General features: G+C 69.5%; 120 protein-coding genes and 1 tRNA gene (2 of these 121 running past the window's edge). 32 read left to right on the forward strand and 89 right to left on the reverse strand.

The window, feature by feature from the left end:
- On the forward strand, positions 1-603 hold the end of the coding sequence (locus ACFY5A_RS01140; protein WP_387231297.1) for an AMP-binding protein. The gene continues 975 nt to the left of window position 1, outside the view; only the last 603 of its 1578 coding nucleotides appear in the window; its start codon lies beyond the left edge, outside the window; it ends in the stop codon at positions 601-603.
- A gap of 159 nt (positions 604-762) precedes the next feature.
- Here ACFY5A_RS01140 and rplQ read toward each other — a convergent pair whose 3' ends face one another.
- The 46 genes from rplQ to ACFY5A_RS01370 all read right to left on the reverse strand — a co-directional run bounded on the left by rplQ (position 763) and on the right by ACFY5A_RS01370 (position 36699).
- Positions 763-1314, reverse strand: a complete 552-nt coding sequence (gene rplQ / locus ACFY5A_RS01145) for a 50S ribosomal protein L17 (RefSeq protein ID WP_341941424.1) — start codon at positions 1312-1314, stop codon at positions 763-765.
- Between the two features lie 63 nt (positions 1315-1377).
- Positions 1378-2367: a DNA-directed RNA polymerase subunit alpha gene (locus ACFY5A_RS01150; protein ID WP_017201565.1), complete on the reverse strand. Its 990-nt coding sequence runs from the start codon at positions 2365-2367 to the stop codon at positions 1378-1380.
- A 124-nt stretch (positions 2368-2491) separates the two neighbouring features.
- Positions 2492-2890, reverse strand: a complete 399-nt coding sequence (rpsK, locus tag ACFY5A_RS01155; protein ID WP_050722515.1) for a 30S ribosomal protein S11 — start codon at positions 2888-2890, stop codon at positions 2492-2494.
- 31 nt (positions 2891-2921) lie between these two features.
- Complete coding sequence (gene rpsM, locus ACFY5A_RS01160) at positions 2922-3296, reverse strand: 30S ribosomal protein S13 (protein ID WP_047524098.1); 375 nt, start codon at positions 3294-3296, stop codon at positions 2922-2924.
- A gap of 186 nt (positions 3297-3482) precedes the next feature.
- Positions 3483-3599 carry a 50S ribosomal protein L36 gene (rpmJ, locus tag ACFY5A_RS01165; protein ID WP_005050492.1) on the reverse strand — a complete coding sequence of 39 codons (117 nt, stop codon included), beginning with the start codon at positions 3597-3599 and terminating at the stop codon, positions 3483-3485.
- Positions 3600-3663: 64 nt separating this feature from the next.
- Positions 3664-3885 (reverse strand): translation initiation factor IF-1, encoded by a 222-nt coding sequence (gene infA / locus ACFY5A_RS01170; protein WP_005050493.1) that lies wholly within the window; start codon positions 3883-3885, stop codon positions 3664-3666.
- 161 nt (positions 3886-4046) lie between these two features.
- Positions 4047-5564 carry a choice-of-anchor A family protein gene (locus tag ACFY5A_RS01175; protein WP_387231299.1) on the reverse strand — a complete coding sequence of 506 codons (1518 nt, stop codon included), beginning with the start codon at positions 5562-5564 and terminating at the stop codon, positions 4047-4049.
- Positions 5565-5725: 161 nt separating this feature from the next.
- Positions 5726-6394 carry a DsbA family protein gene (locus ACFY5A_RS01180; RefSeq protein ID WP_387231301.1) on the reverse strand — a complete coding sequence of 223 codons (669 nt, stop codon included), beginning with the start codon at positions 6392-6394 and terminating at the stop codon, positions 5726-5728.
- A 125-nt stretch (positions 6395-6519) separates the two neighbouring features.
- Positions 6520-7368: a type I methionyl aminopeptidase gene (map, locus tag ACFY5A_RS01185; RefSeq protein WP_387231303.1), complete on the reverse strand. Its 849-nt coding sequence runs from the start codon at positions 7366-7368 to the stop codon at positions 6520-6522.
- 1 nt (position 7369) lies between these two features.
- A complete protein-coding gene (locus ACFY5A_RS01190) occupies positions 7370-7966 on the reverse strand; it encodes an adenylate kinase (protein WP_105673675.1) in 597 nt (198 codons plus the stop codon).
- Entirely contained in the window at positions 7963-9285 is a 1323-nt protein-coding gene (gene secY, locus ACFY5A_RS01195) for a preprotein translocase subunit SecY (protein ID WP_387231305.1), read from the reverse strand. The genes ACFY5A_RS01190 and secY overlap by 4 nt, the downstream gene beginning before the upstream one ends.
- Before the next feature lie 103 nt (positions 9286-9388).
- A complete protein-coding gene (rplO, locus tag ACFY5A_RS01200) occupies positions 9389-10021 on the reverse strand; it encodes a 50S ribosomal protein L15 (RefSeq protein ID WP_341941420.1) in 633 nt (210 codons plus the stop codon).
- Positions 10021-10206: a 50S ribosomal protein L30 gene (gene rpmD, locus ACFY5A_RS01205; protein WP_067121122.1), complete on the reverse strand. Its 186-nt coding sequence runs from the start codon at positions 10204-10206 to the stop codon at positions 10021-10023. The genes rplO and rpmD overlap by 1 nt, the downstream gene beginning before the upstream one ends.
- Entirely contained in the window at positions 10206-10904 is a 699-nt protein-coding gene (gene rpsE, locus ACFY5A_RS01210) for a 30S ribosomal protein S5 (protein ID WP_105673681.1), read from the reverse strand. The genes rpmD and rpsE overlap by 1 nt, the downstream gene beginning before the upstream one ends.
- Positions 10901-11260, reverse strand: a complete 360-nt coding sequence (gene rplR, locus ACFY5A_RS01215; RefSeq protein WP_105673683.1) for a 50S ribosomal protein L18 — start codon at positions 11258-11260, stop codon at positions 10901-10903. The genes rpsE and rplR overlap by 4 nt, the downstream gene beginning before the upstream one ends.
- A gap of 2 nt (positions 11261-11262) precedes the next feature.
- Complete coding sequence (rplF, locus tag ACFY5A_RS01220) at positions 11263-11799, reverse strand: 50S ribosomal protein L6 (protein WP_105673685.1); 537 nt, start codon at positions 11797-11799, stop codon at positions 11263-11265.
- 6 nt (positions 11800-11805) lie between these two features.
- Positions 11806-12204 carry a 30S ribosomal protein S8 gene (rpsH, locus tag ACFY5A_RS01225; RefSeq protein ID WP_105673687.1) on the reverse strand — a complete coding sequence of 133 codons (399 nt, stop codon included), beginning with the start codon at positions 12202-12204 and terminating at the stop codon, positions 11806-11808.
- A 141-nt stretch (positions 12205-12345) separates the two neighbouring features.
- Complete coding sequence (gene rplE, locus ACFY5A_RS01230; protein ID WP_105673689.1) at positions 12346-12936, reverse strand: 50S ribosomal protein L5; 591 nt, start codon at positions 12934-12936, stop codon at positions 12346-12348.
- Positions 12936-13295, reverse strand: a complete 360-nt coding sequence (gene rplX, locus ACFY5A_RS01235) for a 50S ribosomal protein L24 (protein WP_105673690.1) — start codon at positions 13293-13295, stop codon at positions 12936-12938. Before rplX ends, rplE begins: the two co-directional genes overlap by 1 nt.
- A 2-nt stretch (positions 13296-13297) precedes the next feature.
- The gene (gene rplN / locus ACFY5A_RS01240) at positions 13298-13666 is read right to left on the reverse strand and encodes a 50S ribosomal protein L14 (protein WP_017201583.1); all 369 of its coding nucleotides are present in this window, start codon (positions 13664-13666) and stop codon (positions 13298-13300) included.
- On the reverse strand, positions 13663-13980 hold the full coding sequence (gene rpsQ, locus ACFY5A_RS01245) for a 30S ribosomal protein S17 (protein WP_105673692.1): 318 nt from the start codon (positions 13978-13980) through the stop codon (positions 13663-13665). Before rpsQ ends, rplN begins: the two co-directional genes overlap by 4 nt.
- Positions 13980-14297, reverse strand: a complete 318-nt coding sequence (gene rpmC / locus ACFY5A_RS01250; protein WP_017829202.1) for a 50S ribosomal protein L29 — start codon at positions 14295-14297, stop codon at positions 13980-13982. The genes rpsQ and rpmC overlap by 1 nt, the downstream gene beginning before the upstream one ends.
- Positions 14297-14716, reverse strand: coding sequence for a 50S ribosomal protein L16 (gene rplP, locus ACFY5A_RS01255; protein WP_105673694.1), 420 nt, complete (start codon positions 14714-14716; stop codon positions 14297-14299). The genes rpmC and rplP overlap by 1 nt, the downstream gene beginning before the upstream one ends.
- Positions 14716-15471, reverse strand: coding sequence for a 30S ribosomal protein S3 (rpsC, locus tag ACFY5A_RS01260; protein ID WP_105673696.1), 756 nt, complete (start codon positions 15469-15471; stop codon positions 14716-14718). The genes rplP and rpsC overlap by 1 nt, the downstream gene beginning before the upstream one ends.
- Complete coding sequence (rplV, locus tag ACFY5A_RS01265; RefSeq protein WP_105673698.1) at positions 15471-15869, reverse strand: 50S ribosomal protein L22; 399 nt, start codon at positions 15867-15869, stop codon at positions 15471-15473. The genes rpsC and rplV overlap by 1 nt, the downstream gene beginning before the upstream one ends.
- Positions 15869-16150 (reverse strand): 30S ribosomal protein S19, encoded by a 282-nt coding sequence (rpsS, locus tag ACFY5A_RS01270; protein ID WP_017201589.1) that lies wholly within the window; start codon positions 16148-16150, stop codon positions 15869-15871. The genes rplV and rpsS overlap by 1 nt, the downstream gene beginning before the upstream one ends.
- 12 nt (positions 16151-16162) lie before the next feature.
- Positions 16163-17002 (reverse strand): 50S ribosomal protein L2, encoded by an 840-nt coding sequence (rplB, locus tag ACFY5A_RS01275; RefSeq protein WP_105673701.1) that lies wholly within the window; start codon positions 17000-17002, stop codon positions 16163-16165.
- 20 nt (positions 17003-17022) lie between these two features.
- Positions 17023-17346 (reverse strand): 50S ribosomal protein L23, encoded by a 324-nt coding sequence (gene rplW / locus ACFY5A_RS01280; protein ID WP_017201591.1) that lies wholly within the window; start codon positions 17344-17346, stop codon positions 17023-17025.
- Positions 17343-18005 carry a 50S ribosomal protein L4 gene (gene rplD / locus ACFY5A_RS01285; protein ID WP_105673703.1) on the reverse strand — a complete coding sequence of 221 codons (663 nt, stop codon included), beginning with the start codon at positions 18003-18005 and terminating at the stop codon, positions 17343-17345. Before rplD ends, rplW begins: the two co-directional genes overlap by 4 nt.
- Positions 18006-18007: 2 nt before the next feature.
- Entirely contained in the window at positions 18008-18667 is a 660-nt protein-coding gene (rplC, locus tag ACFY5A_RS01290; RefSeq protein WP_341941419.1) for a 50S ribosomal protein L3, read from the reverse strand.
- A gap of 8 nt (positions 18668-18675) precedes the next feature.
- Positions 18676-18984, reverse strand: coding sequence for a 30S ribosomal protein S10 (gene rpsJ / locus ACFY5A_RS01295; RefSeq protein WP_017201594.1), 309 nt, complete (start codon positions 18982-18984; stop codon positions 18676-18678).
- Positions 18985-19851: 867 nt separating this feature from the next.
- Positions 19852-20064 carry a hypothetical protein gene (locus ACFY5A_RS01300; RefSeq protein ID WP_105673707.1) on the reverse strand — a complete coding sequence of 71 codons (213 nt, stop codon included), beginning with the start codon at positions 20062-20064 and terminating at the stop codon, positions 19852-19854.
- Between the two features lie 179 nt (positions 20065-20243).
- Complete coding sequence (gene tuf / locus ACFY5A_RS01305; RefSeq protein WP_105673709.1) at positions 20244-21434, reverse strand: elongation factor Tu; 1191 nt, start codon at positions 21432-21434, stop codon at positions 20244-20246.
- Positions 21435-21582: 148 nt separating this feature from the next.
- Positions 21583-23700, reverse strand: coding sequence for an elongation factor G (gene fusA, locus ACFY5A_RS01310; RefSeq protein WP_387231308.1), 2118 nt, complete (start codon positions 23698-23700; stop codon positions 21583-21585).
- Between the two features lie 84 nt (positions 23701-23784).
- Complete coding sequence (gene rpsG, locus ACFY5A_RS01315; protein WP_045256225.1) at positions 23785-24258, reverse strand: 30S ribosomal protein S7; 474 nt, start codon at positions 24256-24258, stop codon at positions 23785-23787.
- 5 nt (positions 24259-24263) lie between these two features.
- The gene (rpsL, locus tag ACFY5A_RS01320; RefSeq protein ID WP_013584051.1) at positions 24264-24632 is read right to left on the reverse strand and encodes a 30S ribosomal protein S12; all 369 of its coding nucleotides are present in this window, start codon (positions 24630-24632) and stop codon (positions 24264-24266) included.
- A 209-nt stretch (positions 24633-24841) separates the two neighbouring features.
- Positions 24842-28543, reverse strand: coding sequence for an SCO7613 C-terminal domain-containing membrane protein (locus ACFY5A_RS01325; protein WP_387231310.1), 3702 nt, complete (start codon positions 28541-28543; stop codon positions 24842-24844).
- Positions 28540-28761, reverse strand: coding sequence for a helix-turn-helix transcriptional regulator (locus ACFY5A_RS01330; protein WP_341941417.1), 222 nt, complete (start codon positions 28759-28761; stop codon positions 28540-28542). The genes ACFY5A_RS01325 and ACFY5A_RS01330 overlap by 4 nt, the downstream gene beginning before the upstream one ends.
- Complete coding sequence (locus ACFY5A_RS01335; protein ID WP_105673716.1) at positions 28761-29237, reverse strand: DUF2975 domain-containing protein; 477 nt, start codon at positions 29235-29237, stop codon at positions 28761-28763. The genes ACFY5A_RS01330 and ACFY5A_RS01335 overlap by 1 nt, the downstream gene beginning before the upstream one ends.
- Positions 29238-29358: 121 nt before the next feature.
- Positions 29359-30006: a spermidine/putrescine ABC transporter substrate-binding protein gene (locus tag ACFY5A_RS01340; protein ID WP_181155857.1), complete on the reverse strand. Its 648-nt coding sequence runs from the start codon at positions 30004-30006 to the stop codon at positions 29359-29361.
- A gap of 54 nt (positions 30007-30060) precedes the next feature.
- A complete protein-coding gene (locus ACFY5A_RS01345; RefSeq protein WP_387231312.1) occupies positions 30061-30552 on the reverse strand; it encodes a hypothetical protein in 492 nt (163 codons plus the stop codon).
- An 8-nt stretch (positions 30553-30560) separates the two neighbouring features.
- On the reverse strand, positions 30561-31538 hold the full coding sequence (locus ACFY5A_RS01350; RefSeq protein ID WP_105673725.1) for an ABC transporter: 978 nt from the start codon (positions 31536-31538) through the stop codon (positions 30561-30563).
- Between the two features lie 115 nt (positions 31539-31653).
- Entirely contained in the window at positions 31654-31806 is a 153-nt protein-coding gene (locus ACFY5A_RS01355) for a hypothetical protein (protein WP_181155858.1), read from the reverse strand.
- Positions 31807-31862: 56 nt separating this feature from the next.
- Positions 31863-32819: a TolB family protein gene (locus ACFY5A_RS01360; protein WP_387231314.1), complete on the reverse strand. Its 957-nt coding sequence runs from the start codon at positions 32817-32819 to the stop codon at positions 31863-31865.
- Complete coding sequence (locus tag ACFY5A_RS01365) at positions 32816-34084, reverse strand: MFS transporter (protein ID WP_387231316.1); 1269 nt, start codon at positions 34082-34084, stop codon at positions 32816-32818. Before ACFY5A_RS01365 ends, ACFY5A_RS01360 begins: the two co-directional genes overlap by 4 nt.
- 5 nt (positions 34085-34089) lie before the next feature.
- Positions 34090-36699, reverse strand: coding sequence for a chitosanase (locus tag ACFY5A_RS01370; protein ID WP_387231318.1), 2610 nt, complete (start codon positions 36697-36699; stop codon positions 34090-34092).
- Between the two features lie 187 nt (positions 36700-36886).
- Between ACFY5A_RS01370 and ACFY5A_RS01375 the strand changes: the two genes are divergently transcribed.
- Positions 36887-38098 (forward strand): ROK family transcriptional regulator, encoded by a 1212-nt coding sequence (locus ACFY5A_RS01375; protein WP_387231320.1) that lies wholly within the window; start codon positions 36887-36889, stop codon positions 38096-38098.
- Between the two features lie 9 nt (positions 38099-38107).
- Here ACFY5A_RS01375 and ACFY5A_RS01380 read toward each other — a convergent pair whose 3' ends face one another.
- The 3 genes from ACFY5A_RS01380 to ACFY5A_RS01390 form a co-directional block, all read right to left on the reverse strand.
- Complete coding sequence (locus tag ACFY5A_RS01380; protein WP_105673732.1) at positions 38108-38995, reverse strand: sugar ABC transporter permease; 888 nt, start codon at positions 38993-38995, stop codon at positions 38108-38110.
- A 1-nt stretch (position 38996) separates the two neighbouring features.
- Entirely contained in the window at positions 38997-40601 is a 1605-nt protein-coding gene (locus tag ACFY5A_RS01385) for an ABC transporter permease subunit (protein ID WP_387231322.1), read from the reverse strand.
- 70 nt (positions 40602-40671) lie between these two features.
- Positions 40672-41886, reverse strand: coding sequence for a maltose ABC transporter substrate-binding protein (locus ACFY5A_RS01390; RefSeq protein ID WP_105673736.1), 1215 nt, complete (start codon positions 41884-41886; stop codon positions 40672-40674).
- A gap of 186 nt (positions 41887-42072) precedes the next feature.
- On the opposite strand from ACFY5A_RS01390, the gene ACFY5A_RS01395 reads away from it, so the two are divergent.
- Positions 42073-42561 carry a YajQ family cyclic di-GMP-binding protein gene (locus tag ACFY5A_RS01395; protein ID WP_105673738.1) on the forward strand — a complete coding sequence of 163 codons (489 nt, stop codon included), beginning with the start codon at positions 42073-42075 and terminating at the stop codon, positions 42559-42561.
- Here ACFY5A_RS01395 and ACFY5A_RS01400 read toward each other — a convergent pair.
- The 6 genes from ACFY5A_RS01400 to ACFY5A_RS01425 form a co-directional block, all read right to left on the reverse strand.
- Positions 42558-43346: an FAD:protein FMN transferase gene (locus tag ACFY5A_RS01400; protein ID WP_387231325.1), complete on the reverse strand. Its 789-nt coding sequence runs from the start codon at positions 43344-43346 to the stop codon at positions 42558-42560. The two genes, ACFY5A_RS01395 and ACFY5A_RS01400, sit on opposite strands and share 4 nt — an antisense overlap.
- Positions 43343-43846 (reverse strand): FMN-binding protein, encoded by a 504-nt coding sequence (locus ACFY5A_RS01405; RefSeq protein ID WP_387231326.1) that lies wholly within the window; start codon positions 43844-43846, stop codon positions 43343-43345. The genes ACFY5A_RS01400 and ACFY5A_RS01405 overlap by 4 nt, the downstream gene beginning before the upstream one ends.
- An 11-nt stretch (positions 43847-43857) precedes the next feature.
- Positions 43858-45279 (reverse strand): ferric reductase-like transmembrane domain-containing protein, encoded by a 1422-nt coding sequence (locus ACFY5A_RS01410; protein WP_387231328.1) that lies wholly within the window; start codon positions 45277-45279, stop codon positions 43858-43860.
- A 26-nt stretch (positions 45280-45305) separates the two neighbouring features.
- Positions 45306-45758, reverse strand: a complete 453-nt coding sequence (locus ACFY5A_RS01415) for a hypothetical protein (RefSeq protein WP_387231330.1) — start codon at positions 45756-45758, stop codon at positions 45306-45308.
- A 73-nt stretch (positions 45759-45831) separates the two neighbouring features.
- Positions 45832-46878 carry a sensor histidine kinase gene (locus ACFY5A_RS01420; RefSeq protein WP_387231332.1) on the reverse strand — a complete coding sequence of 349 codons (1047 nt, stop codon included), beginning with the start codon at positions 46876-46878 and terminating at the stop codon, positions 45832-45834.
- A complete protein-coding gene (locus tag ACFY5A_RS01425) occupies positions 46875-47558 on the reverse strand; it encodes a response regulator transcription factor (RefSeq protein ID WP_387231334.1) in 684 nt (227 codons plus the stop codon). Before ACFY5A_RS01425 ends, ACFY5A_RS01420 begins: the two co-directional genes overlap by 4 nt.
- A gap of 413 nt (positions 47559-47971) precedes the next feature.
- Between ACFY5A_RS01425 and ACFY5A_RS01430 the strand changes: the two genes are divergently transcribed.
- Positions 47972-48604 carry a GntR family transcriptional regulator gene (locus ACFY5A_RS01430; RefSeq protein ID WP_387231336.1) on the forward strand — a complete coding sequence of 211 codons (633 nt, stop codon included), beginning with the start codon at positions 47972-47974 and terminating at the stop codon, positions 48602-48604.
- Here the strand turns inward: ACFY5A_RS01430 and ACFY5A_RS01435 are convergent.
- The 5 genes from ACFY5A_RS01435 to ACFY5A_RS01455 form a co-directional block, all read right to left on the reverse strand.
- On the reverse strand, positions 48595-49605 hold the full coding sequence (locus ACFY5A_RS01435; protein ID WP_223585973.1) for an alpha/beta hydrolase: 1011 nt from the start codon (positions 49603-49605) through the stop codon (positions 48595-48597). The two genes, ACFY5A_RS01430 and ACFY5A_RS01435, sit on opposite strands and share 10 nt — an antisense overlap.
- 23 nt (positions 49606-49628) lie before the next feature.
- The gene (locus ACFY5A_RS01440; RefSeq protein WP_105673758.1) at positions 49629-51002 is read right to left on the reverse strand and encodes an FAD-dependent oxidoreductase; all 1374 of its coding nucleotides are present in this window, start codon (positions 51000-51002) and stop codon (positions 49629-49631) included.
- A gap of 56 nt (positions 51003-51058) precedes the next feature.
- The gene (locus ACFY5A_RS01445) at positions 51059-52120 is read right to left on the reverse strand and encodes a polyprenyl synthetase family protein (protein WP_105673760.1); all 1062 of its coding nucleotides are present in this window, start codon (positions 52118-52120) and stop codon (positions 51059-51061) included.
- Between the two features lie 34 nt (positions 52121-52154).
- Positions 52155-52814, reverse strand: a complete 660-nt coding sequence (locus ACFY5A_RS01450; protein ID WP_223587448.1) for a ubiquinone/menaquinone biosynthesis methyltransferase — start codon at positions 52812-52814, stop codon at positions 52155-52157.
- A gap of 69 nt (positions 52815-52883) precedes the next feature.
- A complete protein-coding gene (locus ACFY5A_RS01455) occupies positions 52884-53471 on the reverse strand; it encodes a hypothetical protein (RefSeq protein WP_387231339.1) in 588 nt (195 codons plus the stop codon).
- Between the two features lie 163 nt (positions 53472-53634).
- Between ACFY5A_RS01455 and ACFY5A_RS01460 the strand changes: the two genes are divergently transcribed.
- Entirely contained in the window at positions 53635-54888 is a 1254-nt protein-coding gene (locus ACFY5A_RS01460; RefSeq protein WP_105673766.1) for an isochorismate synthase MenF, read from the forward strand.
- A gap of 124 nt (positions 54889-55012) precedes the next feature.
- On the opposite strand, the gene ACFY5A_RS01465 is transcribed toward ACFY5A_RS01460, so the two are convergent.
- From ACFY5A_RS01465 to ACFY5A_RS01475, 3 genes are read right to left on the reverse strand one after another with little or no spacing between them, the layout of a single operon-like run.
- Positions 55013-55855: a PPK2 family polyphosphate kinase gene (locus tag ACFY5A_RS01465; RefSeq protein ID WP_341941410.1), complete on the reverse strand. Its 843-nt coding sequence runs from the start codon at positions 55853-55855 to the stop codon at positions 55013-55015.
- Positions 55856-55871: 16 nt separating this feature from the next.
- Positions 55872-57536 (reverse strand): 2-succinyl-5-enolpyruvyl-6-hydroxy-3-cyclohexene-1-carboxylic-acid synthase, encoded by a 1665-nt coding sequence (gene menD, locus ACFY5A_RS01470; RefSeq protein ID WP_387231342.1) that lies wholly within the window; start codon positions 57534-57536, stop codon positions 55872-55874.
- Positions 57533-57877 carry a PLD nuclease N-terminal domain-containing protein gene (locus tag ACFY5A_RS01475; RefSeq protein ID WP_341941408.1) on the reverse strand — a complete coding sequence of 115 codons (345 nt, stop codon included), beginning with the start codon at positions 57875-57877 and terminating at the stop codon, positions 57533-57535. Before ACFY5A_RS01475 ends, menD begins: the two co-directional genes overlap by 4 nt.
- 108 nt (positions 57878-57985) lie before the next feature.
- Between ACFY5A_RS01475 and ACFY5A_RS01480 the strand changes: the two genes are divergently transcribed.
- Positions 57986-58354, forward strand: a complete 369-nt coding sequence (locus ACFY5A_RS01480) for a hypothetical protein (RefSeq protein WP_387231344.1) — start codon at positions 57986-57988, stop codon at positions 58352-58354.
- Between the two features lie 66 nt (positions 58355-58420).
- Entirely contained in the window at positions 58421-59062 is a 642-nt protein-coding gene (locus tag ACFY5A_RS01485; RefSeq protein WP_387231346.1) for a DsbA family protein, read from the forward strand.
- On the opposite strand, the gene ACFY5A_RS01490 is transcribed toward ACFY5A_RS01485, so the two are convergent.
- Entirely contained in the window at positions 59059-59784 is a 726-nt protein-coding gene (locus tag ACFY5A_RS01490; protein ID WP_387231348.1) for a GNAT family N-acetyltransferase, read from the reverse strand. The two genes, ACFY5A_RS01485 and ACFY5A_RS01490, sit on opposite strands and share 4 nt — an antisense overlap.
- A 242-nt stretch (positions 59785-60026) precedes the next feature.
- Here ACFY5A_RS01490 and ACFY5A_RS01495 point away from each other — a divergent pair, with 242 nt between their 5' ends.
- The 4 genes from ACFY5A_RS01495 to ACFY5A_RS01510 are packed head-to-tail and all read left to right on the forward strand — an operon-like array spanning position 60027 to position 64544.
- A complete protein-coding gene (locus ACFY5A_RS01495; protein ID WP_387231350.1) occupies positions 60027-61055 on the forward strand; it encodes an LLM class flavin-dependent oxidoreductase in 1029 nt (342 codons plus the stop codon).
- A gap of 31 nt (positions 61056-61086) precedes the next feature.
- Positions 61087-62283, forward strand: a complete 1197-nt coding sequence (locus ACFY5A_RS01500; protein ID WP_387231352.1) for an LLM class flavin-dependent oxidoreductase — start codon at positions 61087-61089, stop codon at positions 62281-62283.
- Between the two features lie 18 nt (positions 62284-62301).
- Positions 62302-63687 (forward strand): NtaA/DmoA family FMN-dependent monooxygenase, encoded by a 1386-nt coding sequence (locus ACFY5A_RS01505; RefSeq protein WP_223585963.1) that lies wholly within the window; start codon positions 62302-62304, stop codon positions 63685-63687.
- Positions 63684-64544 (forward strand): DUF1684 domain-containing protein, encoded by an 861-nt coding sequence (locus ACFY5A_RS01510; RefSeq protein ID WP_387231354.1) that lies wholly within the window; start codon positions 63684-63686, stop codon positions 64542-64544. Before ACFY5A_RS01505 ends, ACFY5A_RS01510 begins: the two co-directional genes overlap by 4 nt.
- A gap of 60 nt (positions 64545-64604) precedes the next feature.
- Here the strand turns inward: ACFY5A_RS01510 and ACFY5A_RS01515 are convergent, their stop codons facing one another.
- The 6 genes from ACFY5A_RS01515 to ACFY5A_RS01540 form a co-directional block, all read right to left on the reverse strand.
- Complete coding sequence (locus ACFY5A_RS01515; protein WP_387231356.1) at positions 64605-65147, reverse strand: GNAT family N-acetyltransferase; 543 nt, start codon at positions 65145-65147, stop codon at positions 64605-64607.
- Complete coding sequence (locus tag ACFY5A_RS01520) at positions 65144-66295, reverse strand: LLM class flavin-dependent oxidoreductase (protein ID WP_387231358.1); 1152 nt, start codon at positions 66293-66295, stop codon at positions 65144-65146. Before ACFY5A_RS01520 ends, ACFY5A_RS01515 begins: the two co-directional genes overlap by 4 nt.
- A gap of 78 nt (positions 66296-66373) precedes the next feature.
- Positions 66374-67372, reverse strand: a complete 999-nt coding sequence (locus ACFY5A_RS01525; RefSeq protein ID WP_105677298.1) for an ABC transporter substrate-binding protein — start codon at positions 67370-67372, stop codon at positions 66374-66376.
- Positions 67373-67423: 51 nt separating this feature from the next.
- On the reverse strand, positions 67424-68215 hold the full coding sequence (locus ACFY5A_RS01530; RefSeq protein ID WP_223585958.1) for an amino acid ABC transporter ATP-binding protein: 792 nt from the start codon (positions 68213-68215) through the stop codon (positions 67424-67426).
- Positions 68212-69255, reverse strand: coding sequence for an amino acid ABC transporter permease (locus ACFY5A_RS01535; RefSeq protein WP_387231360.1), 1044 nt, complete (start codon positions 69253-69255; stop codon positions 68212-68214). Before ACFY5A_RS01535 ends, ACFY5A_RS01530 begins: the two co-directional genes overlap by 4 nt.
- A gap of 173 nt (positions 69256-69428) precedes the next feature.
- Positions 69429-70751: a M20/M25/M40 family metallo-hydrolase gene (locus ACFY5A_RS01540; RefSeq protein ID WP_387231362.1), complete on the reverse strand. Its 1323-nt coding sequence runs from the start codon at positions 70749-70751 to the stop codon at positions 69429-69431.
- Between the two features lie 226 nt (positions 70752-70977).
- Here ACFY5A_RS01540 and ACFY5A_RS01545 point away from each other — a divergent pair, with 226 nt between their 5' ends.
- Entirely contained in the window at positions 70978-72084 is a 1107-nt protein-coding gene (locus tag ACFY5A_RS01545) for an LLM class flavin-dependent oxidoreductase (protein WP_387231364.1), read from the forward strand.
- A 4-nt stretch (positions 72085-72088) separates the two neighbouring features.
- On the opposite strand, the gene ACFY5A_RS01550 is transcribed toward ACFY5A_RS01545, so the two are convergent.
- The gene (locus ACFY5A_RS01550) at positions 72089-73156 is read right to left on the reverse strand and encodes a PQQ-dependent sugar dehydrogenase (RefSeq protein ID WP_387231366.1); all 1068 of its coding nucleotides are present in this window, start codon (positions 73154-73156) and stop codon (positions 72089-72091) included.
- A gap of 67 nt (positions 73157-73223) precedes the next feature.
- On the opposite strand from ACFY5A_RS01550, the gene ACFY5A_RS01555 reads away from it, so the two are divergent.
- Positions 73224-75299: a bifunctional lysylphosphatidylglycerol flippase/synthetase MprF gene (locus ACFY5A_RS01555; protein WP_387231368.1), complete on the forward strand. Its 2076-nt coding sequence runs from the start codon at positions 73224-73226 to the stop codon at positions 75297-75299.
- 6 nt (positions 75300-75305) lie between these two features.
- Here the strand turns inward: ACFY5A_RS01555 and arfB are convergent, their stop codons facing one another.
- On the reverse strand, positions 75306-75746 hold the full coding sequence (gene arfB / locus ACFY5A_RS01560) for an alternative ribosome rescue aminoacyl-tRNA hydrolase ArfB (protein ID WP_387231370.1): 441 nt from the start codon (positions 75744-75746) through the stop codon (positions 75306-75308).
- A 146-nt stretch (positions 75747-75892) separates the two neighbouring features.
- Entirely contained in the window at positions 75893-77212 is a 1320-nt protein-coding gene (locus ACFY5A_RS01565) for an MFS transporter (RefSeq protein WP_387231372.1), read from the reverse strand.
- Between the two features lie 71 nt (positions 77213-77283).
- Between ACFY5A_RS01565 and ACFY5A_RS01570 the strand changes: the two genes are divergently transcribed.
- From ACFY5A_RS01570 to ACFY5A_RS01610, 9 genes are all read left to right on the forward strand, one after another.
- The gene (locus ACFY5A_RS01570; RefSeq protein ID WP_387231374.1) at positions 77284-77907 is read left to right on the forward strand and encodes a TetR/AcrR family transcriptional regulator; all 624 of its coding nucleotides are present in this window, start codon (positions 77284-77286) and stop codon (positions 77905-77907) included.
- Positions 77904-78746, forward strand: coding sequence for a helix-turn-helix domain-containing protein (locus ACFY5A_RS01575; protein WP_387231377.1), 843 nt, complete (start codon positions 77904-77906; stop codon positions 78744-78746). Before ACFY5A_RS01570 ends, ACFY5A_RS01575 begins: the two co-directional genes overlap by 4 nt.
- Before the next feature lie 167 nt (positions 78747-78913).
- Positions 78914-79981, forward strand: a complete 1068-nt coding sequence (locus ACFY5A_RS01580; RefSeq protein WP_387231379.1) for an ABC transporter substrate-binding protein — start codon at positions 78914-78916, stop codon at positions 79979-79981.
- Complete coding sequence (locus ACFY5A_RS01585) at positions 79978-81063, forward strand: FecCD family ABC transporter permease (RefSeq protein WP_387231381.1); 1086 nt, start codon at positions 79978-79980, stop codon at positions 81061-81063. Before ACFY5A_RS01580 ends, ACFY5A_RS01585 begins: the two co-directional genes overlap by 4 nt.
- The gene (locus ACFY5A_RS01590) at positions 81060-82154 is read left to right on the forward strand and encodes a FecCD family ABC transporter permease (RefSeq protein ID WP_387231383.1); all 1095 of its coding nucleotides are present in this window, start codon (positions 81060-81062) and stop codon (positions 82152-82154) included. The genes ACFY5A_RS01585 and ACFY5A_RS01590 overlap by 4 nt, the downstream gene beginning before the upstream one ends.
- An 11-nt stretch (positions 82155-82165) precedes the next feature.
- Entirely contained in the window at positions 82166-82954 is a 789-nt protein-coding gene (locus ACFY5A_RS01595) for an ABC transporter ATP-binding protein (RefSeq protein WP_387231385.1), read from the forward strand.
- Positions 82951-84591, forward strand: a complete 1641-nt coding sequence (locus ACFY5A_RS01600; protein ID WP_387231386.1) for an ABC transporter transmembrane domain-containing protein — start codon at positions 82951-82953, stop codon at positions 84589-84591. Before ACFY5A_RS01595 ends, ACFY5A_RS01600 begins: the two co-directional genes overlap by 4 nt.
- Complete coding sequence (locus tag ACFY5A_RS01605; protein WP_387231388.1) at positions 84584-86392, forward strand: ABC transporter ATP-binding protein; 1809 nt, start codon at positions 84584-84586, stop codon at positions 86390-86392. The genes ACFY5A_RS01600 and ACFY5A_RS01605 overlap by 8 nt, the downstream gene beginning before the upstream one ends.
- Positions 86389-87279: a siderophore-interacting protein gene (locus tag ACFY5A_RS01610; protein WP_387231390.1), complete on the forward strand. Its 891-nt coding sequence runs from the start codon at positions 86389-86391 to the stop codon at positions 87277-87279. Before ACFY5A_RS01605 ends, ACFY5A_RS01610 begins: the two co-directional genes overlap by 4 nt.
- Positions 87280-87310: 31 nt before the next feature.
- Here the strand turns inward: ACFY5A_RS01610 and ACFY5A_RS01615 are convergent.
- Positions 87311-87386, reverse strand: a tRNA-Met gene (locus tag ACFY5A_RS01615).
- Between the two features lie 92 nt (positions 87387-87478).
- On the reverse strand, positions 87479-88462 hold the full coding sequence (locus tag ACFY5A_RS01620) for a YafY family protein (RefSeq protein ID WP_105672794.1): 984 nt from the start codon (positions 88460-88462) through the stop codon (positions 87479-87481).
- Positions 88463-88523: 61 nt separating this feature from the next.
- Here ACFY5A_RS01620 and ACFY5A_RS01625 point away from each other — a divergent pair, with 61 nt between their 5' ends.
- Both ACFY5A_RS01625 and ACFY5A_RS01630 read left to right on the forward strand, forming a co-directional pair.
- Positions 88524-89558: an ATP-binding cassette domain-containing protein gene (locus ACFY5A_RS01625; protein ID WP_387231392.1), complete on the forward strand. Its 1035-nt coding sequence runs from the start codon at positions 88524-88526 to the stop codon at positions 89556-89558.
- On the forward strand, positions 89555-90334 hold the full coding sequence (locus ACFY5A_RS01630; RefSeq protein WP_387231394.1) for an ABC transporter permease: 780 nt from the start codon (positions 89555-89557) through the stop codon (positions 90332-90334). Before ACFY5A_RS01625 ends, ACFY5A_RS01630 begins: the two co-directional genes overlap by 4 nt.
- A gap of 70 nt (positions 90335-90404) precedes the next feature.
- Here the strand turns inward: ACFY5A_RS01630 and ACFY5A_RS01635 are convergent, their stop codons facing one another.
- Entirely contained in the window at positions 90405-90533 is a 129-nt protein-coding gene (locus ACFY5A_RS01635; RefSeq protein WP_341941380.1) for a hypothetical protein, read from the reverse strand.
- Positions 90530-91849, reverse strand: a complete 1320-nt coding sequence (locus ACFY5A_RS01640; RefSeq protein WP_387231396.1) for an FAD-dependent oxidoreductase — start codon at positions 91847-91849, stop codon at positions 90530-90532. Before ACFY5A_RS01640 ends, ACFY5A_RS01635 begins: the two co-directional genes overlap by 4 nt.
- A gap of 83 nt (positions 91850-91932) precedes the next feature.
- Between ACFY5A_RS01640 and ACFY5A_RS01645 the strand changes: the two genes are divergently transcribed.
- Together ACFY5A_RS01645 and ACFY5A_RS01650 are read left to right on the forward strand one after the other, a co-directional pair.
- Entirely contained in the window at positions 91933-92286 is a 354-nt protein-coding gene (locus ACFY5A_RS01645) for a metalloregulator ArsR/SmtB family transcription factor (protein WP_387231398.1), read from the forward strand.
- 118 nt (positions 92287-92404) lie between these two features.
- Entirely contained in the window at positions 92405-93454 is a 1050-nt protein-coding gene (locus ACFY5A_RS01650; protein ID WP_341941378.1) for a hypothetical protein, read from the forward strand.
- A 4-nt stretch (positions 93455-93458) separates the two neighbouring features.
- Here ACFY5A_RS01650 and ACFY5A_RS01655 read toward each other — a convergent pair whose 3' ends face one another.
- On the reverse strand, positions 93459-94457 hold the full coding sequence (locus tag ACFY5A_RS01655; RefSeq protein ID WP_341941377.1) for an NADP-dependent oxidoreductase: 999 nt from the start codon (positions 94455-94457) through the stop codon (positions 93459-93461).
- 37 nt (positions 94458-94494) lie between these two features.
- Positions 94495-95208 (reverse strand): SDR family oxidoreductase, encoded by a 714-nt coding sequence (locus ACFY5A_RS01660; RefSeq protein WP_387231401.1) that lies wholly within the window; start codon positions 95206-95208, stop codon positions 94495-94497.
- Positions 95209-95312: 104 nt separating this feature from the next.
- On the opposite strand from ACFY5A_RS01660, the gene ACFY5A_RS01665 reads away from it, so the two are divergent.
- Entirely contained in the window at positions 95313-95915 is a 603-nt protein-coding gene (locus ACFY5A_RS01665; protein WP_387231403.1) for a TetR/AcrR family transcriptional regulator, read from the forward strand.
- A 21-nt stretch (positions 95916-95936) separates the two neighbouring features.
- Here the strand turns inward: ACFY5A_RS01665 and ACFY5A_RS01670 are convergent, their stop codons facing one another.
- The 5 genes from ACFY5A_RS01670 to ACFY5A_RS01690 form a co-directional block, all read right to left on the reverse strand.
- A complete protein-coding gene (locus ACFY5A_RS01670; protein WP_341941374.1) occupies positions 95937-97313 on the reverse strand; it encodes a DUF6716 putative glycosyltransferase in 1377 nt (458 codons plus the stop codon).
- Positions 97310-98182, reverse strand: coding sequence for an N-acetylneuraminate synthase family protein (locus ACFY5A_RS01675; protein ID WP_387231405.1), 873 nt, complete (start codon positions 98180-98182; stop codon positions 97310-97312). The genes ACFY5A_RS01670 and ACFY5A_RS01675 overlap by 4 nt, the downstream gene beginning before the upstream one ends.
- An 83-nt stretch (positions 98183-98265) precedes the next feature.
- Positions 98266-99414 carry an acylneuraminate cytidylyltransferase gene (locus ACFY5A_RS01680; RefSeq protein WP_341941372.1) on the reverse strand — a complete coding sequence of 383 codons (1149 nt, stop codon included), beginning with the start codon at positions 99412-99414 and terminating at the stop codon, positions 98266-98268.
- Entirely contained in the window at positions 99411-100760 is a 1350-nt protein-coding gene (locus tag ACFY5A_RS01685) for a polysialyltransferase family glycosyltransferase (protein ID WP_387231407.1), read from the reverse strand. Before ACFY5A_RS01685 ends, ACFY5A_RS01680 begins: the two co-directional genes overlap by 4 nt.
- Entirely contained in the window at positions 100757-101737 is a 981-nt protein-coding gene (locus ACFY5A_RS01690; protein ID WP_387231409.1) for a glycosyltransferase family 2 protein, read from the reverse strand. The genes ACFY5A_RS01685 and ACFY5A_RS01690 overlap by 4 nt, the downstream gene beginning before the upstream one ends.
- A 104-nt stretch (positions 101738-101841) precedes the next feature.
- On the opposite strand from ACFY5A_RS01690, the gene ACFY5A_RS01695 reads away from it, so the two are divergent.
- The 3 genes from ACFY5A_RS01695 to ACFY5A_RS01705 are packed head-to-tail and all read left to right on the forward strand — an operon-like array spanning position 101842 to position 104263.
- A complete protein-coding gene (locus ACFY5A_RS01695; RefSeq protein ID WP_387231411.1) occupies positions 101842-102747 on the forward strand; it encodes a hypothetical protein in 906 nt (301 codons plus the stop codon).
- Positions 102748-102756: 9 nt separating this feature from the next.
- Positions 102757-103032, forward strand: coding sequence for a DUF4229 domain-containing protein (locus tag ACFY5A_RS01700; RefSeq protein ID WP_341941367.1), 276 nt, complete (start codon positions 102757-102759; stop codon positions 103030-103032).
- Positions 103033-103081: 49 nt separating this feature from the next.
- On the forward strand, positions 103082-104263 hold the full coding sequence (locus ACFY5A_RS01705) for a hypothetical protein (protein ID WP_387231413.1): 1182 nt from the start codon (positions 103082-103084) through the stop codon (positions 104261-104263).
- Between the two features lie 208 nt (positions 104264-104471).
- Here ACFY5A_RS01705 and ACFY5A_RS01710 read toward each other — a convergent pair whose 3' ends face one another.
- The 4 genes from ACFY5A_RS01710 to ACFY5A_RS01725 all read right to left on the reverse strand — a co-directional run bounded on the left by ACFY5A_RS01710 (position 104472) and on the right by ACFY5A_RS01725 (position 107488).
- Complete coding sequence (locus tag ACFY5A_RS01710; protein ID WP_341941365.1) at positions 104472-105437, reverse strand: 1,4-dihydroxy-2-naphthoate polyprenyltransferase; 966 nt, start codon at positions 105435-105437, stop codon at positions 104472-104474.
- A gap of 715 nt (positions 105438-106152) precedes the next feature.
- A complete protein-coding gene (locus ACFY5A_RS01715) occupies positions 106153-106797 on the reverse strand; it encodes a dihydrofolate reductase family protein (protein WP_341941364.1) in 645 nt (214 codons plus the stop codon).
- Positions 106798-106819: 22 nt separating this feature from the next.
- Positions 106820-107110 (reverse strand): DUF4287 domain-containing protein, encoded by a 291-nt coding sequence (locus tag ACFY5A_RS01720; RefSeq protein ID WP_387231416.1) that lies wholly within the window; start codon positions 107108-107110, stop codon positions 106820-106822.
- Positions 107111-107125: 15 nt separating this feature from the next.
- The gene (locus tag ACFY5A_RS01725) at positions 107126-107488 is read right to left on the reverse strand and encodes a cupin domain-containing protein (RefSeq protein ID WP_105672812.1); all 363 of its coding nucleotides are present in this window, start codon (positions 107486-107488) and stop codon (positions 107126-107128) included.
- 45 nt (positions 107489-107533) lie between these two features.
- Here ACFY5A_RS01725 and ACFY5A_RS01730 point away from each other — a divergent pair, with 45 nt between their 5' ends.
- Positions 107534-108559, forward strand: coding sequence for a DUF5937 family protein (locus ACFY5A_RS01730; RefSeq protein ID WP_387231418.1), 1026 nt, complete (start codon positions 107534-107536; stop codon positions 108557-108559).
- Positions 108560-108574: 15 nt separating this feature from the next.
- Here the strand turns inward: ACFY5A_RS01730 and ACFY5A_RS01735 are convergent, their stop codons facing one another.
- Positions 108575-109033, reverse strand: coding sequence for an Lrp/AsnC family transcriptional regulator (locus ACFY5A_RS01735; RefSeq protein ID WP_105672814.1), 459 nt, complete (start codon positions 109031-109033; stop codon positions 108575-108577).
- Positions 109034-109105: 72 nt separating this feature from the next.
- On the opposite strand from ACFY5A_RS01735, the gene ACFY5A_RS01740 reads away from it, so the two are divergent.
- A protein-coding gene (locus ACFY5A_RS01740) for a DUF6421 family protein (protein WP_387231421.1) crosses the window boundary here: on the forward strand, positions 109106-110419 show its 5' portion. The gene runs 126 nt beyond the window's last position; only the first 1314 of its 1440 coding nucleotides appear in the window; it begins with the start codon at positions 109106-109108; the stop codon falls past the right edge of the window.

Here is a 110419-nt window from a genome sequence, read left to right on the forward strand (position 1 = left end):
AGCCCCGCCGTGAACCTGATTTCGGAGACGCGAGACGACATCGACCGCTCCAGCATCGGTCCGCTCGTGCCCAACACCGAGGCTCGGCTGGTAGACCCGGAGTCCGGCGCCGACGTCGAGGTCCCCGCCGAGGGCGTGAGCGAACCGGGTGAGCTGTGGGTCCGCGGGCCGCAGGTCATGGTCGGCTACCTGAACCGCCCGGATGCGACCGCCGAGATGCTGGATGCCGACGGCTGGCTGCACACCGGAGACGTCGCGACCGTGACGCACGACGGCATCTACCGGATCGTCGACCGCCTCAAGGAGCTCATCAAGTACAAGGGCTATCAGGTCGCTCCCGCCGTGCTCGAGGCCGTGCTGCTGGAGCATCCGTCCATCGCCGACGCCGCCGTCATCGGCGCGTTCGACGAAGACGGCCAGGAGGTGCCGAAGGCGTTCGTCGTCGTGCAGCCGGGCGCGGAGCTGGATGCGGATGCCGTCATGGCCCATGTCGCCTCCCACGTCGCCCCGCACGAGAAGGTGCGCCAGGTGGAGTTCATCGACGTCATCCCGAAGTCCGCGTCCGGCAAGATCCTCCGGAAGGACCTCCGCATCCGCACCTGAGACGGGTCCCCCAGGCCCGGTCCCCACGCTCCCCTCGCTGATTCCGTCGATCCCCAGTCTCCATACGGCGGATCCGCGAGGGGAGCAGTTCCCCCCGGGAACACGAAGAAGCCCGCCGCCCCGGAAGGGGACGGCGGGCTTCTTTCCGCAAGCGGGTGCTTACTCGGACTTCTCCTCGACGGCGTCCGCGGCAGCAGCCTCGGCGGCCTCGCCCTCGGCCTGCGACTCGGCGCCTGCCTCGGCGGCCTCGTCGACGACGGGAGCCTCCTCGACGGGAGCCTCCTCGACGACCTCGGCCGGCTTCTCAGCCTTCGGGGCAGCCTTCTTCGTCGACTTCGCCTTGGGGGTGACGGGCTCGAGGACGAGCTCGATCACGGCCATGGGAGCGTTGTCGCCCTTGCGGTTGCCGATCTTCGTGATGCGGGTGTAGCCACCCTCACGGTCGGCGACCAGCGGCGCGATCTCGTTGAAGAGGATGTGCGCGGCGTCCTTGTTGGAACGCAGCACCGTGAGCGCACGACGGCGCGCGTGCAGGTCGCCGCGCTTGCCGAGCGTCACGAGACGCTCCGCGAGCGGACGCAGGCGCTTCGCCTTGGTCTCGGTCGTGGTGATCGACTTGTGGGTGAAGAGCTGGGCCGCGAGGTTGGCAAGCAGCAGGCGCTCGTGTGCGGGGCCGCCTCCGAGGCGGGGACCCTTGGTGGGCTTGGGCATATCTAACTCCTGGTCAGGAAAGGTCGGGTCAGCTGGCCTCTGCCAGATGACAATCCGGGTGGGTCAGAAGGACTCGTCTTCGCTGCCGCCGTAGAAGTGGGCGCCGTCGAAACCGGGCACCGAATCCTTGAGCGACAGACCGAGCGAGATGAGCTTGTCGCGCACCTCGTCGACCGACTTCTGGCCGAAATTGCGGATGTTCATGAGCTGCGTCTCCGACAGGGCGACGAGCTCGGAAACAGTGTTGATGCCCTCACGCTTCAGGCAGTTGTACGAGCGCACGGACAGGTCGAGGTCCTCGATCGGCATGGACAGCTCGCTGGAGTTCACAGCCTCCACCGGCGCCGGGCCGATCTCGATGCCCTCGGCCTCGACGTTCAGCTCGCGAGCGAGGCCGAACAGCTCGGTGAGCGTCTTCGCAGCCGAAGCGACGGCGTCGCGGGGGCTGATCGCCGACTTGGTCTCGACGTCGAGGACGAGCTTGTCGAAGTCGGTGCGCTCACCCGCACGGGTGGCGTCGACGCGGTAGCTGACCTTGAGGACCGGCGAGTAGATCGAGTCGATCGGGATCTGACCGGCCTCTGCGTACTCGTTGCGGTTCTGCGTCGCCGAGACGTAGCCGCGGCCGCGCTCGATGGTGAGCTCCAGCTCGAACTTCGCCGTGTCGTTCAGCGTCGCGATGACGAGCTCGGGGTTGTGCACCTCGACACCGGCCGGAGCCGAGATGTCGGCGGCGGTCACTTCGCCCGCACCGGTCTTGCGCAGGTACGCCGTGATCGGCTCGTCGCGCTCGGACGAGACGACGAGCTGCTTGATGTTGAGGATGATCTCGGTGACATCCTCCTTCACGCCGGGGATGGTGCTGAACTCGTGCAGCACGCCGTCGATGCGAACGCTGGTGACCGCGGCGCCGGGGATCGACGACAGCAGGCTGCGACGCAGCGCGTTGCCGATCGTGTATCCGAAGCCGGGCTCCAGAGGCTCGATGATGAACCGGCTCCGGTTCTCGACGATCTTTTCCTCGGTCAGTGTGGGACGCTGTGCAATAAGCACTCTGTGTTCCTTTCGATCACATGCCCGCTATATGACATGTGGTGTGGTGAGGTCTTGAGTTGTGGAAGTCATGCCCGCACGCGGGCATGCGAGGGATGCCGTGGCACCCCTCGCATGAGCCGGATCAGACGCGGCGACGCTTCGGCGGGCGGCAGCCGTTGTGCGCCTGCGGGGTGACGTCCGAGATCGAGCCGACCTCGAGGCCAGCGGCCTGGAGCGAGCGGATCGCGGTCTCGCGGCCGGAGCCCGGACCCTTCACGAGGACGTCGACCTTCTTGACGCCGTGCTCCGCAGCCTGACGGGCAGCGGACTCGGCAGCCATACCGGCGGCGTACGGGGTCGACTTGCGGGAGCCCTTGAAGCCCACGCCACCCGACGACGCCCACGCGATGACAGCGCCGGACGGGTCGGTGATCGAGACGATCGTGTTGTTGAACGTCGACTTGATGTGGGCCTGGCCCAGCGCGATGTTCTTCTTTTCCTTGCGGCGCGGCTTGCGCGCGGCGGCCTTGGGTGCAGCCATGAAAATGTTCTCCTAGTCCCTGGGGCCGCGCTTAGCGGGCCTTCTTCTTGCCTGCGACGGTGCGCTTCGGGCCCTTGCGGGTACGGGCGTTGGTCTTGGTGCGCTGACCACGGACCGGGAGACCACGACGGTGGCGGATGCCCTCGTAGGAGCCGATCTCGACCTTGCGGCGGATGTCTGCTGCAACCTCGCGGCGCAGGTCACCCTCCACCTTGTAGTTGCCTTCGATGTAGTCGCGGAGGGCGATCAGCTGGTCGTCGCTGAGGTCCTTCACGCGGATGCTCTCGTCGATCTCCGTAGCCTTGAGGATCTCGACCGAGCGGGTACGGCCGACGCCGTAGATGTAGGTAAGGGCGATCACCACGCGCTTGTCGCGCGGGATGTCAACGCCGGCAAGACGTGCCATGCGGTTCTCCTGGGTGTTGTGGAGGTATGGAACAGGATCGGTGCCCGGGCCTCCGCCCCGAGGTGTCCCCCACCGGAGTGGGATCTGATCCTGCCTGTTAGTCGCGGTCGGTGAGCGAGCGAAGAGAGACGAGACGCCTCATCGCTCGCGCGACCTGTATTGAGTTGTGTGTCAGATCTCTAGGGATCAGCCCTGGCGCTGCTTGTGGCGCGGGTTGCTCTTGCAGATCACCATGACGCGGCCGTGGCGGCGGATCACCTTGCAGTGATCGCAGATGGGCTTGACGCTGGGGTTGACCTTCATGATTTTTCCTGTTCGCTGTCTTCACCGGGCAGGCACGATGCCTGGGGTGTTACTTCTCGACCGATCAGCGGTAGCGGTAGACGATGCGCCCGCGCGTGAGGTCGTAGGGGCTGAGCTCCACGACCACGCGGTCCTCGGGGATGATGCGGATGTAGTTCTGCCGCATCTTGCCTGAGATCGTTGCCAGAACCTTGTGTCCGTTGGTGAGCTCAACGCGGAACATCGCGTTGGGCAGCGCCTCGGACACGACGCCCTCGATCTCGATGACACCGTCTTTCTTAGCCATAGCCTCGCTGACGCTTCTGCAGACCGGTCGATCTGCGGTGGGTGATTTGGATTGCGGTGCTGCACCGATTCAGACACGCCGAATCAAGGCGCAAGGCACCAAAGATCTATGGTATCCGACGGCGGGGGTTCCGGCAAGCTGGCGCCCCCGCCGTCGATGCATCACTCCGCGACGCGCCGAGCGCGTGCGGCGAGGAAGAAGACGACACCGCTGAGGAGCACCACCGCGCCTCCCCCGATCAGCCAGGTCGACGCCTGGCCGCCGGTGGTCGCGAGCGCTCCGTCGTGGGCGCCGCTCGCATCGCCGGTCGCTGCCGCCGTGGCTGAGGCCGCGGCGCTGGCAGCCGCGTTCGCGTCGGCAGCGGTACTCACGCCCGCAGACGCCCCGTCCGCCCCCGCGTCGGCGTGCACGCCGTTCGCATCCGCGCCGGCATCCGCGCCCGCAGCCACACCGTTCGCATCCGCACCGGCATCCGCACCATTCGCATCCGCGCCCGCAGCCGCACCGTTCGCATCCGCACCGGCATCCGCACCATTCGCATCCGCGCCCGCATCCGCGCCGTTCGCATCAGCGTCGGCGCCCGCGTCCACACCGGGATCGGGGTCATCGCCGCATGTCCCCGACCAGGGGTAGGCGTGCATCTCGTTGCCGCCGCCGCTGGCGAGGAGGTCGCCGCCGACGTACATGCGCCCGTTGGTGTTGGCGATCACCTCTGCGTCGGCATGGGGAGCCAGGAACGATCCGGGGATCTGCGTGGATCCCCCGATCGTCGCCGTCGTCGCGTCCTCGAGGTTCCAGAGGATGGATGCGGCGATGTCGCCGTCTCCCGGCGACGTCATCGCGATGCCGAACGGTGCCCGCAGATCGTTGTAGTCGTACGCGTTGGCCTTCAGGCTGACGGCGCCGCCGCTCACATTCACCACGATCGGCGCGTGCGGACGGATGTTGCGGAAGTAGATCGCGTTCGCGGATCCGAGCTGCTCCGCGGTGACGTCGAACACCTGCAGCTCGTCAGCGCCGGTGCCCCTGAGCTCCATGTCGACCCAGCCGGCCCCCTGTACGGTGACGACGCCGTTGGCGGTCTCGTCGCTCAGCGCGGAGGACCACCCCTCGACACGGCTCTGGAAGGAGCCGTGGGGGTCCAGCGCCACCGGGGCGGTCAGTCCCGTCTCCAGGGACGCTCCGCTGTTCTGGATGCTGCCAGGAGCCGCAGAGCCGCCGATCCTGACGGCTCCACCGGGGTTCGACGTGTCGCCGACATGCAGGACGGCGCCGTCGGCCGTCGTCACGTCTCCGCCGACCTGGAGCTGGGTCTCTCCCGGCGCGGGGCGGATGTCGGATCCGATCGCGATGCCGACGATGAAGCTGCGGTCGATGTGCATGTCACCGCCGACCACGACCAGCCCTTCGGCCTCGGCCGATCCGGTCACGGTGAGATCGCCGCCGACGTAGGTGTTGATGCCCGCGTCATGCACCTGCGGCTGCCACGGGGCGCTCCCGTCGATCCACGGGAACCCGCCGTCCGGCGTGCACATCCCCAGCGGTGCTCCGATGCCTCCAGGCAGCGGAGCGGCGTACGCCGCGGGGGCGGCGCCTCCGGCGATCATCGCGATTCCCACGGCGGCAACGGCGGCCGCTCCTCCAGCGCGCTTCGGGCGCGCGAAATTGCTCTTCATCATGTCTCCCTCCCCGGTTCATGATGGACTTTTGTTACCTTAGCTAACTAATCTGAGCGGCGCCTGGGCGGAGCCGCTCCTGCACACGACGAAGCGGGCCTGCGATAACTCGCGGGCCCGCTTCGGGACGTGTGTGTTCAGGCGTCGGAGCGCCCGGACGACGGTCAGCTGATCAGGTCGGTGAACGTCTTCATGTCCGCGGCATCCTGGAGGTTGAGGCGCTTGCCGTTGACCTCGACGGTCGGCGTCCCCTTGATGTCGTGCGCCTGGGCCTGGGCGGCGCCGAACTTGCGGTAGGTCTCGTCGGTGATGCACGAGGCAGCATCATCCGCGCCGACCTGCTTCGCGATGTCGACGAGCTGCTCGTTCGTGAGGCCGGTGCTGTTCTCCGCGGGCTGGTTCTCGAACAGCGCCTTGGCGAAGTCGAGGTACTTGTCGGGGTTCGACTCCGCGACGCAGACCGCGGCTCCTGCCGAGCGCGACGAGTACTCGGTGCCCTGCGAGAAACGGTCCAGGATCGCGATGGGGTGGTACGAGAGCGTGATGCGCCCTTCGGCGGCTGCCGCCTCGAGGTCGGCGCCGAACTGGTCTTCGAAGCTCTTGCAGATCGGGCACTGGAAGTCCGCGAAGACCGCGATCTCGTCCTTGCCCTCGCCGAACGAGATCGCGCCGGTCTTGGCGTCGAACGTCTGGTTGCTGGTGGGAGTCGCGCCCGGGCTGGTCGCCTGGTTGTTCATGAACCACACGACGCCACCGAGCGCGATCAGCACGACGACCACGGCCGCGGACACGCCGACCGCGAACCAGTTGGTGTTCTTCTTCGCGACTGCCATTGCTTTCCGATCTGTCGAGGCCCACTGTCGTGAGTCCGCCTTGAAGTCCTCGGGCGCAGATGCGCCACACGACTCTATTCTGCCTGGAGAAACCTATGCGGCTGTTGTGACCGCATCCGGGGCGCCTAGGCGATCGGCGTCGGCGTCACGCCGAAGGCAGCGAGACCCGCCGCTCCCCCGTCGGCTGCGGTAAGAACCCAGATGCCGCCGTCATGCACAGCGACGCTGTGCTCCCAGTGCGAGCCATCCGAGCCGTCGACCGTCGAGACGGTCCAGTCGTCGTCCTCGACGAAGGTCGCCTCTCCACCCGCGGTCACCATCGGCTCGATCGCGAGCACCAGGCCGGGCTTGATCTCGGCGCCGGGGTCGGGCGTCCGGTAGTTGAAGACGCTGGGCGCCTCGTGCATCTTCCGGCCGATGCCGTGGCCCACGTACTCGCGAAGGATGCCGTAGGTGTCTCCGGAGACGGCCGAGGGCCCCTGGTCCTCGATGTACCCCTGGATGGCCGCGCCGATGTCGCCGATGTGCGAGACCGACGCCATGGCGGCGATACCCGCCCACATCGAGCCCTCGGTCACCCGGGACAGCTCGGTGCGGCGGGCGACGAGCTCGGCATCCGCGTCGCCGGGCACGATGAACGTGCGCGCGCTGTCGCCGTTCCACCCCTGGTACTGCGCGCCGCCGTCGACCGAGACGATGTCTCCCGCCTCCAGCACGCGATCACCGGGGATGCCGTGCACGACCTCCTCGTTGACCGACACGCACAGCGTGTGACGGTAGCCGCGGACGAGCTGGAAGTTCGACTCCGCGCCGCGGTCCAGGATCGTCCTGTTCGCGGCGGTGTCGAGCTCGAGAGTCGTGACGCCCGGACGGATCAGCGGAGCGACGGCGTCGAGCGCCGCGGCCGTGATGAGCCCCGGCTCGACCATCGACCGCAGCTGCGCGGGGGTCTTGTAGATCGAGCGACGGAACATCTCAGACCGCGACGCGGAGGCCGCGGGCGTCGAGCGCCGCGAAGATGCGCTCGGTGATCTCGTCGAGCGAGCCCACGCCGTCGATCGTGTCCACGATGCCGCGAGGACCGTACACGGACAGGATCGGAGCGGTCTCGTGCTCGTAGATGTCCAGCCGGTGCGCGATGGCCTCGGGGGTGTCGTCGGTGCGGCCCTGCTCGGTCGCACGCAGCGCCAGACGCGAGATGCTCTCGTCGCGCGGCACGTCGAGCAGGATCACCGCGTCGAGGCTCTCGCCACGGCCCGCGAGGAACTCGTCGAGGTGCTCGACCTGGTGCGTGTTGCGCGGGTAGCCGTCGAGCAGGAAGCCTGCGGCGGCGTCGTCCTGCGCGAGTCGATCGCGGACGATCTCGCTGGTCAGCTCATCGGGCACGAGGTCGCCGGCGTCGAGGATCGCGGTCACCTGCTGTCCCAGCTCGGTGCCGGCCTTGATGTTCGCACGGAAGATGTCTCCGGTCGACACCACGGGGATGCCGAACGACTCCGCGATGCGCACACCCTGCGTGCCCTTGCCGGAGCCCTGAGGGCCGACGATCAGGAGACGAGCGGATGCGGTCATCGGAGGAGCCCTTCGTAGTGTCGCTGCTGCAGCTGCGCGTCGATCTGCTTGACCGTCTCGAGACCCACACCGACGATGATGAGGATCGAGGCGCCGCCGAACGGGAAGTTCTGGTTGGCGTTGACGACGGCCAGGGCGATGAGCGGGATGAGCGCGATCAGACCGAGGTAGATCGAGCCCGGCAGCGTGATGCGCGTGAGCACGTAGTCGAGGTACTCGGCGGTCGGACGCCCCGCGCGGATGCCGGGGATGAAGCCGCCGTACTTCTTCATGTTGTCGGCGACCTCGACCGGGTTGAACGTGATCGCGACGTAGAAGTACGTGAAGCCGATGATCAGCAGGAAGTACACCAGCATGTAGATCGGGTGGTCGCCCTTGGTGAAGTTCGCCGTGATCCAGGTCACCCAGGCTGCAGGCGTCGAACCGTCCTGCGGAGTGTTGAACTGCGCGATCAGCGCCGGGATGTACAGCAGCGACGAGGCGAAGATCACGGGGATCACGCCGGCCATGTTCACCTTGATCGGGATGTACGTGTTCGTGCCGCCGTAGGTGCGGCGCCCGACCATGCGCTTGGCGTACTGGACCGGGATGCGGCGCTGGGACTGCTCGACGAAGACGACGAGTCCCATCACGATCACGCCGACGACGAGCACCATGAGGAAGGTCTCGAAGCCCTTGGTCTCCCAGATGAGCGCCATGGCGCCGGGGAAGGTCGCGGCGATCGAGGTGAAGATGAGCAGCGACATGCCGTTGCCGATGCCACGCTCGGTGACGAGCTCGGCGAACCACATGATGAGTCCGGTGCCTGCGGTCATCGCCACGATGATGAGCAGCTGCGCCCACCACACGTCGTTCGTCAGCAGGTTCTGGCATGCGGCGACGTCGGTGTTGCCGAAGAGCTGCCCGCTGCGCGCGACGGTGACCAGCGTGGTCGACTGCAGCAGCGCGAGAGCGATGGTGAGGTAGCGCGTGTACTGGGTCAGCTTGGACTGCCCTGCCTGACCCTCCTTGTGCAGCGCCTCGAAGTGCGGGATCACCACACGGAGCAGCTGCGTGATGATCGTCGCGGTGATGTACGGCATGACGCCGAGGGCGAAGATCGACAGCTGCAGCAGTGCACCGCCGGAGAAGAGATTGACGAGACCCAGAAGGCCTTCCGTACCGGAGTTCTGCGCGAGACACGCCTCGACGTTCGGGAAGTGCACGAACGGAGCGGGGATGTTGGACCCGAGCCGGTAGATGGCGACGATCGCCAGAGTGAAACCGATCTTCCGACGCAGGTCGGGCGTGCGGAAGATCCGCGCGATGGCGCTAAACAAGGACGTCCTCCTGAAAAGGTTGCCTATCCCTGAGGGATGGCTGAAAGACCAGGGTAACTCAAAAGAGGGGCCGGAGATTTCTCCGACCCCTCTCTTGCAGTGGTTACTTGACGGATCCGCCCGCAGCCACGATCTTCTGCTCGGCAGAACCCGAGACCTTGTCGACCGCGACGGTGAGCTTCACGGCGATGTCGCCGTTGCCCAGAACCTTGACCTTCTCGTTCTTGCGAACGGCACCCTTGGCGACCAGGTCGCTGACGGTGACGTCACCACCGGCCGGGTACAGCTCCGCGAGCTTCTCCAGGTTCACGACCTGGTACTCCACGCGGAACGGGTTCTTGAACCCGCGCAGCTTCGGGGTGCGCATGTGCAGAGGCATCTGCCCACCCTCGAAGCCAACGCGAACGGTGTTGCGGGCCTTGGTGCCCTTGGTGCCGCGACCGGCCGTCTTGCCCTTGGAGCCCTCACCGCGACCGACACGGGTCTTCGCGGTGTTGGATCCGGGGACCGGACGCAGGTGGTGCACCTTCAGGACGCCGGGGCGGGATGCCGGAGCATCCTTCTTCGGCGCAGCCTTCTTGGCGGCGGGCTTCTTCGCAGGAGCCTCGGCCTTGGCGTCGGCCGCGGCCTTCGCCGGAGCCTTGGCCGCAGCGGGCTTCTTCGCGGCGGCAGCCTTGGGGGCCGCTGCCTTCTTCGGGGCCTTCTCAGCCTCGACGGCTTCGTTCTTCTCAGCCATTAGTCGATCTCCTCAACCTTCACGAGGTGGGCGACGGTCTTGACGTAGCCGCGCGTCTGCGCGTCGTCGGGGCGAACGGTGCTGTCACCGATGCGCTTCAGACCGAGGCTGCGCAGCGTGTCACGCTGGTTCTGCTTCTCGCTCACCTTGGACTTGATCTGCGTGACCTTGAGCCGGGCGGCCATCAGGCACCTACCTTCTGTGCGGCGATGGCCTCAGCCTCGGCGCGGACGAGACGCGCAGGTGCGACCTGGTCGAACTCGAGGCCACGACGCGCGGCGACCGCACGGGGCTCCTCGAGCTGCTTCAGGGCCGCGACCGTCGCGTGCACGATGTTGATCGTGTTCGACGAGCCGAGCGACTTCGACAGCACGTCGTGGATGCCGGCGCACTCGAGCACGGCGCGGACCGGACCACCGGCGATGACACCGGTACCGGCAGCGGCCGGACGAAGCAGGACCACACCGGCGGCCGCCTCACCCTGCACCGGGTGCGGGATGGTGCTGCCGACGCGCGGAACGCGGAAGAAGTTGCGCTTGGCCTCTTCGACACCCTTCGAGATGGCCAGGGGCACCTCGCGGGCCTTGCCGTAGCCGACGCCGACCAGACCGTTGCCGTCGCCGACGACCACGAGAGCGGTGAAGCTGAAGCGACGACCACCCTTCACGACCTTCGACACGCGGTTGATCGTGACGACGCGCTCGAGGAACTGGTTGTCACCACGGTCGCGCGAGTTGCGGTCACGGCCACCCTGGTTGCGGTCACCACGGCCACCGCCGCGGCGGTTGTCGCGCTGAGACGGCTCTGCCTGCGTGGTGCCGGTGGCCGTCTCGGAAGTGGCAGCAGCCGCTTCGGTCACTTCGTTCTCCTTGTTGTCACTCACAGTGCCAGGCCCCCTTCGCGAGCGCCATCGGCGATGGCGGCGACACGACCGGCGTAGCGGTTGCCGCCACGGTCGAACACTGCCTCGGAAACGCCTGCGGCCTTCGCGCGCTCGGCGAGGAGCTCGCCGACCTTGCGGGCCTTGGCGGTCTTGTCACCCTCGAGCGTGCGCAGGTCGGTCTCGAGCGTCGAAGCCGACGCCACGGTGTGACCCTTGCTGTCGTCGACGAGCTGCACGAAGACGTGGCGAGCCGAACGGTTGACGACGAGACGCGGACGCGCCTCGGTGCCGACGACCTTCTTGCGAAGGCGGGCGTGACGACGCGCGCGGGCGTCAGACTTTGACTTGAGAGCCATGGTTACTTACCACTCTTTCCGGCCTTGCGACGCACGACCTCGCCCGCGTAGCGGACACCCTTGCCCTTGTACGGCTCAGGCTTGCGGATCTTGCGGATGTTCGCAGCTGCCTCGCCGACAGCCTGCTTGTCGATGCCGCTGACGGTGAGCTTGTTGGTGCCCTCGACCGTCAGGGTGATGCCGGCGGGCGGGTCGATGAGGACCGGGTGCGAGAAGCCGAGGGCGAACTCGACCGAGCTGCCCTTCTGAGCCACGCGGTAACCGGTTCCGACGACCTCGAGACCCTTGGTGTAGCCCTGGGTCACGCCGATGATGTTGTTGTTGATGAGCGTGCGGGTCAGGCCGTGAAGCGACCGCGACGCGCGCTCGTCGTCGGGACGAGTGACGAGAACCTGGTTCTCCTCGACCGCGACCTCGATGGGGCTGGCCACCGTCAGGGTGAGCTCACCCTTGGGGCCCTTCACCGCGACCTCACGGCCGTCGACCGAAACGGTCACGCCCGCGGGAACCTCGATGGGAAGTCGTCCAATACGCGACATTTCGGATTACCACACGTAGGCGAGAACTTCTCCGCCCACGCCCTTCTGCTCAGCCTGACGGTCGGTGAGAAGACCGGAGGAGGTGGACAGGATGGCCACGCCGAGGCCGCCGAGGACCTTGGGGAGCTCGGTGGACTTCGCGTACACGCGGAGGCCGGGCTTCGACACGCGCTTGATGCCCGCGATCGAACGCTCACGGTTGGGGCCGTACTTCAGCTGGAGGGTGAGGTTCTTGCCGACGCGAGCGTCAGAAGTCTCCCAGCCGGCGATGTAGCCCTCCTGCTGGAGGATCTCGGCGATGTGCGTCTTGAGCTTGCTCGACGGCAGGGTCACGGAGTCGTGATGCGCCGAATTCGCGTTGCGCAGACGGGTCAGCAGATCTGCGACCGGGTCTGTCATTGTCATTGTTGTTTTCCTTTGGTCATGAGGTTCCGGCTGCCGTTACACGACAGACGGCCTGCGATGAACACGCAATCTTCAATTGTACGGCATGCCGGGAGCCGGATGCTGCGGGTGAACACAGCATCCGGCTCTCACATGCCGGGCTTACGCCTGGGCGTCGTCCGACCGGAACGGGAAGCCGAGGTGACGGAGCAGTGCCCGGCCCTCGTCATCCGTCTTCGCGGTGGTGACGACGGTGATGTCGAAACCGCGAACCCGGTCGATCTTGTCCTGGTCGATCTCGTGGAACACGCTCTGCTCCTGGAGACCGAAGGTGTAGTTGCCGTTGCCGTCGAACTGCTTGGCCGACAGACCGCGGAAGTCGCGGATGCGGGGCAGTGCGAGCGAGACCAGGCGGTCCACGAACTCCCACGCGCGGTCACCACGGAGGGTGACGTGCGCGCCGATGGCCTGACCCTCGCGCAGCTTGAACTGCGCGATGGACTTGCGGGCCTTCGTGACGATCGGCTTCTGGCCGGTGATCTTGGTGAGGTCGTCGACCGCACCATCGATCACCTTGCTGTCGCGAGCCGCCTCACCGACACCGGTGTTCACGACGACCTTGACCAGACCGGGGATCTGCATGACGTTCGAGTAGCCGAACTCGTCCTGCAGAGCCTTCTTGATCTCGGCGTTGTACTTCTGCTTCAGGCGCGGCTGGATCTTGCCAGCCGGCGCGGCAGTGGCGTTGCTCATCAGAGGTCCTTACCGCTCTTCTTCGCGTAACGCACGCGGACGGTGCGCTTGACGCCGTCCTTGGTCTGCTCCTCGACCCGGTGGCCGACCTTGGTCGGCTTCTTGGTCGAGGGGTCGACGACTGCGACGTTCGAGATGTGGATGGGGGCCTCGACAGTCTCGAGGCCGCCCGTCTTGGTGCCACGCTGCGTCTGGCCGACGCGGGTGTGCTTGGTGACGTAGTTCACGCCTTCGACGATGACGCGGTTCTGGCCGGACAGGATCTCGAGGACCTTGCCCTGCTTGCCGCGGTCGCCGCCCTTCTCCTGCTTGCGACCGCTGATGACCTGAACCAGGTCGCCCTTCTTGATCTTCGCCATGATTAGATGACCTCCGGCGCCAGCGACACGATCTTCATGAACTTCTTGTCACGAAGCTCACGACCGACCGGCCCGAAGATGCGGGTGCCGCGGGGCTCCCCGTCGTTCTTCAGGATGACGGCGGCGTTCTCGTCGAACTTGATGTAGGAGCCGTCCGGACGACGGACCTCCTTCTTGGTGCGGACGATGACCGCCTTGACGACGTCGCCCTTCTTGACGTTCCCACCGGGGATCGCGTCCTTGACGGTCGCGACGATGGTGTCGCCCAGGCCGGCGTAACGACGCTTGGAGCCACCGAGCACGCGGATGGTGAGCAGCTCCTTGGCGCCGGTGTTGTCGGCGACCTTGAGTCGGGATTCCTGCTGAATCACTTGGCCTTCTCCAGAATCTCCACCAGACGCCAGCGCTTCGTGGCGCTCAGCGGGCGGGTCTCGTTGATGAGGACCAGGTCGCCGATGCCGGCGGAGTTGGTCTCATCGTGCGCCTTGACCTTCGAGGTGCGGCGGATGACCTTGCCGTAAAGCGGGTGCTTCACGCGGTCCTCGACCTCGACCACGATGGTCTTGTCCATCTTGTCGCTGACGACGTAGCCACGACGCGACTTGCGATACCCGCGGGCATCCTCGTCGCGGACGTCGTGAGCGGCGTGCTCAGCCTCGACGGCGGCTTCCTTCTTGGTGGCCATCACTCAGCCTCTTCCTTCACGGCGTCGTCAGCGGAGTCCGCCTTCTTCGCCTTCGACTTGGTCGCCTTCTTGGCCGGAGCCTCGACGGGAGCGGGCGTCGCACGGATGCCCAGCTCGCGCTCGCGGATCACGGTGTAGAGACGCGCGATGTCGCGCTTGACGGCGCGGATGCGGCCGTGGCTCTCCAGCTGGCCGGTGGCCGACTGGAAACGGAGGTTGAACAGCTCCTCCTTGGCCTTGCGCAGCTCCTCAACGAGGCGCTGGTCTTCGAACGTGTCGAGCTCTGCCGGAGCGAGCTCCTTGGTGCCGATCGCCATTACGCGTCGCCCTCCTCGCGCTTGATGATGCGTGCCTTGAGCGGCAGCTTGTGAATGGCACGGGTCAGTGCCTCGCGAGCGAGTTCCTCGCTCACGCCGGCGACCTCGAAGAGGACGCGACCCGGCTTGACATTGGCAACCCACCACTCGGGAGAACCCTTACCGGAACCCATGCGGGTTTCGGCCGGCTTCTTCGTGAGCGGACGGTCGGGGTAGATGTTGATCCACACCTTTCCGCCACGCTTGATGTGACGCGTCATCGCGATACGAGCGGACTCGATCTGACGGTTGGTCACATACGCCGGGGTGAGCGCCTGGATGCCGAACTCACCGAACGACACCTTGGTGCCACCGGTGGCCTGGCCCGAGCGGCCCGGGTGGTGCTGCTTGCGGTACTTGACCTTACGAGGGATAAGCATCAGGCAGACGCTCCTTCTGCGACGGGTGCCTCGTTGCGCGGCGCGCGGCGGCGGTCGCCACCACGGTCGTCACGACGGGACTTCGGTGCGTTGGCCTGCTCGCGGGCAAGCTCCTTGGCGGTGAGGTCGCCCTTGTAGATCCAGACCTTCACGCCGATGCGGCCGAAGGTGGTCTTGGCCTCGTAGAAGCCGTAGTCGATGTTCGCACGAAGCGTGTGCAGCGGCACACGACCCTCGCGGTAGAACTCCGACCGGCTCATCTCGGCGCCGCCGAGACGGCCGGAGACCTGGATGCGGATGCCCTTGGCGCCAGCGCGCTGCGCGCCCTGGAGACCCTTGCGCATCGCACGACGGAACGCCACGCGAGCAGAGAGCTGCTCGGCGATGCCCTGTGCGACGAGCTGAGCGTCGGCCTCGGGGTTCTTGACCTCGAGGATGTTCAGCTGGATCTGCTTGCCCGAGAGCTTCTCGAGGTCGCCGCGGATGCGCTCGGCCTCGGCTCCACGACGACCGATCACGATGCCCGGACGGGCGGTGTGGATGTCGACGCGGACGCGGTCACGGGTGCGCTCGATCTCGATGTTCGAGACACCGGCGCGGTCGAGCTGCGTCTTGAGCAGGTTGCGGATCTTGATGTCCTCGGCGACGTAGTCGGCGTAGCGCTGACCCGGCTTCGTCGAGTCGGAGAACCAGCGCGACACGTGGTCCGTGGTGATGCCGAGACGGAAGCCGTACGGGTTTACCTTCTGTCCCATTACTTGCTCGCCTTCTTGTTGCTGTCGCCCGAGGCGGCCGGAGCCGTCTGGGGCGTCGAGAGCACGACCGTGATGTGGCTCGTGCGCTTCTTGATCTGGAAAGCGCGACCCTGTGCACGGGGCTGGAAACGCTTGAGCGTCGTGCCCTCGTCGACGTAGGCGTTAGCCACGTACAGGTCCTGCTCGTCGAGGAACTCCCCGTCGCGATCCGCCTTCACCTGCGCGTTGGCCATGGCCGACGCGACAAGCTTGTAGATCGGCTCGCTGGCGCTCTGCTGCGCGAACTTCAGGATCGCGAGAGCCTCCTGGGCCTGCTTGCCCTTGATGAGCGCAACGACACGACGAGCCTTCTGCGGGGTCACGCGGATGTGTCGCACGCGTGCGATGGATTCGACCATTAGCGGCGCCGCCCCTTCTTGTCGTCCTTCTCGTGGCCGCGGAAGGTGCGGGTGGGCGCGAACTCGCCCAGCTTGTGACCGACCATGGTCTCGGACACGAACACAGGGATGTGCTTGCGACCGTCGTGGACCGCGATCGTGTGACCCAGCATGGCCGGGATGATCATGGACCGGCGAGACCAGGTCTTGATGACGTTCTTCGTGCCGGCTTCGTTCTGCACGACCACCTTGCGAAGCAGGTGCTCGTCGACGAAGGGGCCCTTCTTAAGACTGCGAGGCATCTTCTCTTACTCCTACTTGCGCTTCTTGCCGGCGTTGCGACGGCGCACGATGTACTTGTCGCTTTCCTTGTTGGCGTGACGGGTGCGACCCTCAGCCTGACCCCAGGGGGAGACCGGGTGACGACCACCGGAGGTCTTACCCTCACCACCACCGTGGGGGTGGTCGACCGGGTTCATCGCGACACCACGCACGGTCGGGCGGACGCCCTTCCAGCGCATGCGGCCGGCCTTGCCCCAGTTGATGTTCGACTGCTCGGCGTTGCCCACCTCGCCGATGGTCGCGCGGCAGCGCGCATCGACGTTGCGGATCTCGCCCGAGGGCAGACGCAGCTGGGCGTAGGGGCCGTCCTTGGCGACGAGACGGACGGACACGCCGGCCGAACGTGCCAGCTTCGCGCCGCCGCCGGGGCGGAGCTCGATGGCGTGGATGACCGTACCCGTGGGGATGTTCTTCAGCGGGAGGTTGTTGCCCGGCTTGATGTCGGCCGATGCACCCGACTCGACGATGTCGCCCTGCTTCAGCTTGTTCGGCGCGATGATGTAGCGCTTCTCGCCGTCGAAGTAGTGCAGCAGCGCGATGCGTGCGGTGCGGTTGGGGTCGTACTCGATGTGAGCGACCTTGGCGTTCACGCCGTCCTTGTCATTGCGACGGAAGTCGATGACACGGTACTGGCGCTTGTGGCCACCACCGATGTGACGGGTCGTGATGCGGCCCTGGTTGTTGCGACCACCGGTCTTCGAGAGCGGGCGCAGCAGCGACTTCTCCGGCGTCGATCGAGTGATCTCGGCGAAGTCAGCCACCGACGAGCCGCGGCGGCCCGGGGTCGTGGGCTTGTACTTGCGAATAGCCATGATTGTCCTTATCCCCCGGATCAGCCGATTGCCGTGAAGATGTCGATGGTGCCCGACTTCAGGGTCACGATGGCGCGCTTGGTGTCCTTGCGCTTGCCGGTGCCGAAGCGGGTGCGGCGAGCCTTGCCGACGCGGTTGAGAGTGTTGACGCTCGCGACCTTGACGCCGAAGATCTTCTCGATGGCGAGCTTGATCTCGGTCTTCGAGGCACGGGGGTCGACGAGGAAGGTGTACTTGCCCTCATCGATGAGCCCGTAGCTCTTCTCGGACACGACCGGCTTCAGGATGATGTCGCGCGGGTCCTTGTTCAGGGCCGTCTGGAGAACAGATGCCTGCTCGCTCATGCGGAGACCTCCTGGTTGGCGCCGGTCTTCGAGGCGATGAAGCCCTCGAGAGCGGCCTGGGTGAAGACGATGTCGTCGGAGACGAGCACGTCGTAGGCGTTGAGCTGGTCGAACGTCAGCACGTGCAGGTTCGACAGGTTGCGAATGCTCTTCAGCGTCACGTCGTCGTTGCGCTCGATCACCACGAGCACGTTCTTCGACGAGACGACGTTGGTGAGGAAGCTCACCGCGGTCTTGGTCGAAGGCGTGCCGTCGATGCCGAAGGACTCGATGGCGTGGATGCGGTCGCCGCGGAAACGGTCGCTCAGCGCGCCCAGGAGGGCGGCGGCGATCATCTTCTTGGGCGTGCGCTGCGAGTAGTCGCGCGGCTTCGGGCCGTGCACGATGCCACCGCCGGTCATGTGCGGCGCGCGGATCGAGCCCTGACGGGCGTTACCCGTGCCCTTCTGCTTGAAGGGCTTGCGGCCGGCACCGGAGACCTCACCGCGACGCTTGGTCGAGTGGGTGCCCTGACGTGCGGCAGCGAGCTGCGCGACGACGACCTGGTGGATCAGCGGGATGTTCGTCTTGACGTCGAACAGCGCGGCGGGAAGCTCGATCGAGCCTGCCTTCTTGCCGTCTGCCTTGAGGACGTCGAGCGCGAGAGTCGAGTCAGCCATGATCAGGCACCCTTCACTGCGTTGCGGACGTAGACGATGCGACCGCGAGCACCGGGGACGGCGCCCTTGACGAGCAGCAGACCCTTCTCGATGTCGACGGCGTGCACCGTGAGGTTGAGGACGGTCACGCGCTCGCCACCCATACGGCCGGCCATGCGCATGCCCTTGAAGACGCGGCTCGGGGTCGACGATGCGCCGATGGAGCCGGGCTTGCGGTGGTTGCGGTGCGAACCGTGCGATGCCGAGACGCCCTTGAAGTTGTGACGCTTCATGACACCGGCGAAGCCCTTGCCCTTGCTCGTGCCGACGACGTCGACGAGCTGGCCGGCCTCGAAGGTGGCGTCGACCGTGAGCTCCTGGCCCAGGGTGTAGTCGCCGGCATCCGCGGTGCGGATCTCGGTGACGTGACGACGCGGCGTGACGCCTGCAGCCTCGAAGTGGGCGGAGAGCGGCTTGTTCACCTTGCGCGGGTCGATCTGACCGTACGCGATCTGCACGGCGTTGTAGCCGTCCTTCTCGGGGGTACGGATCTGGGTGACCACGTTCGGCGCGAGCTCGATGACGGTGACGGGAATGAGCTTGCCATTCTCGTTCCACACCTGGGTCATGCCGAGCTTCGTGCCCAGCATGCCCTTGGAAATCTTTGCGTTGATGTCAGCCATGTCGAACCTCAGAGCTTGATCTCGATGTTGACATCGGCCGGCAGGTCAAGGCGCATCAGCGAGTCGACGGCCTTGGGCGTCGGGTCGACGATGTCGATCAGACGCTTGTGGGTGCGCATCTCGAAGTGCTCGCGGCTGTCCTTGTACTTGTGGGGCGACCGGATGACGCACACGACGTTCTTCTCGGTCGGAAGGGGCACGGGTCCGACGACGGTCGCGCCCGCACGGGTCACGGTGTCGACGATCTTGCGTGCGGACGTGTCGATGACCTCGTGGTCATACGACTTCAGGCGAATGCGGATCTTCTGTCCCGCCATTGTCTGCTCTCTCTCTTTAGGCGTCGTACCGTCCGGGACCGGATGATCCTGGGGCATTGGACGCACGATGGCGCTGGTTGCGCCTCGGCACGAGAACGGCTCTTGCGAGTCGATCCGCTGCACCACTGTTCTGCTGTCATCCCGCACGCCTCGCGACGTGCGGATGCCGACCTCCACCACGCATGGTGAAGCCTCGATGAGGAGTGTCGGGGGTGTTCTGCCATACGCGGCCTAGGTCCCTGCGCCCCATCCCATTCGGGACGACGCCGCCTATGCACACTCGTGATGGTGATCCAGCGCACGCGAAGCACGCCGAAATGTCGAACCTGACTATTCTGCCATGCCGGATTTCACTTCTGCAAACCCGGGCGTGTCGCGCTTCCGTCGCAGCCGTCGCAACGGCGTTCTTCAGGCCTCTGCAGCCCGCGACGCGGGCGGATCAGGAGAGCGGGGCGAGGCATCCCCATGCCTCGCCCCGCTTGGGGAGGGCGTCCAGTGCGAGGGGGCACACCGAACGCGAGGAGCCCGGCGTGAAGGGACGCCGTGCTCCCCGACCGAGGGCGCGGCAGATGACCTGCCGCGCAGGCAGGGAGACGCTGTGGCGCACAGAGTGCGCGCGTCGCACGATGATCCCCAAGATCGTTCCCCAGTTCGAACGCGGCGAGCCGCGTGGATGCGGGAGGTCGAACCCCTTCGACGTCCCAGACCGCAAGTTCCCCAGACGGTCAGATGTCATTGTACGGGATGACTCCGCAGGAACGCGATACCGGAGACCGGAATACTGGGTTCCTCCCCGATCTCGTCCGGACACGGAGAAGCGGCGGCCCTCCCCTCAGGAAGGACCGCCGCTCCGAGTCTGCGCGAGGGTTACTCGTTGCCGACGGCCTTGTCGGCGCCGTCGCGGATCTCGTCGATCTTGTCGGCCGCGCCGGGGGCGATCTTCTTGGCGAAGTCGGCGACACCGTCGAGGACCTTGTCGCTGATGTCCTCGGCCTGCTCGCTCTTGACCGCCTCTTCGATCTTGTCCTTGTTCTGCTCGAAGAGTTCCTTGCCCTTGTTGACGGCGTCCTCGATACCCATGGTGAATCCCCTTCTGAGGTGTGCTCTGCGCCGACCGATCAGGCCGACCCACTCATTCTGCATGTCGGCGCCGGTATACGGAACCCCGTGCACCGATTGAGACACCGAGTGTCATCGAATCGGGAAACACAAAGGGGCCGAGCCCGAAGGCTCGACCCCTGTGCGAAGGAAGCGGATGCTTACTTGATGATCTTCGTGACCGTACCGGCGCCGACGGTGCGTCCACCCTCACGGATGGCGAAGCCGAGGCCGTCCTCCATGGCGATCGGCTGGATCAGCTCGACCGTCATGTCGGTGGTGTCGCCGGGCATGACCATCTCGGTGCCCTCGGGCAGCGAGATGACGCCGGTGACGTCGGTGGTGCGGAAGTAGAACTGCGGGCGGTAGTTCGTGTAGAACGGGTTGTGACGGCCGCCCTCTTCCTTCGAGAGGATGTAAGCGGTGCCCTCGAAGTTGGTGTGCGGCGTGACCGAACCCGGCTTCACGATGACCTGGCCGCGCTCGACGTCCTCACGCTTGGTGCCACGGAGCAGGAGACCGCAGTTCTCGCCGGCCCATGCCTCGTCGAGCTGCTTGTGGAACATCTCGATACCCGTCACCGTGGTCTTGACGGTCGGACGGAGTCCGACGATCTCGACCTCGGAGTTGATGGCCAGCGTGCCACGCTCGGCGCGGCCGGTGACGACGGTTCCACGACCGGTGATCGTGAAGACGTCCTCGACGGGCATCAGGAAGGGCTTGTCGCGGTCGCGCTCCGGCTCCGGAACGCTGTCGTCGACGGCCTGCATCAGGTCGAGGATGGCCTGGGTCCACTTCTCGTCACCCTCGAGGGCCTTCAGAGCGGAGACGCGCACGACCGGCGCGTCCTCGTCGAAGCCCTGAGCGGCGAGCAGCTCGCGAACCTCGAGCTCGACGAGCTCCAGGATCTCCTCGTCGTCGACCGCGTCGGACTTGTTCAGCGCGACGAGCAGGTAGGGAACGCCGACCTGCTTGGCGAGCAGCACGTGCTCACGCGTCTGAGCCATCGGGCCGTCGGTGGCGGCGACCACGAGGATCGCGCCGTCCATCTGAGCCGCACCGGTGATCATGTTCTTGACGTAGTCGGCGTGGCCGGGAGCGTCGACGTGCGCGTAGTGGCGCTTCGGGGTCTCGTACTCGATGTGCGAGATGTTGATGGTGATACCACGCTGGCGCTCTTCCGGCGCCGAGTCGATGGAAGCGAAGTCGCGCTGCACGTTGGTGTCAGACGGGAACTTGTCAGCAAGCACCTTCGAGATCGCTGCGGAGAGCGTGGTCTTGCCGTGGTCAACGTGACCGATGGTTCCGATGTTGACGTGCGGCTTGGTCCGCTCGAACTTGGCCTTAGCCACTGGGTCCTCCTCAGGACGTCGTTGTAGAGGTGACCGGGCACTGGTTTGCGACCGGTTCTCTACGGGTTTTGTTTCTCAGTTTAGTAGAGAGGGAATGTGAAGTTGTAGGTGACCTGGGAGCCGGGTCGGAACCCGGCTCCCAGAAGTGTTACTCGCCGCCCTGGTGCTTCTGGACGATCTCGTCGGCCACTGCACGGGGAACCTCAGCGTAGCTGTTGAACTCCATGGAGTAGACGGCGCGACCCGAGGTCTTCGAGCGCAGGTCGCCGATGTAGCCGAACATCTCGGACAGCGGGACGTGTGCACGGACGACCTTGACGCCTGCGGCATCCTCCATCGACTGGATCTGGCCACGACGCGAGTTCAGGTCGCCGATGACGTCGCCCATGTACTCCTCCGGAGTGCGGACCTCGACGGCCATCAGCGGCTCGAGCAGCACCGGGCTCGCCCGGCGGAGAGCCTCCTTGAGACCCATCGAGCCTGCGATCTTGAACGCCATCTCCGAGGAGTCGACATCGTGAGCCGCACCATCGACGATCGTCGCCTTGACGCCGACGATCGGGTAGCCGGCGAGGACGCCGACGTTCATCGCATCCTGGAAACCGGCGTCGATCGAGCCGATGTACTCACGCGGGATGCGTCCACCGGTGACGGCGTTGACGAACTCGTAGGTCTTGTCGTTGTCGAGCTCGAGCGGCTCGATGTTGAACTGGATCTTCGCGAACTGACCCGAACCACCGGTCTGCTTCTTGTGCGTGTAGTCGTGCTTCTCGACGGCCTTGCGGATCGTCTCGCGGTACGCGACCTGCGGCTTGCCGACGTTCGCCTCGACGTTGAACTCGCGCTTCATGCGGTCGACGAGGATGTCGAGGTGCAGCTCGCCCATGCCCTTGATGGTCGTCTGACCGGTCTCGGGGTTGAGCTCCGTGCGGAAGGTCGGGTCCTCCTCAGCGAGCTTCTGGATGGCGACACCCAGCTTCTCCTGGTCGGCCTTGGTCTTCGGCTCGATGGCGACCTCGATGACCGGCTCCGGGAACGTCATCGACTCGAGGACGACCGGCGCGGCGGGGTCGGTGAGGGTGTCACCCGTGGTGGTGTCCTTCAGACCGATGACCGCGTAGATGTTGCCGGCGGTGACCGAGGGGACCGGGATCTCCTTGTTGGCGTGCATCTGGAAGATCTTCCCGATGCGCTCCTTCTTGCCCTTGGTCGAGTTGATGACCTGAGCGCCGGAGTCGAGCTGGCCGGAGTACACGCGCACGTAGGTCAGGCGACCGAAGAACGGGTGCACGGCGACCTTGAACGCGAGAGCTGCGAACGGGTCGTTGGCGTCGGGGTGACGCTCGATGATCGTGTCGTAGTCCTTGGGGTCGTGCGCCGCGATCGAGCCCACGTCGAGCGGGTTCGGGAGGTAGTCGACGACAGCGTCCAGCATCGGCTGGACACCGCGGTTCTTGAACGCCGAACCGCAGAGGACCGGGTAGATCTCGGACGCGACGGTGAGCTTGCGGATGGCGCCCTTGATCTCGGCGACCGTGAGCTCCTCGCCACCGAAGAACTTCTCGAGCAGCGCGTCGTCGGTCTCGGCGACGGTCTCGAGGAGCTGCTGACGGTACTCGTCCGCCTTCTCCTTGAGGTCGGCCGGGATCTCCTGGATCTCGTAGGAGGCGCCCATGGTGACGTCACCCTTGGAGTCGCCGGCCCAGACCAGCGCACGCATCTCGACGAGGTCGACGACGCCGATGAAGTCGTTCTCCGCGCCGATCGGCAGCTGGATGACGAGCGGCTTGGCGCCGAGGCGGTTGATGATGGTGTCGACGGTGAAGTAGAAGTCCGCGCCGAGCTTGTCCATCTTGTTGACGAAGCAGATGCGGGGGACGTTGTACTTGTCGGCCTGACGCCACACGGTCTCGGACTGGGGCTCGACGCCCTCCTTGCCGTCGAACACGGCGACCGCGCCGTCGAGGACGCGGAGCGAGCGCTCCACCTCGACCGTGAAGTCCACGTGACCGGGGGTGTCGATGATGTTGATCTGGTTCTTGTTCCAGTAGCAGGTCACGGCGGCAGACGTGATCGTGATGCCGCGCTCCTTCTCCTGCTCCATCCAGTCGGTGGTCGACGCACCGTCGTGCGTCTCGCCGAGCTTGTGGTTGACGCCCGTGTAGAACAGGATGCGCTCGGTCGTGGTGGTCTTGCCAGCATCGATGTGAGCCATGATGCCGATGTTCCGAACCTTGCTCAGGTCGGTGAGCACGTCTTGTGCCACAGGAGTGTCCTTATCTTTTTGGCAGTCGAACTGCGAAGAGGGGGGTGCCCGCCCCCGGCGGGCGGCCGGGGGCGGGCGAAGCTGTTACCAGCGGTAGTGAGCGAACGCGCGGTTCGACTCGGCCATCTTGTGGGTGTCCTCGCGGCGCTTGACCGCGGCACCGAGGCCGTTCGACGCGTCCAGGATCTCGTTCTGGAGACGCTCGGTCATCGTCTTCTCACGACGACCCTTGGCGTAGCTGACGAGCCAGCGCAGCGCGAGGGTGTTCGCGCGGTGCGGCTTGACCTCGACCGGCACCTGGTAGGTCGAGCCACCGACGCGGCGGCTCTTGACCTCGAGGGTGGGGCGGACGTTGTCGAGCGCCTTCTTCAGCGTGGCGACGGCATCCTGGCCGCCGTTCTTCGCCTCGACGCCCTTGAGGGCGTTGTAGACGATCGACTCGGCGAGGGACTTCTTGCCGTCGACGAGGATCTTGTTGACCAGCTGGCTGACGATCGGAGCGCCGTATACCGGGTCGTTGACGACGGGACGCTTAGGTGCGGGACCCTTACGAGGCATCTAACTCAACCCTTCTTCGCGCCGTAGCGGCTGCGAGCCTGCTTACGGTTCTTGACGGCCTGGGTGTCCAGGGCGCCGCGGACGATCTTGTAACGCACACCGGGGAGGTCCTTGACACGACCGCCGCGGACCAGGACCAGGGAGTGCTCCTGGAGGTTGTGGCCCTCACCGGGGATGTACGCGGTGACCTCGGTGCCGTTGCGGAGCTTCACACGGGCGACCTTGCGCATCGCCGAGTTCGGCTTCTTCGGGGTGGTGGTGTACACACGGGTGCAGACACCGGCCTGCTGGGGGTTCGACTTCAGTGCGGGCGCCTTGGTCTTCGAGACCTTGGGCGAGCGACCCTTGCGAACCAACTGCTGAATGGTTGGCACGTTCTCTCCTCATAATGCTGCACGGTGACAGCGTGATGGGTTTCACATCATGACCCACCGGCACGCCGGAACCGGCGTGCTTGTGTGGTGGTGGGTATGCCGTGGGGGCGGACCGGCTATGGAGCCGACGCCCAGCGCGCACGTCAAGACGTGCACACACCTGACCAAGTGTAATGCCGCGTAACCTGGCGGTCAAATGGAAGGTGCGCTCACCGCAGGTCTCTGATACGCGCGGCCACCGAACCGCCCTCCCCCGTCCTGCGCTCGGCCGTGACCGCGATGATGAGCAGCACCGCCCCCATGACCGCCAGCGTGATCCACCACGGCATGGACTCGATGCCGCGCCCGATCTGCACCGAGAACACGAACACGTTCTCGATCGGCAGCACGATCAGTCCGATAAGGAAGGGCGCGGCGAGCCGCCCACGGGATCCGACGAGGATCGCGGCGAGAGCCAGCACCATCACCAGGATCGCCCGCCAGGTGAGCGGATCGGTGAAGGTCGAGACGATGGACGCGATCATCATCACGACGATCCCCGGGGCGAGGAGCGCCCAGGATCCGCTCCACCGCCCTGGCCAGCTGTTCAGCGTCGGCCGGCTCCTCGTGGAGGCCTCCCCCTCACCGTCGCTCGGCGGCGTCGAGGAGCCGCCGAGCACTCCGGCGAGGAGCAGGAAGGCGCCGAGCGGGAGCGAGAACCACTCCACGCGCAGGTCGCGCGGGCTCCACGCGACCACGGCCGTGACGAACGCGATCGCGAAGAGGAACCAGACCGGCGGGAGAAGTGTCCCCCCGCGTCGCGCACGGGATGCGGCGACCACCACGGCGAGCAGCCAGACGAGCATCAGCGACCACATCGCCCAGATCGAGAACCAGTCGCGCTCGATCGCGAACCACGTCCCCGCGGCGAGCGCGAGCGCAGACGGGGCCCCGAGCCAGCGGCTCGATCGAACAGCGGACTCCGCGGGGACAGCCCGTCGGATGCCGCGGGCGGCGAGCAGCAGCACGGCGGCGCCGAGCGCGCTCACGCCGAGGCACGAGAGGAGGAGAGCGGCGCCGTGCAGCGTCGGGACGTCCTGACCGAGCCCGATCCGGATGGCCTGGATCGTGCCGACCGTGGATGCCAGGCCCGCGGCGAGGAGCGTCGGGATGCGCAGTCTCCGCAGCCGCCGCATCCGCACCCCGGCGCCCTCGCGGCCGAGCAGAGCCGCGAGCCCGAGCAGCGCCCAGGCGGAGAGCAGCAGACCGCCGACCCGCCAGGGCAGGGAGACCTGGCCGGCGGCATCCGGCTCGACCACGGCGACGATGGCGAGCAGCGGGCCGATCGCGAGCGCGAGACCCGCGGCGTAGAGACCGGTCGCCGGCCGACCCCGTAGGGTCAGCACCGTCGCGACGGCCGCGGCGCCGAGGGTCGGCGGCAGCAGATACGCCTCGAGCAGGTCGACACCGGTCATCCCCCACACGCACCACAGCGCCCCGGTGAAGCACGCGGCCGCGACCCACCACAGCAGGCGACGGCCGGCGAAGATCGCGCCGGCGGTCGCGCCGATGCCGAGGATCAGCAGCACGAGGAACGTCGTCCCGAGCCCCGCGGCGTCGCGCCAGAGCGCGAGCCCGACAGCGATCACCCCGGTGAGCAGGGCGGACGCCTCGATCGCGATGCGCGCGGCATCCGCCGTTCCGACCGGGTGCCCCCTGGTCACGAGCGCGGCTCTCACGATCGGCGTCGACGGCAGCACCAGGGCGACGAGCACGGCGATGATCGGCAGCGTCACCGGGGATCCGCTCGACGTCAGCAGCTGCGCGCCGAGGCACACCACGACGACGGCGAGCGCGGGCACGAGCATCGCCGCGGCCGCGGTGCGCACGGCGAGGGTGAGCCCTGGACGCCGTGTGAGGAGCAGAGACATCGCGAGGGCGAACATCAGACCGGTGGACAGCGCCGTCCATCCGCTGCGCTCGACGACCACCTGCAGGATGCCGATGCCGAAGGGCACGGTCGCGACGACCAGCACGGCCTGCCAGGCGCGCGCTCCGACCCGCGGGAGGTAGGTGCAGACGATCGCGGCGCCGAGGCCGGCGGATGCCGTCAGGCACAGCTGCGCGATCCCGGAGACGCCGCCCTGCCCGAGCGCGATGGCGACGAGGACCAGGGCGTACGCGAAACCGGCGCCCACGTAGAGGAAGCGGAACCGCTGCGGACGCGCGGAGGCGAGCGCGGCCAGCGCGACCAGGGCCCCCGCCCCTGCGAGCGGGACCGCCGCGGTCTCGCGCCACGCGACCATCACCGCGGCGACGAGCGCCAGATGCGCCGCGATCAGCAGGATGAGCCTGGCCCCCGGAGCGGACACGACGGTCGGGAGCATCCGGAGCGCGGCGGCGACGAGCACCACGGCCGCGGCGAGCACCGCGACGGAGACCGGAAGCGGCACCAGCTTCGCGCAGCCCAGCACGAGCACCGCGACGGCAGCGGCGACGAGCGACAGCCGCGCGGCAGGCACCGAGAGCCCGCGGAGCCCGTCGCGTTCGCGTGCGAGCCCGCCGAAGACGGCCAGCCCTGCGCACACCGCGGCGAGTCCGACGACGACACCCCACGCCGTGTCTCCCAGCGCGTAGCCGGAGTCGCCGCCCCGCACGAACTCGCCCACCGTGGCGACGCCTGCCATGGCGGAGAAGCCGAGCAGCACGGCGGAGGGCACGGCGAGGACCGTGAGGGCTCCGGCCGCCACGAGACCTCGGGGCACCGCACGGGGCAGCGGGACGAGCGCCCCGATCAGCACGAGCGCGACGGATGCCGCAGCGGGGACGATCGCGAACAGCCACGGCGTGCTCTGCAGCGCCTCCCCGGTGAGCGCGAAGACGGCGACGACCACGGCCGCCGCTCCCGTGCCACCGGCGCCGTACGCCCAGAGACCGGCGAGCATCCGCCGTGCGGCGATGACGGCGTGCACCGCGACGAGCAGCAGCACCCCGCTGATCGTGAGGAAGAACGCGGTGTCGCTCCCGGCATCCACCCGCCACATGAGGGCGAGGGCGCTCAGGGAGGCGATGAGCTGCACCGCGGTGAGGGTGATCTGCTCGACCAGAGGCGGCCGCACCCACTCGATCAGCGCTGCTCCGGCACCTGCGACGCCGATCGCACCGAGCACCGCCGACAGCGGAGTGCCCCCGGCGACGCCCAGCATCGCCGGGGTGAGCGCGAGCGCGGTGACCGCGGTCCACTCCCAGATCCGGATGCCGCGGCGACGCCCCGCGAGGAGCATCACCGCACCAGCGGCGGCGGTCACTGCGGCGGCCGTGAACCACGGATCCACCGCGGGGGCGGCGAGCTGCGCGAAGGCGTGGATGTCGAGCCCCGCGAACACCAGGCCGAGGCCGCCGACCGCCTCCGCCGAGAAGCGCAGCGAGCGACGGGAGAGCATCCACGCTCCCCCGAGGAAGAGCAGGGTCACCAGACCGACGATCACCCCGCGCAGCGCACGGTCGGCGAGGTCGGGGTTGAAGTAGGTGAAGACGATCGCCGCGACGGCGAACAGACCGGCCCCCGCCGTCGCCAGCACCGATTGCAGCGTCGCGCTGCTCTGCGGATCGGGAGCGGATGCCGGGGAGAGGTCCGTGGCCACGACCGGGGTCGGAGCATCCTCCGCTGGGCGCGGCATCGCGCCGACCGGCGCGAGTGAGAGGACAGGGACCTGACGGAGGAGCTCGTCGCGGGCGCGCATCGCCGCGGCCGCGGACTGCGACGCCTTCCACACGTCTCCCGAGATGGGCCCGCGCAGATCGGCGCCGCAGCGTGCGCAGGTTCCGCCGGACAGCGTCCACTGGCAGATGGGGCAGCTGGAGTCGTCGAGCAGGTGTCTGGCGACGGACTCGCCCCAGGTCGACAGCGGCATGGTGCCGGTCGTGGTCATCGCTGCTCCTCCTCTTCGGGGATCCAGCGCAGGATCTCTCCCGGCTGGCAGTCGAGGACGCGGCAGATCGCGTCGAGGGTGGTGAACCGCACGGCCTTGGCCCTGCCGTTCTTGAGCACGGCGACGTTGGCGGGGGTGATGCCGATCGCGTCGGCGAACTCCTGCACGCTCATCTTCTTGCGGGCGAGCTGCACGTCGAGGTCGATGACGATGGGCATCAGACGACCTCTGACAGGTCCTGCTCGAGCTCCAGCGCCTTGCGGAGGAGCCCGCGCAGCACGACGACGAGCAGGGCGAGCGCCGCGCTCACCACGATGCCGAGCACGGCGAGGAGCACGAGCGAGAGCGACACGGCGCGGCTCGCGACGATCACGATGAACGAGGCGAGGATCAGGGCTCCGGCCGAGACGAGGGCGGCGAGGATCACGTCGACGTACCGGAAGGCCTCCACGCGGAAGATGCGCTCGGCCTGCACGAGGGAGAGCAGGAACCAGATGCACACCAGCGTCACCTCGACGAGTCCGAGGAACAGCACAGCGCCGATGATGCCCGGCACCTCCAGCTGGGCCACGTCGGGGTTGCGGATCGCGGTGATGCGTGCGACCTCCGGGATCACCAGGATCTGACTGGCGAGCAGGAGCCCGAGCAGGAGGACGATCAACGCCTTGAGGATGCGAGTGACGTGAGGCTGCATGACGATCCTATCGATCAGCAATGGATATCTATCGAAAAACGATAGCCATCGCCGTCTCGACGCTCCACTCGCGCCGCGCTTCTCCCAGGGGATGCGCAGGATCCGGCGCGACCGGCCGTGGTCAGACGGTGTCGGGGCCGAAGGGCGAGTCCAGCGACTGCGTGAGCTCGGCGAGCATCGCCTCGATCTGCGGCTCGACGTGCTGAGAGATCGCGGCCTGGATGTGCAGGCGGTGACGCAGGAGCATGCCGCAGATCTCCCGCCCGACCATGTTCGCGTACTCGTCGGCCAGCGACACCTCCTGCCGGAGGGCGGCCTTGGCCTCGTCGCTCAGCGGCGGCAGCGGAGGGAGCTCCTCGGCGGCGTCATCGGCCATGCCGGCGATCGTGAACAGGAACGGCGCACCCGGCACGGGCTCCGGGTCGAGCGGCAGTCCGTCGAACTCCGGATCGAGGTCCTCCGACGGCCGGTAGCTGCGGGCCCTGTTGCGTGCGGACTGCTGGTCGAGCTCGCGCTGCAGCATCGGGAGGTTGCGTGCCGTGTACTCGGCCACCGCCGCGTCGACGATCGCCTTGATGCGGGTGGAGAGGCCGTGCTGCACGCCGTGCGGGGCGTTCGCCGCGATCCCGGCGGCGGAGAGCACCGGCGATCCGAGGCACCGGCGACAGGGCGCGACGCGTCCGCGGTGGGTGGCCGGCTCCCAGCGCGGCACCCAGCGCAGCCAGGCCTCGACGGCCTGGTCGACCTGCGTCTCCAGCGAGCGCTCCACACCACAAGCGTACGGCGCGCCGGGCGTGTCGGACCAGATTCGCGGGCCGTGGCGTCACTCCGCGTCGTCGCCCTCCCACGGCCAGTGCGGATGCTGCGCCCTCGTGCGCCGCAGGGCGATGCCACCCCATGCGGCCACGGCCGCGGCGGCGAGGAGCACGAGGCTCGGGCCGCCGCGCACCAGATCGCCGACGACCGCCGTCGCGACGATCAGATCGTTCGTCGAGAGGAGCACGGCGACCCACACCGCGAGCAGGTGGACGAGAGCGGTGCTCAGAGCGACCACGGGCACGGAGAGGAAGGACGGATGCCCAGCCCGCAGCGCGAGGCCGAGTGTCGCGGCGAACGCGATCACGCCGATCAGCATCCCCACCGCTCCGGGTGCCTGGCCGAGACCCTGGATGGAGATGATGTCGGCATCCGTCGTGATGCTCAGCGCCCCGAGCCCGAACACGGCGAGCGCGAAGAAGCTGATCACGGCCATGACCAGGGCCAGGACGGCCGAGACCCCCGCAGACGGAGGCCTGCGGGGGTCTGACGATGACATCTCGTGTCCTAGCGGGAGAGTGTCGGGCCCGCCTCGAGCGTGCGCTCGTACTCGCGCTGCGCCTCGGCGTTGAGCTCGGTCTTGCGGGCGCCGCTGCGGGCGACCCAGGCGCCGAACCAGATGGTCAGCTCGCGTGCGAACACGAAGGCGGCGATCGCCAGCGGGGTCAGGAGCTGGCCGTTGACGAACTCCGCGCCCTCTGAGGCCGTGAGGCGCCAGAACGGCTCCTCGACGAGCTGGCCGAGGATGTGCCCGCCGTACGCGATCGCGCCGACGATGATGCCGAAGATCACCCAGCGACCCCAGCGACCGCGGTTGATGATCGCTCCCAGCAGCCAGAAGCCGAGGAAGAAGACCACGACGGGGATCCAGAAGCCGAAGGTCGTCAGCGGGGCGAGGGCGGCCTCGCCGATGTTCTTCCCCGTGACGTCTCCGGAGAGCGCGCCGAGCCCCAGAGTGGCCCCGAGGTAGAGGATCGCGAAGGCGAGGGTGGCGAGCAGGCCGATCGCGCCGGCCGTGCCGCGGTTGCCCCGCTCACGAGGAGGCTCCGGGGCCTGCACGAAGATGGGCTGCTGCGCGAAGGCGGCGACGACCGGCGCCTCGGCGAGCACGGGCTCGGACGGGACGATGCGCGTCTCGGTGTCGTCCGCAGACGCGTAGGCGGAATCGGCGATCGTCGACTCCTCGTGCGCGACGGGCGCGGTGTACACCGCGGTCTCATCCGCGTCGGCGGCGTAGACGTCGTTCAGCGCAGGAGTGGAGAACGTTCCGGGGTGGTCGCGCTCTGCCTCTTCGAAGGCGGCGAGATCAGGGTCGGCGACGGGGGCGGCGTCGGCCGCGGCATCCGTCGTCTCCGCGGCGTCGGACGCCGCTCCGGGGACATCCGCACCCGCTGCTGCGGCGGCGTCGAGACCGGCGTTCGCGCTGTCGACGACGTCATCGACGTCGTTCGGCTGCTCGGGCCGGGGAACCTCGGGGTCACTCATGGGGGCGCCTCTCATAGGATGTGGTCAGTGCGAGGGTACCTCCGCGCGTTCACGCGCCGCCGGAGGCGTGCCGACGTGTCGCCGACCCGGGGTTCCGCGGTGCCGGGACAGGACCTCAGGGCAGGACGCTGCGGAGGCTGTCGCCGACGAACGAGGCCATCGCCGGGACGATCGGGATCGCGAACCACACGAGCACGGCGATCACCCCGGTGCACAGGAGCCCGGCGATCCAGCTGATCGCCAGGTTGCGTCCCCCCACTTTCGCCATGACTCCACGCTACGACCGCTGATGCGCCGGTGAGCGGCGCAACGCCGACATCGCGATCAGCGGCTCACCATCACCGGCGACGATGCGTTCTCGGCGATGCGCACGGGCTTCCCGCTGCCGTCGGCCGGCACGGACCAGACGTCGTCGCCGACCGCATAAGCGACCGTCTCATCGTCGAGCCAGGCGGCCTGATCGTCGACGTTGCGGTCCTCGGCGAGCGGCTCCTCCTCCATGGTCGCCAGATCGAGGACGTACAGTCGCCACGGGTCGTCGACGCTGTCGTTCACGCGCTTCTTGAACACCAGTCGTGTCCCGTCGGGAGACAGCGAGGGGCACTCGAGGTTCTCCCGCACGGTGTGCGCCGTCCACTTCTCGTAGTCGCCCTGGACGAGGTAGGTCTTGCCGCCGGTCGAGACCGTGGCGTAGAAGGTGTTGTCGTCGTCGGTGAAGGTCACTCCCCAGTAGTTCGCGTCGACGCGATGTACGCGCTGCCCGTCGATGAAGAGCTGGAGCCCCTCGATCGAGTCGACGAGGAAGTCCTTCTCCCGGTCGTACATTCCTGTCCTGGTGGAGAAGTTCGTCCCGGCGTAGTTGTCGCCCGTCACGAACACCGTCCATGCGACCATCCGCCCCGATGGCGAAACCCGTGCGCGCGACGGCACCCCGCTGTAGGTGAAGGTCTGCTCCTCCGTGAGGTCGGCATCCCTCACCGACACGGTGGTCGTCGGCTTCAGGCTGCCCTCGATGCTGACGCACACGGCGGTGTCAGCGGCCGCGTAGAACCGGCTGCACTCCAGACCGGTGCCGCTCCTGTGCTGCCCGTCCTGCTGCACGACGTATCCGTCGGTGCCGCGCACGTAGAGCCCCGCATCGGTCGCCGGGGCGACGGCGGCCTCGGCGTGCGAGGGCGCGCCGTCGCGGTTCACGGCGAACAGCGAGTAGCCGACGCCCACGACCGCGAGGACCAGCGCTGCAGACCCCACGAGCGCGATCCGCTTCGTCATCGGGGTCACGCGACCTCCTCCGCAGTGGAGCGCTCGGGGCGGATCAGCACGGCCGCGGCGAGGAGCACGACCAGGAGCACGACGGATGCCGCGGCGAACGCCGCCGTCACGCCCCAGAACGTCCAGGCAGCGCCGAACAGGACAGCAGCGAACAGCCGACCGGTGGCCTGCCCGGTCTGCAGCAGCGCCATGCCGCCGGCGCGGCGGTCGCGCGGGATGCCGGGACCGGCCAGCGCCATCAGCACGCCGTCGGTCGCCGCATAGAAGACGCCGAGCAGCAGGAGCAGGAGCACCAGCAGCACGGGGCCGTCGATCGGAAGCAGAAGGGTCGAGTAGGCGCCGAGCAGGGCGAGGTTTCCCAGCAGGAACGGCAGCCGACGTCCGATCCGATCGGCGAGACGCCCCATCGGCACGGCGAGCGTCAGATAGACGAGCGCGCTGCCCAGCGGCAGCAGCGGGAAGAACACGGCGTCCAGCTGCATCCGGTCCTGCAGACCCAGGTAGAGGAAGCCGTCGCCGATCGTGGCCAGACCGAGGATGGTCGCCGCGATGAGGAGACGACGGAACGCCGGATCGCCGAGGATCTTCACCGTCTCCCGCAGCGTGGGGCGCGGCGCCCCGACGGGGACGGAGCCCCGGCCAGGGACGAAGGCGATGAGGACGAGGACCCCGAGCGTGGCGACGCAGAAGCTCACGATGAAGACGGCGTCGAAGGCGTCGGCCAGCATCCACAGCAGCCCGAAGGCGGCCAGGGGGCCCAGCAGTGCGCCGGCCGTGTCCATCGCCCTGTGCACGCCGAACGCGCGCCCCTGATGGGCGTCGTCCACCGAGAGCGAGATCAGGGCGTCACGCGGCGCCGTGCGGATGCCCTTGCCGATGCGGTCGACGGCGAGCGTCGCCGACAGCGCCGCGGTCGACGTCCCCGACAGCAGCAGGAACGGCTTGCAGATGGCGGACAGCGCATAGCCGATGCCCGCCACGAGCTTGTGCTGCGACCAGCGGTCGGCGATGTGACCTCCGAGAAGGCGGACGAAGGCGGTGACGCCGTTGTAGAGGCCGTCGAGGAAGCCGAAGGCGAGCGGGGTCATGCCCAGCCCGATGACGAGGTACAGCGGAAGGACCGCCGTGACCATCTCGGAGGAGAGGTCGGTGAGCAGGCTCACCGCCCCCAGTGCGATCGCGGTGCTGCCGACTCCGGCCGCACGGCGGCCCACCTGAGGGTGGACCGCCGTGCTTCCGTCGTCCTGCCGCGATTTGCTGCCGGCGAGGTACATGATCGTCAGTGGCAGGTGATCGTGTTGGTGTCGAGCACGGTGCCGCCGATGTCGACGAACGAGTGCGTGACCGACGTGTCGGTGAAGTCGAGCTTCGACACCCCGTACGCCGTGTTGATGCGCTTGGCGCTGTTCGCCTTGGTGTTGCCGAAGTCGCGCATCTCATGACCGCCCAGACCGCTGACGATCTGGACCGTACCCGACGAGGATGCCGCACCAGAGGCGTTCATGGCGTTGAAGCGCTCGTAGTCGTGGTCGTGCCCGCTGAGCACGAGCTCGACGTTCGCGTTCGCGAGCATCTTCCACACCGGCTGGCTTGCCGGCTCGTTGCCGTGATCGCCCGAGCTGAACGCCGGGTGGTGCATGTACGCCACGACGCACTGCTTGGTGTTCGACGCGAGATCAGCCGCGAGCCAGTTGAGCTGCGCCTGGTCGGTGAAGGTGTTCGAGTCCAGGGCGATGAAGTGCCAGTTCGAGTAGTCGTAGCTGTAGTACATCTTGCCCTGGGGCGTCGCACGGTTGCCGAAGTAGTCCCGGTAGGCCTTCGGGTCGAGGTTGTCGTAGTCGTCGTACGTCTCGTGGTTGCCGGGGATCGGCCAGGTGTTGCCCTTGACCGTGCCCCAGGACTTGGCGTAGACGGTCGAGAAATCGCTCGCCTTCGCGTCGTCGTACTGCATGTCGCCGAGGGTGATGTAGAACACCGGGTTGATCGCCTGCGCACGGTCGAACGTCTCGAAGTGCTTGCAGTCGGAGGGGAACTCCCCCGTCACCTTCTTGCCCCGGGTCGTGCAGCCCTGGCCCGCGATGTCGCCGGCGGCGACCACGGTGAAGCCCGTGCCGGGGTTGGGGGTGCTGCCTGCGGTGCCGTAGGCCTCGACCTCGAACAGCGAGTAGCCGTAGGCGGTGCCGCGTGCGGTGCCGTAGATGCGCAGGTACCGGCCGGTGCCGTTGAGTCCGGTGAACTCGTCGGTGGCGCCGTTGCCCGCGGCCTCGGTGGCGAGAGTGGTCCAGGTGGTGCCGTCGGCGGAGATCTCGACGCGGTACTTGGACGCGTATGCGGCCTCCCACTTCAGGACGACCTTGTTGACCTTCGCGCCGTCACCGAGGTCGATGCGGATCCACTGCGGATCCACGCCTTCGACGCTCGACCAGCGGCTGGTCGCGTTGCCGTCGACCGCCTTCGCCCCGTCGAACTCCGTGCTCTCGACCGAGGAGGTCGTTGCGGGCTTGTTCTTCGAGATGAGGGTGGCCGCCGGGTTCGCCGTGCTGGTCGGTGTCGGGGTCGGCGTCGGCGTGGATGTCTGCGTCGGCGTCGGGGTCGGCGTGGGCGTCGCCGTGGGGGTGCCGCCGCCGGTGAGGCTGTAGGCCTCGACCTCGAACAGGGAGTACCCGTAGGAGGTGCCGCGTGCGGTGCCGTAGATGCGGAGGTAGCGTCCCGTGCCGTTGAGGTTCGTGAACTCGTCGGTGCCGCCGTTGCCCGCGGCCTCCGTGGCCAGGGTCGTCCAGGTGGTGCCGTCGGCAGAGACCTCGACGCGGTACTTCGACGCGTACGCGGCCTCCCACTTCAGGACGACCTTGTCGACCTTGGAGCCTGCGCCCAGGTCGATGCGGATCCACTGCGGGTCCACGCCTTCGACGCTCGACCAGCGGCTCGTCGCGTTGCCGTCGACCGCCTTCGCGCCCTCGAAGCCCGAGCCCTCGGACGACGAGGTCGTCACCGGCTTGTTCTTCGAGATCAGCGTCGCGGTGCCGGGGTTCTGCGTCGGCGTCGACGTCGGAGTGCTCGTCGGCGTCGGCGTCGGCGTGGTGCCGTCGTCGTTGGGCCAGCGGGGCGTCGGGTCGGTCGGGATGCTGAAGGGATCGCCGTAGACGGACCAGCTCAGCGGGGTGTTGAGGTTGAGGTTGCCGGCGTTGAGCCAGACGCGCTGCGCGTTCTCGATGCGGCTGACGTCCTCGTGTGCGGCCTCCTTCTTCATCTCGACCACACGCGCGTCGAGGAAGGCGTTGAGGTACGTGGTCTCGTTGCCGCCGGATGCGGGGGTCGTCGCCTTCTTCTTCGCCTGGGTGCGGATGTCCTCCAGGCCGTCGAAGCCGTGCACGACCGCCGCGTCGTAGTACGCGAACTGCCCGAGCGGGCCGAGCTTGTCGGAGATCGCGAGGTTGACGGACGGGTCGAAGTACTGGACCTTGGTCTCGTCGCGCTGCGCCCGCTGGAACTCGGGCTTCTTGCCCTCCGCCTTCCAGGCGGTCTCGAACGCGGTGCCGAGTCCGGCGTGCGATTCGGTGCCGTCGACGTTGCGCAGAGCGGGGATGTACTTGGCGAGAGGGTTGTTCGGGTACTTCTTCGTGTAGTTCTCGACGAGCACGAGCATGTCGTGCGTGCCCGAGGTGAAGCCCACGATGCCGCCCGTGTAGCCGCGGCCGTCGTCGATGTCCTCGATGTAGTCGTAGTAGTCGTACCAGTTCAGGTGCGAGTTCTCGGCGGAGGTGATGATCTCCTGCGCGATCTCCCGCTTGACGGGGTCGCGGAGCGAGAGGGGGGTCGCTGCCTGCGCCGAGGTCGCCACGAGCCCGGTGAGGGGTATGACGATCGCGGCTGCCAGCAGCGCGAGCATTGGTCGACGTTGACGCATGGTTCCTCCGATGGGGGTCGGTTCAGAAAGTTAGGAAACATTCTTTACGAAGAGTTATACCCCAGTCGCCTGCCGTGCGCAATGGTCGGATGATTACTTCTTCTCGCGTTCATTGGTCGTCAAGGTCTGTACGATTCGGAGTACCCGACCACGAAACATCGAGGACTCCGTGCCCACTGCCCCGACCGGAACCAGCGTCGTCAGAGCGATCAACGCGCGCGCGGCGCTGCGGCTCCTGCTCGATCTCGGCCCGCTGAGCCGCCCCGAGATCGCCGCCCATCTCGCCGTGTCGAAGCCCACGGCATCCCACCTGCTCATGCAGCTGCGCGACAGCGGGTTGGTCAAGAGCGAGGGCAACCGCGACGGCGCCATCGGACGCGCCGCCGAGCTCTTCAGCGTCAACGAGAAGGCCGCCTACACCGCCGCCGTCGACGTGACGCCCGAGCGCATCGCGACCGTCGTGGTCGACCTCACCGGCAGGAAGGTCGGAGAGTTCGCGCTGCCGACCCCCGAGGGCGACGTCAGCGACCCGACGCTGCAGGTTCATGAGGCGCTCAGCGGCGCGTGCGCCCCGATCGGCGTGGATCCGTCCGACCTGCGCCGCGTCGTCATCGGCATCCAGGGAGCGATCGACCCGACCTCCGACCGCCTGCGCTTCGCGTCGCACCTCCCCGGATGGCAGCGCGCCGGCCTCACCGCCGCCCTGCAGAAGCGCATCGGCGCCCCCGTCGACATCGAGAACGACGTGAACCTCGTCACGATCGCCGAGCGCGCCCACGGCGTCGCGACGGAGAACGACAGCTTCGCGGTGCTCTGGGTCTCGGACGGCATCGGCATGGGTCTGATGTTCGGCGGACGCGTGCACCGCGGCCTCACGGGAGGCGCGGGCGAGATCTCCGACCTGCCGCTCCCCGGAGCGCCGGTCGGCAGCCTGACCAACGAGTTCGGCGCGAGCGGCATGCAGGCTCTCGCCGGCGCACCCGCGCTCGGCCGCGTGCTCGCGGAGCACGGCTTCGACGCGCCCACGCCGGTGGATGCGGTGGCGGATGCCGTCGCCGCAGACGGCGACGCGGCGTCAGCGGCCCTCGACGAGATCGCCAGCCGACTGGCCCTCGGCCTGTCTGCGGTGGTCGCGATCGTCGACCCCGACCTCATCGTGCTGGCGGGCGACTTCGCCCTCGCGGGCGGGGAGCGCCTGCGCAGCCTGGTGCAGCACCATCTGCACGCCGCCGTCGTCGCACGGCCTCCCGTGCTGCTCTCGGCGCTGGACGAGAACCCGGTTCTCGACGGCGCCCTGCGCCTGGCGCTCGAGCGGGTGCAGGACGAGGTGCTGAGCACCGTGAGCGGCGGCCAGTCGAAGCCTGCGGGCGACGACGACTGACCCGCCGCGTCAGCCCTTGGTCGCTCCGGCGGTCAGGCCGCCGACGATGTACCTCTGCAGGAACAGGAACAGGATCATCACCGGCACGGCCGCCATCACGGCGCCGGCGGAGAAGGCCGACCAGTCCGCGTAGCGGGGGTTCGCGACGAGCTTCGTGAGACCGACGACGAGCGTCTGCTTGTCGACGTCGACGAGCATGATGCTCGCGATCACGTACTCGTTCACCGTGCCGATGAACGACAGCAGGGCGACCACCGCGAGGATCGGCGCCACCAGCGGGAGGATCATCGTGAAGAAGATGCGCGCGTGCCCGGCGCCGTCGATGCGCGCGGCCTCGTCGAGCTCCATCGGCAGCGTGTTGAAGAACCCGTACATCAGGTAGGTGTTCACGCCGAGAGCGCCGCCGAGGTACACGAGGATCAGGCCGGTGTGCGTGTTCAGGCCGATCGCGGGGAACCAGTCCCCCAGCGTGGACATCAGCAGGAAGATCGCGACGACCGCGAGCAGCTGCGGGAACATCTGCACCACGACGATCGTGACGAGGCCGATGCGGCGCCCGGCGAATCGCATGCGCGAGAAGGCATATGCCGCCAGCGCGCCGATGAACACGGTCGATGCGCCCGTCACCACGGCGATGACAAGGGTGTTCAGGAACCACAGGCCGTAGGGGTTCTGCGGATCGCTGAGGATGCGCACGTAGCTGTCGATGCCGATCGCGGAGAACAGCTGGTTGGATCCGGTCAGCGTGCCCTTCGGGTTCAGCGATGCGGAGAACACGTAGAGCAGCGGGAACAGGGCGAAGGCGCTCACCACGATGGCGACGACGTGGCGCCATCCGGTGTCGGCGAACCACGCGCCGAGGCTGCGCTTGCGCGGAGCGAGGATGTCGGTGCTCATGTCAGTTCAGCTCCTCGAGTGCCTTGGTCTTGCGGAAGCTGATGATCGAGATCGTCGCCACCACGATGAAGATGAGGATGGTGAAGGCGGAGGCCAGACCGTAGTCGCGGTTCTGACCGGTGAAGGCCACCTTGTAGACCATCGAGATGAGGATGTCGGTGTGCCCGACCGGGATGCTCACGTCGTCGAAGCGGGGACCGCCCTTGGTGAGCATGTAGATCAGGTTGAAGTTGTTGAAGTTGAAAGCGAATGACGAGATCAGCAGCGGCGCCACCGTCACGAGCAGCAGTGGCAGCTTGATGCGCCGGAAGACCTGCCACGGGTTCGCGCCGTCCATCACCGCCGCCTCGTTCACGTCTTCGGGGATGCCCTGCAGGGCGCCCATGCAGACGAGGAACATGTAGGGGAAGCCGAGCCAGAGGTTGACGATCAGCACCGACACCTTGGCGAGGTTCGGGTCGGTGAGCCACGGGATCTCCGCGCCCCCGAAGATGACCTGGTTGATGAAGCCGAAACTCTCGTTCATCATGCCCGCCCAGACAAGAGCGGAGAGGAACGCGGGGAACGCGTACGGGAGGATCAGGATGATCCGGTAGCCGTTGCGGAACCGCATCCGGGTGTTGTTGAACACGAGCGCGAGAAGAAGACCGAGGAAGAACGTCGACGCCACGGAGACGAGGGCGAACACGAACGTCCAGATCGTGACGGAGATCAGCGGGCCGCGGATGGACTCGTCGGCGACGGCGCGCACGAAGTTGTCGAAGCCGACCGTCGTCTGCCATCCGGGGAGCAGCTCCTCGCCGCTGTCGGAGGTGAACGCGCCGGTGCCGACGTCGGAGTAGACCGTGCCGGTGTCGGTGTCGGTGATGGTGTCGGCATCCGCGTCGTACGCGAGCGTCGAGACGTACAGATACCCCTTCTGCCCGTCTGGTGCCCGGAGGCTCCCGTCGTTGGGGTCGTCGCTGAACGGCACCGAGAGCTTCTCCAGGACGCTCGAGAGCGTGAAGACCTTGGCGAGAGGGAGCGTGGTCCAGCCGTCGACCGAGACGGCCCTCTCGCCGTCGAACTCCGCGTCGACCTTCTGCAGCGGCTGCTCGGCGGTGCCGAGGAGCGCATCGCCGGAGTCGGGGTCGGTGACCAGGAGGCCGTAGGTGCCGAACTGCTCGACGACGGTCACGGGGTAGGTGGGCGAGTCCTCGACGCGCTCCTGCGCGGAGGCGAGCAGCGAGGAGATCGCCTGGTCCTTGGTGCCGTTGTGACCGGTGCCGTAGTTCGTGAAGCCGATGTACCCGGTGTAGAGCAGCGTGAACACCTGGAAGATGATCAGGAAGATGATGCCGGGCGTGAGGTACTTCGCGGGGATCCGCTTGCGGGAGAAGTAGATCCAGTTGACGAGGACGGCGACCACGACCACGATGCCGAGGATCAGCCATTCCTGGTGCGTGAAGAGCACGTAGGCCGCGTAGAGCGCGATCGCGTCGACGATGGCCAGCAGCAGGATCTTCAGCAGCATCCAGCCGATCGGCGTGGACGCCGCTTCGGCGATCTTCGCGGCCTGACGCTGGCGCTTGGTCGGAGGAGCCGTGGGCTCGGCGGTGTCTGTCATCTCGTCCCCGTCGTGGAGCTGCCGGGGCGGACGGTGACGTCCGCCCCGGCAGGATGGTGCTGGGTGTGTCTTACTTGATGGCCGCGGTCACGTCGTCGACGAGCTTCTGCCACGTCGTCTTCGGGTCTGCGCCGTTGATGATGGCCGCCTCGGCGACGCCCCAGAACTGCCACACCGAGCCCATGGCCGGGATGGCCGGCATCGGGACGGCGTCGGCGCCGACGGCCTGGAAGCCGGCGATGATCGGGTCGGATGCCGCCTCGTCGGCCGCAGCGGTGAGCGCGGGCAGCACGTTGCCGGCCTTGAAGAGCTCGAGCTGGACGTCCTTGGTGCCGAGGTAGTTGACGAGGAAGTCGTTGGCCGCGACCTTGTTCTTGGACTCGGCGCTGACGAAGAAGCCCTTGACGCCGGCGAACGGCGACGCGGTCTCACCGGTGGGGCTGGGGACGGGGTCGATCGCGACGTTGATGCCGGCGTCGACAGCCGCGCCGACGTTCCACGGGCCGGTGAGCCAGAAGGCGGCGGTGCCGTCGAGGAACTGCTGCTTGGCGATCTCGCCGTCGATGTCGGTGTTCAGCGTGCCGGTGCCGTTCTTGCCCTTGGCCGCGAGCCAGTCGGCGAAGGCGAAGCCGCCCTCGCTGCCGAGCTGGAGGTCGGTCGGGTCGTAGCTGCCGGAGTCGTCGGTGCCGAAGACCGGGGCGCCGAACGCCGTCTGGAACGGGTAGAGGTGGTACGGGTTGCCCTCGGCGCCCTGCTCGACGACGAACGTGCCCTTGGAGAGCATGTCGTCGAAGCTCGTCGGAGCCGTGGGGACGAGGTCGGCGTTGCGCAGCACGGCGATGTTCTCGACCGCGTACGGGAGCATGTAGACGGTGCCGTCGTAGGTCGCGGCCTGGAGGGCGACGGGCAGGTAGTCGGATGCCGAGTCGCCGAGCTCCAGCGGGGCGATGACGCCGTTGGTGGAGAGCTCGCCCAGCCAGTCGTGCGCGCCCATGACGACGTCGGGGCCCTTGCCCGTCGGCACCTGCTGGATGAAGTCGTCCTTCATGTCGTCGACGGACTTGCCGACGAGCTTGACCTTGACGCCGGTCTTCTCCTCGTAGGAGTCGGCTGCGCCCTGCAGCGCGTCGACGCGCTCGGAGTCGACCCACACCGTCAGGGTGCTGCCGGCCTCTTCGCCCTTGGACGAGTCGCCGCTGGTACCGGTCGAGCAACCGGCGAGCGTCAGGGTCGAAACGATGGCGATCGCGCCGACGGCAGCGATGCTCCTCTTGTTCACCTTCATTGGTGTGAGCCTCTCTCAGTGCTGTGGCCTGCGGTACTGCAAGCGCTTACAGTATGCACCGGGATCGTCGTGATCCGCAATGAAAAAGTGCGTCGATACCAACCTGTGACCGTGTCGTTGCGCGCTGATCAAGATGAAAGCGCTTCCAACTCCCCTGGAAATGAGGGTGTCGGTAGACTTCTCCCTATGGCTGACAGTTCCTTTGACATCGTCTCGAAAGTGGATCACCAGGAGGCGCAGAACGCGCTCAACCAGGCTCACAAGGAGATCGAGCAGCGCTACGACTTCAAGGGCACCGGAGCATCGATCGCGTGGAGCGGCGAGCAGGTGCTGATCATCGCGAACACCGAAGAGCGCGCCAAGGCCGTGCTCGACGTGTTCCAGTCGAAGCTCATCAAGCGCGGCATCTCGCTGAAGAGCCTGGAGTCCGGCGAGCCCTTCGCCAGCGGCAAGGAGTTCCGCATCGTCTCCTCCCTCAAGGACGGCATCTCCTCGGAGAACGCGAAGAAGATCAACAAGATCATCCGCGACGAGGGCCCCAAGGGCGTCAAGAGCCAGATCCAGGGCGACGAGCTGCGCGTGCAGTCCAAGAGCCGCGACGACCTCCAGTCGGTGATCGCGCTCCTCAAGGGCGCCGACCTCGACCTCGACCTGCAGTTCATCAACTACCGCTAGACGTCCGTCGGCTGGACGGTGCGAGTGCTGATCTCCACGCCGTCCAGCCAACGGCGCGATCGTCCTGCGGCATCCAACACGATCCCCGTCGATTCGCCGGCCGCTTCGATCCAGCTCAGATCGTCGTACCCCGCGACCGCGGCGGCCGTGGCCCAGACATCCGCATCGGCGAGTCCGCGCATCACCACCGTCGCCGATGCCGCACCCCGTGCCGGTTCGCCTGTCCGCGGGGCGATGAGATGCGCGCCGCGCTCACTCGTCCCAGAGGTCGCGACGCCGCCGTCCCGCACCGGAACCGTCGCGACGACGCTCGTCCGGTCGGCGGGATCGACGATCGCCACGTTCCAGGTCCAGTCCGTCGCGGGATCTGTGAAGAGCTGCATGTCGCCGCCTGCGTTGATGCCGATCGCGACGGCATCGACGCCATCCAGAAGGGGCGCCAGGTACGTTCTGGCCGCCCGCTCGACCGACCAGCCCTTCACATAGCCCGTGGGGTCGAAGCCTCCGCCGAACGCGGCGCTGAACAGCCCGGCGGTATCGGCTTCTGCACGCGCGCAGGCGGCATGGACGACCGCGACGTCGGCATCCGCATCCTCGATCGACAGCTCGCCCCGCGCGATCCGGGAGATGTCGGAATCGGGTCGGTAGGGGGAGAACACGCGGTCGACCCGCCTCAGCTCCTCGAAGCAGGCAGCCGCAGCGCGCTCGAACGACGGATGACGTCCGATGAGGTGCACGCTCATCGCCGTTCCCATGATCTGGGCGACCTCGACGCGCGTGCTCATGCCTTCGCCTGATCGATCGCGCTCTGCAACGAGGTCAGGTACCCGTCGCTGGTGAACGTCGCGCCCGACACCATGTCGATGTTCGCCGACTGCGCTGCCGTGGTCTCCGAGACGAGCTGCGGAACCGCCCTCGCATTGATCTGCCGGTCCTTCGGGTTCCCGTCCGGGTACGCAGGGACCTGCACGTCGCTGATGCGTCCGTCCGTCACGGTGATCTGCACCTGCACCGCACCGTAGCGCGTCTGGGCTGCCGCGCCGGTGTAGCTCCCGTCGGTCAGACCGGTCGCCGAAGCGGCCGCGCCCGCCGTGGTGTCGGACGCGCCCGTGGTTCCGGCGCTCGAGCCGGCAGCTCCCCCGGTCGTGGTCCCCGTGCCGGAGTCCGACGTCGAGGTGCCGGCGTCGCTCGAGGCCGTCGTCTGGTCGACATGGGATGTGCGGTAGCTGAAGAGCAGCACGATCGCACTGATCGTGGCGAGTGCTGCGTACACGATTCTCTTCATGACAGGACCTCTCAGACGGCGAAGGACTCGGTCTGGATACGCGCCGACGGCACCCCGGCGGCGCGGAGATCTGCGACGACGGCGTCCATCCAGGCCTGCGGCCCGCAGACGTAGGCATCGCGTTCGGCGATATCGGGCAGGAGGTGCACGAGTGCATCGGCGCCACGCCAGGCGGCGTGTGAACCGGGCAGCCATCCTTTCGCGCCGCGGGGGCCGCTCAGGGGGATGTGCAGGATGCCGCGCTCCGCCACCAGACGCGATACCGCCGCCGCGAGGATCGGCGCCCCTCGCCCCGAGTCGCGCGTGATCAGTACCGCGTCGCCGGGAGCGTACGGCTCTCCCTCGAGGAGGGAGACGAGGGGCGCGACACCCGCTCCGGCGCCGATGAGCACCAGTCTGCGGCCGGTGCGGACGTCGCCGGTGAAGTGCCCGAAGGGCCCCTCCACCAGCACCCGCGAGCCGGGGCGCACCCGTGCGAGCCGGGCGGTGCCGTCGCCGACGATGCTCGCGGTGAGGGCGAGCTCCCCCTCGCGGGGAGCGGCGGAGAGCGAGAAGGGGTGTCCTCGCGTCCAGCCCGGGCCGTCGAGGAACCTCCAGATGAAGAACTGACCGGACTGCGCCCTGATGCCGCGCGAGTGCCGACCGCGGACGCGGACCGTCACTCCGCCTGATCCGTCGGGCTCGACCGCGGCGACGCGCAGGTCGGCGCGCAGCGACCGGACGACGGGAAGGACCACCCGGTAGGCGATCACCGCTGCGGCAGCCGCCGCCCAGAGCAGCCACCAGTACACCGTGGCAGCCGGCGATGCGGTGAAGTCCGCTCCCGCCCACAGCTGATGCGGCACGGCGAGGCCGACGCCGATGTAGGCGTAGAGGTGCAGCAGATGCCACGATTCGTACTTCAGTCGACGTCGCGCACGACGAATGGACGTGATCGCGACCATCACGATGAGCAGCGACGCGGCCGTCGCGAGCAGCATCCCCGGGTAGTCCCACACGAACTGCCACAGTTGCGTCCACGGCCCCACTCCCGCGGCGATCGCGTAGCCGAACACGAGCAGGACGATGTGCGCGCACATCAGCCAGAGCGACCAGAAGCCGACCAGCCGATGCATGCGGGTGAGGGCCACCCTGCCGAAGCCGCGCTCGAACAGCGGCACCCTCGCCATGAGCAGCACCTGGTACAGGAGGAGATTCGCGGCGACGAGCCCGGTCAGTCGGCCGAGCGACTGCAACGCCTCGGCCGTGCCCGTGACGACGGCATCCACTCCCCCTCCGGCGACCCAGAGCGCCACCACGTACAGGCTCGTGCCCCACACCGCGCATACGGCGCCGAGGTTCCAGAGCGCAAGGATGCGACGGCGTCTCGCCGACGGACCGGGATGCCGCGACGGAGCCGCTTCCACAGCCGTCAGGGCGACGCTCGTCGTCATCGTGTCCTCCTCGTTCTCGCCCGGCCTCAGGAGCCGGAGCCGTCTGTTCCGTCGGAGTCGTCGTCGGCGGAGCCGTCCGGCGTGCTGCCGTCAGCGCCGCCGCGGTCATGCATATCTCCTCCACGGGGCCCGCCCTGCTGATCGCCGGGGGCGCCGCGACGATCGCCGTCGGGCCCGCCCTGCATCGGACCGAATCCGCCGGAGGAATGGGAGTGGGCCGCACCAGCGACCGCCCAGCCGGCGCCGAAGCCGAGACCGAGCAGGAGGACGCCGGAGAGCACGGCGACGAGGACCAGCAGCCCGTTGCGTCTCGCGGGTACGACGGGGGCCGAGGAGCGTGGCGCGACGGGCTCAGCGGGCAGACTCTGCGGCTGCGCCGCCTGCTCAGCGCGCTCCGGCGGAAGGGACTGTTCGAGAGAGGCTGCGCCACCGTCGACGTCCGGCGTCGCGGGGGCCGTGTCATCTGTGTTGTTGGACATGTCGCCACTGTCTCGGACCGCTTCCAAGACAGAACCAAGAATCCGCCGGTCCGGCGGATTCACAGGCAGCTGATCAGGAACCCACAGGCCGCCCGCCGCGTCCGCCTCTGGCGCCGGCGACGGGGAACGAGAGCAGGAACGTCGTTCCCCCAGACGAGGTCTCCTCGACCGAGACCGAGCCGCCGAAGCGGTTCGCGATGTCGCGGACGAGCGCGAGCCCGAGACCGAAGCCGCGTCGTCCGTCGTCGACTCCGCCGGCCCCTCCGCGCGCGAACCGCTCGAACACCCGCTCGGGCTCGATGCCCGTGATGCCGACGCCGCGATCCCGCACGCGGATGTCCACACGTCGCCCTGAGCCGACCGCCGACACGGTCACCTCCGAACCGCGCGGGGCGAATCGCACCGCGTTGTCGAGGAGTGCGATGAACGCACGCTGCAGCGCGACATGCTCGACCGCGACGACGAGACCGTCCGGCACCCGCACATCGAAGACCACTCCTCGCTCCCCCGCACGGGGCGCGAGCACGGAGGCCGCCTCCCGTGCCGTGTCGGCGACGACGGCCTCGGCCCCCGCATCCGAGGGAGTCACGCCCGCCGACTCCGCCGTCAGCAGCAGATCGGTCAGGACGCCGTCCATGACGGCGGCGTCGCGGCGCAGGTCGGAGAGCACTCCGCTCAGATCGCCGCCCCGCTCGGCCCGGTGCTCGGCGAGCTGGATGCGGCTGGTGAGCGTCGTGAGCGGAGTGCGCAGCTCATGGCTGGCGTCTGCGACGAAGGAGCGCTGCACCTCGAGCGCCGCCGCGAGCGGCTCTGCGGCCCGGCGAGCGAGGAACCACGAGATGACCCCGAGTGCGACGACGCCCAGGATGCCGATCACCACCGTGATCGGCACCGCGTCATCGAGGTCGATCACCCGATCCGGCCGGCCCCCTCCTCCCGGCGGGCCTCCCTCCGGGCCGTGTTCCGGGCGCGAGGTCGCGAACAGTGCGGCGATCGTCACCACGCTGAGCAGCGTGACGACCACGGCGGATGCCGCCGCCACCCACACTCCGGCTCGGAGCGCCGCACGCTGCACCCTGCGGCGGTCGGCACGGATCGCGGCATCCGTCCGCTCGCTCATCGGGGAGTCCCCGTCCGGTAGCCGCGAGCGCGCACGGTGTCGATGATCTCGGGGGTCGACTTGCGGCGGACGTAGTGGACGTACGCGTCGACCGTCGCCGCCGCACCACCGGGGAACACGCTGTCGAGGATCTCCTCCCTGGAGAACACGTGCTCGGGGCTCGAGGTGAGCAGCTCGAGGAGCTCGGTCTCTGCCGAAGTCAGCGGGATCCTCTCGCCCGCGGGCGAGTACAGGGCCTGGGCGACCGGGGTGAAGAGCCAGTCGCCGATCTCCCTGCGGTCGCCGACGCCCCTGCCGCGGATCAGCGCACGCAGTCGCGCGCGCAGCTCGGCGAAGTCGAACGGCTTCACGAGGTAGTCGTCGGCTCCGGCATCGAGGCCGGAGACGCGATCGTCGACCGCTCCGAGCGCGGTAAGCATGAGCACAGGGGTCGCCAGCCGCGCGGTCCGGATGGCGCGGATCAGCTCGATGCCGCTCATACCGGGGAGCCGTCGATCGACGACGATCACGTCGTAACGACGGGCGAGAACCATCCGGAGCCCGGCCTCGCCGTCTGCCGCATGATCGACGACGAAGTCGTCGGAGAGCACCTCGACGGCGATCTCGGCGATGTCGGGCTCGTCTTCGACGTAGAGCAGCCGCGCCCGCCCCACGGGCTGACCGTCACGTGAGTTCGACACGCTCCCAGTATGCTCCGCTGCGCCTATGGAGGGATCCCAGCGATCGCATACTGATATACGGGTTTAGTTGCTCAAGACTGGAAGCTGTCGCATCCGGAAGCGACGAACGATGTTCGCGTGCACGACGCGCTGCCGATCTCGGATTCGCGTTCTCGGGATCGCGGATCCTGCCCTGTGGGGACCGGGCACCCGACAGCTCCGTGCATGCCCATCGCCTGTGGTCGGCGGGCGTCCCTAACGCCCGTCGACCACAGAAATGATTTTTACGAAATATCAGGGGAAAACCCGCGCGCAGACGTAATCCGAGCGCCTGCGCGTGGAGTGTTGGCATCCGGCCGCAGTTCGTGATGTAGTTGCCCTCCGGGCACATCATGGGGGCGTCCGGGATCTGGACATGCAACTGGGGGCAATCCATGAACGGAAAGCGTTCGAACAGCACCATCGGCGAGAGCAAGCAGCTGCTCGCTGAAGAGGTGTTCCAATACATCGCGACGCAGATCGTCAACGGCGATCTGGCACCGGGGCACCGCATCCGCGACGTGGAGGTCGCCGACGAGCTCCACGTGTCGCGCACACCCGTACGTGAAGCGCTACAGCGCCTCGAGCGCCTGGGCCTCGTGACGATGTACCCGAGCAGGTACACGGAGGTCACCGCGGTCACACCCGAGGTCGTGGCGCAGACCCTCGAGTTCGCCGGGTACCAGGCGGGCGTCGCGGCGCGCATGGGCGTCGCCCGCATGACCGACGCGGAGCGCGCGCACGTGGCCGGCCTCATCGAGAAGATGTACGAAGCGAAGGAGCCGCGCAGCATCTCCGAGTCGCGGTGGGCGGTGTTCTCCTACCTCAGCGATCGCAGCGCCAACGCTCAGCACCGCGCGCTGATCCAGGACACGGGCATGGCGCTGTTCCGCAATCTTCGTGACTGGCAGATCCCCCAGGAGGACGAGGAGCGGATGCAGCAGGTCTACCGCGACTTCCGCGACGCCGTGCTGAGCGCCGACGGCGACAGAGCCGAGCAGCTCACCCGCGCGATGCACTACGTCTGAGCCGCTGCCCACCCGCTGACCCAGCGGCCGAGACGCCGGTACGCGTCCTCGCGCGCTTCGTGACGCGAGAGGAAGACGTCGTGCAGGGCGCCGTCGATGCGCTCGACGGTGACCGACGGTCCGAGCTTCAGCGCCGCGCGGGCGATGTCGTCGACGACGAGCACCGTATCGGCCCGCGTGAGGTCGTCCGACCACCTGGTCGGAGTCGCGGACCGCGCCGAGAGCAGCACGCAGACCGGCTCCGCGATCGTCAGGCCGGCGGCCACGGTCGTGTGCCCCCGGAGGATCGCGTGGAACCACCCCGCGTGCACCGCCATGGTCTGCACGGGGCGCCAGTCGAGGTTCACTTCGACCGGGTCGTCGGGATCGGCGACCTCCTGCTGCGCGCGGGTGTAGAAGCCGAGGTCGACCTGGGGAGCCACCTCGCGGGGAGCCCACCGCGCCTGCAACTCCGCCACGGGGGCGATCAGAGGGCGCACGGAGGCCACCTGGAACTCCAGCCAGGGACTGTTCAGGATGACGGCATCCGCACTCCCCTGGTGACGTGAGGCCCACAGGCTCAGCGTCAGCCCGCCCGTCGAGTGCCCGAACAGCACCAGACGACGTGCGGATGCCGCCCCATCCGCCCCGCGACCCATCGCGTCGAGGGCGGCGGCGATGTCCTCGTCGTAGGTCGCGAGATCGGTGATGTATCCGGGCGTCTGTCCGGGTCGCAGACTGCGGCCGTACTTGCGCAGGTCGAGCGCGTAGAACCGCGCACCCCGCGCCGTCCAGAACCGCGCGAGGCGCTTCTGGAAGAAGTAGTCCGACCACCCGTGCACGTAGAGCACGTCCACGTCCTCCAGCGGACGGCGGCGTCCGAGCATCCGCTCCCACCACCCCGCCTCGATCGGCAGCGCTCTCACCAGGGTCGCGACGACCGGCCCCTCGTCGTCGTCGCCGAGTTCGAGCGTCAGCTGCGCGAACTCCTCTCCGAGGACGTCGGGAATCCAGTCAGCCATGCCGCCAGGCTAGCTGACGAGGTTCACTCGCCCCGGGAGACCCGCACCATCTCGTCGCGCGGCACGACCTTGACACGGGCGCGCTCCTGCGGGGCGCCCAGGGCGATCTCGTGCTCGTCGAGGCGGTGCCAGCCCTCGAGGTCCGTCCACTTCACGCCGCGCTCGGAGAGCAGCGCCGTGATCGCTTCCTCGGACGGGTCCTCCGGCTGCCACCATGAGCCCTGGTCGTTGATGATGTGGCGCACGGTCTCCATGGCGTCGGACTTCGTGTGGCCGATGAGGCCGACGGGTCCGCGCTTGATCCAGCCGGTGGCGTAGATGCCCGGCACGCGCTGGTTGGAGTCCTTCGCGAGCACCTGGCCCTCGCGGTTCGGGATCACGCCGTGCTTCTTGTCGAACGGCACGCCGGGCAGCGGCGAGCCGAAGTAGCCGATCGCACGGTACAGCGCCTGCATCGGGACCTCGCGGAGCTCTCCGGTGCCGACCGCGCCGCCCTGACCGTCGGGCTCGGTGCGCTCGTAGACGAGAGCGGCGACGCGGCCGTTCTCGTCGGTGCGGACCTCGACGGGGCGGGCCCAGAAGTGCAGGTGCAGGCGGCGGGATGCCGTGCCGCCGGCGTTGTTGACCGAGTCGCGCTTGCGCCACGACTGCAGCACGCGGTCGATGACCATGACCTGCTTGTTGCTGGCGATCGCGTCCTTCGACGCCTCGTCGTAGTCGAAGTCCTCGTCGTAGACGACCATGTCGACGTCGCGCAGCTCGCCGAGCTCGCGGAGCTCCAGCGGCGTGAACTTCACCTGAGCGGGACCGCGGCGACCGAACACGTGCACGTCGGTGATCTCACTGGCCTTGAGGCCCTCGTAGACGTTCTCCGGGACCTCGGTGACGAGCAGGTCCTCCGCGTGCTTGGCGAGCATGCGGGCGACGTCGAGCGCGACGTTGCCGTTGCCGAGGACGCCGACGGATGCCGCGTCCAGCGGCCACTCGCGCGGCACGTCGGGGTGTCCGTCGAACCAGCTCACGTAGTCCGCGGCGCCGTACGACGCCACCGCGTCGCTGCCGGGGATGTCGAGCGAGGTGTCGCGGATCGCACCCGTGGCGAAGATCACGGCGTTGTAGTGCTTCTTGAGATCCTCGAGGGTGATGTCCTCGCCGAATCGGACATTGCCGAACAGCCGGATGTCGCCGCGGTCGAGCACATCGCGCAGCGCCGTGATGATGCCCTTGATGCGGGGATGATCCGGGGCGACGCCGTAGCGGACCAGGCCGTACGGCGCGGGGAGCTGCTCGAACAGGTCGATCGAGACGTCGAACTTGCGCTCCGCCTTCAGCAGGATGTCGGCGGCGTAGATGCCCGCGGGGCCGGCACCGACGATGGCGAGTCTGAGCTTGGTCATGGGGGTCCTTTCGTCACGCCCGGCGATCCGGGTGCGGCCGCGCGGAGCGGCGAGGGTCAGCTGGAGCGTTCGGCCAGCGACTCGGCGAAGCGCGTGAGCGCGTCGCGGACCGTGCCCTTCGGCAGCGGCGCGAGCGCGTCGATGGCGTCCTGCGTCCAGGAGAGTGCGAGCTCGAGGGTCTTCTGCGTCGACGCGTGATCGCGCAGCTCGGCCAGAGGTCCGTCGAGGATCGAGGGGTCTGCGCCGTCGGCGATGAGGGCGACCCCCTCGTCGATCCGGGCGGCGAGGTCGGCGGATGCCGCGTCGGGCTCGGCCTTCAGCAGCAGGTACGGCATGGTGGGGACGCCCGCGCGGAGGTCGGTCCCCGGCACCTTGCCGGTGTCTTCGGGCTTGGCCGAGAGATCGATTACATCGTCGAGGAGCTGGAACGCCACGCCGATCTTCTCGCCGTACACGCGCATCGGCTCCTCGTACTCCGCGGAGGCGTTCGAGAAGATGACGCCGGCCTGCGTCGCGGCGGCGATGAGGGATCCGGTCTTGTCGGCGAGCACCTGGATGTAGAACTCGATGGGGTCGTCGCCGGGCTGGGCACCGATCGTCTCGTGCATCTGGCCGAGCACGAGCCTCTCGAAGGTGTCGGCCTGCAGACGGATCGCGCGGTCGCCGTGGCGGGCCATGAGCTGGCTGGCGCGCGAGAACAGGATGTCGCCGGTGAGGATGGCGATGTTGTTGCCCCACACGGTCTGCGCCGCGGGCACTCCACGGCGCCGGTCGGCGCCGTCCATGACGTCGTCGTGATACAGCGAGCCGAGGTGGGTGATCTCCAGCGCCTTGGCGATGTCGATCACGGCCTCCGTGCTGCCGTCGCCGAGCTGGGCGGCGAGGAGGGTGAGCACGGGGCGGATGCGCTTGCCCCCGGCCTCGTACAGGTAGCGGCTGGTCGCGTCGGCGAGCGGGTCGGCGACGCGCACGTCCTCGGCCAGTCCGGTCTCGACGAGCTCGAGTCCGTCTTCGATGGCGCGCGCGACACGGCGAGCGGCGGGTCCGATGAAGACGCGGTCGCTGAAGCCGAGACGGCTCGCCAGTCGCGAACCCGGGGCGATGGGGCTCGAAGTCACGAACCCAGCCTACCTGCGCGGCGCGACCCCTCGATCATTCGGGCTTGCGGGCACGGTGCAGGGCCACGATGCCGAAGGACAGATTGCGGTACGCGACATCCGTCCAGCCCGCCTCGCGGATCCAGGCGGAGAGCCTGCGCTGGTCTGGCCACTCGCGGATGGACTCGTTCAGGTAGTCGTAGGCGTCGCCGTTGGTGCCGGCGACGCGCGCCACCCGCGGGAGCACCTGCGCGTTGTAGAAGCGGTACGCACCCCGGAACAGCTTCCGTGGCGGGGTGGAGAACTCGTTGATCACGAGCCTCCCGCCGGGTTTCGTCACGCGGAACAGTTCGCGCAGCGCCTTCTTCGGGTCGTTCACGTTGCGCAGCGAGTACGACATCGTGACGGCGTCGAACTCGGCATCCGCGAAGGGCAGGTCGGTGGCGTCCGCCTCGACGAACGACAGGTTGCGCATGCCGCCGTGCCGACGCTTGCCCTCGGCCAGCATGCCGGGAGAGAAGTCGGCGGCGACGACCTCGGCGCCGCTCCGAGCGAGAGAGGCCGACGACGAGGCGGTGCCCGCGCCGAGGTCGAGGATGCGCTCCCCCGGCTTCGGGGCGACGGCGCGTGTCGTCGCGGCGCGCCACAGCGCGTCGTTGCCGACCGTCATGGCCGTGTTCGTGCGGTCGTATCCCGCCGCGACCTGGTCGAACATGCCGCTGACGCGGGCGGGGTCCTTGCCGAGATCTGCGCGGTTGGGCTCGTTCGGGGTCACGGGTTCAGTCTAGGCGCGCCCGGCTGAGCGCCCGCCCTGCCCACCAGGCCCGAGGTCGAGCGCGGCGAGGCGGTCGAGCCAGGCATCCGCCGTGGCGTCGTCGAAGGGCGGATGCTGCGCCCGCACCCCCTCCTCGAGATCGAGCGCGAGCGCCTCGAGGTGGGCCATGACCGCGGGCGGATAGCCGTACTCGGCGCTGTGCTCGGCCCACTCGTCACGATCGTCGACCCAGGTGCCGCGCTCCCCCGTCACCCGCACGACATCGAGGTCCATGTCGATCCCGGTCACGAGAAGCGGGTCGTCGGACCAGTGCACGTCCCAGCCCAGATCGATGTAGATCCGCATGCCCTTGGGGTGGTCGCGGTTCACCGTGAGCGCGAAGTCCTCTCGACCGGCGGGGACGAGAGTGACATTGAGCCCGTCCGCCGCGAACTCGCGACCCGGACGAGCACTCCGCCAGCCGACCGGCTGTCCGATCCAGTCGCCCCATCGGTCGGAGCCGAGGTACACGCACTCGTGCCGCCAGTGCGGGGAGCCGTCCCACTTGCGCCACTGCATGATCATCTCGGTGCCGGGTGCGGGGCGTGCATCGCTCATGCCCTCAGCGTATGCGCCCCCACCCCCACGCCCGCCGCTGCGCCCCCCGCCGTGCTCTCGTGCCCGTGGAGTTGGGCGAAGACACCTGGAGGACGAAGCGGACAGACGCGGAGACGTGGCGCGGGCGGGGAGACCGCCCGGACCGACGAACTAGGCTGGAGGGGTGAGCACGAGGCTGGTCGTGGAGACCCGCGAGATCGACCCGGTCGAAGACCCTTTGGCGTACGCCGACCCCGCGGACCCGCTCGCGTGGCTGCGCCGCGGCGACGGGATCGTCGCCGTCGGATCCGGTGTCGTGGAGAGCATCCGCATCCCGGCCGGCCGTGGCCCGCTCCGGTCGGCGATCGCCGCTCGACTCTGGCGCGATCTGGTGCAGGATGCCGAGATCGACGATCCCCTCGGCCTCCCCGGTACCGGACTGGTCGCCTTCGGCGCCCTCTCCTTCGATGAGGACTCCGCCGTCGACAGCATCCTCGTCGTGCCCTCCGCCGTCATCGGCCGTCACCGCGGCCGCACCTGGCTGACCCGCATCCGCAGCTCGTCCGACCCGGCGACGTCCGCGGACCCCGAGCCCCGGGAGTACGGGCCGCACTGGGCGGGAACGGTCGGACCGGGCGCGCAGAGCCCCCAGGGATACCAGGACTCCGTGCGGCAGGCGCTCGGCCGCATCGCCGACGGCGAGCTGAGCAAGGTCGTGCTGGCGCGCGACCTCACCGGCAGCATCCCCGCCGGATCCGACCTGCGCCGCCTCGTGCGTGCACTGTCGAGTGGATACCCCGACACCTGGGCGTTCGCCGTCGACGGGCTGATCGGTGCGAGCCCGGAAACCCTCGTGACCGTGCGGAGCCGCACGGTGACCGCACGGGTTCTGGCAGGCACCATCGGGCGCGGCGCCGATGCGGATGCCGACACCGCTGCCGCCGCATCGCTGGCGTCCAGCACCAAGGACCTCGACGAGCACGAGTACGCCGTGCAGAGCGTGCTCGCGTCTCTCCGACCACACACCAGGGCGCTGGCGGCGAGCGAACAGCCGTTCCTGCTGAAGCTCCCCAATCTGTTCCACCTCGCGACCGACGTCGAGGGGGAGTTGGCAGACGGCGAGTCCGCGCTCGACCTCATCGGCGCGCTGCATCCGACCGCCGCCGTCGCCGGAACGCCGACCCCCGACGCCATCGCCGCGATCCGCGAGCTCGAACCCTTCGACCGCGGCCGCTACGCCGGACCGGTCGGCTGGGTGGATGCCGCAGGCAACGGCGAGTGGGCGATCGCGCTGCGCTGCGCCCAGTTCGAGACCGGCCCCGACGACATCGCCGTCACGGCGTACGCGGGTGCGGGCATCGTCGCCGGTTCCGACCCGGAGTCCGAGCTGCTGGAGACCAGGGTGAAGTTCCGCCCTCTGGTCGACGCCCTCGCCTGAGCGCGTTCACAACTCCTCACAGAACGCGGGGAAACCGCCCGACCGGACCGGATCCGGCCCTCTGAGGAGGATTCTTGAGGAGTTGTGCACCGCGTGCGCGCCGGCCGCTCCAGGCGGGCCGGGATCAGCTCGCGGCGAGCCGCTTCTTCTCCGCCTCGACGTCGAACTCGGCGGCCGGCCACTGCGGATCGATGTCCTCCAGCGCCGCGAGCAGCAGCTCCTGCACCGCCAACCGGGCGTACCACTTGGCGTTCGCCGGAACCACGTGCCACGGGGCGACCTCGGTCGACGTGCGCTCGAACACGGTCTGATACGCGGCCATGTAGTCGTCCCACCGAAGCCGCTCGTCGACGTCGCCCGGGTTGTACTTCCAGTGCTTGTCCGGGCGCTCCAGCCGCTCCATGAGCCGCGCCTTCTGCTCGTCGCGCGAGATGTGCAGCATGACCTTGACGATGCGGATGCCGGAGGCCGCGGCCTCCGCCTCGAAGTCGTTGATCGCCCCGTACCTGCGCTCGATCTCGTCCGGCTCCGCCAGCGCGCGCACGCGTCCGATCAGCACGTCCTCGTAGTGCGAGCGGTCGAACACCCCGATGAAGCCGGGTTCGGGCAGGCGCTTCTCGATACGCCACAGGAAGTCGTGCTCCCGCTCCTCCGCGGTCGGCGCCTTGAACGCGGCCAGCGAGACGCCCTGCGGGTCGACCCCGCCGACGACGTGCCGCACGATGCCGCCCTTGCCCGCGGAGTCCATCGCCTGCAGCACCAGCAGCACGGCATCCTTCGCGACCCCCGCACGGCTCTCCGCGAACAGCCGTTCCTGCAGGTGGTTGAGGTCGTCGAGTCCGGATACCAGGGCGTGCGCCCCCTCGGTCTTGCCACCGGAGAATCCGGGCTTGCCGTCGGGGTCGACGTCAGAGAGGCGGAACCCCTCGCCGACCTGCAGCTCGCGTGTCCAGGCGTGTGCGTTCATGCACACATCATGCCAGTCAGCGCGGCAGCGGCACCTCGATGAGCTGACGCCCTCCCGACGGGGCGGTGAGCACCTGGTCGAGCGCGGAGCGCGTCGTGACGCGGTGGTGTTCCCAGCCGTACGCGAGGGCGAGCTGCTCGAGCTGCACGGCGTGCGGCGTGTAGAAGGCGCGGTCGAGGTCGGCGGCGGGTGCGGATGCCGCGACCTCCAGTCCGTCGAAGATCGTGCCGCCGCCGTCGTTGCCGACGATGACCTGCAGCCGGGGCGCGGTCTCGTCCGGTGGCAGCAGCAGCGCCCCCACGTCGTGCAGGAAGGCCAGGTCGCCGAGCAGCACGCGGGTCACACCGTGCGCGCCCTCGGCCTGGCTGGCCACGGCGATGCCCGTGGCGGTGGCGATCGTTCCGTCGATGCCCGCGAGCCCGCGGTTGGCGTGCACGGGCACCTTCTTGCCGCCCAGCACGGCGTCGGCGACGCGCACGAGCCGTGACGACCCGAACACGAGCCGGTCGTGCGGCCAGGTCGCGCGCCACACGGCGTCGGCGAGCAGCTCGCGATCGAGCGGGCGACGCACGGCGGCGAGCTCGGCCCGCACCGCGTCCCTCCGCGCCGCGACGTCGGTCGAGGCGAGTCCGTCGGCATCGGGGGCCCGCTCGCTGAGGTCGATTGCGAGGGAGGCGGATGCCGTGAGCCACGCGCCGAGCCAGTCGCGATCCGGCTCCCCCGGGGCGACGACGACGGATGCCGCGGGGCGCGTGCGTCCGTTGAGGTCCAGATCCTCTCCCCCGTGCCGCACGGCGACGACGTCGACGTCGGTGCGGGAGAGCAGGCGCGACACCTCTCGGCTGAGCGTGGGGTGGCCGAGCACCACGGCGCGCTCGATGCGCCCGCCGAGCTCCGGCTCGCCGAGAAGCGCTCGGTAGCCGTGCACGAGCCGCCTGCCGAAGCGGGCGCCGCTGACGATCTCGGCGATGAGCGGCCAGGAGCCCTCGTGGGCGATCTCCTCGGCGCGCGGCCCGGCGTCGGCGCCGGCGATGACGACCGTCCGCGGACCGCGTTCGAGGACGATCGGCGTGCCCTCGCCGTGGCGCGGGGCCTCACCGGGGTCGACGTCGATGACCGGGGACCCGCTCGACAGCGGCTCGCGGATGGGGAGGTTCAGGTGCACGGGGCCGGCGACGCCGGGGAGTCCGTGCGCGGCATCCCCGCCCAGGGCGGTCGCGACGGCCGCGGAGGCGAGCCTGGTCCAGTCACCGTCTCCCGGCACCGGCGCATCGAGCTGCGCACGCACGAACGGCCCGAAGATCCCCGGCTGGATCGTCGCCTGGTTGGCACCGACTCCGCGGAGCTCCGGGGGCCGGTCGGCCGTGAGCAGGAGCATCGGCACGCCGGAGTGGAAGGCCTCCATGACCGCAGGCAGCAGATTCGCGACGGCCGTGCCTGAGGTGCAGACGACAGCGGTGGGCACGCGGGTCTCCCGCGACAGCCCGAGGGCCGTGAACCCGGCGACGCGCTCGTCGATGCGCACATGAACGCGGAGCACCCCGCGTCCGGCGGCGGCCACCGCGGCGAGCGCGAGCGCCTGAGAGCGGGAGCCCGGTGAGAGCACGAGATCGCGCACGCCGTGCGCGATGAGGTCTGAGATCAGGGACGCCGCGGCATCCGTCGCAGGAGACGACGTCACGGACGCGCGTCCGTCGCAGTCCCGTCGCCCTCGTCCTCGAGGCGTGCGAGCTCCGCCTCGAGCTCGGCGATGCGGGCGTCCTGCTCCTTCTTGTCGATGCTGCGCAGGAAGGCGGGGTCGTCGTCGGGAGCGAACACCCTCGCGGAGCGATCATCACCACGGCGCCGGCCGAGCGCGAACCACAGCACGCCTCCGACGACGGGGATGAGGACGACGATGGCGATCCACCCCGACTTGGGCACACCGCGGTGCCGCGTCGCCGGCTGCACTGCGCAGTCGACGATGCTGAACACCCAGAAGACGGCGGCCAGGAAGCCGCCGACGATCAACAATCTCGCCACGTCTTCAGTGTAGGCGCGTCGGCTGAGCACCGGCCCCTGTCCGCAGAGGCGGCGTTGCTAGACTGCCCGGCGATGCCCCGTCCGTCGTCGCCGCCCCGGACCGAGCGAATGCTGATCGTCAGGATCGCCATCGCGCTCGGGCTCGCACTGCTGCTCGTCGTCGGGGCCTGGTCGTCGTCGCACGGCGAGAGCGACGCCCACGCGACGCTGTGCGTCGCGGCGGACGCACCGGCGGGGACCGCCGCGGCCGATCACCACGGCCCGACGACGGCCGACGTCCTCACCTCGGATGCCGGCCTCGGCGTCGTCGCGGTGATCTGCTGCTTCCTGCTGGTGCTCCTGGTCCTGCGCGTGGCGGCCGACAGGCTGGTCGTCACCACCGGCGTGGCCGTGCGCGCGCTGCTGCCGAGCAGAGCCGGCCCCCGTCTGCACGTCCTCGCCCTCACCCTCACCCAGCTCTCCGTCTCGCGAACCTGAGCCGCGCCGCCGCTCTCTGCGGCATCCGCTGTGCTCACCCCTGTTCGTCCTGTGTTCGGAGACCCCATGAAGACCTCGTTCAAAGCCCTCATCATCACCCTCGCCGTCATCGTCCTCGTCGCGATCGGCGCCATCGTGTTCGCCCTCAATCAGCGCGCGTCCGCCCCGTCGGGAGACGGCGAGACCGTCCGCACCGACTCGCACGTCCTCGACGACGCCGGAGAGGGCGCCGTGACCCTCGTCGAGTTCCTCGACTTCGAGTGCGAGGCGTGCGGCGCCTTCCACCCGATCGTCGAAGACCTCCGCGAGAAGTACGACGGCGAGATCACCTACGTCGTGCGCTACTTCCCGCTGCCAGGTCACATCAACTCGACCCAGGCGGCGCTGGCCGCCGAGGCCGCGGCGCAGCAGGACCGCTTCGAGGACATGTACGCGATGCTCTTCGAGACCCAGGCGCAGTGGGGCGAGAAGACCGTCGAGACCCCCGAGGTGTTCCGCGGGTTCGCCGAGCAGCTCGGTCTCGACCTGGCCGCGTACGACGAGGCGGTCGCGGATCCGGCGACGCTCGCGCGCATCGAGGCCGACAAGGCGGACGGCGTCGCGCTCGGCGTGCAGAGCACCCCGTCGTTCTTCCTCGACGGGACGCAGCTCGAGCTGACCGCCTGGGGCGACCTGGAGGCCGCGATCGAGAAGGCCGTGAACGGCTAACCGGCAAGGACCCGGTCGTCCGCGTCCACGGGGGTGCGGACCGAGAGGAAGGTGGTGCGCCGTCGGAGCGTGAAACCCAGACGCTCGTAGACGCGGATCGCCCCCGTGTTCGTCGCCGCCGCGTGCAGGAGCGCCCGGTCGCCTCGTTCCTGGATGTGGAACGCCACGTCGAGCACCAGCCGCGAGGCCAGGCCCTGTCCGCGGTGCTCGGCGTCGGTGGCGACGGCGCTGATCTCGGTCCACCCCTCGGGATGCAGCCGCTCACCCGCCATCGCGATCAGCCTGCCGTCGCGGCGGATGCCGACGTACCGGCCCAGCTCGTGGGTGCGCGGACGGAAGGGCCCTGGCTGGTTGCGTTCGACGAGCGCGAGCATCTCGGGGACGTCCGCGGCGCCGAGCAGCACCGCCTCCTCATCGGGGCGGGGGCGCAGGGCATCCGTCTCCACCAGCTGCACGCCCGCACCGCGTCCGAGCTCCTCCCACCCCTCCGGCAGTTCGGGGTCGGCGGCGGAGATGCCCACCTCCTGTCCTGGACCCACCAGCTCGGTGAGCTCCTGCCAGACGTGCGGATGCTCCCAGGTCCGCACCGCGACGAACGGAGCGACGTCGGCCGGGTAGCGGCGCACCAGGTCGCCGCCGACGGCGAACGAGGCGTGCGGCCCCGTGAGGGCGTGCCACGCGGGGTTGTCGAGGACGTGGTCGTCGGTGGGTGCGTGCGTCATGGGACCGGTCCGTTCGTGAGGGGCTCTCGGGGTGGCGTGCACCCACGTTAGGAGCAACACGGGTCGGCTCCGTCGTATTGCCTCCGTCCTGTGTCGCCCGGTGACGTCTCGCGTCACCGCTTAACCGTCGGGGTCGGGCGGTGACCGTGGGCGACAGCGCGTGACCGTCGCGTTGGCGGCTCCGCGGCGCGGTGAGAACATCGCCCATCGGCACTCCACGTCGCAGGGAAGGACCCGCACCGATGACCGCACACCCGCACGGCCACACCATCTCCGAGGCCGGGTTCACGCTCGCCGGCAATTATCCGGAGGCGGATCCGTCCGGAGGTCTCGAGGAGACCCTGCGGCTGTTCGAGTTCGCCGAGGAGATCGGGTTCCAGGTGGCCGGCATCCGCCAGCGGCACCTCGAACGCGGGGTCTCCTCGGCGCTGACCTTCCTCGCCGCCGCGACGCAGCGCACCGACACCATCCGCCTGGAGACGGCGGTGGTGCCGCTCGGCTACGAGACGCCGTTCCGGCTCGCCGAGGACTTCGCGACCGTGGACGCGCTGTCGGGCGGCCGGCTCAACGTGGGCATCAGCTCCTCGGCGCCGCACGGCGACCTGCTCCGCCACCTCGGCCGCGGCGAGGAGGAGGCCGTGGATCCGTACGAGCTGATCTCCCGATTCCTGGAGGCCGTGGAGGGTCGCGCACTGGGTCCGGACATCACCACGCCGTACGGGCCCCAGACACCCCGCGTGCAGCCGCACATCGCGGACCTGCGCGACCGCGTCTGGCTCGGCGGCGGCTCCGCCCGCTCGGTGCACTGGGCCGCCCAGCGCGGACTCAAGCTCCTGCTCGGCAACATCACGGCGAGCGCATCCGGAGACGACTTCGAGACCGCCCAGCGCGCGCACATCGACGACTACTACACGCATCACTCCGGTCCCGGCGCGCCGTCGGTGGGGGTCGAGCGGGTGATCCTGCCGCTCGACAGCGCCACCTCCTCGCAGCGCGCGCGGTACACGGCGTTCGCCGAGAGCCGCCAGGCGCGCACCGAAGCGCCGGTCGGCGGCCACGTCTTCCAGCGCGATCTGTTCGGCACCGCCGACGACATCGTCGAGCGCCTGCTCGCCGACCCTGCGATCGACGGACGCACCGAGCTGCGCATCGCGCTGCCCTATGCGCTCGCCCTCGACGACTACCGGCAGATCCTCTCCGACATCCGCCACGCCGTCCTCCCCCGCCTCGGCTGGGTGCCGGCGGCATCCGCCCTCGTCCCCTCCTCCTGACATCCACCGCCTGAGAACTGGAGCACACACAATGAGTTCACGACTGCGCATCGGCGTCGCCCTCGAGGGCGCCGGCTGGCATCCCTCCGCCTGGCGCGAGCCCTCGTCCCGCCCGGCCGAGCTGTTCACACCCGGGTACTGGGTCGACCTCGTCCGCCTCGCCGAGGAGGGCCTCCTCGATTTCGCGACCATCGAGGACTCGCTCGCGCTGCAGTCCTCCGAGCAGGGCCGACCGGACGACCGCACCGACGAGGTGCGCGGGCGCCTGGACGCCCTGCTGATCGCATCGCGGGTGTCGCCGGCGACCTCGCGCATCGGGCTCATCCCCACGATCACCACCACCCACACCGAGCCCTTCCACGTCTCGAAGGGGGTCGCGACCCTGGACTACACCAGCGAGGGGCGCGCAGGGTGGCAGGTGAAGGTGTCCGGTCGCCACGACGAGGCGGCGCACTTCGGCCGGCGAGATCACCCCGGCGCCGATGCGGCGTGGGGCGAGCCGGCGTTCGACGCGCTCGTCGCCGAGCTCTTCGACGAGGCCGCCGATTCCGTCGAGGTCGTCCGCCGGCTCTGGGACAGCTGGGAGGACGACGCCGAGATCCGCGACGTCGCCACCGACCGCTTCCTCGACGCCGACAGAGTGCACGAGGTCGACTTCGAGGGGCGCTGGTTCAGCGTCCGCGGGCCGTCGATCACGCCGCGCCCGCCGCAGGGGCAGCCCGTCGTCGTGGCCCTCGCCCATGCGGAGGTGCCGTATCGCCTGGCGGCACGGTCGGCCGATGCGGTCTTCGTGACCCCCGCGGATGCCGCGCACGCCCGGTCGATCCTCGACGAGGTCGCCGCGGCCGAGGCGGCCGAGGGGCGGAAGGGCGAGCGCCTGCGGATCTTCGCCGACATCGTCGTGCTCCTCGACGAGCCGGGTGGTGAGCGCGCCGCCGATCGACTGCGCAGGCTCGACGCCCTCGGCCGGCCCCTCACGAGCGATGCGCGGATCTTCACGGGCTCGGCCGCCGAGCTCGCCGACCTCATCGCGCAGCTCGGCGCCATCGGCTACGACGGCGTGCGACTGCGCCCCGGCGTGCTCACCGACGATCTCCCGCGCATCGCGGGAGATCTCGCAGAGGAGCTGCGGTCGCGCGGGCTGTTCCACGAGTCCTACGAGGCCGACACCCTGCGGGGGCTGCTCGGGCTCGCCGAGACCGTCCCCAACCGCTACGCCATCGCCTGAGAACCCGGAGGACACGACATGACCACCAGACCGCGCACGCAGATCATCCTCGCCGCCTACGTCGGCGGCGTGAACGAGCACACGCTGTGGGAGCACCCGGATGCCGGGAGCCAGATCGACTTCGCGACGTTCCGACACGTCGCCCAGACCGCCGAGCGCGGCCGCTTCGACTACTTCTTCCTCGCGGAGGGCCTCGCCCTGCGCGCCCGCGCCGGGCGCATCTTCGACCACGACATCGCCGGGCGACCCGACACGCTCCCCGTGCTGGCCGCCCTGGCCGCGGTCACCGAGCACATCGGCCTCGTCGGCACGCTGAACACGACGTTCAACGAGCCCTACGAGCTGGCCAGGCAGATCGCCAGCCTCGACCACCTCTCCGGAGGCAGGGCGGGGTGGAACGTCGTCACGTCGTTCGACGCGTTCACCGGAGCCAACTTCCGTCGCGGCGGATTCCTCCCGCACAGCGAACGCTACGTCAGGGCGGAGGAGACCGTCGCCGCGGTCCGACGCCTGTGGGACTCGTGGGCTCAGGACGCGATCCTCGCCGACAAGGAGTCCGGTGTGTTCCTCGCGGATGCGGATGCCGGCGCCTTCGCGCAGAGCGGCACGCAGTTCGACATCTCCGGGCGGTTCACGGTGCCGCGCAGCCCGCAGGGCCGTCCGGTCATCGTGCAGGCGGGCGTCTCCCCGCAGGGGCGGGACTTCGCGGCATCCACGGCCGATGCGATCTTCTCCCCCTATGCGACGCTCGCGGAGGGCAAGGCGTTCTCCGCCGACATCAGGGAGCGCGCCGCGCGCTTCGGCCGCGGGCCGGACGAGATCAAGATCCTGCCCGCCGCGGGGTTCGTCCTGGGCGATTCGCAGGCGGATGCCGAGGAGAAGGAGCGTCACATCCGCGAGCAGCAGCTGACGGACAAGACCATCCAGGTGACGTTCGAGCAGGTGTGGAATCGCGACCTCTCGGCGTACGACCCCGACGGCCCCCTCCCCGACGTCGACCCCGACCCGCAGGCGCCCGCCATCATCCAGGGCCGTGCGTTCGTGTTCCAGGACCGCATCGAGACGGTGCGCGCGTGGCGCGAGCTCGCCGAGGCGAAGGGGCTGACCCTGCGCGGCCTCGCCCACGAGATCGCCGGCAGGGCCGGGTACGTGGGCACGGCCGCGCAGGTCGCCGACCAGCTCGACACGTTCGTGCAGGAGGGCGGAGGCGACGGCGTCGTCCTCGGCTCGCACCTGGTGCCGTCGGGGCTCGACGAGTTCGTCGACCAGGTGGTCCCGCTGCTGCAGGAGCGCGGATCGCTGCGCGCCGACTACGAGGGCACGACCCTGCGGGACAACCTCGGCCTTCCGGTGCCGGAGCGCACGGGGCAGCTGCTCTCGGCGGGGACGGAGAGCGCGCGATGAGCATCCCCGCGACGATCGATGCCGCGGCCTTCACCCGGGAGTGGGAGGACTGGCACGCCGCGCATGAGCGCCGGCGCGCCGATCCGCACGGCTTCCTCGCCGTGACCGGGCTGTTCTGGCTGTCGGAGGAGCCGACCGCGGTGCCGGGTCTTCCCGGGCTGTGGAGCACCGGCGCCGAGGGCCCCGCGGTCGAGCTCGCGCACGACGAGGAACTGATCGTCGAGGGCGCGACCGTGGGAGGCACGCACCGCTTCGGCCCGATCGCCGAGCGGGACGGCGTCACGGTCGGCTTCTCCGGCGGCGTCGTGGAGGTCGCCACGCGCGGCGGCCGCGGCATCCTCCGCCCCCGGCGGTCGGACTTCGCATTCCTGCGCGCGTACGCGGGGACCCCCGTCTATCCGGCCGACCCCGGCTGGCGCGTTCCCGCACGGTTCGTGCGCTTCATCGCGCCGCGATCGATCGAGGTGGGAGCCGCGGTCGACGGTCTGAGCCACGTGTACGACTCCCCCGGCTATGCGGAGTTCGCGATCGACGGGGAGGTCTTCCGTCTGCTCGCCTTCCCCGGACATCGGCCGGGCGAGCTGTTCATCCTCTTCACGGATGCGACGAGCGGCGTGACGACCTACGCGGCGAACCGCACGGTGACGATCGAGGTGGCGGACGACTCCGACGACACGGTGATCGACTTCAACCGGGCCGTGAACCTCCCGTGCGCCTACACGGACTTCGCGACCTGCCCGCTGCCGCCGGCGGAGAACCGTCTGCGCATCGCGGTCGAGGCCGGCGAGAAGACGCCGAGCGACCGGGTGGAGGGTGTCTTCTCCGCCACGGGGATCGTGCCGTCCGGTCGACTCTGACGGAGAACGGAGAGGAGGACCTGCCCCGCGGGGCAGGCCCTCCTTCCACGTCGTCCCCCGTCAGCTGCGCGGATCGAGGTCCAGGCCGAAAGCCAGCAGGTCGAGGAAGAGCCCCGGCTCCACCTCGATGCGGTGCTCGCGCTCGAGGAGGCGGCGGAAGCCGAGCTTCGCGTAGAGCGCGTGCGCGCCGAGCATCTCGGGACCGCTGTTCATCACGACGCGCTGGGCGCCGCGCTCGACGGCCAGGGCGATCACGTGCCTCGTCAGCGCCTCGCCGATGCCGCGGCCTCGCGCCGACGGAGACACGGCGAGCTGCCGGAAGTCGAGCTCTCCCTCCTCCGCCAGCTCGGAGAGCCGCTCCCCGGGGCGCGGCACCCACACGCTGCCGACGATGACGCCGCCTGCGTCCTCCGCGACCCACACGTCGCCGAGGGCGACACGGGCGTCGACGTCACGCAGGGACTCGACGTACGCGGGTGAGAGACCGGTGTAGCTGGAGAGGTACGCCTCTTCGGTGAGGCGCCCGACGAGAGCGTGCTCGGCCGGCGCGATGAGACGGATGACGAGGGCGGGCGCCCGCGTGCCGGATGCGGATGCCGTCACGCCCGCACCGCCGTGGCGAGGGCGCGCTCGGCGGGAGAGCCGAGCCCCCACGCTGCGGCGAGGAGCTCGTAGGAGCGCGCACGGTCCGCGGGGTCGTGGGTGATCGTGGTGACCAGCAGCTCGTCGGCGCGGGTGACCCGCTGCAGGGTCTCCAGCCGCTCGGAGACGTGATCGGGATCGCCGACGAACCGGGTGTCGAGGCGGTCCCCGACGGCATCCAGGAGGTCGGGTTCGAACGGCTCGACGAGAGCGTCTTCGGGGCGTGGATAGGCGATGGCGCCCTGACCGGCGCGGATGCTGTGCACCCATTCAGCGTAGCCGCGGCCCACGCGCTCGGCGCCGGCGGCGGTGTCGGCGACCAGCACATCGGCCGACACGATCACGTGCGGCGCATCCAGCACGCCGGGGCGGAACGCGCGACGGTACGCGTCGACAGCGTCGAGCACGAAGCTGCCGGCGACGTGGTAGTTCGCGCCGAACGGCAGTCCGAGCCGGCCCGCGAGCTCGGCGCTGGGTCCGGCCGTGCTGCCGTGCAGCCAGACCTCGATCGGCTGCCCCTCGGCGGGCGTCGCATGGATCGGTACGCCCTCGGGTGCGACGTAGGAGCCCTCGATCAGGGCGAGGATGTCGAGCACGTCCTGCTCGAAGCGGTCGGCGTCGCCCGCGGTCCGTCTCAGCAGCCGTGCCTGCGCGGCGAACCGCACGGCGTCGAAGGCGAACGGCCGCGCGGCGGGGAGGAGCAGTCCGTCGACGATCCTGGCCTGCGGCGGCGCCGGCTCCGACGCACGACCGGTCGGCTGGGTCGTCGAGCCGGAGCGGCCGATGCCGAGGTCGAAGCGTCCTGGATGCAGGGCCGCGACGACGCCGGCGGCCTCGACCACCTGGAGCGCCGAGTAGTTGCCGATGATCGTCGCGGAGGTGCCGATGCGGATGCGCTCGGTGGCCGCGGCGACCGCGGCGAGCAGCACATGCGGCGCGGCGCCGGCCACACCGGGGTTCAGGTGGTGCTCGGCGAGCCAATACCGGCGGTAGCCGAGGCGCTCCGCCGTCCTCGCGAGCGCGATCGTGTCGCGCAGCCCCTGCGCCGGAGTCGACCCGGCGCCGAACGGCGAGAGGTCGAGGATGCTGAGTGGTGCGCGGTCGGTCATGGTCTTCGTCCTTCTCGGTGCGGAGGTACGGCGGAGGAGTGCGGGCCGGCGCTCTCGCGCACGGCCCGCACCTCTGGGTCAGGACTTCGGAAGCCCCTGCGGGTTGATCTCGGACGCGTCGATGCCCTCGGAATCGAGCCCCCAGGCCTTCAGGACCTCGGCGTACTTCCCGTTCGCGATGAGCTCGTTCAGCACGATGCCGACGGGTTCGATCAGGCCGTTGCCCTTCGCGGTCCCTGCGGCGATCGTCGCCGCGAGCGGCCAGCCGCCGGGGACGATCCCCACGAGCCTGGTGTCGCCGGTCTCCCGCGCCGCCCAGGCCGCCGTGGCGTTCGGGCCGAAGCTCGCGTCGACACGGCCGGACTGCAGCGCGAGCGTCGCAGCGGCGTTGTCGTCGTAGTACTGCAGCTCGGCCGGGGCCTTGCCGTCGGCTTCGAGCTCCTCGTTCCACTTGAGCAGCACCTGCTCCTGGTTGGTGCCGGAGCCGACGACGATCTTGAGGCCGGAGATGTCCGCCGCCTCCTCGATCTTGTCGATCGTGCTGTCCGCCTTCACGTAGAAGCCGAGCAGGTCCTGCCGGTAGCTCGCGAAGTCGAAGAGCTCCTTGCGCTCCTCGGTGACGGTCACGTTGGAGGTGATGAGGTCGTACTTCCCCGACTGCACGCCGAGGGGCCAGTCCGCCCAGGCGACGACGACGGGGTTGTACTCCAGCCCGAGCCCCTCCGCGATCAGGCTGCCGATGTTCGGCTCGGTGCCCGCAGGGAGGGTCTCCCCGTCGGGGACGTAGCTGAGCGGCGGCACGAAGGCGCCGACGGCGACGGTGAGCTTGCCCTTCTCGATCGGTTCGAAGCCGCTCTCCTTCAGCGCGGCGACGGCCTCGGGGACGACCTCGCCGGTGACCCATTCGATGTCGTCGGCCGACACGTTGGCCGAGGTCTCCTTCGGGGCGGGGGTCGCGTTGTCGGCGGCCGCCTCCGTCGGCCGGTTGAGGGTGACGGCGGTCACGACGCCGGCGATCGCGAGCACCGCTGCGGCGGCCACTCCGATCGCGACGCCCTGCTTCTTGCTGAGTGCCATTTCTGTGTTCTCCTTGGATGCTGCGGACGGGCCGCGTTCGGGTCGTGCAGGTCAGCCCAGCACCTTGGACAGGAAGTCCCTGGTGCGGGGGTTCTGGGGGTTGCTGAGCACGTCGGCCGGAGGCCCCTGCTCGACCACGACGCCGGCGTCGAGGAACACCACGCGGTCGGCCACCTCCCGGGCGAAGCCGATCTCGTGCGTGACGATGATCAACGTCGTGCCGAGCTGCGCGAGGTCGCGGATGACGTCGAGCACCTCCCCGACGAGCTCGGGATCCAGGGCGCTGGTCGGCTCGTCGAACAGGAGCACCTTCGGTTTCAGCGCGAGGGCGCGGGCGATCGCGACGCGCTGCTGCTGGCCGCCGGAGAGCTGCCGCGGGTAGGCGTCGGCCTTGTCGGCGAGACCCACGCGGTCGAGCAGGCCCAGCGCCAGCTCCCGCGCATCGTCCGTGCTCAGCCTCTTCAGCGCGATGGGCGCCTCGGTGACGTTCTCGAGCGCGGTGAGATGCGGGAACAGGTTGAAGTTCTGGAACACGATGCCCACCTGCGTGCGGCGCCGCAGGATCTCGCGCTCGCGCAGCTCGTGCAGCTTCTCTCCGCGCAGCTCGTAGCCGATCAGCTCGCCGTCGACCGTGACCGATCCGCGGTCGACGCTCTCGAGGTGGTTGATCGTGCGCAGCAGCGTGGACTTGCCGGAGCCGCTGGGGCCGAGCAGTGCGACCACCTCCCCCGGCTGCACCGTCAGGTCGATGCCGGAGAGCACCTCGACGCCGCCGTAGCTCTTGTGGACGTTGTGGATCTCGACGAGCCCCCTGGTCGCGGTCTCCGCGGCGACGGCGGTCATCGGACGCCCCCTCCGGATGCGGCGAGCGCGGACGCGACCGGCGCCTCGGGTGGAGCATCCCCCAGCCGCGTCCACTGCGCGCTCGCCCAGCGGCGCGCCCGCTGGAGCGGGGTGGGCGGCAGGGTGCGCACGGAGCCGCGGGCGAAGTGCCGTTCGATGTAGAACTGGGCGATGCTGAGGATCGTGGTGATGATCGTGTACCAGACCACGGCGACGAGCAGGAGCGGGATGACCCGGCTGTTGCGGTTGTAGATCACCTGCACGGCGTAGAAGAGCTCGGGGATCGCGATCACGAACACGACGGAGGCGCCCTTGACGAGGCCGATCACCTCGTTGGTCGCGTTGGGGATGATCGAGCGCATCGCCTGCGGGAGGATGATGCGGAAGAGCCGTCTGCTGGCCGGGATGCCGAGAGCGGCCGCGGCCTCCTGCTGCCCCTGATCGACCGAGATGAGGCCGCCCCGGATGATCTCCGCCGAGTACGCGGCCTGGTGCAGCCCGAGCCCGAGGATCGCCGCGGCGAACGCGCTGATGAGCTGCACGGTCGGGAACTCGACGATCCAGAAGTCGGTGGTGAACGGGGTGCCGAGCCCGAGGGTCGGGTAGAGGTAGCCCAGGTTGTACCAGACGATGATCTGCACGACGAGCGGCACCGAGCGGAAGAACCAGATGTACCCCCACGCCGCGGAGCTCAGCAGCGTCGACGTCGAGAGCCGGCCGAGGGCGATGATCGTGCCGAGCACGAAGCCGACGACCGCCGACACCGCGGTGATCGAGAGCGTGTAGCCGATGCCGATGAGCACGGGACCGGAGAAGAAGTACTCGGCGAACGAGTCCCACATGTAGCGGTCGTTCGTGAAGAGGCTCCAGACGAACTGGGCCAGGACGAAGATGATGATCGCGGCGATCGTCCATCGCCACCAGTGGCGCGGATGCACCACGGTGACGGCGCCGAGATCCACCTTCCCCCGCGCATCCTGGGGGCGGTCGATCTCGAGATCGACCGCGGTGCCGACGGGTGGGGCGGCTGTGTCAGTCATGGTGATCCTCGTGCTCCGAGCGGCACCGGGTGTGCCGCGTGAAGCCAAGGTAGGGGCATCGCAATCGCTGATCACAGCCGGGTTTCACACGTCGCAACCGGCAGACGCACGCCGTAACCGAGGGGCTCGTCGCGTAACCGGACGGCTCCGCCGGTAACACGGGAAGCGGCGGATCAGGCCCTGCGGAGGATCTGCTCTGTCACCCTCGTCGAGAAGTGCAGGGCGTCGACGGGGATCCGCTCGTCGGCCGCGTGGAACTCGCCGAACACGTCGAAGTCGGCGGGCACGCGCAGCGGCACGAAGCCGTAGCCGCGGATGCCGAGCTGAGCGAGGTGCTTGTTGTCGGTGCTCGCCGGGAGGAGGTACGGCACCACCAGCGCCCCCGGGTCCTCTGCGGCGATCGCCCCCTGCAGGACGTCGATCAGCGGCGCATCCAGCGGCGCCTCGATCGCGGGGACCGCATGGCCCCACGAGATGTCGACCCCCTCGCCGACCACGGCCGCCAGTTCGTCGCGCAGCGCGGCATCCGCTCCGGGCAGGACCCTGATGTCGAGGCGCGCTGATGCCTCCGCGGGGATCACGTTCGTCTTGCCGCCGGCGGCGAGCACGGTGGGCGACACCGTGTTGCGCGCCGACGCTCCGACGAGGGAGGACACGAACCCGAGCTCGGCGAGCTGCTCGTCGAGCTCGCTGTCGGCGCCGGATACGCGGAGGCCGCGGTGCTCCTCGAACACCTGGAGGAACCGGTCGAGGGCGGGCGTCCGGACGACCGGGAACCGGTGCGCGCCGACGGCGGCGACGGCGCGGGCGAGACGCACGACCGCGTTGTCGGCTGTCGGGCGGGAGCCGTGGGCCGCGTGGCCGCGCGCCGTGAGCGTCGCCCAGGTCACGCCCTTCTCGGCGGTGGCGACGAGATACGCGCGGCGATCGTCGACGAGGGGCACGGAGAAGCCGCCCACCTCGCTGATCGCTTCGGTGGCGCCGGCGAACAGCTCCGGCCGGTGTCGGACGATCCAGCGCGCTCCCCACACGCCACCGGCCTCCTCGTCGGCGAAGAAGGCGAAGATGAGGTCGCGGCGGGGAACGACGCCGTCACGACGGAACGCGCGGGCGATCGCGAGGATCGTGCCCGCGTAGTTCTTCATGTCCACCGCTCCGCGGCCGTACAGGATGCCGTCGTGGATCTCGGCCCCGAAGGGCGGGTGGGTCCAGTCGGCCTCCTCGACGGGCACGACATCGAGGTGCGCGTGCACGACCAGCGCCCCCGCATCGGGGTCGGAACCCTCGAGTCGCGCGACGACGCTGGCGCGTCCGGGCTGCGGCTCGACGAGGTCGACCCGATAGCCCACCTCTTCGAGCCTCTCCTTCACGAACAGCGCGGCTCGTGTCTCGCCGTCGCCGATCGTCGCGGCATCCCCCGTGTTGACGCTGTCGATGCGGATGAGCGCGCGGATGAATTCGAGCGCCTCGGTCTCGAGCGGGCTGGGTGCGGTCATCTGCGTATCTCCTCGGGGTCCACCCGGGCGCCCGCCCGGCGTCGCCTCACGCTACCCGCGGCGCACAGGGCGGATGCCGCACGCCGACGCAGTACGTCATCGAGCGTCTCACAGCGTCGCTCGGCGTGCGGGCGAGGTGGCGGACGGGCGACACTCGACGCATGGCATCTGTGAACGACGGAGGCATCGTGCGCGGCATCCTCCCCCGTCCGGAAGGCGCGTCGGCATGAGTGCGATCTCGCTGGACTGGTTCCTGCCGCTCACCGGGGACTCCCGCACCGACATCGGCCTCGGCAGCGCGACCGCCTACGACCCGGCCGGTCGGGTGGCGGCTCAGCGCGAGCCCACCGTGGACTACCTCGCGCAGATCGCGCGTGCCGCCGAGCAGCTGGACTACGAGGCGGTGCTCGTGCCCTCCGGCGGCGGCAACGAGGAGAGCTGGACGATCGCCTCGGCTCTCACCCAGCACACCCGCGCACTCGACTACCTCATCGCGGTCCGGCCGGGACTCGTCTCCCCGACGCTGCAGGCGCAGACCGCCGCGACATTCCAGAGCATCAGCGGCGGGCGACTGCGGGTCAACATCGTCGTCGGCGGCGAGGACGATGAGCAGCGCCGCTTCGGCGACACCATCGGCAAGGACGATCGGTACCGCAGGGCAGCAGAGTACCTCGGCATCCTGCGCCGCCTCTGGGCGGGAGAGAACGTCACCCACGACGGCGAGTTCTTCCGGATCGAGGATGCGCAGCTCCGGACGGCCGTGCCGGCGCCGCCGATCTACCTCGGGGGCTCATCGGATGCCGCGATCGAGGTCGCCGCCGCGCACGCCGACGTGTTCCTCACCTGGGGCGAGCCCCCGGCGCAGGCGGCCGAGAAGATCCGTCGCGTGCAGACGAGGGCTGCGGCGCTCGGGCGCAGGCTCGACTACGGCGTCCGCCTGCACGTGATCGCCCGTCCGACCTCTGAGGAGGCGTGGTCGATCGCGGACTCGCTGATCGACGGCCTCGACCCGGAGGTCCTGGCGCGGCGGAGAGCCACGCTCTCCCGCTCGCAGTCGGTCGGCCAGCAGCGTCAGAACGCGCTCAGCAGCGGCGGGCTCACCCGCAGCGAGCTGGAGGTGCACCCGGGGCTCTGGGCCGGGGTGTCGCTGGTGCGCGGCGGGGCGGGCACGGCGCTCGTCGGCAGCTACGAGGAGGTCGCCGATCTCGTCGCCGAGTACCACGGTCACGGCTTCACGGAGTTCGTGCTGTCGGGCTACCCCCACCTCGAGGAGGCGTACTGGTTCGCCGAAGGGGTCCGACCACTGCTCACGGAGAAGGGCCTGCTCGACTGAGCCCTCAGTCCATCGGGAACAGGAGGACCCGGTCGTCGCCCTCCGCGGGGTCGCCGCGGCCGTCGGTGTTGTTCGTCAGCAGCCAGATCGCCCCCGTCGTGACCACGACGTCGCGGAGCCGTCCGTACTCTCCGACGACGTTCTCGGTGCTCGTGGACAGGTCGTCGAGCGGCACGCTGCGCAATCGTTCACCGCGCAGGTTCGCGATGAGGATGTCGCCGTTCGTCACCGCGAGGCCACTGGGGCTCGCCTCCGCCGGACGCCACTGCTGCACGGGGTCGATGTAGTCCGTGTCATCGGCGGCGCCCTCGACCTCCGGCCAGCCGTAGTTCCCCCCTGCCTCGATGACGTTGAGCTCGTCCCAGGTGTCCTGCCCGAACTCGGTCGCGTACATCGTGCCGTCGGCATCCCACCCGATGCCCTGCGGGTTGCGATGGCCGTAGCTGTACACGGGCGACCCGGGGAACGGGTTGTCGTCGGGGATGCCTCCCTCGGGCGTGAGTCTGAGGATCTTGCCGGAGAGGGCGTCGAGGTCCTGCGCGCTGTCGCGGTCTCCCGCATCGCCCGTGGTGACGTAGAGCATCCCGTCCGGCCCGAAGGCGAGGCGCCCGCCGTTGTGGTTCGACGCGGAGGGGATGCCGTCGATCACCGTCGCCGGAGGGCCGAGCGAGAGGGCGCCGGGCTCGCCGACGAGCGTCCGGCGTTCGACCCGGTTCCCGTCGTCGGCGGTGAGATAGGCGTACAGGTCCCCGTCGCGCACCGCGAGCCCGAGGAGCCCGCCCTCCCCGCCTGCGACGACGCCGCCGATCACTCCGACCTCGTGCCGGGCTCCGCTCTCGTCGAACTCCAGCACCCGGCCGCTGTCGCGCTCGCTGATCAGGAGTGCTTCGCCGTGGAGGACCATCGACCAGGGCGCATCGAGGTCGTCGGCGAACACGATCGGAGCCGGTGCGGATGCCACAGGCTGCCCATTCGACGACGTGCACGCGGCGAGCGCGAAGACGGATGCCGTCGCACAGCACGCGACCGTGCGACGCAGCACCGCCGTTCTCTGTCCGCTCGTCCCGACCATGCGTCCCATCCAACGCCCCGCGCCGCGCCGAGGGAAGCCCCGCCGCCCGCATCGTTACGCTGAGCACATGACCCGGTCGCGACGCATCACACCGAGCCAGGCGGTCTCCGCGCTGCGGAGGATCCCCGCCACACTGACCATGGTGGGGCTGATCCTCCTCGTCGGCGTCGCATCCCGAGGGCTGTGGATGCCGTTCGAGGATGCGGATCTCTTCGAGGCCGTCGCCTACGGGCTGCCGAACCTCTCCGACGGCAGGTGGTGGACGCCGGTCACCGGAACGTTCTTCATCGGCCAGCCGTGGGTCTATGCGATCACGATCGCCAGCTTCTGGGGCATGGGCTACCTCGAGTTCCGTCGAGGCTCGCGCGTGGCCCTCGCCTACTTCTGGGTCGGCCAGCTCTTCGCCGTCCTCGCCACGGCCCTGACGCTGCTGCTCCTGTCGCAGGTCCCCTGGGCCTGGGCGCAGACGCAGGCCCAGTCGCTCGATGTCGGAGCGTCCGGCGGCACGATGGCCTGCATCGCCGCCGCTGTGGGCCTGTTCCGGGCGCCGTGGCGCGTGCGCGGCTGGCTCGTGCTCCTGGGCTTCGTCTTCGTCATGATGCTGTTCTGGGGTGCGGTCGACGATCTGGAGCACCTGCTCGCCGTGCTGCTGATCCTCGTCACGGACCGTTCCCTGCGGGTCCGCAGGACGACCGTGCGGGAGCAGCGCCTGATCGCCGTGATCGCCGTGATCGCGCTCACCGCGGCCGAGATCATCACGATCCTCCTCCCCACCGACGGCCCGTTCGGCCCGACCGAACCGGTGTCCGGCGGTGTCGTCGACGTGGCGATCGATGTCGCGGTCGTCCTCCTCATCGTGCGTGGGCTCCGCCGGGGTCGCCGCTGGAGCTGGGTGCTCGCGATCATCCTCGGTGCGCTCAACGTGCTGGGCGGGGTCCTCGTCCTGACGCTCATCATGCTCACCAGCGCCGCGGAGCTCGAGTCCGTCATCTACGGCGAGACCGAGCTGTCGCTCGCGAGCGCGTTCCTCTGGCTGTTGGTGCTGATCTATCTGATCGTCGTGCGGCGCGCGTTCCGGGCGAAGAGGTCGTCGAAGCTCGGCATCCAGCCCGCCCCGACCCTCGCCGACCTGCTGCGGACCCTGCGCGCCCACGGCGGCGGCACCCTCTCCTGGATGACGACGTGGGAGGGCAACAGCTACGCCGGGACGACCGGCGGCATCGTCGCCTATCAACGACGGGGCGGAGTGGCCCTGGCGCTCGCCGATCCGATCGGCCCCGCCGAGACGCGCGCCACGGCGGTGGAGGAGTTCATCCACACCGCCGAGAACGCGGGGCTCGTGCCGTGCTTCTTCAGCGCCGACGACGCGACCCGCGCTGCCGTGCCCGACACCTGGCGCAGCCTGGTCGTCGCCGACGACACGATCGTCGACCTGCCCGGCCTGTCGTTCACCGGCAAGCGCTGGAACTCCGTGCGCACCTCCCTCAACAAGGCCGGCCGCGAGGAGATGGCCTTCCGCCTCACGCACCTGAAGTCGGAGCCGTGGGGCGTGCAGCAGCAGCTCCGTGCGATCTCCGAGGCGTGGGTCGGCGACAAGGACCTCCCCGAGATGCGCTTCACCCTCGGCACCCTGGACGAGGCGGAGGCGCACGAAGTGCGGCTCGCGCTCGCCGTCGCGCCGAACGGAGACGTCGACGGCTTCCTCTCCTGGCTGCCGATCTACGGCGAGGGCGGCGTCGTGCGCGGGTGGACGCTCGATCTCATGCGGCGCAGGGAGGGCGGATTCGGCCCCGTCATGGAGTACCTGATCGGCTCGTCCGCGAAGCAGTTCTCCGAGGAGGGCTGCGAGATCATGTCGCTCTCCGGGGCCCCGCTCGCCCACGACTACCCGCCGGACGCCGGCATGATCGCGGCGCTGAGCGACCGCCTCGCCGAGGCGCTCGAGCCGGTCTACGGCTTCGGGTCGCTGCACCGCTTCAAGCAGAAGTTCCACCCGCGCTACGAGACGATGTACCTGCTGTTCCGCGACGAGAGCGACCTCGCCGCGATCGGCGGGGCGCTGACGAGGGCGTTCCTGCCCGACGCGACGCTGCGGCAGTTCGCCGGAGCCGGTCTGGAGCTCGTGCGCGGGCCCCGCGACTGAACGCGCTCAGCCGTCGCGAGGCGGCCGACGCAGCTGCTTCACGTCGGTGCGGCGCTGCTTCTCCTTCAGCCGGCGCTCCTTCGCGCCGCGACTCGGCTTCGTGGGTCGACGCGGCGGGGCGGGCGGGCGCAGGGCCTCGGCGACGACCGACGCGAGACGCTCGCGCGCGGCATCCCGGTTGCGCAGCTGGGCGCGGTGCTCGGATGCCGCGATCGTCAGCACCCCTCCGACCAGTCGACCGCTGAGCCGGTCGAGCACGCGTTCCCGCTGGACCGGCGACAGCGCAGCGGAAGCCGCGGCATCCCACACCAGCTCCACGCGGGAGTCGGCGGTGTTCACGCCCTGGCCGCCGGGCCCCGACGACCGCGAGAACCGCCACGACAGCTCGGACTCGGGGATCGTGACGCCCGCGGTGACCCGCAGTCCGGGGCGATGGGGAGAGGGCATGCATCCATCATCTCGCGCCCTGTGTCCGGCTCGCGGTTCACAACTCCTCACGAACGGGGGTGATCCGGCCGGGCTCCGGCCGGATCACCCCGTTCGACGCCGATTCTTGAGGAGTTGTGAACCGATGGCTCCGGCCCGCGGGGCTCCTATGGCGAAGTCAGACCGCGGCGTCGACGGCCGCATCCGCGGCGGCCGGAGCCGCGACGGGATCCCCGGCCGCGGCGGTGCCCTTCGGGGGGGGTCTTCGCGGTGTTCGCGATGTGGGCGCGTCCGAGGACGATCGCGGCGACGATCATGAGCACGACGCCCAGCCAGTACGGGGCCGCATGGCTGACACCGGCGTAGAGGGCGGCGGCGATGAGGGGCGCGACCGTGCTCATCGCGGCGTTCAGCGACTGCGTCGCCCCGCCCAGCCAGCCCTGCTCGTCGTCGCCCACGGCGTTCGACATCGCGCCGTCCATCGCGGCCTGCGATGCGCCCTGACCGGCGGCGAGGAGGAGTGCTCCGACGATGAACACCCACGGCTGCGCGAGCACGGAGGCCACGATCGCGAGGGCGGCGAGACCGACAGCCTGCGCCACGATGCCGCTGACGATCACCCCGCGCTCGCCCATCCGCGGCAGCAGGATGCCGAGCAGCACGCCCTGGATGAGGATGTCGATGATGCCGACCGCGGCCGTCAGCAGACCGATCTGGGTGGGGCCCCACTGGATCGAGTCGAGCGCGAGCACGCTGAAGTTGTTGACGAAGAACCCGAACGGCAGGGCGAGGATGCCGAAGCCGATCATGAGTCCGCGGAGCTCCTTGCGGCCGAACGCGTCCGTGAACACCGCGAACGGCTGGACGTCCTTGGCGGAGATCGCGGAGATCCGGTTCTCCGGCTTGAGGCTCTCGGGGAGCAGGAAGATGCTGAGGATCGCGATGGTGAGGGCGACCGCCGCGGTGAGGAAGACGGGGAGGCGCAGGTCGATCGCGGCGAGGAGGCCACCGATGGCCGGCCCGATCATCATGCCGATGCCGGAGAGGGCGCCCAGCAGGCCGAAGCGCTGGGCGCGCTTCTCGGGCGGCGTGATGTCGGCGAGGTAGGCGAAGAGCGCGGGCATGTCGCCGGCGGTCAGCCCCTGGATGACACGGGCGAGCACGAGCACCCAGATCGCTCCGCCGATGCCGAACAGGGTCATCGAGAAGGCGGCTCCGAACGCGGCCGCGATGATCACGGGGCGTCGGCCGAAGCGGTCGGAGAGGCGCCCGAGGAAGGGGGCGATGAGGAATGCGCAGAGTCCGTTGATCGCCTCGAGGACACCGACCCAGATCGCGAGGTCCTTCTCGTTCGAGACGTACTCCAGCACCACGAAGGGCAGGACGGGGAGGACGACGGTCATCCCGATGACGGTCAGCATCGTCAGGACGACGAGCATGACCCAGGCGCGGTTGCCGACGCGACCGGTCGAATTGAGTGAAGTCATACCGAAAGTGTATCGATACCAATTTCGGTGTCAAGCCACTTATGCATCCGGTCCGCGATAGAGTGGTCGGCATGACGAGCACCGAGCCGATGGGTCGACGCGAGCGGAAGAAGGCGGCGACCCGCAAGAACATCTCCGACGTCGCGACGAAGATGTTCCTCGAGCGCGGCTTCGACAACGTGAGCATCCGGGAGGTCGCGGATGCCGCCGACGTCTCCCCCACCACCGTCTTCGCGCACTTCCCCCAGAAGGAGGCGCTGGTCTTCGACGAGGACGACGAGCAGCGGGACCGGCTCGTCTCCGCCGTGCGCGATCGCCCCGATGGGAGCACGATCAACCGCGCGATCCACGACTTCTACGCCACCGAGCTCCGCGCCAACGTCGATGAGCACGGCGACGACGTCACCCGCATCTTCATGACGTTCCTGAACGAGACACCGGCACTGCGCGACTACGCGGCGCGCATGTGGCTCCGCCACGAGGACGCCCTCTCCGACGCGATCGCGGACGAGCTCGGACTGTCGGAGCCGACCGCCGAGATCCGGGTCTACTCGCGCTTCATCCTGCAGATGCAGCTGCTCGTCAACGACACGGACGACCAGCTCGGCACGCTCGACGCCGGATTCGCGATCCTGGAGAGCGGATGGTCGCCGATCGAGGCACGATTGGCGCGCACGACCGACGAACACCGATGAACTCCTACCGGCAGGATGATTGGGAGGCGAGCCCGGAGCTCGCGTCGACCGTGGTCCCGCCGTACCTCATGGGAACGGGGGTCGTCACCGGGGAGGACACCGGCACCCGCCCACTCTCCCCTCCGCACTCCCACGCCGACGCGATGCTCGCCTGGTGCTATCGCGGCACCGTATGGGTGCACCTGCAGGACGCGATGTGGCGCCTCGCTCCCGGCCAGGGCGTGTGGATCCCCGCGCGGACGCCGCACACGGCACACCACGAGCGGGACTCCGTCGGCTGCTACACGTACCTGCCCGCGACATCCGCGATCACACCGATCGACGACATCACCCGGGTCCTCGTGCCGCGGGCCGTGCAGGAGATGCTGCTGCACCTCGGCATCAACGACATGCCCACCGATCTGCGCGTGCGCATCCAGTCCACACTGATCGAGATGCTGCAGCAGCCGGCTCCTGAGGCACTCGACGGCTGGGGCGAAGTGCCGCTGCCCACCGACGAGCGCGTGCGCGCCCTGGTGCAGGCGGTGCTGGACGACCCGGGCGACCCGCGCAGCGCCGGCGAGCTCTTCCTCGCCCACGGGCTGCACGAGCGCACCGTGCTGCGCATCTTCCAGAACGACGTCGGCATGACGTTCGGCCGGTGGCGCACCGGCGTGCGGATGACCCTCGGCGCCCGCCTGATCGTCGACGGCACCCCGATCGGCGCTGCCGCTCACCGCTGCGGCTACGCCACGACCAGCGCCTTCTCTGCGAGCTTCAAAGAACGGTTCGGACTCACGCCGCGTCAACACGTCGCCCGCGTGCAGGCCGACTCCGCGCACCACCTCTACTGGCGCTGACCTTCGCGCCCGTCCGACGCGATCTGTCCGTTTCGCGACACAAGTCGTCCGTCGATCGACACTGGCCGCGGCATCCGCGTTCTAGCATCGTCCTGTTAGGGCATGCTTACCTAACTTCTCGCCGCGTCGACGCGGCACTCCCCTCCCCATCTCTCTGAAGGAGAACCATGTCGCACGCTCTCGCGCGCCCGAAGATCCGTCGAGGCTCCGCGCTCGTCGCCGCGGCCATCGCCGCCGCCCTCACCCTGGCCGGGTGCTCGACCACCGGAGAAGGCGCGGAGTCCGCCTCGTCGTCGACGTCCACCGACGGCGTGGTCATTGAGCACGGACACGGCAAGACCGTGATCCCCGAGAAGCCCCAGCGTGTGGTCGCCCTCGGCTGGATGACGCCCGACATCGTCGCCGCCCTCGGCACCAACCCCGTCGGCATCGAAGAGGTCTGGGGCGCCGGCGAGAGCGGCTACCAGCCCTGGTTCGAGGACTTCGTCACCGAGGAGTACGGCGAGACCCCCGAGATCATCCCGTTCACCGAGGACGGCCCCAACTACGAGGCGATCAAGGCCCTCAAGCCCGACCTGATCCTCAGCCTGTACTCCGGCGTGAGCGACATCGAGTACGAGCGCCTCAGCGAGATCGCGCCGACCGTGCCCTACATCGAAGGGCCCTGGAACCCGGGCACCTGGGAGGGCATGACCCGCACCGTCGGCAAGGCGCTGTCGGAGGACGCCAAGGCCGAGGAGCTGATCGCCGAGACGGAGGAGCAGATCACCACCCTCGCCGGCGAGCACCCCGAGTTCCAGGACAAGACCTTCGTGTGGGGCCTGACCCTGAACGAGGGCGGCACCGATCTCGGCGTCTACCTGGAGTACGACCCCCGCGTGCGCATCACCGAGGCGCTCGGCTTCACCTCCACCTCGGCCATGGACAGCTTCCTCGCAAGCGCCGAGGGCGACAACTGGTACACCGGCGTCAGCCTGGAGAAGCTCTACGACGTGCAGGCCGACCTGTTCGCCGCGTGGGGCGGCAGCGCCGCCGAGGGCGAGTACACGGTCGAGAACAAGGTCGTCTCGCGCTGGAACCCGATCGCGAACGGCTCCTATGTGATCTACGCGGATGCCGCCGAGGCCTCCGCGATCAGCGCTCCGACCGTGCTGTCACTGAAGTACATCCTCCCGACGTACGTCGACGACCTCGCAGCCGCGCTGCAGGGTGAGCCGACCATCGCAGGAGAGTGACGCGCGAGATGTCCCTGGCGACGAAAGACGGCACGGACGTCTCGAACACAGGTGCGGGGGGTCGTGCAGACGGCTCCCCGCACCGCGGCACGACGCTCGTGGTGGGGCTGATCGTCTCGGCGGTGGTGCTGGTGATCGCGACCATCGCCTCGCTGGCGATCGGCAATCGCGCGATCGACCCCGTCACGGTGCTGCAGTCCCTCTTCGCCTACGACGATGACAACGCGCTGCACCTCATGGTGATGGAGCTGCGGGTCCCTCGGACCTTGCTGGGCATCGTCGTCGGCGCCGCCCTGGCGGTGTGCGGCGGCCTCATCCAGGCCTTCACCCGCAATCCGCTGGCCGACCCCGGCATCCTCGGCGTGAACGCCGGCGCGTCCTTCGCCGTCACCTTCGCGGTGGGCGTGCTGGGGCTGACCACCCCTGGCGCCTACGTGCCCTTCGCGCTGGCCGGCGCTTTCGTGCTCACCATCCTCGTGTACGCACTGGGCTCTTTCGGAGCGTCCGGCGCGACGCCCATGAAGCTGACGCTCGCCGGGGTCGCGCTCGGTGCGGCGTTCACGGGCCTCACGACCGCGATCGTGCTGCGCGATCTGGGCACTCTCCAGGTCATGCGCTTCTGGGGTGTCGGCTCGATCGGCGGTCGCACCATCGACCAGCTCGCCTGGGCGGCGCCCCTCATCGTCGCGGGTCTCCTGATCGGGTTGCTCTGCGCCCGTTCCCTGAACGCCCTGGCGCTCGGCGATGACCTGGCACAGGCGCTCGGCGCCCGCGTGCAGGTCACCCGCGTGCTGGTGATCATCGCCGTCACCCTGCTCGCCGGAACGAGCGTCGCCGCCGCCGGCCCCATCGCCTTCGTCGGGCTGATGATCCCCCACATCGTCCGCTGGTTCACGGGCCCGGATCAGCGCTGGGTGCTGACGTACTCGATGATCATCGGTCCGTCCTTCCTGCTGTTCGCCGACATCCTCGGCCGCATCGTGCTCCCCAGTGGCGAGCTCCGCGTCGGGATCGTCACCGCGCTGCTGGGCGCCCCGCTCCTCATCGCGCTCGTGCGCCGCAAGCGGGTGAGCGGACTGTGAGCGTCGACCAGCGACCCACCGCCGCCGCGCAGGACAGCACGGAGTTCGCCCCCGTCGACCACGGACGCCGGCAGGTCCGGATCGAGACCGCGCGCATCGCGACGCTCATCCCGGTGCGCTCGATCGTGGTCTGCGCGGTGCTGGCCGTCGTGATCATCGCCGCGGGCCTCGCATCCATGACGATCGGCGCCTACGAGGTGGACTTCGGCTCGGTCGTTCGCGCCAGCGTCGACCCGTCCTCCGACCCCGACATCCGCCAGGTCGTCTTCGAGTGGCGGCTGCCGCGCGTGCTGTTCGCGGTGCTCTGCGGTGCCGCTCTCGCCCTCGCCGGCGGCATCTTCCAGTCGCTCACCCGCAATCCGCTCGGCTCCCCCGACATCATCGGCTTCGGCATCGGCGCGCAGTTCGGCGTGACTCTCATGATGGTGGTGCTGGAGCTCAACACCTACATGTTCAAGGCGGTCGGCGCGCTCGTCGGCGGCCTGATCACCGCGCTGCTCGTGTACGTGCTGGCGAACAAGAACACCCTGTCGTCGTTCCGCCTGATCATCGTCGGCATCGGCGTCTCTGCCGGGCTCGGATCGCTCACCTCCTGGATCCTGGTCTCGGTCAGCGTCGAGAAGGCCATGATGGCCGCGACCTGGGGGGCCGGCTCGCTCGCCTCGCTCGGGTTCGACCAGCTGATCCCCGCCGCGATCGTGTTCGCGATCGTCACCCTGCTGTCGCTGCCGCTGAACCGCACGCTGCCCGTGCTCGAGATGGGCGACGACGCGGCCACCGCGCTGGGCATCAGCCCTGGTCGCACCCGGCTCGCAGCGATGGCGTGCGGCGTCGCCCTCGTCGCGCTGGTCACCGCGGCCGCGGGTCCCATCTCGTTCATCGCGCTCGCGGCTCCGCAGATCTCGCAGCGCCTCACCCGCTCGAACACTCCGATGGGCGCCGCGCCCGTGATGCTCACCGGCGCCGCCCTCGTCGTGGTCTCCGACGCGGTCGCCCAGCTGGTCGCCGTCCCCGTGGGCGTCGTGACGGTCTCGATCGGCGGACTCTATCTCGCCTGGCTGCTGGCCGCCCAGTACGCGCGCCGCACCTGAAAGGAACACCCATGACCGCTTCGCTGCTGGCCCGCGACATCACGCTGGGCTACGGGGAGACCCCGATCATCTCCGCGCTGTCGCTGGAGGTGCCGGACGACTCGTTCACGATCATCATCGGACCGAACGCGTGCGGCAAGTCGACCCTGCTCCGCGGGTTCGCCCGGCTGCTGCGTCCGACCACCGGCGCCGTGCTGCTCGACGGCGCCGAGCTGCGCTCCCTCACGCCGAAGGAGGCGGCGCGCAAGCTGGGGCTCCTGCCTCAGTCGTCCATCGCCCCCGACGGGATCACCGTGGCCGACCTCGTCGGACGAGGACGATTCCCGCACCAGAGCGCCCTGCGCACCTGGAGCAGCGCCGACGAGCGCGCCGTCTCCGAGGCGATGGCGGCCACCGGGGTGACCGATCTGTCCCGCCGACTGGTCGACGAGCTCTCGGGCGGCCAGCGGCAGCGCGTGTGGGTGGCGATGGCCCTCGCCCAGCAGACGAAGCACCTGCTGCTCGACGAGCCGACGACCTTCCTCGACATCGCGCACCAGATCGATCTGATGGAGCTGTTCGCCGATCTGCACCGCAGCGGCACCACCCTCGTGGCCGTGCTGCACGACCTCAATCACGCCGCGCGCTATGCGACCCACCTCGTGGCGATGCGCGACGGAGCCATCGTGGCGCAGGGTGACCCGCGCGAGATCATCACCGCCGAGCTCGTGCAGGCCGTGTACGACCTGCCCTGCAGGGTGATCACCGATCCGGTCTCGGGCACCCCGCTGGTGCTCCCCCTCGGTCGGCGGACGCCGTGACGAACACTCCGCGGAGACTCTTCGGGATCGCGCTGAGGGCGGAGGGGCGCGGGATCGCCCTCGCCGCCGCGACGGCGCTGCTCATCGTGCACGCGCTGGCGGAGGCCACGATCCCCGTCATCATCGGCGCGACCATCGACCGGGCCGTGCTCCCCGCCGATCCGGTCGCGCTCGCGCTCTGGATCGGCGTGCTGGTGGCGACGTTCCTGGTGCTGACCGCGAGCTACCAGTCGGCATCCCGCCTGATGGTCTCGATCTACGGCTACGGCGAGCAGGCGCTGCGTCACCTCACCCTGTCGCGGATGCTGCGCCCCCGCCTCTCCCGCCACGCGGTGACGCCGGGCGAGGCGCTGACCTTCGTGACCTCCGACACGTATCGCGTGGCCGGTGTGGCCTGGTCGGTGGCGCAGCAGTGCTCCACGATCGCCGCGATCCTCGGCGCGGGGCTGGCGATGCTGGCGATCTCGCCGGTCGCGACGCTCGTCGTGTTCGGCTCCACGATCGCGATGATGTTCGTGATGCAGGTCGTGTCGCGTCCGCTCGAGCGCCGCGGCTTCGCCGAGCAGCACGCGGCCACCGAGGCCGGGGCCGTCGCCGCCGACTTCATGAGCGGTTTCCGCGTGCTCGTGGGCATCGGCGCCCGCGAGGAGGCCGTGCGACGCTACGTCGCCGCGAGCGATGCCTCCCGACGTGCGGCGACCGCCGCCGGTCGGTCCCTCGCCTCGTACGAGGCCGTCAGCACCACGCTGGCCGCGGTCGCGACGACCGCGCTCGCGGGCATGTCGGCGTGGTTCGCGGCGGAGGGCCGCATCAGCATCGGCGAGCTGGTCACCGTGCTCGGCCTCGCCCAGTTCATCAGCGGCTACCTCGCGTACGCCGGGTCGTTCCCCTCGAACTGGATCCACAAGCTCGCCTCGGCCAAGAGGCTCGCCGAGGTCATCGACGCCGACGACCTGCTCGGGGCCCCGATCGTGCGAGAGGGCCGTCGGGGTTCGGCGGATGACGTCGTGCTGGCCTTCCGCCCCGGCACCTCCCCGGACTCGCTCGTGGAGGTGAGGGAGGGCGAGCTGCTCGGCATCCGCCCTGCCGACAGCGACACCGCTCGCTCGCTCTCGCGTCTCCTCGGTCTGCGCACCCCGCCCGAGCCCGGACGGGTGCAGCTCGCCGTCGACGGCGAGCGGCGCGACCTGACGGAGTGGGACCCTGTCGAGTACCGCCGCCGCGTCGTCGCCCCACCGCACGGGCAGACGATCGTGAGCGGCACCCTGCGCGAGGCCGTGCGCGGACACGGCATCGACGGGTCACCGCATCCCGCGCTCGTCGACATGGCGGCATTGCAGGACACCGTCGCTCAGGTCGGCGGCTGGGAGTCGCAGGTGGGCGAGGCCGGTCGACGGCTCTCCGGCGGACAGCGGCAGCGCATCGGGATCGCGCGGGCGCTGCACGCGGAGGCCGACGTGCTCGTGCTGGACGAGCCGACCTCTGCGGTGGATGCCGTCACCGAGGCGCACATCGCTCGCTCCCTCGCGGCGCACACGGACACCGTCATCGTGATCAGCACGTCCCCCGTGCTGCTCGGCGCCTGCGACAGAGTCATCGACGTCCCCTCACACGGATCGGATACACCGCATGAGTGACGCCATCGACACCACCACTCCCCTGCTTCCGATCGCCTCCGGCGTCCGGGTACGCGCCGCGGTCGGAGCGCTGCTGCGGCAGCATCCGGCCAGGGCGACCGGCGTCGCCGTGCTGTTCCTCGCCGCCTCCGCTCTCGGGATCGTGATGCCGGCGTGCCTCGGGCGCATCGTCGACGCCGTGTCATCCGACGCGGGCGTCGCGACCATCGCGGGCTGGGTCGTCGGAGCCGGCGCCGGCGCGATCGGCGCCGCCCTCGTGATGCTGTGGGCGGTGCGGGTGCTCACCGGACTGGTGCAGGACATGCTGGCCAGCCTTCGTGAAGACGTGTTCACCTCGGCCATGCGCCTGCCGGTGGGCGCTGTGGACGACGGCGAGAGCGCCGACCTGCTCTCGCGCGTCACCGGCGACGTGGACGCCGTGGCGGAGGCCGGCGGGAACGTCGCTCCGACCCTGCTGTCCGCCGCCTTCGCGATCGCCGTCTCGGTGGCCGCTCTGACCGCGCTCGACCCCTGGCTCGCGCTCGCGGGCATCGCCTCCGCACCGTTCTACGTGCTCGGCACCCTGGCGTTCCTGCGCAGGTCGCGCGTCGTGTTCCGTGAGGTGCGCGTGCGCGAGGCCGCGCGCAGCCAGGCCGTGCTCGACGCGGTCGAGGGCATCGACACGCTCACCGCGTTCAACGAGCAGGAGCACGCTCTCGCCCGCGTGTCGGAGCGGGCCGAGGCGTCGATCAGGATGCAGATCGAGGGGGTGCGCGTGACGAACCGCCTGTTCCGGTGGATCAACGGAGGGGAGCTCGTCGGCCTGGCCGCGATCCTCGGCACCGGCTTCCTGCTGCACTCCGGCGGCGCGATCACCGTCGGCATGGTGACCACCGCCGCGCTGCTCTTCCACCGCCTGTTCGGCCCGGTCGGTCAGTTGATCTTCGGTCTCGACGACATCCAGCGCGCGGCGATCGGGCTCGCGCGCCTCGTAGGTGTCATCGACCTCACCCCTGCGGCCTCGGGTGTGCGGGTCGAGGAATCGACCGCGGTGCCGACGGCATCCGCCGGCATCGAGGTGCGCGACGTGACGTTCCTCTACCCCACCACCGGTCGCGGCATCAGCGACGTGACCCTGCACGTCTCACCGGGCACGACCGCCGCACTGGTCGGCACCTCAGGGTCGGGCAAGAGCACCCTCGCCCGGGTGATCGCCGGGCACCACCCGCCGACCTCGGGCAGCGTGCACCTGGCCTCGACCACGGATGAGCCGTACTACCTGTCGCAGGAGCTGCACCGGTTCCGCGGCACGATCGCCGACAACCTCACGCTGGTCGCCCCGGACGCGACTCCTGACCAGATGGTCGCCGCACTGCGGGCGGTCGGGGCGGAGTGGGCGGTCGACGAACTGAACCGGGAGCCGGACGACGCGGACCCGTCGGATGGGCCCGTCGTGCCGATGGACGAGGGGCGCATCCAGCAGCTCGCCGTCGCGCGGGCGTTCCTGGCCGACCCCTCCATCGTGATCCTCGACGAGGCGACCGCCGACGTCGGTCTGCATCACCGCGACGCGGTGGAGGACGCCATCGCCGCACTGCGCACGGGCCGTACGGCCCTGCTCATCGCGCATCGACTGCAGCAGGCCGTCACGGCCGAGCAGATCGTCGTGTTCGCCGACGGACGAACGACCCAGCGCGGCACGCACGAGGAGCTCCTCGCCGCCGACGGCCTCTACCGCGACTCCTGGCTCGCCCAGACCGCGCACACCCCGACCACCCCCACTCACTCCCCCACCCCGAACGAAGAGACGGAGACTCCGTGAACATCCACCGCGGCATCGTCAGCAGCACGGCCACCCTCACCCCGAACCTGGTGCGCATCACCCTCGGCGGCGACGGCGTCGCCGACTTCCTCAGCACCGGCATCGGCGACGAGTACGTGCGCGTGTTCTTCCCGCACGGCGAAGACCCCACCGACGTCTCGCTGCCCGTGCCTGCGGGCGACTGGTGGGAGACGCCGGAGGGAGCGCCGGAGGCTCCGATGCGCACGTACACGATCAGCGGCGTGCGCCCGGATGCCGGCGAGCTCGACATCGACTTCGTCATTCACGAGGCGGGGGTCGCCGGGCCCTGGGCGGCGCGCGCCGAACCCGGCCACGTGCTCGGGCTGAACGCGCCGACCGGCCTGTACGCGCCCCCGGCCGACATCACGTGGCAGGTGCTCGTGGCCGACCTCACCGGACTCCCCGCCGTCGCCCGCATCGCCGCTGCGGCGCCGGAGGGCGTGCGCACCCGCGTCGTGCTCGAGGTGCCCACCGCGCACGATCAGGTCGCGTTCGAGGTCGGCGCCGACGTCGAGGTCACCTGGGTCGTCGGCGGCAACGGCCACGGGCCCAGCGCGCTCGGTCAGCTGGTGCGCGGCATCGTCGACGACCGCCTCGCCCTCGACGAGGGATACGTCTGGGTGGCCGGCGAGACGGTCGCACTGCGCGATGTGCGCAAGTACCTGCGCAAGGAGCTCGGGCTGCCCGCGACGCGCTTCAAGGTCGTCGGCTACTGGACCCCGATCGCCGCGTGGGACGAGAAGTTCGCCGCGCTGCCCGAGTCGGTGCAGAAGGAGCTCGACGCGATCTGGGCCGAGATCGACGACGATGAGCCGGAGGACGTGCAGGTGCGGTTCGAGGAGAGGCTCGACCAGCTCGGGCTCTGACGTCCGCTCTCGATGAGCGGGACGTGCGACGTGGACGCGACGGCGGGAGTCGAACCCGCCACGCTGCCGGTTATGAGCCGGAGCCCGGGACCGCCCGGATCGCCGCGATGATGACCTCGACGCTACCCGGCGGATCCGCGGATGACCAGGCTCGTTGCCTGGGATAACGCTATGAGTCCGGCGATGACGGCGACGGGCGTCAGGCGATGCCAGGGACCGGAGCGTCGAGGGCGCGCAGCATCCGTTCCAGCGCCTCGCGCAGTTCTGCACGCTCCGGCTCGGGGAACGTGGTCGCGTACTCGACGCCCTCCGGGATCCACAGCAGCGCGTACATGGCATCGCGCCAGTCGCCGCCGCCGAACGGCCAGCGAGTGCGGTCGGCGCCCTCCGCCGTCGCCCCCTGAGACCAGACGCCGAAGCGCTCCTGCATCTCGGCGAGAGGGAGTTCCATGACGGCATCGGCCTCGACCCTCTGCGGAGACCACGACGATGCCACGAGGATGCGTTCCTCGATCTCCTCGCGGGTGATCAGCCTCCTGGCGAACAGCACGCGCGTGTGATCGACCGTCTCGATGCGGTCGACGCGGAAGGTGCGCCAGTCGTCTCGGTCGAGATCCCAGCACAGCAGGAACCACTTGCGGCCGGACGGCGCCAGCGCGTGCGGCTCGACCCGACGGATGCTCTCGGCGCCGGCCCCGTCGATGTACCGCAGCCGGAGCCGCTCTGTATCCCTGGTGGCGAGCGCGATCTCGCCGAGCACCTCTGGCGACACGACCGGCGCGTCTCCGATGCGCGGAGGCTGCACGGACTCGGCGAGCGCGTTCACCCTTCGGCGCAGCGCCGACGGCAGCACCTGCTCGAGCTTGGCCAGTGCGGTGAGAGTGACCTCGGCTCCTCCGACGAGCTGCTGCGTCGCGGCGACCCGCAGACCGATCGCCATCGTCACCGCCTCGTCATCCGTGAGCAGCAGCGGTGGCACGGCGCTCCCCGCCTCCAGCCGGTACCCGCCCGCAGCGCCGGGCGTCGACTCCACGCGGTAGCCGAGCTCCCTCAGCCTGTCGACGTCGCGCCGCACGGTGCGCTGGGTGACGCCGAGCCTGCTCGCAAGCTCGGTGCCCGGCCAGTGCCGGTGCGTCTGCAGCAGATTGAGCAGGGCGAGTGCGCGGGAGGTCGTATCGGACATGTCTCAAGATTCGCAGATATTGCGGACAGAATCTGTCCTGGTTGGTTTCTACCTTCGAGGTATGGCAACTGAACCCATCATCGAAACCGAGGGCCTGACCAAGGTCTTCACCGTCAAGAAGACGTCGGTCGACGCGGTCACCGACCTCTCCTTCACCGCGGCGCGCGGAGAACTCGTCGCGTTCCTCGGACCGAACGGAGCCGGGAAGTCGACGAGCCTGCGGATGCTCACGACGCTGATCCCGCCGACGTCCGGCACGGCACGGGTGGTCGGCCACGACATCCGTACGGATGCTGCCGGCGTCCGCGCCCGGATCGGCTACGTCGGCCAGCTCACGAGCGGGAGCTTCTCGCAGCGGGTGCGCGATGAGCTCCTCAGTCAGGGAGCGTTCTACGGGATGTCGAAGCGCGACAGCGCGCGCCGGGCCGACGAGCTCATCGACTCCCTCGATCTCGGCTCCTTCGCCGCCCGCACCGTGCAGCAGCTCAGCGGCGGGCAGAAGCGCCGCCTCGACATCGCCCTCGGACTCATGCACGCCCCGCCGCTGATCTTCCTCGACGAGCCGTCGACAGGCCTCGACCCGCAGAGCAGGGCCAACCTCTGGGAGCACATCCTCGACCTCCGCACCCAGCACGGCACGACGGTGTTCCTCACCACGCACTATCTCGAAGAGGCTGATCGCTACGCCGAGCGCGTCATGGTGATGGACAAGGGCCGCATCATCGCCGACGACGACGCCGCCGCGCTCAAGGCGACGCTGGCCGGGGATGTCCTCACCTTCGGCTTCGCCGATGACGCGGACGCAGCGAGCGCTCGTGCCGTGATCTCCCGGCTCAGCCCCGCCGAGGTCACGGTCGACGCGGACTCCGTGTCTCTCGCCGTTCCGGACGGGGACCTCCTGCTCCCCGTGATCGTCCACGAGCTGGATGCCGCCGGCATCCAGGTGCGCAGGGCGACCGGCGTGCCGCCCACGCTCGACGACGTGTTCCTCGCCCTGACCGGCCGCACCCTGCGGGACGCAGGGGGGGGGGCCGCAGACGCGGCATCCGATTCCGAAGCCCCCAGCGAAACCACCCGGACGGGAGTCCTCTCATGACCACCATCGACACCCTCGTGCGCCCGAACCTCGCCAGGGACACGAAGAACGTCCTCGCTCGCGAGCTCAGGCCCGTCGTACGAGATCCGTTCACGCTGATCTTCAGCCTGCTCCAGCCGCTCGTGTTCCTCGGGCTGTTCGCGCCGCTGCTGATCGGCGGCTCCGGTCGACCTGCCGGCGAGACGCTGGCGTGGTTCGTGCCTGGCGTGCTCGTCATGATCGTCCTGTTCGGCACCGGCGCGACCGGCTCGAATCTGCAGTACGAGATGATGACCGGCTCGCACGAGCGCACTCTCGTCGCCCCTCTCGCCCGGTCGTCGCTGTTGATCGGCCGTGCGCTCAAGGAGGTCGCCCCGATCGTCGTGCAGTCGATCGTGATCGTCCTGATCGCCTGGCCCTTCGGATTCGCGATCGACCTGCCCGGCCTCCTCATCGGGCTGGCGCTGCTCGCGGTGTTCGGCGTGGGGCTCGGCTCGCTCTCCTACTCGCTGGCTCTGGCCACGAAGGATCGAGAGTGGCTGTTCTGGGGTGTGCAGCAGGCCCTGATCTTCCCGCTGCTGATCCTGTCGGGCATGCTCCTGCCGCTCGACGACGGACCCGCATGGATGCGCGCCGTGGCCTCGGTGAACCCCGTGAACTGGATCGTGCAGGCCGAGCGCGCGCTGTTCGCCGGAGACCTCGGCGACATCACTGTGCTGTGGGGCTGGGTCGCGGCGGCCGCGGTCGCGGTGGTCGGACTCGCTGTCGGCATCCGGTCGATCCGCCGCAGCAGCTGATCGATCGGTCAGAGGCCTCCCTCTGATGAGGGAGGCCTCTGGTCCGCCGACCCGCCGGCGATCGCGCCGATCAGCCGCTGCAGGCGGAAAGCCCTTCGATGAGCACCGCATGCCGCCGGGCGCCGTCGTTCGGTCCGCGCAGGAGGCGCGAGATCCGTCCTCCGTCGCCCTGGCTCATCGGGCGGATGCCGATCGTCATGAGCAGCAGGACGATCCGGTCGCGTCTCCGGTGGAGCAGACCCCGGTCGCCGGCAGCGTGAGAGCGACCTGTGCGGCCGAGGGGAGGTCTCCGTCGAGCCATGCGGTGACGGAGCGGACCTGCTCGTAACCGGTGGCGAGGAGGAACGTCGGCGCCCGCCCGTAGGACTTCATCCCGACGACGAAGAACCCCGGCTCGGGATGCGTGAGCTCTCGGAACCCGTGCGGTTCGACCGTCCCGCAGGAGTGGACGTTCGGATCGATCAGCGGGGCCAGCCGCTTCGGCGCCTCGACGATGTCATCCAGCTCGAGGCGGATCTCGCGGAGCATGTCCAGGTCGGGACGGAACCCGGTCGCGTTGACGACCAGATCCGCCTCCACCATCCCCGGCTCTCCGCGGCGCGTGCCGACGATTCGGATCCCGTCACCGGAGGGTTCGAGACCGGAGATCTCGAACGAGTCGACCACCGCGACGGCTCCGGACGCGACCAGTCGGTCGGTACGGGTGCCGAGCTTCGCACGATCGGGCAGCTCGTCATCCGGCGAGGATGACACCCTGATCGCGGAAGGGTTCCGGATCACCCACGTCGCCTGCGTCCCCGGCTCATCGCGAACCAGCTTGCCGAGGGCGATGAGGGTGTTCGCCGCCGAATGCCCGGCCCCGACGACCACCGTGTGCCGACCGGCGAACCGCTCCCGATCCGCCCCGAGGACATCCGGCAGGGCATGCAGCACCCGGTCGGCGACCCCGTCGAACCCGAGCGGGATGAGGCCGGAGGAGGCGAGGGGGTTCGGGGTCGAGTAGGTGCCGGACGCATCGATCACCGCCCGCGCCGTCTGCTCCTCGACCTGACCGTCTGCACGCTGGATGCGCAGCAGGAACGGGGCCTGCGCGCGCCCGGCCGTCCGGGTGCGGTCCATGCCCTCCCTCGACACCGCGATCACACGGGAGGCGAACCGGATCCGCGATCCGATCTCGGGAAGCTCCGCGAGAGGTACCAGGTAGTCGTCGACGAACTCCTGCCCGGTCGGCGCGCGCCCCTCCGTGGGCATCGCCCATCCCGATGCCTCCAGCAGTCGCCGCGACGCGGGATCGACCAGGTGGCGCCACGGGGAGAACAGGCGGGTGTGCCCCCAGCGCTGAACGGACGCGGCCACCCGCTCCCCTGCCTCGAGGATCATGACGTCGATGCCGCGCTCGGCGAGGTTCGCCGCGGCCGCGAGGCCGATCGGGCCGGCGCCGATGACCACGACCGGCAACGTCGAGAGCCGGTCGGAAGCGACCGTCCGGGGAGTGAGATCGAGCAGCGTCACCATCAGGATCCTCCATATATCGATGAACGTCGATGCAAGTATGGGCGTATCTATCGATGACTGTCAATATCGATTAGTATCGATACATGGTCCAGCTGCTCGAGGTCACCGATGTCTCCGCCGGCACCACCTGCTGCGCTCCGCTCGTGAAGGAACCGCTCGGACAGCATGACGCGGAGAATCTCGCCGCCCGTCTGAAGGCCCTCGCAGATCCGGCCCGGCTGCGGTTGCTGTCGATCGTCGCCTCCAGCACCGACCAGGAGGCGTGCGTCTGCGACCTCATCGACCCGGTCGGCCTGTCCCAGCCGACGGTCTCCCATCACCTCAAGGTGCTCACCACCGCCGGGTTCCTGACTCGCTCCCAGCGGGGCACCTGGGCGTACTACCGTCTCGTGCCGGATGCTCTGACCTCGGTGTCCGCGGTGCTCGTCGACGCGTGACTCCCGCCGCGACGCCCCTGTTCCGGCCGCCCGTCCGGGTGTAGCGTCCCCTCCATACGCGGCCGTTCGACGATGCCGGCAGCGCCGCCGCATCCCGTGACGCCCTGAGGGGACGACGATGATGGAGAACCCGGTACGCCCGCCTTCCACGGTGCTGAAGACCCACCGCTACCTGCGGCTCTCCCTGGTCTTCGTCGTCTTCGCGATCCTGGCGAGCGTGCTGATCCAGACGGCCGTGGTCTCCTGGCGTCCGCTGGAGTTCGGCTGGAACATGCTGCCGTCGATCAGCCACTACTTCTACACGCCCGTCCGCACCGTGTTCGTCGGAGCGCTGATCGCGGCATCCCTCGCTCTCCTCGCGCTCTCCGGCCGCTCGCGCGCCGTCACCCTCCTCGACATCTCGGCGCTCTTCGCTCCGCTGATCGCCCTCGTGCCCACGGGCATCGCTCCGTCTCAGCGCACGCCGGAGCAGATCTGCCCCGAGAGCGGCGACTGCGTGCCGGACGAGTACCTGGACGGCGCACGGGCGGGCATCACCGTCTACGCGGTGGTCGTGTTCACCACGATCATCGTCATGGCCCTGGTCCGCAGACACGACCGACTCCGACGCGAGCGGAGCACCCGTCCGGCGCTCAGCCCCGAGGAGCACGCCGAGCAGACACTGCTGCGGGAGGATGCCGCGCGGAGCCGGAAGTCAGCGGCGATCGTGTCGTGGGTCGCCGCCGCCACCGCGGTCGTGATGCTCGCCCTCGCGTTCGCCCCCGGTCTCAGCGACGGGTTCCCGTTCAACTTCTGGCCGTTCCCCTCCAGCATCCACTTCGCGGCGACCCTGCTGTTCTTCGGCACGTTCGCGGCCGTTCCCCTCCTGCATGCCCGCGAGGACGAGAGCGACGAGCAGACGGCGCCCGCGCCCTGGCAGAGGACCCTCTACCGCTGGGTCAGCCGCTGCATGGCCGGAGACCTCGTCGTCCTCATCGTGGCCTTCGCGATCCGCGATCACCTGAACGGCTTCCCGCTCGTCCTGATCGGGGAGGCGTTCGCGCTGTCTCTCTTCGCCGTGTTCTGGTGGGTGCAGACCCTGCAGAGGTGGGACGACGAGTACGCGCCCTACCTCGTCGACCCCGATGCGCCGCCGCCCGGCCCCGCCGAGGGCGCGCTCCCACGGTGAGACGTCACGTCGACACCGTGATCACCACTTTGCCGCGGCTCACCCCTGCGGCGACATCGGCGAGAGCCTCCGGCACCTGAGCGAACGGATAGGTCCGCGCGACGATGGGGCGGATCATCCGCCGCTCCACGAGATCGGTGATCTCCCGGAGCTGCTCACCATCGGCGTGCATGAAGAGGAACTCGTACGCCACCCCGAGCCTTTTCGCCTGACGACGGATCCTGCGGCTGAGAGCGGTGATCGCGAGGACGAGGAGCGGGTTGAGCCCCGCAGCTCTGGCGAAAGCCGGATCCGGCGGCCCCGAGATGCCGATCGCCCGCCCGCCCGGCTTCAGCACACGCAGCGACTTCTCGAGGTTCTCGCCTCCGAGGCTGTCCAGCACCAGGTCGTACCCCGAGAGGACCTCCGCGAAGTCCTCTCGGCGGTAGTCGATCACGACGTCGGCGCCGAGGTCACGGACGAAATCGGCATTGGCGCCGCTCGCTGTGGTGGCCACGTGCGCCCCGAGGTGCCTGGCGAGCTGGATCGCGATGGACCCCACTCCGCCGGCGCCGGCGTGGATGAGGACCTTCTGCCCCGGAGCGAGCCGCCCCCTCTCCACCAGCGCCTGCCAGGCGGTGAGAGCGACGAGGGGCAACGACCCCGCCTCGGCCATCGAGATGTTCGCCGGTTTCGCAGCCAGATCGGCTTCGTCGACCGCGATGCGCTCGGCGAACGTCCCGATCCGCGCCGCGTCCGGTCGCGCGTACACCTCATCGCCGGGACGGAATCCCCGCACCAGCCGTCCGACGCGGATCACCGTACCCGCGACGTCGTTGCCGAGCACGAGGGGGAGCGCGTAGGGAAGGATCTGCGCGAACTCTCCGCTGCGGATCTTCTCGTCGAGCTGGTTGACGCCCGCCGCTTCGACCCGCACCAGCACGTCGGTGTCGCCGACCTCCGGCTCGGCGACGTCCTGAAGCTCCAGTGGTCGCCTGTACTTCTTGACGACGAATGCGCGCATGTCCTTCTCCTGTCTTCTCGTGACCGTCTGAGCCGGGTCAGACCGTCGTGGTGCGAAGCTGCGGGTACACCGCTTCGAGCGGCGCGCTGAGACCCGCCTTCAGCTGCACGGAGGTGTCGTCGGCGAGAACCTCGTACTCGTCGCGCTCGGTGGCATCGAGAACCGCGGCCACGAGCGCGGCGGGGTCCGTCTTCGGGTCGGAGACGTGAGCGGCCATCGCCGTGTCGACGTACCCGACGTGCACCCCCACGACGTGGACACCGGCCGGAGCGAGTTCCAGTCGAAGGGAGTTGGTCGCCGACCACAGCGCGGCCTTGGTGGCGCTGTAGATGCCTCCGACCGCGTACCACGCGAGTGCCGAGTGGATGTCGATGATCGCAGCACCGGGCCGTCCGGAGAGGAGGGGCGCATACGCACGAGCGAGGAAGAGCGGGCCGAGGAAGTTCGTCTCGACGTTGCGGCGGATGTCCTCATCGGAATGGGAGAGGATGCCGGCGGTGGGCACGGATGCACCGGCGTTGTTGACGAGCACGGTCACGTCGGGCGCCGCCTCGACGACCGCACGGATCGATGCGGGATCGGTCACATCGAGGACCAGAGGAACCACGCGGGGATCCGTCCACTCCCGCGGGGTGCGGGCGGTGGCGTACACCTTGGCCGCCCCACGCGCGAGCGCCTGTTCGACGAAACGGGTGCCGATCCCGCCGTTCGCTCCGGTGATGAGGACGACGGCGCCGTTGAGTGTGGGCATGAGCAGATCTCTCTTCTGTGGGGACAATGGGTGATGATGGTGAGTGCGCGTGAGCGACTCCACTCATAACTGAGTGCACTCAGTTTCTATTCCGAGAGGATCACATGTCGGCCCAGCTCGCATCCGCAGGGCGTCGTGAGCGCAACAAGCAGCAGAAGCTGGAGCGGATCACGGCGGCCGCCGCTGCGCTCTTCGCCGAGTACGGCGTCGACGACGTGACCACCCAGCAGATCGCCGAGAAGGCGGACGTCGGCACCGGCACCGTGTTCCTCTACGCGAAGACGAAAGGCGAGCTGCTGCTGCTCGTGCAGAACGCGCACTACGCCGAGGCGCTCGAGAAGGGCCGGCACGCCGCCGAGGCGATGACAGATGCGCTCGATGCGGTGATGGCGCTCCTTCGACCGATCATCGAATGCAACCGCGTCCAGATCGACAACGGACGAACCTACCTCCGCGAAATGGTCTTCGGAAGCGTGGACGACCAACGCCACGCCGAGGCCCTCTCGATCGTGGGATCAACGGAAGACGCGGTCGCCCGCATCCTCAGCCGGGGCATGGTCGATGCGGAGGCGCGGGCGACGACCCAGGCGCGAGTCGTGTCGGCGATCATGTTCCTCACGATGGCCGCCACGGTGAACGCGACACGCAGCATCGACGACCTCGCCGACGACATCAGACGACAGATCGCCGCCGTCATCGGCCGTTGACCGGTCGCGGAAGTCGATCCGCTACCGACGGATCGAGTCGTGGAACGGGTTCGGCTCGAGCGTGAAGTCGGTGCCCGCATCGCCCCACGTGCCCAGACCCGCAGGCTGACGACGTCGGCGCACCGCGGCGAGCGCTCGTGTGGCGGGCACTCCGACCGCCAGCGCGACCCGTCCGGCGAGAGTGCGGTCGTCGCGGCCCAGCACGCTCGCCCGGTGCCAGGCCTCGTGCAGCGCACCACCGCGCGCCGCAGGGACACGTCGCGCGGGGAGCGAGCCCTCTCGACGCCGCACGACGAGCTCCTCGACCCGCTCCCACCACGTGGACTCGATCTCGGGATGGAAGTAGTTGTCGCGCAGCCAGTCGGGATGCGGATGCCGGAACCGCCCTGCGACGACCTCGCTCCGCCCGCCGAGCAGCCCGCTGCCGACGAACACGGTGTTCAGCAGCGACTTGCTCACCCCGAAGCTGTCGAGAGCGATGACCGGGACGCCCTGGGCCACGGCCTCGATCGCGGCGGTGGAGCTCACCGTGACGAGCCCCGCGGCGGTCGAGAGCGCGGCGGCCATGGAGTCGTACGAGAACACGAGGTTGTCGGGGCGGCGCTCGCCGAGCAGCTCGGTGTACGCGTCGCGCTCCAGGTGCGTCTCCACCTCGCCCGGCCGCGACCGCAGCTTCACGACCACGCGTCGACCGGGATCGGCCTTCGCCGCCCGCACCAGCGTCGCGGCGATCTCGGCGCGCTCCTCCCGATCCGCCGGCACGAGCGCCTGCGCCGCGAAGACGATGTCGGTCGCCGCGGCCTTCGCGAGAGCGGGCGCCGAAGACGTCGGCTTCTCGTCGACCAGGACCCCGCGCTCCGCCCTGGCGCGCGCGACGGCGGGCGACAGCATCCGCGCCCGCGTCCTCGCGAAGGGGAGCGTCGCGAGCGCGGTCGGCACGTCGACGCCGATGCGGCCGCCCAGTTCGGCGAACGCCCGCTCCTCCCGATGCGAGTGCACCACCAGGAGGTCGACGTGGCGGCGATAGTCCAGGGCTCCGCGCTGCGCGGGGATCGCCATCCCCGGAAGACCCGCCACCGTCACGGGGCGGTGCCGCAGGCCGTCGATCATCCGCCCCATCAGCCGCACGAACGGACCCCGGCCGGCGAGCAGCACGACGTCGGGGCGCTGCGCCTCGAGCCACGGCGCCGTCTCGCGGAACATCACCCGCGACACGGCGCTCGGATCGAGCCCTGCGCCCGCGAGCGCCGTGCGCTCCTGGGCGGCGCTCGCGGTCAGCGGGGTCTTCACCAGCAGCAGATGCGGTCGAATGCCGGGGACGGCGCCGAGCAGCGACGCCGACCACTTCACGAACGAGTCGGCGTCCGCGATCGCGACGACCCGCAGCCCGGTGCTCATGCCGGGACGCGACGCAGCTTCGCCATGGGCGCGCGCTCGCTGTCGAAGACGCGCTTGACGCCGTCGCCGAGGGCCTTCTCGATCACGCGGATGTCGCGCACCAGGTGCTCGAGACCCGTGGGTTCGAGGGATGCCGCGTGGTCGGAGCCCCACATGGTGCGGTCCAGCGTGATGTGGCGTTCGACCGCGACGGCGCCGAGGGCGACGGCGGCGAGGGAGATCTGCAGGCCGCGCTCGTGGCCCGAGTATCCGACCGGCACGCCGGCGTAGCGGTCGCGGAGGGTCGAGATCACCCGCAGGTTCGCCTCCTCCGGCTCGAGGGGATACGTCGAGGTCGCGTGCATGAGCACGACCCGGTCGGTGCCGAGCGTGTCCAGGGCGCGGTCGATCTGCTCGATCGTCGACATGCCGGTGGAGAGGATGACGGGCTTGCCGGTCTCGCGCAGCGCGATCAGCAGCTCGGTGTCGGTGAGGCTGGCCGAGGCGACCTTGTGGGCGACGACGCCCAGGTCTTCGAGGAACGCGACGCTGGGCACATCCCACGGCGAGGCGAACCAGTCGAGACCCAGCATCGTGGCGTGGTCGCCGATCTCGATGTACTCGTCGCGGCCGAACTCGACCCGGCGGCGGTAGTCGAGGTAGCTCATGGTGCCCCACGGCGTCTCGCGCGGCACGTCACGCATGTGCTCGGGGGTGGAGATCTCGGGCGTGCGCTTCTGGAACTTCACGGCATCCGCCCCCGCGCGCGCCGCCACGTCGATGAGCTTCTTCGCGATGTCGACGTCGCCGTTGTGGTTCAGGCCGATCTCCGCGATGACGTAGGCGGGACGACCGCCTCCGATGACGTGCGATCCGATGCTGACAGTCATGATTCCTCCGGTCTGCGAATGCCTTCTCTCCTGGGTACGCGCCGACGGTGAACTGCGCCCAACACCCGGGTTACCGGCGCACGTCAGCTGGACAACACGCGTTCGACCAGTTCGCGAACAGCTCCCCGTCCGCCCTCGCGCGACAGCACCACCCGCGCCGCCTCGATGACGAGCGGGTGCGCGTTCGCGACCGCGACGGGCCACCCGACGATGCGCAGTGCGGGGAGGTCGTTCACGTCGTTGCCGAGGTAGGCGACGTCCGCGAGATCGAGGCCCTGTTCAGCGGCCCAGCCGCGCAGCGCCGTCTCCTTGTCGTCGATGCCGTGCAGCACCGGCACGCGCAGCTTCTCGGCGCGTGCCCGCACGACGGGGTTCACCTCGGTGGAGAGGATCAGCATCGGCACCCCCGCGGCTCGCAGGAGAGCGACGCCCATGCCGTCCTCGCGACTCACCTGCACGCGCTCCCCGCCGTCGGCGTCGATGATCGCGGTGTCGTCGGTGTGCACGCCGTCGAAGTCGGTGACGACGGCCTTCACCGGGATCGGATGCCGCTGCTCGTGCAGCGCCGCCAGAGAGCGCGCGATGCGCAGCTGCTGCTCGTCGTCAATCTCGATCGCGGTCCACTCCGGAACCTCTGCGATCGCGGTGCGGCCGAAGAAGCGGTGCCGGCTCTCGCGGAAGCCCGCGGCCGAGAACACGTAGAAGGCCCCGGTCTCGAGGTAGTGCGGCTCCCGGTCCTGCCTGAGGGGTCGGCGCGCGGCGTCGTGATTGATCGCGGCAGCACTGCCGTCGGCATCCCTCCTCCAGAGGAAGCCGTAGGTCTCGTAGGCCGAGAACATGCTGTCTGCGCGCCCTTCGGCGACCTGCGCGACGGCGTCGGAGAGGGCCTCGGCGGGGATGAACGGCGACGTCGCCTGCAGGAACGCGACGACCCCCGTCTCGATCCCGTCCGCCGCGAGTTCGTCGAGCGCGTGCAGGATCGCGCTCTCGGAGGTCGCCGTGTCACCGGAGAGCTCGGCGGGGCGGCGCACGATCCGCGCACCGGCCGCTGCGCCGATCGCCGCGATCTCCTCGTCGTCGGTCGACACCACGACGAGGTCGATGCTGTCCGCCGCGAGCGCGGCGTGCACCGCCCTGGCCACGAGTGGGACACCGCCCACGCGCTGTACGTTCTTGCGCGGCACCTGCTTCGATCCGCCCCGCGCGGGAATGATCGCCACCGTCGATGTCATCGTCCTCGTATCGCCTTCCATGCCCTGCCGGCCCTCCGCCTCGCGCCGAGAGCCGTCAACCGCCATTCCTCCATGCGCCCGATCCCGCCGGCCGGTCGCAGCACCCGCCGCAGCGTCCCCTCGTCGGGGGCTCCCGGCAGCCGGAGCTCCGTGAGCCGCTGGGCGGAGAAGTACCTGTCGCGTTCGACGGCATCCATGCCCCGCAGCAGCTCCTCCGCGCGCGGGCGGAGGTGACCGGCGATCTCCGGCTGCATCGCGTACCCGACGGCGTCGATGAGCAGCTGCAGCCGCTCGGGATCGGCGTAGCCCGATGCGGGCCGGGTGAGGGCGTCGACGATGGTCGCCGGGATGCGGTTGCTGTTCTCGAACGGCGTCAGCCTCGCCAGCACGGTGCCGGTGCCGGCCGCGCCGATCTCCCGGTCGAACAGGGCGCGCACGGTCGGCAGGGCGGTGGAGAACCCGGCCACGACGGCGAGGACGTCGAGGCGCTCCGCGAGCATCTCGGCCGCGAGCGCCCCCCGGTACTCGGCGAACGCGATGCCGAGGGATGCCGCGCGGGCCCGCAGCGCGTCGGTGTGCAGGGGTGGCGCCGACGGATGCGGCTTGAACACGATCCGCTCGGGCGACCAGGCCGCTGCACGATCGATCAGCTCGGCCTGCAGCGCGACCTCCTCCTCGGCCGTCATGAGGCCGAGGGCGGAGAGGTACTGCCCGAGCACGAGCACGGTCGGCATCCCGTCGTCGAGTCCCGCGGCGTCGCCCGCCGCGGTCTCCTCGAAGACCGTGCGGAACCGCGCCGCCGGCACGGGGACGGACTCCGCGTGCGGCGCCCCGACGAGCGGCCGCACCCCCGGCACGACATCGGCGTGCACCACGCGCTCGATGCGCGCCGACACCGTGTGCCCCAGCGCGACCCGCATCGGCGAGTAGGTCATGAGCCCGTCGCCGATGATCGTGATCCGTGCGCCGGGGAAGAGCGTCATCAGCGTGCGCGCGGGCGCGACCTGGGGGCTCTGCACGAACAGCTCGAGCCCGCGCGGATCGAGGTTCCAGGCGCGACGCAGCAGCCGCTCCAGCATCGGGAGGTCGCCCTCCCTCGGCTTCCACGCGCTGGGGTGAGCGGCCCCGAGCAGCACGTCCAGGTCCTCCACGCGGTCGAACCGCTCCCGCAGCGAGCGCAGCGCGGGGTCAGCGGCGATGCCGACCGTCGTCTCGGGCACCCGCGACGACGTGAACGGCACGAGGACCCGTTCGGCCCGGCCATCCGCGTCGAGCAGTCCGGCGTCGATCGCGGCGACCGCGGTGGCGAGCCCGTAGGCGCTGTGCAGCGCGAAGATCTGCGTCATGCGTCGCTCCCCACCCGACGCAGCAGGGGCGCCAGCACCCGCCGCCGCGGCCCGTCGAGCCGCCCGATCACTCCCGCCACGTCGTCGGCGGGAAGACGTTCCAGCAGACCGAGGATGCCGCTGCGCATCTCCGCACGCAGCGAACTCGTCATCCGCCGTGACCGCACGAGATGCCGCGAGCTCAGCGCCAGCACGGTCCACGTCGCCTTGGGCAGGAAGCGCTCGGCATCCCGGTCCGACGCCACCACGTCGAGCACCTCCGTCATCGCGCGCACGAAGTCGAGCTGGCGGCGATCGCGGATCTGTGTGAGGGAGGTCGCGACCCCGCGGCGGTACAGCAGCGCCGGAGCGTCGACCACCGCGAACGACTCCGCTTCGAGGTGCAGACGCCAGATCCACGGCCGGTCCTCGGCCGTGAAGAGTCCGGGAGAGAAGGCGGCGAGGCCGGCATCGAGCACGCGCCGGTGGAACATGCCCGCCCACGCGAAGGGGTAGTCGACCATGGTCGGCTCGTTCTCGGGGAGGATCGCGTCGCGCGGCGAGAGCACCCGCTCGCGCCAGGGCTGCGGGGCGCGGTGCAGGGCCCGCTTGGCGCCGGTGACGGTGACGTGGTCGGTGCGGACGAAGTCGCAGTCCAGCTCCCTCAGCCGCTCCGCCAGCACGGAGAGGCGGTGCGGCTGCATCCAGTCGTCTCCGTCGACGAAGCAGAAGGCCTCGCCCTCGACGTGCGCGAGGCCCTGGTTCCGCGCGCTCGCGAGACCCTGCGGCCGCGGGGTCGTGAGCACCGCGGAGTGCGGGAAGCGCTCGGCGTAGCGGCGCATGAGCTGCCCGGTGTCGTCGCGGGAGCCGTCGTCGATCATGACCAGCTTGAGCGCGGCGGGGTCGTCGAACTGGCGCGTGAGGGTCTCCAGCGTGGTCGCGATGTACGGGCCGGCGTCCTTGGCGGGGAGGATGACGGTGACGAGGGGAGCGCGCATGGTGCCACGGATGCTGGCACGCGAGCGTTGCCGCCCGGCGACGTCGAGGTGAACACGGGGTGTCCTGCCCGCCCGCTCCCAGGTCGATCCCTCACGATAGGGGGATGCCGCGACCACTCGGATCCTCGGGGAGACCCCTGCGCCGGAGATCCCGGGAGACGTTGGATCTCCGCTGGCTCACCGCGCGGGCGTGGACGAACCGGTGGTATCCGCAGGGCGTCGATCTCGGCATCCTGGACGGTCGACGGACCCTCGCGGTCAGCTGGTTCCGTCAGGACAGGGACAGGCATCACCTCGCCTCGCGCGTCTCCTTCATCGACCTCGAACGCTCGCGGCACCGCGACGTCGCCCTCGTGATCGAGGGTCCGGATGGAGAGCTGGAACCCGCGCGCATCCACGTCGGCGGTCTCGCGTGGTTCGGCGACCGCCTCTTCGCCGCGGCCACCATGCAGGGGATCTGGGAGTTCGATCTCGCCCGTCTCCGCACCGTGCGCGGCGCCGACGCCCGACGCCTGACCGGGTCTCTGCGGCGGAGCGCGCTCGTCGCGGTGCGCACGAGGATCCACCCTGTGGCGCTGCGGTGCTCGTTCCTCGGTCGCGTGTTCGACGCCGACGGCGAGCCGCTGCCGAGGGTGCTCATCGGCGAGTACCGCACCGGCGGAGACGGCCGGATCGGCGAGTTCCTCATGCCCGCGCAGGAGGGAGACGGCTTCGCCGCCGTCGAGGGCGGGCTCATCGCCCCCGGCATCCCGCACCTCCAGGGCGCCGTGCGCTGGGGCGCCACCTACTTCGCGTCGCAGTCCGACCAGCTGCGCCCCGGTGCCCTGTGGACGGGACCGGCCGGAGCACTCCGCCGCGCCGCCCAGCCCCTGCCCGCGGGATGCCAGGACCTCGCACTCGACCCGGACGCGCGGATGCTGTGGTCGCTGGGCGAGCACCCCTGGCGGCGCGTGGTGCGCGGCATCCCCTTCGCCCGCCTGGGGATCGAGCACCCCCCGCGGCGAACGTAGACTGGACGGGTGAAGCCCGCACCGATCATCGTCTACACCGTGCTGCGGCTGCTGGCGTTCCTCGTCCCGCTCGCGATCCTCTGGTTCTTCTTCCCGATCTTCCGGGAGTTCTGGTGGCTCGCCGCGATCTTCTCCGCCCTCATCGGGGTGAGCATCTCGCTGCTATTCCTGCGCACGCCGCTCACCGACGCCTCGACGCGCCTCCACGAGCGTCGTCAGGCCCGCACCACCGGCGCCGAGTCGGATGCGAACGCCGAGGACGACGCACTCGACTCCGAGTCCTGAGCCCGCTTCCCGTGGTTCGTGCGGCGTCCGCACATGAGAGCCTGGTCTCGTGACCTCACGCCGCAGACCTCTCGGAGACGGACGACGCCGACGTGGCCGCGAGCTGCCGCCCACCCCGGGCGTGCTGATCGGCGACGCTCTTGTCGGCCTCTCCGCTGCCGCCGCCGTCGGATGCGGCCTGCTCCTGTGCACGCTCCTGCTCCTGGCTCTCCTCGGCAGGTTCGTCTTCCCCGACTCCCCGACCGACTTCATCGAGGTGTTCGGCGGCCCGCTCCTCGCCGCGGTTCTGGGCGGCGCCCTGTCTCTCATCACGTGGGGCTACGCGTCCACCGCACGACAGCTCGCCCTCGTCCGGATGTACGCGCGGACAGCCGACCCGCGCGAGCTGCGCAACGCCGTCGAAGTGCGCGGACCGATCGGGCGCGATCCGCGGGTCGCCGCCGTCGCCACGACCACGTCCATCGGCGTGATCGCCCTCGGCACGGGCGGCATCCTCCTCGCCGCCGACGCACTCCCCCTCATCGCCGCCGTCTCGCTGGTGATCGGCGCGCTCTGCATCCCTGTCGTGCTCGTCCTGCTCGCCGCCGACCGCCGCTGGGCCCGCGTCGCGGCCGACCGGCTCCCGACCGCAGCGCTCGGCGAGCAGGGACCAGCCAGAGTGCGCGTGGCCGACGATGACGTTCAGAAGCGGGTGGACGCCCAGGAGCGCCGAGAGCGCTCCGCGCTGGATCGCGCTGCGACGCCCCTCCTCATGGTGCTGACACCGGCAGCCCTCGCCTGCGCCGTCCTCTCGCTCCGTCCGCCGACGGGAGTCTCCGCACAGGCGCAGGTCGTCGGAGCCGCTGTGGGTCCGCTCTGTGTGCTCGCGCTTCTCGTCCTCGGAGCCCTTCGCATCGACCAGTTGCGTCGTGTCCTCCAGCGGGTTCGTGCCGGCAGGGTCGCGACGGCCGCCGATCAGGGGCGAGCATCCGCAGCGACGACGGTGCTCGCCGCGGACCTCCGCACGGCCACCGCGGTGTGGGTGCTGCTCGGCGCCGGGGTGCTGGGCCTCACCGCTCCGGATCTCACCCCTGCCGTCGTGACGGCCATCATCCTGCTGCTCGGGCTCACCGCGCTCTTCTCTCTCGCGATGCGCCTCGGGGCCGCTGCGCCGTCGCTCCGCGAGGAGTTCGGCTACCGTCTCCCCGTCGAGCATCCGAGCGACGGAGGAGGAGGAAACCTCGTCTCCTGAGTGACACGCGCGGTCTTCCCGACTGAGACGCGAGGTCTCCCGGCTGAAACGCCCGGTCTCCCGGTTGAAACGCGAGGTCGTCTCCTGAGTGACACGCGACGTCTCCCCGACTGAGACGCGAGGTCTCCCGGCTGAGACGCGACGTCTCCCCGACTGAGACGCGACGTCTCCCCGACTGAGACGCGAGATCTCCCCGCTGAGACGCGCGTCAGCCGACGAAGGCCCAGAACAGCGCCCCCGCGTACAGGAGCGCCGCGAGCGACGTCAGGGCGAGGGCGATGACGAGTTCGCCGGGCTTGCGGTAGGTCCACACGATCACGAGCGCCGGGAGTGCGGCGAGCAGTGCCAGCAGCGCGATCCACGCGATCGGGAAGAGCAGCGCGAGGAAGGTCGAGATGCCGAACGGCGCGAGCACGAACAAGGTGTAGAGCACCTGGGTCGCCCGCGCGCCGATCAGCACCGTGAGGGTGCGCTTGCCCACGAGGCGATCCTGGTCGATGTCGCGGAGGTTGTTGGCGAGCAGCACGGCGCACGCGAACAGTCCAGCGGCCACCGCACCCAGCCACGCCTGCTGCGGCAGCGCGAAGATCTGCACCCAGGTCGTGCCGAGTGTGGCGACGAGCCCGAAGAACACGAACACGAACACCTCGCCGAGGCCGAAGTAGCCGTAGGGGCGCTTTCCTCCGGTGTAGAACCACGCGGCGACGATGCAGACCGCTCCGACGGCGAGCATCCACCACTGCTGCGTGCGGATGACGATCGCGAGACCCACGACCGCCGCGAGAGCGAAGAAGACGAGGCCGATGATCAGCACGGTGCGCGGTGACACCCGGCCCGAGGCGGTCAGGCGTGCGGGTCCGACACGGTGCGCGTCGGTGCCGCGGATGCCGTCGCTGTAGTCGTTCGTGAAGTTCACGCCGATCTGCAGGAAGACCGCGACCGCGAGGCACGCCAGCGCGATGACCCAGTGGAACTCCGGTCCTGTGCTGCGCGCAGCTCCGGTGCCGATGACGACCGGCGCGATCGCGAGCGGCAGCGTGCGCAGACGGGCTGCGCCGATCCAGTCGGATGCCGTCACCGGGCCGAGCTCGACGACGGGCTTCTTCGCCGGGTTCCCGCTCGTGCGGACGGGAGCGCGACGGGACTTCTTCTTGCGATTCGAGGATGCTGCCACGGAGGGAATCCTACTGGTCACTCCTTTTCCCGCCGTCGAGCGAGACGAGACACGACGCGAAGCCCTCACCCCGGCGAGGAGCCGGCGCCACCTCGGGAGGAGAACCCCCACGGGAGGAGAACTCACGTTCGGGAGGAGAACTCACGTTCGGGTGGAGAACTCCCCACGGGAGGACAACGCACGTTCGGGAGGAGAACTCCCCACCGGGGGAGACTCCCCACGGGAGGACAACGCACGTTCGGGAGGAGAACTCCCCACCGGGGGAGACTCCCCACGGGAGGAGAACTCACGTTCGGGAGGAGAATCCGGGCGGAATCCTCCTCCCGAACGTGATATCTCCTCCCGAACGCGAGCACACGCGCCCACGCCCGTGCCCACGCCCACGCCCGCGCCCGCGCAGACGCGACGCGACCACGCGACCACGCGACCACGCGCACAGAGACCACGTGCCTGCCCGCGCAGACCCGACGCGACGCGACGCGAACTCACGTTCGAGGGGGGGAGACTCCCCACGGGAGGACAACTCACGTTCGGGAGGAGGATCCGCGCGGAATCCTCCTCCCGAACGTGATATCTCCTCCCGAACGAGAGCACACGCGACCCCGCCCGCGCCCACGCGACCCCGCCCGCACCCGCGCCCGCACAGACGCGACGCGACGCGAGCCCGCGACGGCGCGACCTCGCCCGCGCGATCGCACGGAGGAGGATCGGATGCTCAGCGACGGGTGAAGGTGACGTGCGTGACGCCGCTCTCCGCGACCTCGCTGCGGACGGCGTAGTCGTTCTCGATGCCGCGCAGACCGTCCCAGATGCGCTCTCCACTGCCGATCACGAGGGGCGCGACGGCCACGTGCAGCCGGTCGATGAGCCCCGCCCGCAGGAACTGCCGCACCACGTCTGCGCCGCCGCCGATGCGGACGTCGCCGTCGCCCGCGGCCTCGGTCGCGCGCGCCAGCGCCTCCTGCGGGGTCGCCTCGATGAAGTGGAAGACCGTGCCGTTCGCGAACTCGATCGAGGCGCGCGGGGTGTGGGTGAGCACGAACACGGGCACGTGGAACGGCGGTTCGTCTCCCCACCATCCGCGCCAGTCGGGGTCGTCGCCGTGCTGGTGCAGGCCGAACATGCCGGCGCCCATGATCTCGGCGCCGACCTCTTCGAAGTACGCGGCGGCGTAGTCCTCGTCGAGTCCTGTCGTGCCCTCCCCGGAGGTGTCGCCGAGCACGCGGGCGCGGAAGGTGCGGGTGGCGGTGTAGGCGGCGACGAGCCGACCCCAGTCCTCGCCGAAGGGGTTCTCCGGCGTCTGGTCTGTGGTGGTCGCGAAACCGTCGAGGGAGATGTTCAGATCGGCGCGAACGGCCATGTCGGTGCTCCTTGTAGAGGGGTCAGAGTGCGGGCTTGCTGTCCTTGCCGTCGAGCCACAGCGTGTCCGACGCATCGCCGTGGGCCCCGCCCTTGCCGACGTGCTTGTCGCTGATCTGCGGTCCCTTGGTGATGATGTGCACGAGGGCCATCGCGTGCCCCTGGCCGAGCTGATACTCCTCCTTCAGCCAGGCGACGATCGGGGTGGCCTTGGTCTCGGGGCCGAATCCCTTCTCCGTGGCCAGTTCGATGAACTGCCGGGGGGTGAGGCCGGTCTTGGTCTCGATGTTGTCGAGGTATGCCTGGAACGACATGTGCTCTCCTGTGTGTCAGTCCTCGTCGAGGAACGTCTGGATGATGGTGGCCGAGGCGTGGATGCCGATGATGCGCAGCACTCCTTCGCCGACGTTGGTGAAGCGGTGCGGGACGAACGCGGGCCCGGTGGCCGTGTCTCCCGCCACCGCCAGCAGCGTCTCGTCGCCGACGGTGATCTGCGCGGTGCCCTCGAGCACCACCCAGGTCTCAGGGTAGGGGTGCCAGTGCAGCCCTGGCCCCTGTCCTGGCTGATTCTCCACGTAAAAGTACGAGACGGCCGCGCCGTGCTCGCCGCCCTCGAAGCGACGGCTGCGACCTGTGCCGATGCGGATGTCCGCCGCGGCGACGATTCCTGCGGACGTCGGTGCGCTGTTCATGGGTCCAGTCTCGACACCCCCACCGACACGGCCTAGAGTTTCGATGTGGATCGAAACTCCGCTCCGATCGAAGGCGTCGAGCATCCGGATCACCGGGTAGAGTTCCACCTGAGCCCCGGCGACATCCAGGCCGTGCGCTTCGGGATCTCCCCCGGGCACGAGCTGGCCCACGCCGTGCGCGTGCTGCTGCGCCCGGCGCAGCATCCGCTGCAGTGGGGATGGCTCCGAGCGGTGCGCGAGCGCCTCCCCCGCCGGAGCTTCGAATTGCTCGCCGTCGTCATCGGCGAGGACGGCTACCTCCCCGACTTCCTCACGACGGCCGCGGCGTGGGATCTGACGCCCGACGCCGAGCGGGAGGCGCTGCGGCAGACGCCCCTCGACGGCATGCGCGTGGACTTCGGCAAGATGGTCGACCGGTCGACAGGGGCGCGTCAGCGAGCGCTCAGAGACATGCAGGAGCGTCCAGCGCGGGCGCGGGCGATGATCGCCGACGCCTGGCCGGAGGTGTGGGATGCCGTGCTCGCGCCGGTGTGGCCTCAGCTGGAGCGGCTGCTGCGCGCCGACATCGCGGTGCGGTCGCGGACCATCGCATCGTCGGGCATCGCCGCCATGGCCGAGGATCTGCACCCGCGGGTGAGCTGGGGAGAGGGGGCCGTGCGCGTGCAGCTGCGACGGCACAGCGAGCACGTCGACTGCCGCGGAGGCGGACTCGTGCTCGTGCCATCGGTGATGTCGTCGTGGGGCTGCATGGTGCTCACCGAACCGCCGGCCCAGCCGACCCTCTACTACCCCGCGCGCGGCGTCACCGCGGGCTGGGCGCGCGACGCGGCCGAGGTGGCCGACGCGCTCGGCGCCCTGCTGGGTCCTGCGCGCGCCGACATCCTGCTGCACGCGGGAGTCGCGCGCACCACCTCTGAGGTGGCGAGGGATGCCGGCATCGCGGTGTCGACGGCATCCCATCACCTCACCGTGCTCCGTGGCGCAGGACTCATCGGCAGCGAGCGCGAGGGCAACCGGATGCTGCACCTGCGGACGCCCCTCGGGGAGGCGATGATCGGCGCGGCGATCTGATCCGCGGCGATCAGGTCAGTCCGCGGAGCCGACGGGGATGATCGGCCGGTGCTCGTAGTAGGTCTGCAGCACGACCGTGGTGCGCGTGCTCACGTTCGCGGCGAGGCGGATGTCGCGGACCAGTCCTTCCAGTGCCCGGGGAGAGGCCACTCGCACGAACAGCATGTAGCTCGCGTCTCCGGCGATCGAGTGGCAGGCCTCGATCGCGTCGAGGTGCTCCAGCAGCTCGGGGGCGTTGTCGGGCTGCGCGGGGTCGAGCGGGGTGATCTCGATGAAGGCCGAGAGCGGCGTGCCCGCCTGCTCCGGGTCGAGGATCGCGCGGTAGCCGGTGATGACGCCACGCGTCTCGAGGCGCTTCAGGCGCGACTGCACGGCCGACACCGAGAGGCCCACGGCATCCGACAGCTGGGAGAGCGTGGCGCGGCCGTCTCGAGAGACCTCGGCGAGGATCGCGCGGTCGACAGAGTCATCCATGGATGTAAGATTATCGTCAGGATTCCGTATATGCCGGAATCTTTCCGCCACATTCTCCGATCGGAGGTCCCGATGTCCATCATTTCCGCCACCAGCTCCGCTGCACAGGCCATCGTCGGCGAACCCGAGGTCGTCGAGGACGCCGCGATCGCCGAGCAGAGCGCCGCCTGGGCGCAGCTCAAGGACGCCGCGATCGCCATCCGCGAGCTCCAGATCAAGGACGGCTCCATTCCGGATGCCGCGCACCACGGCGTCGCACGCGAACTCGTCGCCGCGATCACCTCCGGCATCCGCGCCCTGGCTCCCGCCTTCCCGCACGACGCCGACTACCTCGCCGCCTCGATCGTCGACTTCGACCGCTGGGCCTCCGAGGACTTCGGCGTGCCGGACTTCCTCGACTCGCTCGTGGCCTTCCAGCCGCAGCAGCACCGCGTCGACGGCATCCGCCACCTCGTGATCTTCCCGATGTACACGCAGAACGGGTCGAGCGATCGCCTTGTCGAGGCGCTCATCGTCGAGACGATCTGGCCGGAGTTCATCGCGGCGCTCGAAGCCGGCGACTACGGCAACAAGCTGTTCGTCTCGCTGCGTCTCGTCGACTTCACGCCCGGCTACGACACGAACTCGGCGGTGCTGTTCCCCGAGACCGTCGCGATGCGCGAGATCCCCTCCTTCACGTGGGGTGCGATCTTCCAGGACCGCGAAGCCGCCCGCTACCGCCGGGTCACCCGCGCCGCCTCCGAGATCACCAACCTCGACCTGCCGGAGCGCGCTGCGGCGATGCTCGACGACCAGGCGCTGACCGAGCGCGCGTTCGTGATGTGGGACATCATCCACGACCGCACGCACATGCGCGGCGACCTTCCGTTCGATCCGTTCATGATCAAGCAGCGGATGCCGTTCTTCCTCTACTCGCTGGAGGAGATGCGGTGCGACATGACCGCGTTCCGCGAGTCGGTGAAGATCGAGCGCGCCCTCGCGGCCCGCATCGCCGCCGGCGAGGAGTTGACCGAGGCCGAGCGGGAGATGCACGATCACGCCGGGCTCGTGCAGTACGCCGTGATCTTCGACCGGATCTTCCGCTTCGCGATCACCGGCAACCGCACCCGCAACTACGACGCGGTCGGCGGCCAGCTGCTGTTCGCGTGGCTGCACCAGCGGGGCGTGCTGCACTGGACCGACACCGCTCTCGCGTTCGACTGGGACAACGTCCCCGACGCCGTCGTGGCGCTGGGCGATGCGATCGACGACCTGTACTGGCACTCGATCGACCGCCCGAAGGTCGCGCACTGGCTGGCCGCGTACGAACTCGTCCGGGGCACACTCACGCCGCACCCGGCGTCGCAGTGGGCCCGTGGGCTCTCCGACGAGATCCTCGCCGGCGCC

Source organism: Microbacterium sp. NPDC012755, from assembly GCF_042901325.1.
GTDB classification, from domain to species: Bacteria; Actinomycetota; Actinomycetes; order Actinomycetales; family Microbacteriaceae; genus Microbacterium; species Microbacterium natoriense.

Coding starts and splice junctions, on each gene's coding strand:
- ACFY5A_RS01680 (WP_341941372.1), bottom strand. CDS start 99,414: ATGACATCGACGGTGGCGATCATTCCCGCGCGGGGCGGATCGAAGCAG.
- rplQ (WP_341941424.1), bottom strand. CDS start 1,314: ATGCCCAAGCCCACCAAGGGTCCCCGCCTCGGAGGCGGCCCCGCACAC.
- map (WP_387231303.1), bottom strand. CDS start 7,368: ATGTTCCGTCGCTCGATCTACAAGACCCCCGCGCAGCTGCGGTCGATG.
- ACFY5A_RS01180 (WP_387231301.1), bottom strand. CDS start 6,394: ATGGCAGTCGCGAAGAAGAACACCAACTGGTTCGCGGTCGGCGTGTCC.
- ACFY5A_RS01545 (WP_387231364.1), top strand. CDS start 70,978: ATGAGTGCGATCTCGCTGGACTGGTTCCTGCCGCTCACCGGGGACTCC.
- ACFY5A_RS01480 (WP_387231344.1), top strand. CDS start 57,986: ATGCTGATCGTCAGGATCGCCATCGCGCTCGGGCTCGCACTGCTGCTC.
- ACFY5A_RS01670 (WP_341941374.1), bottom strand. CDS start 97,313: ATGAGCACCGGGCTGCGGGTCGTCGCGATCGCGGACGCCGACTCGTTC.
- rplE (WP_105673689.1), bottom strand. CDS start 12,936: ATGAGCAACGCCACTGCCGCGCCGGCTGGCAAGATCCAGCCGCGCCTG.
- rplF (WP_105673685.1), bottom strand. CDS start 11,799: ATGTCGCGTATTGGACGACTTCCCATCGAGGTTCCCGCGGGCGTGACC.
- ACFY5A_RS01550 (WP_387231366.1), bottom strand. CDS start 73,156: ATGGTCGGGACGAGCGGACAGAGAACGGCGGTGCTGCGTCGCACGGTC.
- ACFY5A_RS01415 (WP_387231330.1), bottom strand. CDS start 45,758: ATGTCCAACAACACAGATGACACGGCCCCCGCGACGCCGGACGTCGAC.
- ACFY5A_RS01350 (WP_105673725.1), bottom strand. CDS start 31,538: ATGAGTGACCCCGAGGTTCCCCGGCCCGAGCAGCCGAACGACGTCGAT.
- rpsK (WP_050722515.1), bottom strand. CDS start 2,890: ATGGCTGCACCCAAGGCCGCCGCGCGCAAGCCGCGCCGCAAGGAAAAG.
- rplB (WP_105673701.1), bottom strand. CDS start 17,002: ATGGCTATTCGCAAGTACAAGCCCACGACCCCGGGCCGCCGCGGCTCG.
- ACFY5A_RS01450 (WP_223587448.1), bottom strand. CDS start 52,814: ATGTTCGACCAGGTCGCGGCGGGATACGACCGCACGAACACGGCCATG.
- ACFY5A_RS01335 (WP_105673716.1), bottom strand. CDS start 29,237: ATGCAGCCTCACGTCACTCGCATCCTCAAGGCGTTGATCGTCCTCCTG.
- ACFY5A_RS01505 (WP_223585963.1), top strand. CDS start 62,302: ATGACCACCAGACCGCGCACGCAGATCATCCTCGCCGCCTACGTCGGC.
- rplP (WP_105673694.1), bottom strand. CDS start 14,716: ATGCTTATCCCTCGTAAGGTCAAGTACCGCAAGCAGCACCACCCGGGC.
- ACFY5A_RS01430 (WP_387231336.1), top strand. CDS start 47,972: ATGAACGGAAAGCGTTCGAACAGCACCATCGGCGAGAGCAAGCAGCTG.
- ACFY5A_RS01630 (WP_387231394.1), top strand. CDS start 89,555: ATGACCACCATCGACACCCTCGTGCGCCCGAACCTCGCCAGGGACACG.
- ACFY5A_RS01715 (WP_341941364.1), bottom strand. CDS start 106,797: ATGGCCGTTCGCGCCGATCTGAACATCTCCCTCGACGGTTTCGCGACC.
- rplW (WP_017201591.1), bottom strand. CDS start 17,346: ATGAGCGAGCAGGCATCTGTTCTCCAGACGGCCCTGAACAAGGACCCG.
- ACFY5A_RS01355 (WP_181155858.1), bottom strand. CDS start 31,806: ATGGCGAAAGTGGGGGGACGCAACCTGGCGATCAGCTGGATCGCCGGG.
- ACFY5A_RS01380 (WP_105673732.1), bottom strand. CDS start 38,995: ATGAGCACCGACATCCTCGCTCCGCGCAAGCGCAGCCTCGGCGCGTGG.
- ACFY5A_RS01395 (WP_105673738.1), top strand. CDS start 42,073: ATGGCTGACAGTTCCTTTGACATCGTCTCGAAAGTGGATCACCAGGAG.
- rpsQ (WP_105673692.1), bottom strand. CDS start 13,980: ATGGCCACCAAGAAGGAAGCCGCCGTCGAGGCTGAGCACGCCGCTCAC.
- ACFY5A_RS01555 (WP_387231368.1), top strand. CDS start 73,224: ATGACCCGGTCGCGACGCATCACACCGAGCCAGGCGGTCTCCGCGCTG.
- ACFY5A_RS01400 (WP_387231325.1), bottom strand. CDS start 43,346: ATGAGCACGCGCGTCGAGGTCGCCCAGATCATGGGAACGGCGATGAGC.
- rplO (WP_341941420.1), bottom strand. CDS start 10,021: ATGGCTGAGAAGAACGAAGCCGTCGAGGCTGAGAAGGCCCCGAAGAAG.
- ACFY5A_RS01650 (WP_341941378.1), top strand. CDS start 92,405: ATGATGGAGAACCCGGTACGCCCGCCTTCCACGGTGCTGAAGACCCAC.
- ACFY5A_RS01405 (WP_387231326.1), bottom strand. CDS start 43,846: ATGAAGAGAATCGTGTACGCAGCACTCGCCACGATCAGTGCGATCGTG.
- ACFY5A_RS01345 (WP_387231312.1), bottom strand. CDS start 30,552: ATGTCATCGTCAGACCCCCGCAGGCCTCCGTCTGCGGGGGTCTCGGCC.
- ACFY5A_RS01390 (WP_105673736.1), bottom strand. CDS start 41,886: ATGAAGGTGAACAAGAGGAGCATCGCTGCCGTCGGCGCGATCGCCATC.
- ACFY5A_RS01605 (WP_387231388.1), top strand. CDS start 84,584: ATGAGTGACGCCATCGACACCACCACTCCCCTGCTTCCGATCGCCTCC.
- ACFY5A_RS01665 (WP_387231403.1), top strand. CDS start 95,313: ATGTCGGCCCAGCTCGCATCCGCAGGGCGTCGTGAGCGCAACAAGCAG.
- arfB (WP_387231370.1), bottom strand. CDS start 75,746: ATGCCCTCTCCCCATCGCCCCGGACTGCGGGTCACCGCGGGCGTCACG.
- rpsM (WP_047524098.1), bottom strand. CDS start 3,296: ATGGCACGTCTTGCCGGCGTTGACATCCCGCGCGACAAGCGCGTGGTG.
- ACFY5A_RS01435 (WP_223585973.1), bottom strand. CDS start 49,605: ATGGCTGACTGGATTCCCGACGTCCTCGGAGAGGAGTTCGCGCAGCTG.
- ACFY5A_RS01735 (WP_105672814.1), bottom strand. CDS start 109,033: ATGGATGACTCTGTCGACCGCGCGATCCTCGCCGAGGTCTCTCGAGAC.
- ACFY5A_RS01190 (WP_105673675.1), bottom strand. CDS start 7,966: ATGACCGCATCCGCTCGTCTCCTGATCGTCGGCCCTCAGGGCTCCGGC.
- ACFY5A_RS01370 (WP_387231318.1), bottom strand. CDS start 36,699: ATGCTCGCGCTGCTGGCAGCCGCGATCGTCATACCCCTCACCGGGCTC.
- ACFY5A_RS01175 (WP_387231299.1), bottom strand. CDS start 5,564: ATGATGAAGAGCAATTTCGCGCGCCCGAAGCGCGCTGGAGGAGCGGCC.
- rpsC (WP_105673696.1), bottom strand. CDS start 15,471: ATGGGACAGAAGGTAAACCCGTACGGCTTCCGTCTCGGCATCACCACG.
- ACFY5A_RS01635 (WP_341941380.1), bottom strand. CDS start 90,533: ATGACGATCGGCATCCGCCCGATGAGCCAGGGCGACGGAGGACGGATC.
- ACFY5A_RS01575 (WP_387231377.1), top strand. CDS start 77,904: ATGAACTCCTACCGGCAGGATGATTGGGAGGCGAGCCCGGAGCTCGCG.
- ACFY5A_RS01685 (WP_387231407.1), bottom strand. CDS start 100,760: ATGACGCAGATCTTCGCGCTGCACAGCGCCTACGGGCTCGCCACCGCG.
- rplC (WP_341941419.1), bottom strand. CDS start 18,667: ATGGCTGACATCAACGCAAAGATTTCCAAGGGCATGCTGGGCACGAAG.
- ACFY5A_RS01580 (WP_387231379.1), top strand. CDS start 78,914: ATGTCGCACGCTCTCGCGCGCCCGAAGATCCGTCGAGGCTCCGCGCTC.
- ACFY5A_RS01495 (WP_387231350.1), top strand. CDS start 60,027: ATGACCGCACACCCGCACGGCCACACCATCTCCGAGGCCGGGTTCACG.
- ACFY5A_RS01530 (WP_223585958.1), bottom strand. CDS start 68,215: ATGACCGCCGTCGCCGCGGAGACCGCGACCAGGGGGCTCGTCGAGATC.
- rpsH (WP_105673687.1), bottom strand. CDS start 12,204: ATGACAATGACAGACCCGGTCGCAGATCTGCTGACCCGTCTGCGCAAC.
- infA (WP_005050493.1), bottom strand. CDS start 3,885: ATGGCTAAGAAAGACGGTGTCATCGAGATCGAGGGCGTCGTGTCCGAG.
- ACFY5A_RS01455 (WP_387231339.1), bottom strand. CDS start 53,471: ATGAGCGATGCACGCCCCGCACCCGGCACCGAGATGATCATGCAGTGG.
- ACFY5A_RS01640 (WP_387231396.1), bottom strand. CDS start 91,849: ATGGTGACGCTGCTCGATCTCACTCCCCGGACGGTCGCTTCCGACCGG.
- ACFY5A_RS01500 (WP_387231352.1), top strand. CDS start 61,087: ATGAGTTCACGACTGCGCATCGGCGTCGCCCTCGAGGGCGCCGGCTGG.
- ACFY5A_RS01570 (WP_387231374.1), top strand. CDS start 77,284: ATGACGAGCACCGAGCCGATGGGTCGACGCGAGCGGAAGAAGGCGGCG.
- ACFY5A_RS01385 (WP_387231322.1), bottom strand. CDS start 40,601: ATGACAGACACCGCCGAGCCCACGGCTCCTCCGACCAAGCGCCAGCGT.
- rpmD (WP_067121122.1), bottom strand. CDS start 10,206: ATGGCCGCCCGGCTCAAGGTCACGCAGATCAAGTCCAAGGTGAGCGAG.
- ACFY5A_RS01540 (WP_387231362.1), bottom strand. CDS start 70,751: ATGACCGCACCCAGCCCGCTCGAGACCGAGGCGCTCGAATTCATCCGC.
- rpsJ (WP_017201594.1), bottom strand. CDS start 18,984: ATGGCGGGACAGAAGATCCGCATTCGCCTGAAGTCGTATGACCACGAG.
- ACFY5A_RS01485 (WP_387231346.1), top strand. CDS start 58,421: ATGAAGACCTCGTTCAAAGCCCTCATCATCACCCTCGCCGTCATCGTC.
- ACFY5A_RS01625 (WP_387231392.1), top strand. CDS start 88,524: ATGGCAACTGAACCCATCATCGAAACCGAGGGCCTGACCAAGGTCTTC.
- ACFY5A_RS01300 (WP_105673707.1), bottom strand. CDS start 20,064: ATGGGTATCGAGGACGCCGTCAACAAGGGCAAGGAACTCTTCGAGCAG.
- ACFY5A_RS01510 (WP_387231354.1), top strand. CDS start 63,684: ATGAGCATCCCCGCGACGATCGATGCCGCGGCCTTCACCCGGGAGTGG.
- ACFY5A_RS01675 (WP_387231405.1), bottom strand. CDS start 98,182: ATGACTGTCAGCATCGGATCGCACGTCATCGGAGGCGGTCGTCCCGCC.
- ACFY5A_RS01620 (WP_105672794.1), bottom strand. CDS start 88,462: ATGTCCGATACGACCTCCCGCGCACTCGCCCTGCTCAATCTGCTGCAG.
- ACFY5A_RS01695 (WP_387231411.1), top strand. CDS start 101,842: ATGCCGCGACCACTCGGATCCTCGGGGAGACCCCTGCGCCGGAGATCC.
- ACFY5A_RS01520 (WP_387231358.1), bottom strand. CDS start 66,295: ATGACCGACCGCGCACCACTCAGCATCCTCGACCTCTCGCCGTTCGGC.
- ACFY5A_RS01595 (WP_387231385.1), top strand. CDS start 82,166: ATGACCGCTTCGCTGCTGGCCCGCGACATCACGCTGGGCTACGGGGAG.
- ACFY5A_RS01420 (WP_387231332.1), bottom strand. CDS start 46,878: ATGAGCGAGCGGACGGATGCCGCGATCCGTGCCGACCGCCGCAGGGTG.
- ACFY5A_RS01720 (WP_387231416.1), bottom strand. CDS start 107,110: ATGTCGTTCCAGGCATACCTCGACAACATCGAGACCAAGACCGGCCTC.
- rplR (WP_105673683.1), bottom strand. CDS start 11,260: ATGGCTCTCAAGTCAAAGTCTGACGCCCGCGCGCGTCGTCACGCCCGC.
- ACFY5A_RS01525 (WP_105677298.1), bottom strand. CDS start 67,372: ATGGCACTCAGCAAGAAGCAGGGCGTCGCGATCGGAGTGGCCGCCGCA.
- rplX (WP_105673690.1), bottom strand. CDS start 13,295: ATGGCGAAGATCAAGAAGGGCGACCTGGTTCAGGTCATCAGCGGTCGC.
- ACFY5A_RS01330 (WP_341941417.1), bottom strand. CDS start 28,761: ATGCCCATCGTCATCGACCTCGACGTGCAGCTCGCCCGCAAGAAGATG.
- ACFY5A_RS01325 (WP_387231310.1), bottom strand. CDS start 28,543: ATGACCACGACCGGCACCATGCCGCTGTCGACCTGGGGCGAGTCCGTC.
- rpmJ (WP_005050492.1), bottom strand. CDS start 3,599: ATGAAGGTCAACCCCAGCGTCAAGCCCATCTGCGATCACTGCAAGGTG.
- rpsG (WP_045256225.1), bottom strand. CDS start 24,258: ATGCCTCGTAAGGGTCCCGCACCTAAGCGTCCCGTCGTCAACGACCCG.
- ACFY5A_RS01565 (WP_387231372.1), bottom strand. CDS start 77,212: ATGACTTCACTCAATTCGACCGGTCGCGTCGGCAACCGCGCCTGGGTC.
- ACFY5A_RS01490 (WP_387231348.1), bottom strand. CDS start 59,784: ATGACGCACGCACCCACCGACGACCACGTCCTCGACAACCCCGCGTGG.
- ACFY5A_RS01410 (WP_387231328.1), bottom strand. CDS start 45,279: ATGACGACGAGCGTCGCCCTGACGGCTGTGGAAGCGGCTCCGTCGCGG.
- ACFY5A_RS01440 (WP_105673758.1), bottom strand. CDS start 51,002: ATGACCAAGCTCAGACTCGCCATCGTCGGTGCCGGCCCCGCGGGCATC.
- ACFY5A_RS01655 (WP_341941377.1), bottom strand. CDS start 94,457: ATGCGCGCATTCGTCGTCAAGAAGTACAGGCGACCACTGGAGCTTCAG.
- rplV (WP_105673698.1), bottom strand. CDS start 15,869: ATGGTCGAATCCATCGCACGCGTGCGACACATCCGCGTGACCCCGCAG.
- ACFY5A_RS01465 (WP_341941410.1), bottom strand. CDS start 55,855: ATGAACGCACACGCCTGGACACGCGAGCTGCAGGTCGGCGAGGGGTTC.
- rpsS (WP_017201589.1), bottom strand. CDS start 16,150: ATGCCTCGCAGTCTTAAGAAGGGCCCCTTCGTCGACGAGCACCTGCTT.
- ACFY5A_RS01690 (WP_387231409.1), bottom strand. CDS start 101,737: ATGCGCGCTCCCCTCGTCACCGTCATCCTCCCCGCCAAGGACGCCGGC.
- ACFY5A_RS01725 (WP_105672812.1), bottom strand. CDS start 107,488: ATGAACAGCGCACCGACGTCCGCAGGAATCGTCGCCGCGGCGGACATC.
- ACFY5A_RS01365 (WP_387231316.1), bottom strand. CDS start 34,084: ATGTACCTCGCCGGCAGCAAATCGCGGCAGGACGACGGAAGCACGGCG.
- ACFY5A_RS01660 (WP_387231401.1), bottom strand. CDS start 95,208: ATGCCCACACTCAACGGCGCCGTCGTCCTCATCACCGGAGCGAACGGC.
- ACFY5A_RS01535 (WP_387231360.1), bottom strand. CDS start 69,255: ATGACTGACACAGCCGCCCCACCCGTCGGCACCGCGGTCGATCTCGAG.
- rplD (WP_105673703.1), bottom strand. CDS start 18,005: ATGGCTGACTCGACTCTCGCGCTCGACGTCCTCAAGGCAGACGGCAAG.
- rpmC (WP_017829202.1), bottom strand. CDS start 14,297: ATGGCGATCGGCACCAAGGAGCTCGCTCCGGCAGAGCTCGACACGTTC.
- ACFY5A_RS01645 (WP_387231398.1), top strand. CDS start 91,933: ATGGTCCAGCTGCTCGAGGTCACCGATGTCTCCGCCGGCACCACCTGC.